Origin of the sequence: Mesorhizobium sp. LHD-90 (assembly GCF_030929505.1) — a bacterium.
Lineage (GTDB): Bacteria > Pseudomonadota > Alphaproteobacteria > Rhizobiales > Rhizobiaceae > Kumtagia.
Map to the genome: position 1 here is coordinate 1 of NZ_JAVFVV010000021.1, position 109,668 is coordinate 109,668.

Annotated in this window: 100 protein-coding genes and 1 pseudogene; 26 read left to right on the forward strand and 75 right to left on the reverse strand. The window is 65.0% G+C overall.

The genetic code is table 11. From position 1 onward, the window contains the following. Positions 1-272 (forward strand): integrase core domain-containing protein (locus RB623_RS24660; RefSeq protein ID WP_308059739.1); only part of this gene is annotated, 272 nt, incomplete at its 5' end. 50 nt (positions 273-322) lie between these two features. Here RB623_RS24660 and RB623_RS24665 read toward each other — a convergent pair. Beyond that, positions 323-985, reverse strand: coding sequence for a YggS family pyridoxal phosphate-dependent enzyme (locus tag RB623_RS24665; RefSeq protein ID WP_308059741.1), 663 nt, complete (start codon positions 983-985; stop codon positions 323-325). Positions 986-1,113: 128 nt separating this feature from the next. On the opposite strand from RB623_RS24665, the gene leuS reads away from it, so the two are divergent. Together leuS and lptE are read left to right on the forward strand one after the other, a co-directional pair. Next, positions 1,114-3,762: a leucine--tRNA ligase gene (gene leuS / locus RB623_RS24670; RefSeq protein WP_308059742.1), complete on the forward strand. Its 2,649-nt coding sequence runs from the start codon at positions 1,114-1,116 to the stop codon at positions 3,760-3,762. Next, positions 3,749-4,318 carry an LPS assembly lipoprotein LptE gene (gene lptE / locus RB623_RS24675; protein WP_308059743.1) on the forward strand — a complete coding sequence of 190 codons (570 nt, stop codon included), beginning with the start codon at positions 3,749-3,751 and terminating at the stop codon, positions 4,316-4,318. Before leuS ends, lptE begins: the two co-directional genes overlap by 14 nt. A 501-nt stretch (positions 4,319-4,819) precedes the next feature. Here lptE and lpdA read toward each other — a convergent pair. The 4 genes from lpdA to RB623_RS24695 all read right to left on the reverse strand — a co-directional run bounded on the left by lpdA (position 4,820) and on the right by RB623_RS24695 (position 10,060). Continuing rightward, positions 4,820-6,217 (reverse strand): dihydrolipoyl dehydrogenase, encoded by a 1,398-nt coding sequence (gene lpdA / locus RB623_RS24680; protein ID WP_308059744.1) that lies wholly within the window; start codon positions 6,215-6,217, stop codon positions 4,820-4,822. Positions 6,218-6,433: 216 nt separating this feature from the next. Next, positions 6,434-7,807 (reverse strand): dihydrolipoamide acetyltransferase family protein, encoded by a 1,374-nt coding sequence (locus tag RB623_RS24685; protein WP_308059745.1) that lies wholly within the window; start codon positions 7,805-7,807, stop codon positions 6,434-6,436. Between the two features lie 2 nt (positions 7,808-7,809). Next, positions 7,810-8,823: an alpha-ketoacid dehydrogenase subunit beta gene (locus RB623_RS24690; RefSeq protein ID WP_308059746.1), complete on the reverse strand. Its 1,014-nt coding sequence runs from the start codon at positions 8,821-8,823 to the stop codon at positions 7,810-7,812. 4 nt (positions 8,824-8,827) lie between these two features. Continuing rightward, entirely contained in the window at positions 8,828-10,060 is a 1,233-nt protein-coding gene (locus tag RB623_RS24695) for a 3-methyl-2-oxobutanoate dehydrogenase (2-methylpropanoyl-transferring) subunit alpha (protein WP_308059747.1), read from the reverse strand. Between the two features lie 237 nt (positions 10,061-10,297). On the opposite strand from RB623_RS24695, the gene RB623_RS24700 reads away from it, so the two are divergent. Beyond that, positions 10,298-12,052, forward strand: a complete 1,755-nt coding sequence (locus RB623_RS24700) for an adenylate/guanylate cyclase domain-containing protein (protein WP_308059748.1) — start codon at positions 10,298-10,300, stop codon at positions 12,050-12,052. 78 nt (positions 12,053-12,130) lie between these two features. On the opposite strand, the gene RB623_RS24705 is transcribed toward RB623_RS24700, so the two are convergent. Then, complete coding sequence (locus RB623_RS24705) at positions 12,131-12,337, reverse strand: hypothetical protein (protein WP_308059750.1); 207 nt, start codon at positions 12,335-12,337, stop codon at positions 12,131-12,133. A 31-nt stretch (positions 12,338-12,368) separates the two neighbouring features. On the opposite strand from RB623_RS24705, the gene RB623_RS24710 reads away from it, so the two are divergent. Next, positions 12,369-13,604: an MgtC/SapB family protein gene (locus RB623_RS24710; RefSeq protein WP_308059752.1), complete on the forward strand. Its 1,236-nt coding sequence runs from the start codon at positions 12,369-12,371 to the stop codon at positions 13,602-13,604. Positions 13,605-13,726: 122 nt separating this feature from the next. Here the strand turns inward: RB623_RS24710 and RB623_RS24715 are convergent, their stop codons facing one another. The 6 genes from RB623_RS24715 to RB623_RS24740 form a co-directional block, all read right to left on the reverse strand. Then, the gene (locus tag RB623_RS24715) at positions 13,727-14,134 is read right to left on the reverse strand and encodes a F0F1 ATP synthase subunit epsilon (RefSeq protein WP_308059753.1); all 408 of its coding nucleotides are present in this window, start codon (positions 14,132-14,134) and stop codon (positions 13,727-13,729) included. 100 nt (positions 14,135-14,234) lie between these two features. Then, entirely contained in the window at positions 14,235-15,779 is a 1,545-nt protein-coding gene (gene atpD / locus RB623_RS24720) for a F0F1 ATP synthase subunit beta (protein WP_308059754.1), read from the reverse strand. 57 nt (positions 15,780-15,836) lie between these two features. Next, positions 15,837-16,721, reverse strand: coding sequence for a F0F1 ATP synthase subunit gamma (locus tag RB623_RS24725; protein ID WP_308059756.1), 885 nt, complete (start codon positions 16,719-16,721; stop codon positions 15,837-15,839). Between the two features lie 19 nt (positions 16,722-16,740). Then, positions 16,741-18,270: a F0F1 ATP synthase subunit alpha gene (atpA, locus tag RB623_RS24730; RefSeq protein ID WP_308059757.1), complete on the reverse strand. Its 1,530-nt coding sequence runs from the start codon at positions 18,268-18,270 to the stop codon at positions 16,741-16,743. Next, complete coding sequence (locus tag RB623_RS24735; RefSeq protein ID WP_308059758.1) at positions 18,270-18,830, reverse strand: F0F1 ATP synthase subunit delta; 561 nt, start codon at positions 18,828-18,830, stop codon at positions 18,270-18,272. The genes atpA and RB623_RS24735 overlap by 1 nt, the downstream gene beginning before the upstream one ends. 237 nt (positions 18,831-19,067) lie before the next feature. Continuing rightward, positions 19,068-19,466, reverse strand: coding sequence for a DUF4345 family protein (locus RB623_RS24740; protein WP_308059759.1), 399 nt, complete (start codon positions 19,464-19,466; stop codon positions 19,068-19,070). A 202-nt stretch (positions 19,467-19,668) separates the two neighbouring features. Between RB623_RS24740 and RB623_RS24745 the strand changes: the two genes are divergently transcribed. Continuing rightward, the gene (locus RB623_RS24745; protein ID WP_308059761.1) at positions 19,669-20,331 is read left to right on the forward strand and encodes a leucine-rich repeat domain-containing protein; all 663 of its coding nucleotides are present in this window, start codon (positions 19,669-19,671) and stop codon (positions 20,329-20,331) included. Here RB623_RS24745 and RB623_RS24750 read toward each other — a convergent pair. The 18 genes from RB623_RS24750 to RB623_RS24835 all read right to left on the reverse strand — a co-directional run bounded on the left by RB623_RS24750 (position 20,254) and on the right by RB623_RS24835 (position 42,482). Next, a complete protein-coding gene (locus RB623_RS24750) occupies positions 20,254-20,514 on the reverse strand; it encodes a hypothetical protein (RefSeq protein ID WP_308059763.1) in 261 nt (86 codons plus the stop codon). The two genes, RB623_RS24745 and RB623_RS24750, sit on opposite strands and share 78 nt — an antisense overlap. A 48-nt stretch (positions 20,515-20,562) precedes the next feature. Next, positions 20,563-20,922, reverse strand: a complete 360-nt coding sequence (locus RB623_RS24755) for a type II toxin-antitoxin system RelE/ParE family toxin (RefSeq protein ID WP_308059764.1) — start codon at positions 20,920-20,922, stop codon at positions 20,563-20,565. Next, on the reverse strand, positions 20,919-21,182 hold the full coding sequence (locus RB623_RS24760) for a type II toxin-antitoxin system ParD family antitoxin (protein ID WP_308059766.1): 264 nt from the start codon (positions 21,180-21,182) through the stop codon (positions 20,919-20,921). The genes RB623_RS24755 and RB623_RS24760 overlap by 4 nt, the downstream gene beginning before the upstream one ends. 65 nt (positions 21,183-21,247) lie before the next feature. Beyond that, positions 21,248-23,428: a primosomal protein N' gene (locus RB623_RS24765; RefSeq protein ID WP_308059767.1), complete on the reverse strand. Its 2,181-nt coding sequence runs from the start codon at positions 23,426-23,428 to the stop codon at positions 21,248-21,250. Between the two features lie 50 nt (positions 23,429-23,478). Then, complete coding sequence (locus RB623_RS24770) at positions 23,479-25,254, reverse strand: SLC13 family permease (protein WP_308059858.1); 1,776 nt, start codon at positions 25,252-25,254, stop codon at positions 23,479-23,481. 215 nt (positions 25,255-25,469) lie between these two features. Continuing rightward, positions 25,470-26,411, reverse strand: coding sequence for an NAD(P)-dependent oxidoreductase (locus tag RB623_RS24775; protein ID WP_308059769.1), 942 nt, complete (start codon positions 26,409-26,411; stop codon positions 25,470-25,472). A 135-nt stretch (positions 26,412-26,546) separates the two neighbouring features. After that, a complete protein-coding gene (locus RB623_RS24780; RefSeq protein ID WP_308059771.1) occupies positions 26,547-27,446 on the reverse strand; it encodes an ABC transporter ATP-binding protein in 900 nt (299 codons plus the stop codon). Between the two features lie 80 nt (positions 27,447-27,526). Then, positions 27,527-28,834, reverse strand: coding sequence for an ABC transporter substrate-binding protein (locus RB623_RS24785; protein WP_308059772.1), 1,308 nt, complete (start codon positions 28,832-28,834; stop codon positions 27,527-27,529). A gap of 81 nt (positions 28,835-28,915) precedes the next feature. Then, the gene (locus RB623_RS24790; RefSeq protein ID WP_308059773.1) at positions 28,916-29,992 is read right to left on the reverse strand and encodes a branched-chain amino acid ABC transporter permease; all 1,077 of its coding nucleotides are present in this window, start codon (positions 29,990-29,992) and stop codon (positions 28,916-28,918) included. Between the two features lie 3 nt (positions 29,993-29,995). Beyond that, positions 29,996-30,955, reverse strand: coding sequence for a branched-chain amino acid ABC transporter permease (locus RB623_RS24795; protein WP_308059774.1), 960 nt, complete (start codon positions 30,953-30,955; stop codon positions 29,996-29,998). Positions 30,956-31,196: 241 nt separating this feature from the next. After that, positions 31,197-31,346, reverse strand: a complete 150-nt coding sequence (locus RB623_RS24800; protein ID WP_308059775.1) for a DUF3096 domain-containing protein — start codon at positions 31,344-31,346, stop codon at positions 31,197-31,199. Between the two features lie 14 nt (positions 31,347-31,360). Then, entirely contained in the window at positions 31,361-32,176 is an 816-nt protein-coding gene (locus RB623_RS24805) for an ABC transporter ATP-binding protein (RefSeq protein ID WP_308059777.1), read from the reverse strand. Continuing rightward, positions 32,173-34,167 carry an AMP-binding protein gene (locus RB623_RS24810; RefSeq protein ID WP_308059779.1) on the reverse strand — a complete coding sequence of 665 codons (1,995 nt, stop codon included), beginning with the start codon at positions 34,165-34,167 and terminating at the stop codon, positions 32,173-32,175. The genes RB623_RS24805 and RB623_RS24810 overlap by 4 nt, the downstream gene beginning before the upstream one ends. Before the next feature lie 131 nt (positions 34,168-34,298). Next, the gene (locus tag RB623_RS24815) at positions 34,299-35,072 is read right to left on the reverse strand and encodes a hypothetical protein (RefSeq protein WP_308059780.1); all 774 of its coding nucleotides are present in this window, start codon (positions 35,070-35,072) and stop codon (positions 34,299-34,301) included. Between the two features lie 202 nt (positions 35,073-35,274). Continuing rightward, positions 35,275-37,587, reverse strand: a complete 2,313-nt coding sequence (locus RB623_RS24820) for an EAL domain-containing protein (RefSeq protein ID WP_308059781.1) — start codon at positions 37,585-37,587, stop codon at positions 35,275-35,277. A 151-nt stretch (positions 37,588-37,738) separates the two neighbouring features. Beyond that, the gene (locus RB623_RS24825; protein WP_308059783.1) at positions 37,739-41,212 is read right to left on the reverse strand and encodes an indolepyruvate ferredoxin oxidoreductase family protein; all 3,474 of its coding nucleotides are present in this window, start codon (positions 41,210-41,212) and stop codon (positions 37,739-37,741) included. Between the two features lie 132 nt (positions 41,213-41,344). Then, entirely contained in the window at positions 41,345-41,881 is a 537-nt protein-coding gene (locus tag RB623_RS24830; protein ID WP_308059785.1) for a hypothetical protein, read from the reverse strand. Continuing rightward, positions 41,874-42,482 carry a CGNR zinc finger domain-containing protein gene (locus tag RB623_RS24835; RefSeq protein WP_308059786.1) on the reverse strand — a complete coding sequence of 203 codons (609 nt, stop codon included), beginning with the start codon at positions 42,480-42,482 and terminating at the stop codon, positions 41,874-41,876. Before RB623_RS24835 ends, RB623_RS24830 begins: the two co-directional genes overlap by 8 nt. Positions 42,483-42,573: 91 nt before the next feature. Here RB623_RS24835 and RB623_RS24840 point away from each other — a divergent pair, with 91 nt between their 5' ends. From RB623_RS24840 to RB623_RS24850, 3 genes are all read left to right on the forward strand, one after another. Continuing rightward, positions 42,574-43,488, forward strand: coding sequence for a branched-chain amino acid ABC transporter permease (locus tag RB623_RS24840; RefSeq protein WP_308059787.1), 915 nt, complete (start codon positions 42,574-42,576; stop codon positions 43,486-43,488). A gap of 201 nt (positions 43,489-43,689) precedes the next feature. Continuing rightward, on the forward strand, positions 43,690-44,274 hold the full coding sequence (locus tag RB623_RS24845; RefSeq protein WP_308059789.1) for a TRAP transporter small permease subunit: 585 nt from the start codon (positions 43,690-43,692) through the stop codon (positions 44,272-44,274). Continuing rightward, positions 44,271-46,082, forward strand: a complete 1,812-nt coding sequence (locus RB623_RS24850; protein ID WP_308059791.1) for a TRAP transporter large permease subunit — start codon at positions 44,271-44,273, stop codon at positions 46,080-46,082. The genes RB623_RS24845 and RB623_RS24850 overlap by 4 nt, the downstream gene beginning before the upstream one ends. 11 nt (positions 46,083-46,093) lie before the next feature. On the opposite strand, the gene RB623_RS30380 is transcribed toward RB623_RS24850, so the two are convergent. The 3 genes from RB623_RS30380 to RB623_RS24860 form a co-directional block, all read right to left on the reverse strand. Then, positions 46,094-46,321 carry a type II toxin-antitoxin system RelE/ParE family toxin gene (locus RB623_RS30380; protein ID WP_374121741.1) on the reverse strand — a complete coding sequence of 76 codons (228 nt, stop codon included), beginning with the start codon at positions 46,319-46,321 and terminating at the stop codon, positions 46,094-46,096. A gap of 46 nt (positions 46,322-46,367) precedes the next feature. After that, the gene (locus tag RB623_RS24855; RefSeq protein ID WP_308059792.1) at positions 46,368-46,568 is read right to left on the reverse strand and encodes a hypothetical protein; all 201 of its coding nucleotides are present in this window, start codon (positions 46,566-46,568) and stop codon (positions 46,368-46,370) included. Positions 46,569-46,685: 117 nt separating this feature from the next. Then, the gene (locus tag RB623_RS24860; RefSeq protein ID WP_308059793.1) at positions 46,686-47,792 is read right to left on the reverse strand and encodes a TRAP transporter substrate-binding protein; all 1,107 of its coding nucleotides are present in this window, start codon (positions 47,790-47,792) and stop codon (positions 46,686-46,688) included. 283 nt (positions 47,793-48,075) lie between these two features. Between RB623_RS24860 and RB623_RS24865 the strand changes: the two genes are divergently transcribed. Beyond that, positions 48,076-48,849, forward strand: a complete 774-nt coding sequence (locus RB623_RS24865) for a gamma-glutamyl-gamma-aminobutyrate hydrolase family protein (RefSeq protein ID WP_374121742.1) — start codon at positions 48,076-48,078, stop codon at positions 48,847-48,849. A gap of 61 nt (positions 48,850-48,910) precedes the next feature. Here RB623_RS24865 and RB623_RS24870 read toward each other — a convergent pair whose 3' ends face one another. The 5 genes from RB623_RS24870 to RB623_RS24890 all read right to left on the reverse strand — a co-directional run bounded on the left by RB623_RS24870 (position 48,911) and on the right by RB623_RS24890 (position 53,165). Continuing rightward, the gene (locus tag RB623_RS24870; protein WP_308059795.1) at positions 48,911-49,885 is read right to left on the reverse strand and encodes a 2-hydroxyacid dehydrogenase; all 975 of its coding nucleotides are present in this window, start codon (positions 49,883-49,885) and stop codon (positions 48,911-48,913) included. A 42-nt stretch (positions 49,886-49,927) separates the two neighbouring features. Next, on the reverse strand, positions 49,928-50,947 hold the full coding sequence (locus RB623_RS24875) for a LacI family DNA-binding transcriptional regulator (protein WP_308059859.1): 1,020 nt from the start codon (positions 50,945-50,947) through the stop codon (positions 49,928-49,930). 88 nt (positions 50,948-51,035) lie between these two features. Continuing rightward, positions 51,036-51,977, reverse strand: coding sequence for a DMT family transporter (locus tag RB623_RS24880; RefSeq protein ID WP_374121740.1), 942 nt, complete (start codon positions 51,975-51,977; stop codon positions 51,036-51,038). A 112-nt stretch (positions 51,978-52,089) separates the two neighbouring features. After that, positions 52,090-52,560, reverse strand: coding sequence for a MarR family transcriptional regulator (locus RB623_RS24885; RefSeq protein ID WP_308059796.1), 471 nt, complete (start codon positions 52,558-52,560; stop codon positions 52,090-52,092). A gap of 320 nt (positions 52,561-52,880) precedes the next feature. After that, positions 52,881-53,165 carry a hypothetical protein gene (locus RB623_RS24890; RefSeq protein WP_308059797.1) on the reverse strand — a complete coding sequence of 95 codons (285 nt, stop codon included), beginning with the start codon at positions 53,163-53,165 and terminating at the stop codon, positions 52,881-52,883. Positions 53,166-53,936: 771 nt separating this feature from the next. Here RB623_RS24890 and RB623_RS24895 point away from each other — a divergent pair. After that, entirely contained in the window at positions 53,937-54,998 is a 1,062-nt protein-coding gene (locus tag RB623_RS24895) for a GTP-binding protein (protein WP_308059798.1), read from the forward strand. Positions 54,999-55,248: 250 nt separating this feature from the next. Next, positions 55,249-56,223: a WD40 repeat domain-containing protein gene (locus tag RB623_RS24900; RefSeq protein ID WP_308059799.1), complete on the forward strand. Its 975-nt coding sequence runs from the start codon at positions 55,249-55,251 to the stop codon at positions 56,221-56,223. Positions 56,224-56,226: 3 nt separating this feature from the next. On the opposite strand, the gene RB623_RS24905 is transcribed toward RB623_RS24900, so the two are convergent. After that, the gene (locus tag RB623_RS24905) at positions 56,227-56,679 is read right to left on the reverse strand and encodes a hypothetical protein (RefSeq protein WP_308059801.1); all 453 of its coding nucleotides are present in this window, start codon (positions 56,677-56,679) and stop codon (positions 56,227-56,229) included. 142 nt (positions 56,680-56,821) lie between these two features. Here RB623_RS24905 and RB623_RS24910 point away from each other — a divergent pair, with 142 nt between their 5' ends. Continuing rightward, on the forward strand, positions 56,822-58,198 hold the full coding sequence (locus tag RB623_RS24910; protein WP_308059802.1) for an aspartate aminotransferase family protein: 1,377 nt from the start codon (positions 56,822-56,824) through the stop codon (positions 58,196-58,198). Positions 58,199-58,226: 28 nt separating this feature from the next. Further along, positions 58,227-59,612 (forward strand): glutamine synthetase family protein, encoded by a 1,386-nt coding sequence (locus tag RB623_RS24915; protein WP_308059804.1) that lies wholly within the window; start codon positions 58,227-58,229, stop codon positions 59,610-59,612. Between the two features lie 19 nt (positions 59,613-59,631). On the opposite strand, the gene RB623_RS24920 is transcribed toward RB623_RS24915, so the two are convergent. The 4 genes from RB623_RS24920 to RB623_RS24935 form a co-directional block, all read right to left on the reverse strand. Then, positions 59,632-60,897 carry a glycerate kinase gene (locus RB623_RS24920; protein WP_308059806.1) on the reverse strand — a complete coding sequence of 422 codons (1,266 nt, stop codon included), beginning with the start codon at positions 60,895-60,897 and terminating at the stop codon, positions 59,632-59,634. A 39-nt stretch (positions 60,898-60,936) separates the two neighbouring features. Next, a complete protein-coding gene (locus tag RB623_RS24925) occupies positions 60,937-61,434 on the reverse strand; it encodes a heme-degrading domain-containing protein (protein ID WP_308059808.1) in 498 nt (165 codons plus the stop codon). 153 nt (positions 61,435-61,587) lie between these two features. Continuing rightward, the gene (gene guaD / locus RB623_RS24930) at positions 61,588-62,901 is read right to left on the reverse strand and encodes a guanine deaminase (protein ID WP_308059809.1); all 1,314 of its coding nucleotides are present in this window, start codon (positions 62,899-62,901) and stop codon (positions 61,588-61,590) included. After that, a complete protein-coding gene (locus RB623_RS24935) occupies positions 62,898-64,121 on the reverse strand; it encodes a urate hydroxylase PuuD (RefSeq protein ID WP_308059811.1) in 1,224 nt (407 codons plus the stop codon). Before RB623_RS24935 ends, guaD begins: the two co-directional genes overlap by 4 nt. 144 nt (positions 64,122-64,265) lie before the next feature. On the opposite strand from RB623_RS24935, the gene RB623_RS24940 reads away from it, so the two are divergent. After that, complete coding sequence (locus RB623_RS24940) at positions 64,266-65,186, forward strand: LysR family transcriptional regulator (protein WP_308059812.1); 921 nt, start codon at positions 64,266-64,268, stop codon at positions 65,184-65,186. A gap of 58 nt (positions 65,187-65,244) precedes the next feature. Here RB623_RS24940 and RB623_RS24945 read toward each other — a convergent pair whose 3' ends face one another. After that, on the reverse strand, positions 65,245-65,613 hold the full coding sequence (locus RB623_RS24945) for a hypothetical protein (protein ID WP_308059813.1): 369 nt from the start codon (positions 65,611-65,613) through the stop codon (positions 65,245-65,247). Positions 65,614-65,998: 385 nt separating this feature from the next. Here RB623_RS24945 and dps point away from each other — a divergent pair, with 385 nt between their 5' ends. Then, positions 65,999-66,481: a DNA starvation/stationary phase protection protein Dps gene (gene dps, locus RB623_RS24950; protein ID WP_308059815.1), complete on the forward strand. Its 483-nt coding sequence runs from the start codon at positions 65,999-66,001 to the stop codon at positions 66,479-66,481. Between the two features lie 80 nt (positions 66,482-66,561). Here dps and RB623_RS24955 read toward each other — a convergent pair whose 3' ends face one another. The 3 genes from RB623_RS24955 to RB623_RS24965 form a co-directional block, all read right to left on the reverse strand. Continuing rightward, entirely contained in the window at positions 66,562-67,242 is a 681-nt protein-coding gene (locus tag RB623_RS24955; RefSeq protein WP_308059816.1) for a glutathione S-transferase family protein, read from the reverse strand. Positions 67,243-67,268: 26 nt separating this feature from the next. Next, the gene (locus RB623_RS24960) at positions 67,269-68,015 is read right to left on the reverse strand and encodes a DUF899 domain-containing protein (RefSeq protein ID WP_308059817.1); all 747 of its coding nucleotides are present in this window, start codon (positions 68,013-68,015) and stop codon (positions 67,269-67,271) included. Between the two features lie 98 nt (positions 68,016-68,113). Continuing rightward, positions 68,114-68,587, reverse strand: a complete 474-nt coding sequence (locus tag RB623_RS24965) for an SRPBCC family protein (protein WP_308059818.1) — start codon at positions 68,585-68,587, stop codon at positions 68,114-68,116. A 111-nt stretch (positions 68,588-68,698) separates the two neighbouring features. On the opposite strand from RB623_RS24965, the gene RB623_RS24970 reads away from it, so the two are divergent. Beyond that, on the forward strand, positions 68,699-69,220 hold the full coding sequence (locus RB623_RS24970) for a helix-turn-helix domain-containing protein (RefSeq protein WP_308059821.1): 522 nt from the start codon (positions 68,699-68,701) through the stop codon (positions 69,218-69,220). Between the two features lie 76 nt (positions 69,221-69,296). Here RB623_RS24970 and RB623_RS24975 read toward each other — a convergent pair whose 3' ends face one another. The 4 genes from RB623_RS24975 to puuE form a co-directional block, all read right to left on the reverse strand. Then, entirely contained in the window at positions 69,297-69,890 is a 594-nt protein-coding gene (locus tag RB623_RS24975; protein ID WP_308059822.1) for a nucleoside deaminase, read from the reverse strand. Next, entirely contained in the window at positions 69,887-70,393 is a 507-nt protein-coding gene (locus tag RB623_RS24980; protein WP_308059823.1) for an ureidoglycolate lyase, read from the reverse strand. Before RB623_RS24980 ends, RB623_RS24975 begins: the two co-directional genes overlap by 4 nt. Positions 70,394-70,598: 205 nt before the next feature. After that, a complete protein-coding gene (locus RB623_RS24985) occupies positions 70,599-71,432 on the reverse strand; it encodes a bifunctional allantoicase/(S)-ureidoglycine aminohydrolase (protein WP_308059824.1) in 834 nt (277 codons plus the stop codon). Positions 71,433-71,441: 9 nt separating this feature from the next. Next, entirely contained in the window at positions 71,442-72,884 is a 1,443-nt protein-coding gene (gene puuE / locus RB623_RS24990; protein ID WP_308059825.1) for an allantoinase PuuE, read from the reverse strand. Between the two features lie 174 nt (positions 72,885-73,058). Between puuE and uraH the strand changes: the two genes are divergently transcribed. The 4 genes from uraH (at position 73,059) to xdhC (ending at position 78,453) form a co-directional block, all read left to right on the forward strand. Next, positions 73,059-73,424: a hydroxyisourate hydrolase gene (gene uraH, locus RB623_RS24995; protein WP_308059826.1), complete on the forward strand. Its 366-nt coding sequence runs from the start codon at positions 73,059-73,061 to the stop codon at positions 73,422-73,424. A 2-nt stretch (positions 73,425-73,426) separates the two neighbouring features. Continuing rightward, complete coding sequence (gene xdhA, locus RB623_RS25000) at positions 73,427-74,902, forward strand: xanthine dehydrogenase small subunit (protein ID WP_308059827.1); 1,476 nt, start codon at positions 73,427-73,429, stop codon at positions 74,900-74,902. A gap of 229 nt (positions 74,903-75,131) precedes the next feature. Next, positions 75,132-77,477: a xanthine dehydrogenase molybdopterin binding subunit gene (gene xdhB / locus RB623_RS25005; protein ID WP_308059828.1), complete on the forward strand. Its 2,346-nt coding sequence runs from the start codon at positions 75,132-75,134 to the stop codon at positions 77,475-77,477. Between the two features lie 19 nt (positions 77,478-77,496). Next, positions 77,497-78,453: a xanthine dehydrogenase accessory protein XdhC gene (xdhC, locus tag RB623_RS25010; protein ID WP_308059829.1), complete on the forward strand. Its 957-nt coding sequence runs from the start codon at positions 77,497-77,499 to the stop codon at positions 78,451-78,453. Between the two features lie 40 nt (positions 78,454-78,493). Here the strand turns inward: xdhC and RB623_RS25015 are convergent, their stop codons facing one another. The 16 genes from RB623_RS25015 to RB623_RS25090 all read right to left on the reverse strand — a co-directional run bounded on the left by RB623_RS25015 (position 78,494) and on the right by RB623_RS25090 (position 95,614). Continuing rightward, on the reverse strand, positions 78,494-79,333 hold the full coding sequence (locus RB623_RS25015) for an alkaline phosphatase family protein (protein ID WP_308059830.1): 840 nt from the start codon (positions 79,331-79,333) through the stop codon (positions 78,494-78,496). A gap of 6 nt (positions 79,334-79,339) precedes the next feature. Beyond that, entirely contained in the window at positions 79,340-79,639 is a 300-nt protein-coding gene (locus RB623_RS25020; protein WP_308059831.1) for a type II toxin-antitoxin system RelE/ParE family toxin, read from the reverse strand. A 70-nt stretch (positions 79,640-79,709) separates the two neighbouring features. Continuing rightward, positions 79,710-79,949, reverse strand: coding sequence for a type II toxin-antitoxin system ParD family antitoxin (locus tag RB623_RS25025; RefSeq protein WP_308059832.1), 240 nt, complete (start codon positions 79,947-79,949; stop codon positions 79,710-79,712). A gap of 50 nt (positions 79,950-79,999) precedes the next feature. Beyond that, positions 80,000-81,670, reverse strand: a complete 1,671-nt coding sequence (locus RB623_RS25030) for an ABC transporter ATP-binding protein (RefSeq protein WP_308059833.1) — start codon at positions 81,668-81,670, stop codon at positions 80,000-80,002. Then, positions 81,670-82,494 carry an ABC transporter permease gene (locus RB623_RS25035; RefSeq protein WP_308059834.1) on the reverse strand — a complete coding sequence of 275 codons (825 nt, stop codon included), beginning with the start codon at positions 82,492-82,494 and terminating at the stop codon, positions 81,670-81,672. Before RB623_RS25035 ends, RB623_RS25030 begins: the two co-directional genes overlap by 1 nt. A 9-nt stretch (positions 82,495-82,503) precedes the next feature. Next, a complete protein-coding gene (locus RB623_RS25040; RefSeq protein WP_308059835.1) occupies positions 82,504-83,463 on the reverse strand; it encodes an ABC transporter permease in 960 nt (319 codons plus the stop codon). A 16-nt stretch (positions 83,464-83,479) separates the two neighbouring features. After that, entirely contained in the window at positions 83,480-85,063 is a 1,584-nt protein-coding gene (locus tag RB623_RS25045; protein ID WP_308059836.1) for an ABC transporter substrate-binding protein, read from the reverse strand. Between the two features lie 147 nt (positions 85,064-85,210). Beyond that, a complete protein-coding gene (locus RB623_RS25050; protein WP_308059837.1) occupies positions 85,211-87,214 on the reverse strand; it encodes a CocE/NonD family hydrolase in 2,004 nt (667 codons plus the stop codon). Positions 87,215-87,312: 98 nt separating this feature from the next. Beyond that, the gene (locus tag RB623_RS25055) at positions 87,313-88,254 is read right to left on the reverse strand and encodes an alpha/beta hydrolase (RefSeq protein ID WP_308059838.1); all 942 of its coding nucleotides are present in this window, start codon (positions 88,252-88,254) and stop codon (positions 87,313-87,315) included. Positions 88,255-88,317: 63 nt separating this feature from the next. Next, positions 88,318-88,674 (reverse strand): nuclear transport factor 2 family protein, encoded by a 357-nt coding sequence (locus tag RB623_RS25060; RefSeq protein ID WP_308059839.1) that lies wholly within the window; start codon positions 88,672-88,674, stop codon positions 88,318-88,320. A gap of 27 nt (positions 88,675-88,701) precedes the next feature. Continuing rightward, entirely contained in the window at positions 88,702-89,484 is a 783-nt protein-coding gene (locus RB623_RS25065; protein ID WP_308059840.1) for a carnitinyl-CoA dehydratase, read from the reverse strand. A gap of 88 nt (positions 89,485-89,572) precedes the next feature. Then, entirely contained in the window at positions 89,573-91,804 is a 2,232-nt protein-coding gene (locus RB623_RS25070) for an acetate--CoA ligase family protein (RefSeq protein WP_308059841.1), read from the reverse strand. Next, positions 91,804-92,967: an acyl-CoA dehydrogenase family protein gene (locus tag RB623_RS25075; RefSeq protein WP_308059842.1), complete on the reverse strand. Its 1,164-nt coding sequence runs from the start codon at positions 92,965-92,967 to the stop codon at positions 91,804-91,806. Before RB623_RS25075 ends, RB623_RS25070 begins: the two co-directional genes overlap by 1 nt. A 4-nt stretch (positions 92,968-92,971) precedes the next feature. Beyond that, the gene (locus tag RB623_RS25080; protein ID WP_308059843.1) at positions 92,972-94,054 is read right to left on the reverse strand and encodes a carnitine 3-dehydrogenase; all 1,083 of its coding nucleotides are present in this window, start codon (positions 94,052-94,054) and stop codon (positions 92,972-92,974) included. Next, a complete protein-coding gene (locus RB623_RS25085; RefSeq protein ID WP_308059844.1) occupies positions 94,051-94,674 on the reverse strand; it encodes an HD domain-containing protein in 624 nt (207 codons plus the stop codon). Before RB623_RS25085 ends, RB623_RS25080 begins: the two co-directional genes overlap by 4 nt. A gap of 22 nt (positions 94,675-94,696) precedes the next feature. Next, positions 94,697-95,614, reverse strand: a complete 918-nt coding sequence (locus RB623_RS25090; RefSeq protein ID WP_308059845.1) for a 3-keto-5-aminohexanoate cleavage protein — start codon at positions 95,612-95,614, stop codon at positions 94,697-94,699. Positions 95,615-95,684: 70 nt separating this feature from the next. Between RB623_RS25090 and RB623_RS25095 the strand changes: the two genes are divergently transcribed. Then, positions 95,685-96,662, forward strand: coding sequence for a GlxA family transcriptional regulator (locus RB623_RS25095; protein ID WP_308059846.1), 978 nt, complete (start codon positions 95,685-95,687; stop codon positions 96,660-96,662). Positions 96,663-96,918: 256 nt separating this feature from the next. On the opposite strand, the gene RB623_RS25100 is transcribed toward RB623_RS25095, so the two are convergent. Together RB623_RS25100 and xylA are read right to left on the reverse strand one after the other, a co-directional pair. Further along, a complete protein-coding gene (locus tag RB623_RS25100; RefSeq protein ID WP_308059847.1) occupies positions 96,919-97,164 on the reverse strand; it encodes a hypothetical protein in 246 nt (81 codons plus the stop codon). Between the two features lie 341 nt (positions 97,165-97,505). Next, positions 97,506-98,816: a xylose isomerase gene (xylA, locus tag RB623_RS25105; RefSeq protein WP_308059848.1), complete on the reverse strand. Its 1,311-nt coding sequence runs from the start codon at positions 98,814-98,816 to the stop codon at positions 97,506-97,508. Between the two features lie 138 nt (positions 98,817-98,954). Here xylA and RB623_RS25110 point away from each other — a divergent pair, with 138 nt between their 5' ends. After that, the gene (locus RB623_RS25110) at positions 98,955-99,314 is read left to right on the forward strand and encodes a nuclear transport factor 2 family protein (protein ID WP_308059849.1); all 360 of its coding nucleotides are present in this window, start codon (positions 98,955-98,957) and stop codon (positions 99,312-99,314) included. Positions 99,315-99,463: 149 nt separating this feature from the next. On the opposite strand, the gene xylB is transcribed toward RB623_RS25110, so the two are convergent. The 3 genes from xylB to RB623_RS25125 all read right to left on the reverse strand — a co-directional run bounded on the left by xylB (position 99,464) and on the right by RB623_RS25125 (position 103,112). Then, on the reverse strand, positions 99,464-100,915 hold the full coding sequence (gene xylB, locus RB623_RS25115) for a xylulokinase (protein WP_308059850.1): 1,452 nt from the start codon (positions 100,913-100,915) through the stop codon (positions 99,464-99,466). 245 nt (positions 100,916-101,160) lie between these two features. After that, positions 101,161-102,477, reverse strand: coding sequence for a tetratricopeptide repeat protein (locus tag RB623_RS25120; protein WP_308059851.1), 1,317 nt, complete (start codon positions 102,475-102,477; stop codon positions 101,161-101,163). 11 nt (positions 102,478-102,488) lie between these two features. Then, a complete protein-coding gene (locus RB623_RS25125; RefSeq protein WP_308059852.1) occupies positions 102,489-103,112 on the reverse strand; it encodes a LysE family translocator in 624 nt (207 codons plus the stop codon). Positions 103,113-103,592: 480 nt separating this feature from the next. On the opposite strand from RB623_RS25125, the gene RB623_RS25130 reads away from it, so the two are divergent. After that, positions 103,593-104,405: a L,D-transpeptidase gene (locus tag RB623_RS25130; RefSeq protein ID WP_308059853.1), complete on the forward strand. Its 813-nt coding sequence runs from the start codon at positions 103,593-103,595 to the stop codon at positions 104,403-104,405. A 160-nt stretch (positions 104,406-104,565) separates the two neighbouring features. Here RB623_RS25130 and RB623_RS25135 read toward each other — a convergent pair whose 3' ends face one another. Beyond that, positions 104,566-105,672, reverse strand: a complete 1,107-nt coding sequence (locus tag RB623_RS25135) for a DNA alkylation repair protein (RefSeq protein WP_308059854.1) — start codon at positions 105,670-105,672, stop codon at positions 104,566-104,568. Between the two features lie 105 nt (positions 105,673-105,777). Beyond that, entirely contained in the window at positions 105,778-107,064 is a 1,287-nt protein-coding gene (gene gabT / locus RB623_RS25140; protein WP_308059855.1) for a 4-aminobutyrate--2-oxoglutarate transaminase, read from the reverse strand. Positions 107,065-107,289: 225 nt separating this feature from the next. On the opposite strand from gabT, the gene RB623_RS25145 reads away from it, so the two are divergent. Together RB623_RS25145 and RB623_RS25150 are read left to right on the forward strand one after the other, a co-directional pair. Further along, positions 107,290-108,456, forward strand: coding sequence for a diphosphate--fructose-6-phosphate 1-phosphotransferase (locus tag RB623_RS25145; protein WP_308059856.1), 1,167 nt, complete (start codon positions 107,290-107,292; stop codon positions 108,454-108,456). Between the two features lie 15 nt (positions 108,457-108,471). Next, positions 108,472-109,278 carry a potassium channel family protein gene (locus RB623_RS25150; protein WP_308059857.1) on the forward strand — a complete coding sequence of 269 codons (807 nt, stop codon included), beginning with the start codon at positions 108,472-108,474 and terminating at the stop codon, positions 109,276-109,278. 150 nt (positions 109,279-109,428) lie between these two features. Here RB623_RS25150 and RB623_RS25155 read toward each other — a convergent pair. After that, positions 109,429-109,668, reverse strand: a pseudogene (locus tag RB623_RS25155) (hypothetical protein); the annotation flags it as partial.

Consider the following 109,668-nt stretch of genomic DNA (forward strand, 5'->3'; position numbering starts at 1 on the left):
TCGCGAGGGCCTGCCGCGACCACGACCTCAAACACATCCGCACCAAGCCGTATACGCCAAAGACCAACGGCAAGGCCGAACGCTTCATCCAGACCGCGCTCAGGGAATGGGCCTACGCCTTAGCTTATCCAACCTCGACGCACCGGGCTGCCGAGTTGCCCGTTTGGATGCATCGATACAATTGGCATCGCCCACACGGCAGCCTAAAATCCAAAACACCCATCAGTCGCCTCGGATTGTCCGGGGACAACCTGTTGAGGCTCCACATCTAGGCGTCGGTTCCAGGGAATCCTGGGAACCGCTTCCACTCAAACGATGCGCCTTATCGCGCCCCGAAAATCGCCGAGCCGACGCGAACGCTGGTCGCGCCGAAAGCGACCGCCAGTTCGTAGTCGCCGGACATGCCCATGGAGAGTTTTTCGGCACCGGCCTGCCGCGCCAGCTTGTCCAGCAGCGCGAAATGCGGGCCGGGATTTTCGTCGAAAGGCGGGATGCACATCAGGCCCTCGATGGCGAGGCCATGGACATCGCGGCAGCGTTTGACGAATGCGACCGCCTCGCGCGGCTCGATGCCGGCTTTTTGCGGCTCCGAGCCGGTGTTGACCTGCACGAACAGTCTTGGCGCCTTGCCTTGCCGGGCGATTTCCCTGGCAAGTTCGGCGGCGATCTTCTCGCGGTCGACCGTCTCGATCACGTCGAACAGCGCCACGGCCTCTTTTGCCTTGTTGGATTGCAGCGGGCCGATCAGATGCAGTTCGATATCAGGCCATTCGGCCTTCAGCGCCGGCCATTTGCCTTGCGCTTCCTGCACGCGGTTCTCGCCGAATACGCGCTGCCCGGCTTCGATGATCGGGCGGACATCGGCCGCGTCGAAGGTTTTCGACACGGCGACCAGCGTCACGCTGCCGGCCGCTCGCTTTGCCTCGCGCTCGGCCGCGGCGATTTTTGCCTTCACTTCCGCCAGCCGGGAAACTGCGTCGCTCATGCCTCACCTGCCGGCTGATTGGTGTCACGTTCAACGTGACTTTCACGCTTGAAGTTGACGCCCCCGGCAAACCGTGGTGAAGGTCCGCCGAACCCATTTCGCCCGTCTTATCCAGTGAATTTCCGATAATGGCAACCGAACGATACAATCCGCGCGCATCCGAGCCGAAATGGCAGAAGGCCTGGGACGCGGCAAAACTCTTCGAGACGAAGAACGACGACCCGCGCGAGAAATATTACGTGTTGGAGATGTTCCCCTATCCGTCGGGGCGCATCCACATGGGCCATGTCCGCAACTACACGATGGGCGACGTGGTGGCGCGCTTCCAGCGCGCCCGCGGCAAGAACGTGCTGCACCCGATGGGCTGGGACGCATTCGGCCTGCCGGCGGAGAACGCCGCGCGCGACAACAAGGTGAACCCGCGCGACTGGACCTATGCCAACATCGAGACGATGAAGGGCCAGTTGAAGACGATGGGCCTGTCGCTGGACTGGGCGCGCGAGATCGCGACCTGCGACCCCAGCTACTACAAGCACCAGCAAAAGCTCTTCCTGGACTTCTGGAAGGCCGGCCTGGTCGAGCGGCGGTCGGCCAAGGTCAACTGGGATCCGGTCGACATGACCGTGCTGGCCAACGAGCAGGTGATCGACGGCAAGGGCTGGCGCTCCGGCGCCGCGGTCGAGCAGCGCGACCTGACGCAGTGGTTCTTCAAGATCACGTCCATGTCACAGGATTTGCTGGACAGCCTGGATACGCTGGATCGCTGGCCGGACAAGGTCAAGCTGATGCAGGCGAACTGGATCGGCCGCTCGGAGGGCCTGCTGATCCGCTGGCCGCTGGCCAAGGGCACCGCGCCGGCCGGCGAGAGCGAATTGGAGATCTATACGACCCGCCCGGACACCATCTTCGGCGCTTCGTTCATGGCCATCGCCGCCGACCATCCGCTGGCCAGGAAGGCCGCGCAGAGCAATCCGGAGCTGGCCGCCTTCATGGAGGAAGTGCGGCGCATGGGCACCTCGGTGGCAGCACTCGAGACTGCGGAGAAGCGGGGTTTCGATACCGGCATCCGCGTCATCCATCCGTTCGACGAAAGCTGGACGCTGCCCGTCTATGTGGCGAACTTCGTGCTGATGGACTACGGCACGGGGGCGATCTTCGGCTGCCCGTCCGACGACCAGCGCGACCTCGACTTCGCGAACAAATATGGCCTGCCCGTCGTTCCGGTCGTCATGCCCGAAGGCGCCGACGAAAAGGCGTTCAAGATCACCGACGTGGCCCATGGCGACGACGGCGTGATGATCAATTCGCGCTTCCTTGACGGCATGAAGCCGAAAGCAGCCTTCGAGGAGGTGGCGAACCGCCTGGCCGACGTGTCGATCGGCAACCGGGCCATGGCCGAGCGAAAGGTGCAGTTCCGGCTGCGCGACTGGCTGATCTCGCGCCAGCGCTATTGGGGCTGTCCGATCCCGGTGATCCATTGCGACGATTGCGGTTCGCTGCCCGTGCCTGACAGCGCGCTGCCGATCGTTCTGCCCGACGACGTGACCTTCGACCGGCCAGGCAATCCGCTCGACCACCATGCGACGTGGAAACACGTCACCTGTCCGAACTGCGGCAAGCCGGCGCGGCGCGACACCGACACGATGGACACGTTCGTCGATTCGTCCTGGTATTTCGCCCGTTTCACCGATCCGTGGAACGAGGATGCGCCGACGACCCTGCCAGTGGTCGACGGGAAGAAGGGCTGGCTGCCGGTCAACCAGTATATCGGCGGCATCGAGCACGCGATCCTGCATCTGCTCTACTCGCGCTTCTATGTCCGCGCCATGAAGGCGACGGGCCATGTCACGGATGTCGAGGAGCCGTTCGAGGGCCTGTTCACACAGGGCATGGTCGTGCACGAGACCTACCGCCTGCCGGAAGGCTGGATCACGCCGGCGGAAGTCAAGATCGAGGAAGTCGATGGCGTGCGCCGCGCCGTGCTGATCAAGGACGGCACGCCCGTCGAGATCGGCGCGATCGAGAAGATGTCGAAATCGCGGAAAAACGTGGTCGACCCGGACGACATCATCGCCAGCTACGGCGCTGATACTGCACGCTGGTTCATGCTGTCGGATTCGCCGCCGGAGCGCGACGTGATCTGGACGGAGGCCGGCGTCGAAGGCGCGCACCGCTTCGTGCAGCGTGTCTGGCGGCTGGTCTCGGAAGCCGCTCCGGCTGTTGCCGGAATGGCGCCCGCCGGCACCTCGGAGGGTGAGGCCGGCGCCTTGTCCAAGGTCGCGCACAAGACGCTGAAGGCGGTAGGCGAGGATATCGACCGGCTCGGCTTCAACAAGGCGGTGGCGCGCGTCTACGATCTGACCAACAAGATCAGCGCCTTCCTCGGCTCGACCCAGGATGAGGCGGACGGAACGGCCAAGCTGGCTTCCGCGGACGCCGCTGCGCTGCGCCAGGCGTTGGAATTCCTGCTGTCGATGATCGCGCCGATGATGCCGCACCTGGCGGAGGAGTGCTGGGCCGCGCTCGGTGGTGAGGGCCTGGTCGCCGAGCGGCCGTGGCCGGCCTTCGATCCGGCGCTGACGGTGGACAACGAGATCGTCTATCCCGTGCAGATCAACGGCAAGAAGCGCGGCGACTTGACGATCAGCCGCGACGCAGACCAAGCTGCGGTGGAGAAGGCAGCACTTGCACTCGAGGTCGTGCAGAAGGCGCTCGAGGGCAAAGTGCCGCGCAAGGTGATCGTGGTACCGCAAAGGATCGTCAATGTCGTTGCCTGATCGTCTGCTCGCCGTCGGCCCGTTCCGCAGCGCCGGCATCCTCGCGCTGTGCGCGGCACTGGTGTTGGCGTCGGCCTGCACAGTGCGTCCGCTCTATTCGGATGCCGGCATCCAGACCGGCGCCGTGCCCGGGGCGGCGGAAGGGCTGAAGCAGATATCGATCGACGCCGTCGATACGCGCTATGCGCAGGAACTGCGTAACCAGTTGATTTTCCTGTTCAACGGCGGGGCCGGCCAACCGGCGCAGGCGAAATACAAGATGACGCTCACTGCTGCCGTGCAGGTGGTCGACGAAGCGGTGATCGAGATCGACAACGACAACCGCCCGACGGCGGCGACCCTGCACATGACGGGAAGCTATGTGCTGATCGATCTCGCCACCGGCAATCCGGTCGCCAAGGGAACGCGGACGATCCCCGCCTCCTACGACCAGCCGACGCAGGAATTCGCCAATTTGCGCGCCCGCCGCGACGCCGAAAACCGCGCCGCGCGCGAACTGGCCGAACTGCTCCGGCTGGATGTGGCGCAGAAGCTGGTCAAGCTGCAGGCGGCGTGAGCCCTCCAAAGCCGCTCGCTCCCGACGATCTCGGAGCGCGTGAAGCGTGGAAGATACTGCTCTTTCAACAGCTTGGTTCGAGCGAGGACAGGGAGATCCCGTTTCGCGTTGTACGAGCCCGGCCTCGGGTGGGCAGCACGGCTTCTCGGAACGATGGCGCCGTGTTGTTCAGTCGGATGAGCTTGTCGCGATCCGTAGTATTTTGATCGCCCGGGACGGGTCTGTCTCGATCCAAACCAATCCGGACGACTCACGGTGATCGACCCTTCGCCAGAATGTTCTGAGCAAGAGATGGTTCACGGCGATACGGCCGAGCCGGAACCCGAAGGATTTGGGCCAAATGCACCCGGCCCGAAGGGTTTCCCGCTGGCGGGCGCCCGCTGCGTCGAGCCGCTCGGCCGTGGCGCCACCACGACCTTCGCGCCTCTCCTGGCGGATCGCCTCGCCATCGGAGAAACAGAGCTGACCAGGATTTGCCCGGAAATGCTCTAGTCCCGGCTCTCAAATATGCAGCGCCTGGCCGAGCGCCTTCAATGCCGCCTCCTGGAACGCCTCGCCCTGAGTCGGGTGCGAGTGGATGGTGCCGGCGATGTCCTCCAGCCGGGCGCCCATCTCGATCGCCAGACCGAAGGCGGCGGACAGTTCCGACACGCCCTGGCCGACCGCCTGGATGCCCAGCACCAGGTGATTGTCGGCGCGGGCGACCACCCGAACAAAACCGTCCTCGCCATGCTTGGTCATCGCCCGGCCGTTGGCGGCGAAGGGGAACAGGCCGATCTTGACCTCGCGACCGGCGGCCTTCGCTTCGTCGGGCGTCAGCCCGGCGCTGACGACTTCCGGATCGGTGAAGCAGATGGCGGGGATGCAGCGCTTGTCCCAGCTTCGTTTGTGGCCGGCGACGATCTCTGCCACCATCTCGCCCTGCGCCATGGCGCGGTGCGCCAGCATCGGCTCGCCGGTGACGTCGCCGATGGCGAAGACGCCGCGCATCGAGCTGCGGCACTGGTCGTCGATCCGGATGAACGCGCCGGTCCGGGCAAGGTCGAGTTCCTCCAGGCCCCAGCCTTCGACGGCCGGTGTGCGCCCGACGGCGACGAGGATCCGCTCGGCTATGATCTGCCTTGTCGCGCCGTCGGCGGTTTCGACGATCAGTCGATCGGTCTTCGGCTCCAACCCCTGCGCCTTGGCGCCGAGCAGAACCTCGATGCCGAGCGCAGCAAGGCGTTTTCCCGCCGGCTTTGTCAGTTCGGCATCGTAGAGTGGGAGAATGCGGTCCAGCGCCTCGACCACTGTCACCTTCGAGCCCAGTTTGGCGAAGGCGATGCCGAGCTCCAGCCCGATATAACCGGCGCCGACCACGGCAAGATTTTCGGGCACGGCCTTCAGCGACAGCGCCTCGGTGGAGGAAATTACCGGCCCGCCGAAGGGCAGCGACTGCAGCTCGACCGGCACAGAACCGGTGGCGATGACAATCGTGTCGGCGCGGATCACCTGCGTGCCGGTCTCGGTCTCGACTTCGACTGTCTTGCCGTCGCGGAACTTGGCGAAACCGTGGACGGATTTGACGTTCGCCTTCTTCAGCAGGCCGGCGACGCCGTTGGTCAGTCGACCGACGATGCGGTCTTTCCAGGCGACGGTTTTGGACAGATCTATCGCTGGCGCGCTGAGCGAGATGCCGACGGCGCTCCTGCCCTCGCCGGCCAGCTTTACCGCCTCGAACTCTTCCGCCGCATGGATCAGCGCCTTGGACGGGATGCAGCCGATGGTGAGGCAGGTGCCGCCCGGCTTCTTCGCCTCGACGATGACGGTGTCGATGCCGAGCTGCCCGGCGCGGATGGCGCAGACATAACCGCCAGGGCCGGCGCCGACGACCAGCAGCTTGCAGGAGATTTCTTTCATCGACTGTCTCCCGTAGGGCGCAGCGCCTTACCCTCCCCCTTGTGGGGAGGGTCGGCGAGGGCGATTTGCGAAGCAAAGCGAACGAGCCGGGGTGGGGGTGAACAAAGCGGCAGCATGCCACCGAACGCACCCCCACCCCGCCTCGCAATCCTCGCTTCGCTTGGATTGCTCGTCGACCCTCCCCACAAGGGGGAGGGTAGAGGGGCCGCGTTCACCTCACCCCTCCACGAAGATCATTGCCGGCGTCTCCAGCAGCGCCTTGATGCGCTGGATGAAGACAGCGGCGTCCCAGCCATCGACGACACGATGGTCGAAGGAGGAGGACAGGTTCATCATCTTGCGCGGAATGAACTGCGTGCCGTCCCAGACCGGCCGCACCATGATCTTGTTGACGCCAACGATTGCCACTTCCGGGTGATTGATCACCGGCGTCGTCGCCACGCCGCCCATGGCGCCGAGCGAGGTAATGGTGATGGTCGAGCCGGACAGTTCCTCGCGTGTCGCCGTGCCCGCCTTGGCGGCCTCGGCCAGCCGGTTGATCTCGGCGGCGCAATCGAACAGGTCGCGCGCCTCGGCGTGCCGCACCACCGGCACCATCAGTCCCGCCGGCGTCTGCGCTGCGATGCCGATATGGACGGCGCCGTGGCGGTGGATGACGCCGGCCTCGTCGTCGAACAGGGCGTTGACGCCCGGCTGTTCCTTTATCGCCTTCACCATCGCCCGCATCAGGAAGGGCAGGACGGTCAGCTTCGGCCGTCCCGGCTTCTTCTCGGCGTTGAGTTTTGCCCGCAGTTCCTCCAGCGCGGTGACGTCGATCTCCTCGACATAGGTGATGTGCGGGATGCGCGATTTCGCCAGCCGCATCTTTTCCGCGATTTTCCGTCTCAGCCCGACGATCTTGATCTCTTCGACCGTATCGTCGGGCGTGAGGCCGGCCGGCCGCACTGGCTGCGCGCCGCGCTGCAGGAAGCCGTCAAGGTCTTCGTGAGAGATGCGGCCGGCCGGGCCGGAACCGACGACTTGACGCAGGTCGACGCCGGCTTCCTTTGCGCGCAGGCGCACGGCGGGGGAAGCCAATGGCCTTTCGCCTGCTGGCCGGGGGGCGCCAGAGGGCAAGGGACGGGCAGAAGTGCTTGACGGGGTGCCGCTCCGTGTTTCGGCCTTTGCGGCTGCCGAAGTTTTCGACGATGCCGCCGAAGAAGGCGCCGATGCGGCCGACTTCGATTCAGCCTTGGTTTTCTCGGATGCAGCCGTCAATGCGCTGTCGTTAGCCGGCGTTTTGCCGGCTGCCGAATCGTTCGGCGGTACTGCGGTGGCTGGCCCTTCGCCCGCTTCAGCCTTGCCGCCGCCGGCCATTTTGATCCGCACGATCGGCGACCCCACCGCGATCGTTTCGCCGATCTCGCCGCCCAGCCACACGATCTCGCCCTCGACCGGAGAAGGAATCTCGACGGTCGCCTTGTCGGTCATCACGGCGGCGAGCAGCGAATCCTCGCGCACCAGGTCGCCGACCTTGACATGCCATTCGACCAGCTCGGCCTCGGCGACCCCCTCGCCCACGTCGGGAAGTTTTATCGTGTGCTCGGCCATGATCAGGCCTCCATCGTTTCGACGAAGGCGCGGCCGACGCGCGCCGGACCTGGGAAATAGTCCCACTCCTGCGCGTGCGGATAGGGCGTATCCCAGCCCGTCACCCGCATCACCGGCGCTTCGAGATGGTAGAAGCAGTGGCGCTGCACCAGCGCCGCGAGCTCAGCGCCGAAGCCGGAGGTCAGCGTCGCCTCGTGGACGACTGTGCAGCGGCCGGTCTTCTGCACCGAGGCCACGATAGCGTCGAGGTCTAGCGGCAGAAGCGTGCGCAGGTCGATGATCTCGGCGTCGATGCCGGTTTCCTCCGCCGCCGCCTCGGCGACATAGACCATGGTGCCGTAGGCGAGCACCGTGAGCTGCGATCCCGCCCGCCGGATCGCAGCCTTGCCAAGCGGCTCGGCATAGTGGCCGTCGGCCACCTCGCCGAGCGGATGTTTCGACCACGGCGTCACCGGCCGCTCGTGATGACCGTCGAAGGGGCCGTTGTAGAGCCGTTTCGGCTCGAGGAAGATAACCGGGTCGGGATCCTCGATCGCAGCGATGAGCAGGCCCTTGGCATCGGCCGGATTTGACGGCACGACGACCTTCAGGCCGGATACGTGGGTGAACAGCGCCTCCGGGCTCTGGCTGTGCGTCTGGCCGCCGAAAATGCCGCCGCCGGTCGGCATGCGGATGACGATCGGGCAGGTGAACTCGCCGTTGGAGCGATAGCGCAGCCGCGCCGCCTCCGAGACGATCTGGTCGTAGGCCGGGTAGACGTAGTCGGCGAACTGCACCTCCACGCAGGGGCGCAAGCCGTAGGCGGCCATGCCGATGGCAGCGCCGACGATGCCGAGCTCGTTGATCGGCGCGTCGAAGCAGCGCGACTTGCCGTATTTCTGCTGGAGGCCGGCGGTGCAACGGAAGACGCCGCCGAAATAGCCGACATCCTCGCCGAACACGACGACGGCGTCGTCGCGGCCCATCGACACGTCCATGGCGTCGCGGATCGCCTCGATCATGGTCTTGCGGGGCATTGCGTTACACCCCCGCCTGCTGGCGCTGGCGCCTCAGATGCGGCGGCATCTCGGCATAGACGCCCTCGAACATGTCGCGCACCGAAGGTTTGCCGCCTGCATGCAGCGTGCCGTGGCTTTCGGCTTCCTTCTGAGCGGCGATGACCGTGTCGAGGATCTCGGCTTCGGCCTGCTTGTGGCGCTCCTCCGACCAGGCGCCCTTGACGATCAGATGCGCCTTCAATCTCAGCACCGGATCGCCGAGCGGCCAGGCGGAAGACTCCTCCTTCGGCCGGTAGGCGGAGGGATCGTCGGAGGTCGAATGCGCGCCGACGCGGTAGGTGACGTATTCGACCAGCGTCGGCCCGAGATTTTTTCGCGCCCGATCCGCTGCCCATTTGGCCACGGCGTGGACGGCGAGGTAATCGTTGCCGTCGACGCGCAGAGCCGGGATCCCGAAGCCCAGACCACGCGCGGCAAATGTGCCGGAGCCTCCACGTGCGATACCCTGGAAGGTCGAGATCGCCCACTGGTTGTTGACGATGTTGAGCACCACCGGCGCCCGGTAGGTGGAGGCGAAGACCAGGGCCGCGTGAAAGTCACTCTCGGCGGTCGAGCCGTCGCCGACCCATCCTACCGCGATCTTCGTATCGTTGCGGATGGCCGAAGCCATCGCCCAGCCGACCGCCTGGATGAACTGCGTGGCCAGATTGCCGGAAATAGAGAAGAACCCAAAATCCTTTGCCGAGTACATGATCGGCAGTTGCCGGCCCTTCAGCGGGTCGCGCTCGTTGGAATAGATCTGGTTCATCATCTCGACCATCGGATAGCCGCCGGCGATCAAAAGGCCGGCCTGGCGGTAGGTCGGAAAGTTCATGTCGCCGGGCAGCAGCGCCTTGCGGAAGGCGCAGCTCACCGCCTCCTCGCCCATATGCTGCATGTAGAAGGAGGTCTTGCCCTGCCGCTGCGCCATCTGCATGCGCGCGTCGAAGGTGCGCAGCGTCATCATGTGGCGCAGGCCTTCCAGCAACTCGGCGTCGCTGAGCGTGCCGGCCCATGGGCCGACCGCCTCGCCGTCGCGGTTCAGCACGCGGATGATCGAATAGGCGAGGTCGCGTATATCCTTGGCGTCGACGTCGACCGGTGGACGTGGCACCGAACCGGCCTTCGGAATCGGCACGTTGGAAAAATCGGGCGTGCCGCCGGGCCGGACCTCCGGCTCTGGAACATGCAGGCTGAGCGGCGCGCTTTCCGCCATGACGCCATCCTCCCCGTCGTCCTGAAGACCTGTTACTCTAACCTGTCCGCAGTTCCCGCGAATTGCAACGCGTGGCGTTGAATTCGGATTGCGAACGATGGCCGGACCCCTATTTGACGGTAAGCTAATTGAAACGTGCCGAAAGTTCTTTTCGATGATGATGCCGTGTCGGCAATTTGTGGTCTGCGTGTCCGCGCGGCGGTTTAGCGATATTGCGCGCTGGCCGGAGAGCGCCGCTTGAGCACGGCCGGCACATCTTCCGTACGCCCCGCCGACCGCTCGGCCTCGCAGCGGGGTTTACTGCGCAAGCTCCGGCTGTGGACCGGGCAGGTTCTGTTCCTCTACGCGCTGATGCATTTTTTGAACCACGCCTTCGGCATCCGCTCGGTCGAGGCGATGGAGCAGGCGTCGAAGTTCCTGCTCGATCCCTGGCAGAGCTTTCCGGGGCAGGTGCTGCTCTACGGTTCGCTGCTGATCCATGCCGGCCTAGGCCTGCGCGCCTTCTACCGCCGCCGCCATCTGCGCATTCCCGTCACCGAGGCGGTGCAACTGTCGCTCGGCCTCGCCATCCCGCTGCTGCTGATCGCTCATGGCGCCGGGGTGCGCTACGCGGAGAGCGTGCAGGATCTCGATGTGGACTACGCCCGCGTCATCCATACCTACTGGGTCGCCGACACGGTGTTCGGCTTGCCGCGCCAGTTGCTGCTGCTGATCGTGGTGTGGATCCACGGCTGCATCGGCATCCGCGCCTGGCTGCGGACAAAGCAATGGTACGCGCGCGCCGTGCCGGCGCTGACGGCGGCGGCAACCCTCATTCCGGTGCTGGCGATCCTCGGCTTCATCAATGCCGGGCTGGACATGCGCGAGCTCGCCGCCGCCAATCCGGCGCTGCTGCCGCCAAATGTCATCGACGTGCCAGGCACGGCGCAGGCGCAGAAGGCGGCCGCGGTCGGCCGATTCGTCGATGGGCTGACGCTCGCCTACGCCTTGCTGCTTGCCGGCGTGGTCGGCCTGCGGGCGGCGCGCGACTGGCACGCGACACGCTTCCGGTCGGTGCGCATCACCTATCCGGGCGGGCGTGTGGTCACGGTGCCGGCGGGCTACAGCGTGCTGGAGGCGAGCCGCTGGGGCGGCATCCCGCATGCTTCGGTCTGCGGCGGCAGGGGACGCTGCTCCACCTGCCGCGTCGACGTGATGGCCGGCGGCGAGACCTTGCCCCCTGCTGGGCCGGACGAACAGCGGCTCTTATCGCGCATCGGTGCGCCGCCCTCGGTGCGGCTCGCCTGCCAGATCCGGCCGGAGAACGACCTTGCCGTCGTGCCGCTGGTGCATTCGGCGACTGCCGCCCAGCGGCGCGGAAGCCCGCCCGGCCTGCCCGCCGGCGGCAGACGCGAAGCGGAAGTGGCCGCGCTGTTCGTCGACCTGCGCCAGTCGACGCGGCTCGCCGACGACCGCCTGCCCTACGATACGCTGTTCATCGTCGAGCGCTACATCAAGGCGGTTTCGGCCGCGGTGCGGCTGTGCGGCGGGCACGTCACCAACATCGCCGGCGACGGGGTGATGAGCGTCTTCGGCGTCGAGGGGCCGGCGCGTGACGCGGCCCGCGACGCCTTCCGCGCGGCGCTGGGCATCTGGGACGGCATCGAGGCGCTGAACGGCGAACTGCACAGGGAACTCTCCGAGCCGCTGAAGGTCGGCATCGGCCTGCATGTCGGTGTCGCGGTGGTGGGCGTGCATTGGACCGGCGCGATGGAGGACATGCCCTTCCTCGGCGACACCGGCAACGTCGCGGCACGCCTGGAGGCGCAGACGAAACGCCTCGACGCGACGCTGGTGGCCTCGAAGGAGGCTGTGCTGCTGGTGGCCGACGGGCCCGCCCTGCCCGACTTCTCCGCCGTCATGCTGCCCGGCAAGCAGGAGCCGGTGGAGGCGGCGGCCTTCCGGGAAAGCGATGAGCTGCGCGCGCTGGTGAACGTCGCGACGCCGGCATGAGGCCGACGACAGCCACTGTCGATCAGCGGCGCCGGGCCGGCGATTTCGGCCGCCGCCGGTTCCTGGTCGTCGATCAGCTCAGACGCGTTCCTGGCTACCCGCGCCGGCTGCCTGCGAAATCGCGCGGACTGTTCGCAGACCTTGATCAGGTTCCACAGGTGCCGAGTTGACGAAGCTGGCCTGAGACCTGCTCCAGTTCACGCTGGCGGCGACGAACATGTCCATCCATGCTGGACCCCAATCACGATTGACGGGTTTGAGCGTTCGACCGATATGTTCGGCCATGGAAAGCCTCGAGATCCTTCATAAATTTGGCGTGGCTGTTGCCATCGGCGCAGTCGTCGGCATCGAGCGCCATTGGCGCGAACGCGACGAACCCGATGGACATCGGGCCGCCGGACTTAGGACATTTACCTTGGTGGGCATGCTGGGAGGCACGGCGGGGCTGATCGCGCGAAGCTTGGCGAATGCGGGCTCGGCCTCAGGAATTGTCATCGTCGGATTCTTCGTTGCATTCTCGGCGGTGTTCGCAGTTTTCCAACTCCGCGATGCAATCGCCGACAAGACCTACAGCGCCACGTCGGTAATCGCGGCGATGGTGACCTTCGCGCTCGGCGTTATCGCCGTCAACGGAGATACCAGCCTCGCTTCGGCTGGGGGCGTGGCGCTGGTGGCCATTCTCGCCAGCCGCGAATTCCTGCACGCCTTCATGCGGCGGCTGACCTGGATCGAATTGCGCTCGGCGATCATCCTGCTTGGAATGACATTCCTTGTTCTGCCGCTGGTTCCATCGGAGCCGGTCGGCCCCTTTGGCGGCATATCGCTCTCAGAGACCTGGCTGCTCGCGATCATCCTCGCAGGAATCTCGTTCTGCGGCTACATCGCCGTAAGGCTGCTGGGCAGCCGCCGGGGCGAACTGGTTGCCGGGGCGATCGGCGGGCTTATCTCATCGACGGCGGCCACCGTCACAAATGCGCGCCGATCGACCAGCGGCGAGAATGCGCCAACCCTTGCAGCGGGGGCGCTCGGAGCCTGTGCCGTCTCCTATGCCCGGACGGCGCTGCTTGTGGCGATGCTGGCGCCGCCACTCGTGCGGGATCTTATCCCGCCCCTTTTGGCTGCGGCAGCAGCCATGACCGCGTGCGCGGTAGCTCTCGCGAGGATGGAATCGTCCGACCACCCCGAACAACCAGCCGAGAACCCATTCGATCTCGATACCGTGATAAAGATGGCCCTGATGCTGGTCGTCATCGCCTTCATGGCGCGAGCGGCGGCCTCATGGTTCGGAGACGCAGGTGTTGTGATCGTGGCGGCGCTGTCGGGTCTGGCGGATGTCGACGCCGCCACTGTGACGATAGCCGGAATGGAGGAGACGTTGCCGGCCTCCCTCGCCGCGCTGGCCATCGGCGCCGCGGTCATTTCCAACACTGTCGCGAAAGCCACCTATGCGACCGTCTTCGGGACTCGGGCATTCTACCGGCGGTTCATCCTGGCGTCTCTGGCGGCCCTTGCGGCAGGCTCCACCGTCTACTGGCTGGTTGCCAAGGCCTGACCGCTACTTTCCACCCCGTTCGCCTTGGCCCATGCTGGGCGTCCGATCGCCGCCGCCCGGCACAAACGAAAAAGCCGGGTCGAACGCCCGGCTTTGTCTTTTTTGGGTCGAGTCGCAGGCAATCAGGCCGGTAGGATTGCTCCCTCCAGCGTGGTGAGCTGGTTCAAGAATTCCTCCGCCTTGGTGCGGGAGGCGTGGTCCTTGGCGTCGGCGAGGTCCTCGCGCGCCTCCTGGATGCGACGGGCGATTTCGGCCTTGTCGAGGTCCTTCACGGAAACCGCCGATTCGGCGAGCAGCGTGCAGCCGGTAGGCAAAATGTCGGCGAAGCCGCCGAACACGACGTAGCGTTCCTTCTCACCCGACACCGGATTGACCGTCACCACGCCCGGCTTGATGGTCGACATCACCGGCGCATGGTTGGCCATCACCGTCATCTCGCCTTCCGTTCCCGGAATAACGACGGATTCGACCTTTTCCGAAACCAGAAGGCGTTCGGGGGAGACGAGTTCGAACTGGAAAGGTTCAGCCATTCAAATTTAGCGAATAGCGAATAGCGAATAGCGAATAGAATTCGCCGTCAGCATTCGCAAAAATCCCTATTCGCTACTCCCTATTCGCTATTCGCTTCTATCAAGCCGCTTCCGCTGCCAGCTTCTGCGCCTTCTCGACCGCCTCCTCGATGGAGCCGACCATGTAGAAGGCGGCTTCCGGCAGGTGGTCGTATTCGCCGTTCACCAGGCCCTTGAAGCCCTTGATGGTGTCGGCGAGGTCGACCAGCTTGCCCGGCGCGCCGGTGAACACTTCCGCCACGAAGAAGGGCTGCGACAGGAAGCGCTCGATCTTGCGGGCGCGGGCCACCGTCAGCTTGTCCTCTTCCGACAGCTCGTCCATGCCCAGGATGGCGATGATGTCCTGCAGCGACTTGTAGCGCTGCAAGGTCTGCTGCACCTGGCGGGCCACCTGGTAGTGCTCCTCGCCGACGACCATCGGGTCGAGCATGCGCGAGGTCGAATCGAGCGGGTCGACCGCCGGGTAGATGCCCTTCTCGGCGATGGCGCGGTTGAGCACGGTCGTCGCGTCGAGGTGGGCGAACGAGGTCGCCGGCGCCGGGTCGGTCAGGTCGTCGGCGGGCACGTAGATGGCCTGCACCGAGGTGATCGAGCCGGTGGTGGTGGTGGTGATGCGCTCCTGCAGGGCGCCCATGTCGGTGGCGAGCGTCGGCTGATAGCCCACCGCCGAGGGGATGCGGCCGAGCAGCGCCGACACTTCCGAACCCGCCTGGGTGAAGCGGAAGATGTTGTCGACGAAGAACAGCACGTCCTGGCCCTGGTCGCGGAAGTATTCGGCAACCGTCAGTCCGGTCAGGCCGACGCGGGCGCGGGCGCCCGGCGGCTCGTTCATCTGGCCGTAGACGAGTGCTGCCTTCGAGCCCTCGCCGCCACCCTTCTTGTTGACGCCGGATTCGATGAACTCGTGATAGAGGTCGTTGCCCTCGCGGGTGCGCTCGCCGACGCCGGCGAACACCGAGAAGCCGCCGTGAGCTTTCGCGACGTTGTTGATCAGTTCCTGGATCAGCACGGTCTTGCCGACGCCGGCGCCGCCAAACAGGCCGATCTTGCCGCCCTTGGCGTAGGGTGCCAGCAGGTCGAGAACCTTGATGCCCGTCACCAGGATCTGGGCTTCCGTCGACTGGTCGACATAGGCCGGAGCGGGCTGGTGGATGGCGCGAAGCTCGGTCGCCTTGACCGGGCCGGCCTCGTCCACGGGCTCGCCGATGACGTTGATGATGCGGCCGAGCATTTCGGGGCCGACCGGCACCGAGATCGGGCCGCCGGTGTCGCCGACCGGCTGGCCGCGCACCAGGCCTTCGGTGGAGTCCATGGCAATGCAGCGCACGGTGTTCTCGCCAAGATGCTGGGCGACTTCGAGCACAAGCCGGTTGCCGACGTTTTCGGTCTCCAGCGCGTTCAGGATTGCCGGCAGGTGATCCTCGAACTGCACGTCGACGACGGCGCCGATGACCTGGCGCACCTTGCCCTTCGGCCCGGTCTCGCGCATGGCCGGCCTGTTGGCGGTGGTCTCCACCACCTTGGCCGCCTTGGCGGGTGCCGCTGCTTTCTTGGCCGGAGCCTTAGCGGCCGCGGCCGGTGCCTTGGGGGTCGCTGCTTTCGCCATCTTTGTTACCCTTTTCGTTCGAATGGTTTCGCCTCATCCGCCAGCCGGCGGCGCGGGCTAGAGCGCCTCGGCGCCCGAAATAATCTCGATGAGTTCCTTGGTGATCTGCGCCTGGCGCTGGCGGTTGTAGGTGATCGACAGCTTGTTGATCATGTCGCCGGCGTTGCGCGTCGCGTTGTCCATGGCGCTCATCTTGGCGCCCATCTCGCCGGCTGCGTTCTCGAGCAGCGCGCGAAAAATCTGCACCGCGATGTTGCGCGGGATCAGGTCGGAGAGGATTTCGCCCGGCTCCGGCTCGTATTCGTAGACGGCATTGCCGATCTCGCCACCGTTGCCGCCATTCTCCGGCGCTGCGGCGGGGATGAGCTGCTGCGCGGTCGGGATCTGCGAAATCACCGATTTGAACTGCGAATAGAACAGCGTGGCGACGCCGAACTGGCCGTCCTCGAAGAGGTGGATCACCTTCCTGGCGATGGCGTCTGCGTTGACGAAGCCGAGCGTCTTCACCTCGCGCAGGTCAACGCGCTCGATGATCAGGTTGCCGTAGTCGCGGCGAAGGATATCAAAACCCTTCTTGCCGACGCAGATGATCTTCACCTGCTTGCCGGCGGCGATGAGCTTGCGGATGTGCTCGCGCGCGAAACGTGCGATCTGGCTGTTGAAGCCACCGCACAGGCCGCGCTCGGCCGTGCAGACGACGAGCAGATGCACGTCGTCCTTACCGGTGCCAGTCATCAGCGCCGGGGCGTCGCCGCCACCGCCGACCGCCTGGGTGATGTTGGCGAGCACGGAGGCCATGCGCTGCGAATAGGGGCGCGCGGCCTCGGCCGCCTCCTGGGCGCGGCGCAGCTTCGCCGCGGCGACCATCTGCATCGCCTTGGTGATCTTCTGCGTCGCCTTGACCGAGGCGATACGGTTTCGGAGGTCCTTTAGCGAAGGCATTCAGCCAGTCCCGTCGGTCTCAGGCGAAGGTCTTGGCGAACTTGTCGATCTCGCCCTTGAGTTTTGCGCGCAGATCGTCCGACAGCGCCTTCTCGTTGCGGATCGCCTCCAGCACGGCCTTGCCGTCGGAGCGCATATGCGCCAGCAGGCCGTCCTCGAACGTGCGCACCTGGTTGACGGCGAGCTTGTCGAGATAGCCGTTGACGCCGGCGAAGATCACCGCGACCTGCTCTTCCGTCTTCAACGGCGAGAACTGCGGCTGCTTCAGAAGCTCGGTCAGGCGGGCGCCGCGGTTCAGCAGGCGCTGCGTGGCGGCGTCGAGGTCCGAGCCGAACTGCGCGAAGGCGGCCATCTCGCGGTACTGCGCGAGCTCGCCCTTGATCGAGCCGGCGACCTGCTTCATCGCCTTGACCTGGGCGGCCGAGCCGACGCGCGACACCGACAGGCCGACGTTCACCGCCGGGCGGATGCCCTGGAAGAACAGGTTGGTCTCGAGGAAGATCTGGCCGTCGGTGATCGAGATCACGTTGGTCGGGATGTAGGCCGACACGTCGTTGGCCTGCGTCTCGATGACCGGAAGCGCGGTCAGCGAGCCGTTGCCTTCCTCGTCGTTGAGCTTCGCGGCGCGCTCGAGCAGGCGCGAGTGCAGGTAGAAAACGTCGCCGGGATAGGCTTCGCGGCCCGGCGGGCGGCGCAGCAGGAGCGACATCTGCCGGTAGGCGACGGCCTGCTTGGAGAGGTCGTCATAGCCGATCAGCGCGTGCTGGCCGTTGTCGCGGAAATATTCGCCCATGGTGCACGCCGTAAACGGCGCCAGGAACTGCATCGGCGCCGGGTCCGACGCGGTGGCGGCGACGATGATCGAATATTCAAGGGCACCGCGCTCTTCCAGCACCTTCACGAACTGCGCGACGGTCGAGCGCTTCTGGCCGATGGCGACGTAGACGCAGTAGAGCTTCTCGCTCTCGGGGCCGCTCTGGTGGACCGCCTTCTGGTTCAGGATGGTGTCGAGGATGATGGCGGTCTTGCCGGTCTGGCGGTCGCCGATGACCAGTTCGCGCTGGCCGCGACCGACCGGGATCAGCGCGTCGATGGCCTTGAGGCCGGTCGACATCGGCTCATGCACCGACTTGCGCGGAATGATGCCGGGCGCCTTGACGTCGACGCGCTTGCGCTCGGTGTACTTGATCGGACCCTTGCCGTCGATCGGGTTGCCAAGCGCGTCGACGACGCGGCCGAGCAGGCCGGGGCCGACAGGCGCGTCGACGATGGCGCCGGTGCGCTTGACGGTGTCGCCTTCCTTGATGTCGCGGTCGGCGCCGAAGATGACGACGCCGACATTGTCGGCTTCGAGGTTGAGCGCCATGCCGCGGATGCCGCCGGGGAACTCCACCATCTCGCCGGCCTGGACATTGTCGAGGCCGTAGACGCGGGCGATGCCGTCGCCGACCGACAGAACCTGACCGACCTCCGAAACTTCGGCTTCCTGGCCGAAATTCTTGATCTGGTCCTTAAGGATTGCGGAGATTTCCGCGGCGCGGATGTCCATCAGCCGACCTCTTTCAGTGCAAGCTTGAGCGAATTGAGTTTTGTTCTGAGCGACGTGTCGATCTGGCGCGAGCCAAGCTTGACGACGAGGCCGCCGAGCAGCGAGGGATCGACGGTAACCGCGATCGAGACGTCCTTGCCGGCGACGCTTTTCAGCGCGGCCTTGAGTTCGGTCTCCTGCGCGGTCGTCAGCGCGTGCGCCGAGGTGACCTCGGCGGCGACTTCGCCGCGCGCCTCGGCGGCAATGCGGCGGAACGCCTTGATCATCGCCGGCACGGCGAAAAGGCGGCGGTTCTTGGCGACGACCTTCAGGAAATTACCGACCAGACCGGTGATGCCGGCCTTGTCGACGATCGCCGAGATCGCCTTGAATTGTTCGTCGGCCGAGAAGACCGGGCTTTTGATCATGCGGGTCAGATCTTCGCTGCTTGACAGCAGGTTTTCGAAGCGGCCGAGATCGGCCTCGACCTGCGGCACGACCCTGGCCTCGGCGGCGAGGTCATGCAGGGAAGCTGCGTATCGTTCGGCGACCCCGGAGACTGGCGAGCTGGACTTTGCCACGGATAGTCTTTTCTCTTGGTCTGAAAGGCCGCGAGATTATCGGCGCGAGTGCGTGACTCTGGCTAAATCTTTGGCCTTGCTGCATTTTTGCCACCGGCAGACCACGCGCTTGGCGCTCCCCCGTCCGATAGCCGCCCGCCGTCTAGCATACGCATACGAACACCGCAACACGTTGCCGGACAAGCTTTTGAACAGATTGTCGCAGCCGGGCGGGGGCGGCCCCACGCCGCGCGGGATTCAAGGAATGAGGCCGAAGGCGAAGGCGAGCGGAAGGGCGGCGAGCACCACTTCGACGGCGAGCGAAATCCAGTTGTAGAAGGTGTTGCCGTTGTCCGACAGCATGGAGACGAGGCGGCCGAAGGCGGTGAGCAGCCAGGAGACGCCGAGCGCCATGTACAGGAACGGCTGGGCGCCGAGGAGCAGGCAGCACAGCCCGACGCCGAGATAGAAGCCGGCCATGGTGGCGCGCGCCTCCGACACCGCTTCCGGGTGCGCTTCCGTGGTTTGCAGGCGCAGGATGCGCAGCGAGATGCGCGGGGCGAAGAACAGCAGCAAGCCGAACAGCACGGTGACGGCCGCGCTCGACCAGGCCAGCCACTCGCCGTTGCTCATCGGCCACGGAAATGCCAGTTCCATATCGCCCTCTCCGCTTCGCGTTTGCGCATTGAAGGTTGCACGCGGCGGAAGTCAAGCGCGCGAGCGAACAGCGAGACCGGTTGAAGCGATCTGATGTCTGAGGCCGTCGTCCGTGTAGCGATCGCGGTGGACGTAGCGGGATCGAACAGGCAAGTTGCGATGTTCGCGAGTGACCGGCGTTTGCAGGTCAAGGTCGGGGGCGATGTTGGCAAAAGCAAGGTTGTCTGCGAGATCGGCTGCCAGATTCCGTTCGACGACCGATCTTTGGATCGATCACGCCGAGATCGTTGCAGACGATCTCGATTGGCTCCGGCCAATTGAAAAACTGACGCTGTGGAACGTCATCGTTCCGCAGGACGTGTTGAGGCAAATGCCGGCGCTTTGGTCATTGGACTGGCGCGGGGGAACCAAGGAATCGGTCGACGAAATTCGGGAATGCCGAAACCTTCGGTATCTGTCACTGAATCAGATTAACAACCTCCACGACATTGGAGCTGTGGTTGGGTTGGAGGCCTTGGAGTATCTCAGCCTGTACGGTCTGCGAAACATCTTGGCTCTTCCATCATTTGCGGGTTTGAAGGCTCTCGTTCGGCTTGAATTGGGACAGTTGAAAGGTATCCAGACCATCGCGCCGGCATTGGATGCGCTCCGGATCGAGGAGTTGCTTCTAAGTAAAATGGTGACGGTGACGCCTGATGACGTCGCCAGTATCAACAGACATCCTCATCTGAAAACGTTCAGTTGGTTCCTCGAAGACGTGCCCGTTCGGGTCTTCGAGCCCGTGTTGTCACAAATCAGCTTGCCAGCGGCAAGAACGATGCACGCCCATGAATGGTTTGCGGAACGAGAGGCCGGACGCCGTTAAGATAGCGCGAAATCCACGGCCGCGCGTCGTGTCGAAGACCGGCATGTGGAAATCGGCTTGGCCGATCAGCATGATGATCTCGGTGCAGCCCATGATCACGCCGTCGATGCCGTCGACCTGCCGCATCCGTTCGATCTCGGCCAGATAGGCGGCTTTGCACGGCGTTGGATTGTCGACGGTCATCCTGAGCACGAACCCTATTTGTCGCCCTCGCGAGCCAGAACAGCCCGATTATTGCCCCGCTGCGGTTTTCAACGCAGTCCTGACACGCCTGGCAGGATCCATTCTATCCGCCAGGACGCGCAGGACGATCAGTTCGTCCTGCCCCGTCGATGATACGCGGTAGTAGATGACGTGACTGGCTCCACCCTGACGCTGGACCGCGAACTGGAGATGAAAAGACCGAACGCCCTGTCCGAGTTCATCGCGCGCCTTCGATGCCGGGCGGTGCGGCTCTTCGGCGATCGACTGAACACCAGCCCGGATGACCGCGAGATACCGCTCGGACTGCTTCGGCCCGAAAAGCCGGATCGAGTTCGACAATGCCTGCAAAATGTCCTTGTCCGCCGGCTTGGTGTAGCGAACCCTCACAGACCGTTCTCGCGCAACGCCGCCTGAAAGATGTCATCCAATGTCCGCTCGGAAAACTCGCCGCGCTCGGCGGCGTCCAGACCTATCCGCACTTCCTCGCGCAGGAGGCGCAGCTCCTCGGCCTCCATTTCCCGCTCGTGCTTCAGCAGACGCAGGGCATCCCGCACGACTTCGCTGGCCGAAACATAGTCTCCCCCCGTCACTTCGGACTCGACGAATTTCGTCATTTCCTCGGTAAGGCTGACATTCATGGTCGGCATCGAAGAACTCCTCGGGAAGAGCTGGAAATTTATGGCCGAACGGCTCAATTGTCAAAATTTGCCAATCACAAAAAACTCTGCGGATCGATGTCCACCTGCACCCTGACCGAGCCGCGCGGCTTCGGCCCGGCCGCCAGCAGCGCGCGCAAAAAAGCCTGCATGTCGGACTTTCGCTCGCCGTGGGCCAGCAGGCGAAAACGGTGGCGGCCGGCAATCAGCGCCAGCGGCGCCTCGGCGGGGCCAAGCAGGCTGATGTCTTTTGCCGGCGGCGCGGCGCGGCGCAACTGCCGCGCATGGGACTCGGCTTCGGCCTTGGTTTCGGCGCTGACGACGATGCCCGCCAGCCGGCCGAAGGGCGGCAGGGCGGAACGCTCGCGCTCGGCGATCTCGCGCTCGTAGAAGGCTTCGGCGTCGCCCGACACCAGCGCCCGCATCACCGGATGGTCGGGCTGGAACGTCTGCAGCAGGCCGGCGCTTTTCTTGCCGGTGCGCCCCGCGCGGCCGGTCACCTGGCTGAGAAGCTGAAACGTGCGCTCGGCGGCGCGCGGATCGCCGTTCGCCAGGCCGAGATCGGCGTCGACCACGCCGACCAGCGTCATGTTGGGGAAATTGTGGCCCTTGGCGACGAGCTGGGTGCCGACGACGATGTCGGCCTCGCCCTTGGCGATGGCGTCGAGCTCCAGCCGGAGCCGCTTCACCCCGCCAAGAATGTCGGAAGACAGCACGATGGTGCGCGCATCGGGAAAATGTCCGACCACTTCCTCGGCGATGCGCTCGACGCCGGGGCCGCAGGCGGCGAGATGGTCGAAGGTGCCGCATTCCGGGCAGGCTTCGGGGCGGTGCTCGTGATGGCCGCAATGGTGGCAGACAAGCTGGCCGCGGAACCGGTGCTCGACCAGCCAAGCCGAGCAGGACGGGCACTGGAAGCGGTGGCCGCAGACGCGGCAGAGCGTCAGCGGCGCATAGCCGCGGCGGTTGAGAAACAGCAGCGCCTGTTCGCCACGCCCGATTGTGGCGCGCACCTGGTCGACCAGCACCGGAGACAGAAACCCGCCACGTGGCGGCGGCGCGCGGCGCAGGTCGACGGCGCGGATGTCGGGCAGCGCCGCGTCGGCGAAACGCGACGACAGCGCGATGCGGTGATAGCGGCCCTGCTCGGCATTGACCCGGCTTTCGACCGAGGGCGTGGCGGAAGCCAGCACCGTCGGAAATCCGCCGATATGGGCGCGCACGACGGCCATGTCGCGGGCGCTGTAATAAACGCGGTCCTCCTGCTTGTAGGCGGGGTCGTGTTCCTCGTCGACGACGATCAGGCCGAGATTCGGAAAGGGCAGGTAAAGGGCGGAGCGCGCGCCGGCGACGACGCGCACCTGGCCCTCCGCCACCTGCCGCCACACTTTTTCGCGCATCCTTGGCGGCACGTCGGAGTGCCATTCCGCCGGTTTGGCGCCGAACCGGTCCTGGAAGCGTTCGAGGAAAGCCTGGGTCAGCGCGATCTCGGGCAGCAGGATCAGCACCTGCTTTCCGCGCTCGACCGCCGCGGCCACCGCCTCGAAATAGACTTCCGTCTTGCCGGAGCCGGTAACGCCGTCGATCAGCGTCACGCCGAATTTTCCCGCCTCCACCGCGCGGCGCAATTCCACCGCCGCGTCCTGTTGCTCCGCGCTCAACTCGTTCGAGCCGTAGGAGGGGTCGGGCGCGGCCACCACCGGGCGCGGCGGGATCATCTCGGTTGCCAGCACGCCCTGCGCCTTCAGCCCGTCGACCACTCCCGACGATACGCCCGCGGCATGCGCCAGGCCGGAGCGCGTCCAGGCGAGCCCGTCATCGGCGAGCGCCAGCACTCGGGCGCGCGCCTCGGTCATCCGGTCCGGCTCGCTCCCGGTCTTGCGCAGACCCTCGATCCAGGGTTCGGGGTCAAAAGCTTCCGGCGCGCGAAGAATCATGCGGGCGACCATGCCAGGCGCGGCCAGCGTGTAGCTCGACACCCAGTCGACGAAGCGCCGCATGCCCTCCGGTACGGGCGGGCAGTCGAAGACATGGTCGATCGGCCGAAGTTTCTTGGCGTCGACCGCGCCGCCCTCGCCGTCCCAGACGATGCCGGCGACGTGGCGCGGCCCGAGCGGCACGCGCACGATCGAGCCGGGTTCGACCGTCATGCCTTCCGGGACAGCGTAGGTATAAGGCGCTTCCGCCGGCATCGGCACCAGGACCGGCACCGCCGCGCGCCGCGAATCTTGTCTCATGATCGCCGACCTTGCCCCAGGACGGGCCCCGAGGGGAAGTATGTGCTGGGCTATCGCACGGGCCAGAACACCAGCAGCAGCGGCACGGCGGCAAGAATGACGATCAGCGACAGCGGCAGGCCGAGACGCGGATAGTCGGCGAATTTGTAGCCGCCCGGTCCCATCACCAGCGTATTGCACTGGTGGCCGATCGGGGTGAGGAAATCGCAGCCCGCGCCGATCGCCACCGCCATCAAGAAGGCCTCCGGTCGGTAGCCCAGCCCCGAGGCGAAGCCGGCGGCGATCGGCGCCATCACCAGCACGGTGGCTGCATTGTTGAGGAACGGCGTCACCGCCATGGCGGTGACCAGGATCAGCGCCAGCGCGCCGTAGGCCGGCAGGCCGGCGGCAATGTCGGCCAGCACCGCCGCCAGCACGTCGGTCGCGCCGGTGGCGCGCAGGGAATCGCTGACAGGAATCAGGGTGGCCAACATCACCAGGATCGGCCCATCGACAGCCGAATAGACCTCGCGCAGCGGGATCACCCTGAACAGTATCATCGCCACCGCCGCGGCGAAGAACGCGACCTGCACCGGCACGAAGCCTAACGCGGTGGTGCCCATGGCCGCGGCGAGGATCGCCACCGGCACGATGCCCCGCCGCACGCTACCGATCAGCAGCGAGCGCTCGGCCAGCGGCAGCAGATGGAATTCTCGCAAAAATTCCGGCATCGACGCGTGGTCACCCTGCAGCAGGACGACGTCGCCGAGCCGGAACACGATGGTGCCGGGATCGCGGTCCAGCCGCGCGCCCTTGCGGCTGACGGCCAGCAGGTTGACGTTGAACCGGTGGTAGAGCAGCAGCCCCTGCGCCGACCAGCCGATCAGGCTGGAGTTTTCGCCGATCACCGCCTCGATCGCCATGATCTCCGAGGAACTGCCCTCGGGCGTCAGCTTGCGATCGCCGGTGATGCTGAGTCTGGCCTGCGCCACCAGCCGGTCGAGATCCTGCGGGTCGCCCTCGATGATCAACCGATCGCCGTCGCGAAGTGCCGCATCGGGAAAGGGCGTTATCCGCACCGCACCATCGCGGATGATCGAGGTGATCACCGCTTCGCCCGCCGCCATCTTCAACAGATCCGCCACGGTCTTTCCGGCAACGGCGGACTCGGCCGTCACCTTTGCCTCGGCGACATAGTTCCTGATGTCCAGCGCATGGTGTACCGACACGTCCTGGCGGGTGCGTACCGGCACGATCCAGTAGAACAGAACCAGGAAGACGATGCCGACCGCCGTCAGCGACAGGCCGACGGGCGTGAAGTCGAACATGGTGAAGCTGGTGCCGGTGATTTCCTCGCGCAGCCGCGACACCACGATGTTGGGCGAGGTGCCGATCTGGGTCATCAGTCCGCCGAGCAGCGCGGCGAAGGCCATCGGCATCAGGAACACCGAAGGCGATGTGTTGGAGCGCCGCGCGAATTGGAAGGCGATCGGGATCATGATCGCTAGCGCGCCGATGTTTTTCACGAAGGCCGACAGCAGGGCGACGACGATCACCAGCAAGGCCAGTTGCGCGCGAACCGAGGAGAGGTTCGGTGCATAGCGCTGCACGGCGAGTTCCATGATGCCGCTGCGCGCCACACCGGCGCTGACCAGCAGCGCGCTGCCGACGATGATGACGATATCGTCGCTGAAGCCGCTGAACGCCTTTTCCAGCGGCACGACGCCGACGGCGAGCGCCAGCAGCAGCGACAACGCCGCCACGAGATCGTAGCGGAAACGGCCCCAGACGAAGACCGCCATCATCGCGACGATGACGGCGACCGACAGAAATTGCGGCCAGGTCAGCATCGGTTCCCCTCATGCACGCGCTTCACAACGTCGGCACGGTGCTTTCGGTTGCTGCCGGTGCGGCTGGCTGTGTCGCGTCTTCCGACGCTTGCCCGCCAAGTCACAGCTAAATCTTGCGCTCTGACGAGCGGCCCCAACGGCGTGGAAAATCGGGCGAACAGCTCAATGATGAGTTCCGAAGGAGGCACCCATGGTGAACTTATCCAGCCTGATCAAACCTTGGTAAGGTCCACTCCGTTCTGCCCGGCCACGAAATCCGACAGGGTAGGCACGAAGTCGCCGCCGTGTCCGGTTGCGACGGCCGCGGCGAAGCTGTTGCGGACGGCAGCGCCGACGGGATTGGCGACAGTCGCCGACTGCGCGAAGGAGGCGAGATAGGTCATATCCTTCAAGGCGTTCGAGATGGCGAAGCGGTGGGCATTCGGGTTGCGGTTCACCACATAGTCGAAAAAGGTCTGATAGAAGCCGCAATCCATGCGGCCGCCTCGGATGACGCTGTCGAACGTCGTCGGCGTCAGGCCCGCCCTGGCGCCGAGCATCAGCGCTTCCGCATAGATCGCCGCATAACCCATCGACAGAAAATTGTTGAGCAGCTTCATCGTGTGGCCGGTGCCGACGGGACCGGTTGGGATGACGCGGCCGGCAAATGCCTCCAGCACCGGCCGGGCGCGGGCAAGCTCCTCCTCGGAGCCGCCGACCATGACGTCGAGCGTGCCTTCGGCAGCCTCCTTCGGCGTGCGCCCCAGCGGCGCGTCGATGAGGGTGATGCCACGCTGCTTCAGCTCCGCAGCGAGCCGTACCGTGGAAGCCGGATCGGAGGTGGAGCAATCGACGATCATCAGCGGCTTGCCGGCGGACGCCAAGCCGTCGGGACCGTTGACCGCTTGATCGACCTGCGGCGAGCCGGTGACGCAGAGCACGACGATGTCGCTGTTTTCAGCAAGTTCCCGCGCGGTTCTGGCCTCCTTGGCGCCTGCGGCTACCAGCCTGTCGACCGCCTCGCGGCTGCGATGCGCCAGCACCGTCAGCGGCCAGCCCTTCTTCAATATGTTGGCGGCCATGCCGGCACCCATATTGCCGAGACCGATGAACCCGATGCGTTCCTTCATGGCGTCCTCCTCCCTTTCCGGATGCGAGACACCTAACCGTTTCACGCGAACATGCAAACTGCTCTATTTGCCGGCCGCTGCCCCGCGAGCATCAAGCCGCGCCGCAAGCTGGCAAAAGGGGTCTGTTGCGGCGCGGATCGGCAAAGGTCAGCCTGGCGCCACCGCTCGAATGAGGACCGCCTACGACAGCCAGCGCTTGCGGCGCTTGTAGTGCTTCACGTCGCGGAACGATTTTCGTCCCTCGCCGCCGACGCCGAGGTAGAATTCCTTCACGTCCTCGTTGCGGCGCAGCGCCTCCGCCGCCCCGTCGAGCACGATGCGGCCGGATTCGAGGATGTAGCCGTACTTGGCGTATCGTAGCGCGATGTTGGTGTTCTGCTCGGCGAGCAGGAAGGACACGCCCTGCTCCTCGTTGAGCTTTCGGACGATCTCGAAAATCTCCTCGACCAGTTGCGGCGCCAGCCCCATCGACGGCTCGTCGAGCAGGATCATCTTCGGCCGGCTCATCAGTGCCCGGCCGATCGCCGTCATCTGCTGCTCGCCACCCGAGGTGTAGCCGGCCTGGCTGGTGCGCCGCACCTTCAGCCGCGGAAAATACTCGTAGACGAGGTCGAGGTCGGCGCGGATCGCGGCGTTGCCGTCGCGCCGCGTGAACGCGCCGGTGAGCAGATTGTCCTCGACCGACAGATGGCCGAAGCAATGCCGCCCCTCCATCACCTGGATGCAGCCGCGCCGCACCAGTTCGTTCGGCGAGCGCGCCTGCACCTGTTCGCCGGCAAAGACGATCGTGCCCTTGGTCACCTCGCCGCGCTCGCCGTGCAGCAGGTTCGAGATCGCCTTCAGCGTCGTCGTCTTGCCCGCGCCGTTGGCGCCCAGCAGCGCCGTGATGCCACCCTGTGGCACCGTCAGCGACACGCCCTTCAGCACCAGGATGACGTGGTCGTAGATCACCTCGATGTTGTTCACCGAGAGGATGGGGGGCGCTGCGTTACCCTCCCCCTTGAGGGGAGGGTGGCCGCGAAGCGGCCGGGTGGGGTCGTCCCGGCCGGTCTCAACCTCATTTCTACCCTGCTTCTGCATATCCAAGTCCCGCGCTGCCTGAACCGACCCCACCCGGCCCTTCGGGCCACCCTCCCCTCAAGGGGGAGGGAGACGCCGCGTCACTTGCACTCCTCGTTCACCGGCCAGGGTGCGTTGGACTCGGCGTATTTCTTCGCCCCTTCAAGCACCAGCGGTTCGATCATGCCTTGGTCGGCCTCCAGCCGCTCCGACACCTTCACGAATTTTGCGCCGTCCCATTGCAGCATCCACGCACCCGAATGGCCGGAATGGTTGCCGCAGGAGGTCGAGAACGGCGGCACCATGCCCTCCATGCCGATCTCCTTGAGACGCTTCTCGTCGAGCTTCAGGTTCTCGAGTCCCCAGCGCAGTTGTTCCGCGTTCACCGCCTTGGTCTTGAAATGCGCCTGCGCCTCCTTGATGCCCTCGACCACGAACATCGAGATCACCACGCCGCGCTGATAGAAGACGTAGTCGAACTCCTCGCGCGGCAGCATCGAATGGCCGGCCTCGACCACGAGTTGCTTGATGTCCTTCATCACCTTGGAGTCGGAGACCGGAAAGCTCCACGAGATCGAACGGTATCCCTTGCCAGCCTCGCCGATGGTCTTGAGGTCGGCATCGCTGCCCGACCACCAGATGCCGACGAACTTGTCCATCGGGAATTTCGTCTTGGCCGCCTCGGCAAGCGCGCCGGCGTTCATGGCGCCCCAGCCCCACATCAGCACGAAGTCAGGCCGCTCGCGCCGGATCTGCAGCCACTGCGCCGACTGGTTCTGCATCTCCTTCAGGCCGACCGGGATCGGCAGCAGGGTAAAACCGTATTTCTCGGCATAGGCGTTGAGCAGCGGGATCGGCTCCTTGCCATAGGGCGCGTCGAGGTGCAGCAGCACGATCTTCTTGCCCTTGAGGTTTTCCAGATTCCCCTCGGAGATGTTCTTCAAAATCATCGAGGCGCCGTCCCAGTAACTGGCCGGCGGATTGAACGCCCACTGGAACACTTTTCCGTCGGCCATCGGCGAAAAACCGTAGCCGGGCGCCAGGATCGGCACCTTGTCGACATTGGTCTTCGGCAGCACCTGCAGCGTGATGCCGGTCGACCAGGGCTGGGTGACGATCGAGGTCGTCTTGGTCTTCTCGTAGCACTCGGCACCCTTCTCGGTATTGTAGCCGGTCTCGCACTCGTCATAGACGAGCTTGGCGCCGCCAACGCCGCCGTCGCGCTCGTTGAGCATGGTGATGTAGTCGCGCTGCCCGTTCATCAGCGGTGTTCCGGTCGCCGCGAACGGCCCGGTCCTGTAGGACAGGTTGGTGACGTTGATGGCGTCCTCGGCGAGGGCTTGCCCGGCCAGCGTCAGGCCACCAAACAGGCTGCCCGCAAGGAGCATTCTTGAAATCAGACGTGTCATGCGTTCCTCCAGTTTCGTTTCTCGTTCCCGCTGGCAGGCTGACCTGCCACCCAAGCGACCGCGGCCGCTATTCCCTGCATGTTAGTGCGGAAAAGGCCACATGATGAGCTTTTCCCGGATGATTGCCCAGAAGCGCGCCAGCCCGTGCGGCTCGACGATCAGGAACAGGATGATAAGCGCGCCGATGATCATGGTGTTCAGGTGCTCGACCATGGCCGAACTTAGCGGCAGCCCGACCGAGGCCGGCAGCGTGCTGATGATAACCGGCAGTGCGACGATCAGGATCGCGCCGAGATAGTTGCCCAGCACCGAGCCCAGCCCGCCGATGATGGCGATGAACAGCACGCGGAAGGACAGCGGTATGTCGAAGGCGACAGGCTCGGCCGCGCCGCGCCACAGGAAGACGAACAGCGCGCCCGCCACGCCGACGATGTAGGACGAAACAGCGAAGGCCGACAGTTTCGCCTTCATCAGATTGATGCCGACCAGTTCGGCGGCGATGTCCATGTCGCGTACCGCCTTCCACATGCGCCCGATGCGGCCGCGCGTGATATTGATCGCCAGCCAGGTGATAACAGCCACGATCACCAGCACCACGTAATACTGGACAATGGCCGTCGCATTCGGCCCGGCCACCGGATGGCCGAAGACGGAGATCGTCGGCACCTGGATCGAGCCCGACGAATTGTAGTTGTAGAGCCAGGCCCATTTCTCGAACAGCCACACCAGGAAGAACTGCGCGGCCAGCGTCGCGATGGCGAGATAAAACCCCTTGATGCGAAGCGACGGCAGGCCGAAAGCGACGCCGATCGCCGCCGAGAAGAATCCGGACAGCATGATCGCCACGATCAGGTTGAGGTCCGGGAAAATGGTCACCAGCTTGTAGCAGGCATAGGCGCCGACGCCCATGAAGGCCCCGGTGCCCAGCGACAGTTGCCCGGCATAGCCGGTGAGGATATTCAGCCCGAGCGCTGCCAGCGCATAGATTAGCACCGGCGTCAGCAGTGCCCGGAAGACGAATTCGTTGGCGGTCATCGGGAAGACGACGAAGGCGAGCAGCAGGATGAAGGCCAGCAGCCACGCATCCTGCCGCACCGGAAACAGCGCATGGTCGGCGCGGTAGGATGTCTTGAACTGCCCGGCGGTGCGATAGAGCATCGATCACACCCGCTCGATGATGCGTTCGCCGAACAGGCCCTGCGGCCGGAACAAAAGCACGATGAGCGCCAGCACGAAGGCGAACCATGTCTCGGTGTTGCCGCCGAGCAGTGGCTGGCCCCAGTAGATCTCGAACAGTTTTTCCAGCACGCCGATGGCGATGCCGCCGATGATGGCGCCCGACACCGACTCCAGCCCGCCCAGCATCAGCACCGGCAGCGCCTTGTAGGCGATGACCTCCAGCGCGAAGGAGACGCCCGCCCGCGCGCCCCAGACGATGCCGGTGGCGAGCGCGATCACGCCGGCGATGAACCAGACCAGCACCCAGATGGTCGACAGCGAGATGCCGACCGACAGCGCCGCCTGATGATCGTCCCCCAGCGCGCGGATGGCCCGGCCCATCTTGGAGCGGTTGAGGAAGACCAGCAGCACGACGACCAGCACCACCGCGCCAACCACTGCGGTCAGGTCCTTCTGTTCGATCGACACGAAACCGCCGAACGGCTCGAAGGTGTAGCTGCCGGTGGGGATAAGCAGCTCCTCGGTGATCATTACCTTGTTCTCGCCGCCGAAAATGATCTCGCCGAAGCCGATCAGGAACAGCGTGATGCCGATTGTAGCCATGAACAGGATAATGTCGGGCTGGTTGACCAGCGGCCGCAGCACTACCCGCTCGATGGCGACGGCGAGGATGAACATGACGGCGAGCGTCAGCGGCACGGCCAGAAGCGCCGGCACGCCGTGTTCGTGAAAACCGATCAGCGTCAGCGCGGCGAACACCACCATGATGCCCTGCGCGAAGTTGAAGATGCGCGAGGATTTGTAGATGAGCACGAAACCCAACGCGATCAGCGCATAAAGCACGCCGGCGACCAGTCCCTCCCAAAGCACCTGGAGCAAAAAATCCGGCGCGGCGACCATGTCCGCGAACGGTTTTACGAAGATGGCGTTCAGGAGGTCCATGAGGCCTCCATCCGCAGAAGGCATCCGGATCCACCTCGTCGATGTTGGCGCTCCTTCGCACCCCCCTCTGTCCTGCCGGACATCTCCCCCGCAAGGGGGGAGATTGGCCGGCCGCTTTGGTTTCGCAAATCGCCAACGTTGGAAGAGAAGCGAGGCAAGCGAAACTGCCAATCTCCCCCCTTGCGGGGGAGATGTCCGGCAGGACAGAGGGGGGTGCGAAGAAGCGCCAACATTGTCCGCCTCACCCCGCCAGTTGAGGAAAAAGGCCGAGCAGGCCGATGATGATGAGGTAGATCGCCACGATGTAGTTGAGCAGCCGCGGCATGATCAGGATCAGCACGCCAGCGATCAGCGAAACCAGCGGGGTGATGGCGATGTTGGTGATGTCCATGGGGCAAAATCCTTTCAGTGCGCGACGCCGAGATAGGCGTCGATCACGGCCTGGTTTGACTTCACGGCGTCGGGAACGCCGTCGGCGATCTTCTTGCCGTAGTCGAGAACGACGACCCGGTCGGAAAGGTCCATGACCACGCCCATGTCGTGCTCGATCAGCGCGATGGTCGTACCGCGCTGGCGGTTGACGTCGATGATGTAGCGGCTCATGTCCTCCTTCTCCTCGAGGTTCATGCCCGCCATCGGCTCGTCGAGCAAAAGCAGCGACGGCTCCATCGCCAGCGCCCGCCCGAGTTCCACCCGCTTCTGCAGCCCGTAGGGCAGTTTTCCGACCGGCGTGCGGCGGATGTGCTGGATTTCGAGGAAATCGATGATCTCCTCCACCTTCTCGCGGTGCTCGATTTCTTCCGCGAGCGCCGGCCCGTGCCAGACCATCTGCCAGAACAGGTTGCGCTTCATCAGGACCGAGCGGCCCGCCATGATGTTGTCCAGCGTCGACATGCCTTTGAACAGCGCGACGTTCTGGAAGGTACGGGCTATGCCCTGGCGCACCGCATGATGCGGCTTCATCGCCCGCCGGGTGTTTCCGCGAAAAACGATCTCGCCCTTCTGTGGCGTATAAAAACCGTTGATGACGTTGAGCATCGACGTCTTGCCGGCACCGTTCGGCCCGATGATCGCCCTGATCTCGCCCTTGCGGATGTCAAAGGAAATGTCGGTGATCGCCTTCACCCCGCCGAAGGAGAGCGAGACGTTGCGCACCTCCATCAGCATCTCGCCGGCACCCTGCTCGGCGACCGCGATCGGTTCGGCCAAGCGCGAGCTCATGCCGCAAGGCCCTGTTGGCCGCCGGAGGCCGGCTCGTAGGTCCTTGCCTCCGCGATCTTCACCGTGGCGCTGATGCGGCCCTTGCGGCCATCCTCGTAGGTCACCTCCGTGTCGACGAATTTCTCTGCCGAGCCGTCGTAGAGCGCCTCGACCAGCGGGCGATAACGCTCGGCGACGAAGGTGCGGCGCACCTTCTGCGTACGCGTCAGTTCGCTGTCGTCGGCGTCGAGTTCCTTGTGCAGGATGAGGAAGCGGCGGATCTGCGCGCCCGCCATCACCGGCTCGCGCGACAGCCGCCGGTTGGTCTCGTCCACATGGCCGGCGATGATCTCGTAGACTTGCCGGTGCCCGGCGAGTTCCTGATAGGAGGCATAGGCGATGTTGTTGCGTTCGGCCCAGTTGCCGACCGCCTGCAGGTCGATGTTGAGGAACACGCCGACGAAGTCGTGCCCGTCGCCATAGGCCACCGCTTCCTTGATGTTGGGGAAGAATTTCAGCGTGTTCTCGATGTATTTGGGCGCAAACAGCGCACCCGACTTGAGCTTGCCGACGTCCTTGGCCCGGTCGATGATTTTCAGTTGCCCCGAAGCATCGAAGAAGCCGGCGTCGCCGGTCTTCACAAAACCGTCCTCGGTGACCGTCTCGGCGGTGGTCTCGTCCTGCTTGAAGTAGCCGGAGAACTGGCCGGGCGAGCGGAACTGCACCTCGCCCGCATCGGTGATGCGGATGTCGACGTTGGGCGCGGCCGGCCCGACGGTATCGGCGCGTACCGCGCTGTCGTTCTGGCAGGTCACGTAGAGAAAGGCCTCGGTCTGCCCGTAGAGCTGCTTCAGATTGATGCCGAGCGAGCGGAAAAAGGAAAACAGATCCTGGCCGATCGCCTCGCCAGCCGTATAGGCGACGCGGATGTTGGAAAGGCCGAGCACGTCGCGCAGCGGCTGGTAGATCAGGAATTTCCCGAGCGCGTAATCCAGCCGCGCCAGCAAGGGCACCGGCCGGCCTTCCAGGATTGCCTCGCCATGCCTGCCGGCGACGCCGATCCAGCGCTTGTAAATCCAGCGTTTCAGCCGGCCGGCGTCCTCCATGCGGATGGTGACGCTGGTCAGCAGGGATTCGAACACCCGCGGCGGCGCGAAATAGAAGGTCGGCGCAATCTCGCGCAGATCCTGCGCTACCGTCTCGCTGCTTTCCGGACAGTTCATGCAGAAGCCCGAGACATAACCCTGCGCGTAGTTGAGATAATGGTCGCCGACCCAGGCCAACGGTAGGTAGGCGAGCACGCTGTCGGCTTCCGTGAGTCTGTCGAAGGTGGCGGTATCACGTGCCGCATTCACCGCCCCCCGTGCGGAAATCATCACGCCCTTCGACCGGCCGGTCGTGCCGGAGGTGTAGAGCATCACCGACGTGTCGTCACCGGAAGCCTCGCGGATGCCGTCCTCCCAGGCCTTGCCGCTTCCGCTATCGGCGGCGAGCTGCGCCTCACCCCTCGCCTGCACGCTTTCGAAGGAATGCAGCAACTCGTGCCGATAGTTCGTCAGGCCACGCGGCTCGTCATAGATGATGGCGCCGAGCGACGGGATGCGCGCCATCGTGCCCAGAATCTTGTCGACCTGCTCCTGGTCCTGCACCACGGCGAAACGCACGGCGGCATGGTCGAGCACATAGGCCATCTCGTCGGCAACCGCGTCGCCATAGACCGGCACCGGCACGGCGCCGAGCGATTGCGCGGCGGTAAAGGTCCAGTAGAGGCGCGGCCGGTTGGCGCCGATGATGGCGATGTTGTCGCCGGACTTCAGCCCAAGCGCTTTCAGCCCCAGCGCGAACTTGCGGATTTCATCGAGCTGCTGAGCCCAGGTCCAACTCTGCCAGATGCCGAAATCCTTGTGGCGCATGGCGGGCTTGTCGCCGAAACGCGCGGCGTTCAGCAGCAGATATTTGGGAAACGTGTCGAGGTCTGAGCCGGCGGCCCTCGCCGTCGATGTCGTGACCATGCTCCTCCCGAACCGCTTTGCGCGTTGTCGGGACATAGTGCCGATCGTCGCGGCCAATGCAACACGACATTAGCCTAATATCGGGAAGGCATTCGGAATTTCGTTCGGCCGTCACGCCGGCGAACGGTGTCTCAGGCGGCGTCCCTGAAATATTTCGCCGTCGGCAGGATGGTCAAAGGCACCAGTTCCCCGCGACCCGGCCGGGCAAACATCATCCGCTGTTCCATTGGCGTCGATTTGAAGAATGGATAGCGGGTGAACGACCTTTCGCGGATCGCCGCGACCGTTGCCCGATAGAGAAGACCGTAGGAATGCAAACCCGGATAGTGACGCTTTTCCCCGATCTGCTCGGAGCGGAACACCCTTTTGTAAAAGCCCGCATGTTCGTCCTTGATGGTCGAGATGCAGAACGGCGCCTCAAAATGGAAGCAGGCAACTCCCGCCAGCCGGAGCGTAAGATAAGGTATCTGAGGATAGATGCGCGACCATTCCGGGTCTGCGGCAAGACGGCTGGGGTCGATGAAACTATCACCGGACGCCAGATAAGGTTCAAGGATGTCGCTGTAGAGCATCATTGAGGGCGAGAACGGATGCTCGCTGGTGACATGATGGATTCGAAGCGTGCTGATCAGCGCGCCGTCTATGTAGATGCCAAACTTGTAGCAGTTGGCCGTCTCATCAAGCGGATCATGGATCATCTGGTCCGACTTCTCGGGCACCATGTCGGACAGCCGGTAGGATTTGTACCGAAGCCGGTAGATGTCCTCGAGATCCTCGCCCTTGTCGCAGCGCCTGTATTCGGTGCGCTCCAGCAGTTCCGAGACTTTTCTCGAGAACTCCGAGATTTCCGGCACACCCGCCGGTACGGCGCTGGCCGCATCCAGCGCGGATCGCACTTCACTCATGTCCAGGCCCCCAGTCCCGCCATTCAAGGGTGAACCGCGGCCATCCGCGTGTAAAGGCGAAAACTCGATGCAACTTGTTTACCGGACGTTAACCTTAAGGAATGGTTAACGCAGCCCTTTACCAGATACGGGACGAGGACCTTCGTGACAAGGACGGAGATGGCGGCGACGGCGCTGCGCCGCCGTGTCGGCCGCCTTCCGGCTAACGCCGCGACTTGCGCTTGGTGACGGGCTGGTCCGGCGCGAACGGCCAGATCGTGCTCGACATGGTCTCGATGCCGGTCGCGGACAGCGCCGAGCCGAACAGGAATCCTTGCAGCAGGTCCGGCTTGACGTCGTTCGCCAGGACCTTCAACTGCTCGAACGTCTCGACGCCCTCGATCGTCACGGTAAGGCCGAGCGGCCGCGACAGGTTGACGATGCCCCTGAGCAGTTCCAGCGAGCGCGGGTTGCCGGTCACGTCGAGCAGGAAGCTGCGGTCGATCTTGATCTTGTCGAGCGGCAGCGTGTGCAGATAGCTCAGGCTGGAATAGCCCGTGCCGAAGTCGTCCAGCGCGATGCGCACGCCGATCTGGCGCATCTCCTCGATGAATTTGCGCGTCAGCGCCTTGTCGTCGAGAAGCGCGGTCTCGGTGACCTCGATCTCCAGCCGGCTCGGCGACAATTTCGCCGCGGCAAGCGCCCCGCGCACCTTTTCCACGATGTCGCGGTTGCGGAAGTCGCGGGCTGACAGGTTGACTGAGACGCCGATCGGCTCGGGCCATTTCGCGCATTCGCGGCAGGCCGCATCCAGCATGAAGGCGCTGATCTCGGAGATGATGCCCATTTCCTCCGCGAGCGGGATGAAGATGCCCGGCGAGATCGGGCCGAGGTCCGGATGGTCCCAGCGGCAAAGCGCCTCGCAACTGGCGATCTGCATTGTTTTCATGGCTATGATGGGCTGGTAGACGACGCGCAGCGACCGCGTCTCGATGGCGGTCCTGAGATCGGCCTTCATGAGCTGCCGGTTGCGGAAGGCGGCGTCCATGGCGGCTTCGAACAGGCGCCAGTCGTTCTTGCCGAGTTCCTTGGCCTTGTAGAGCGCAAGGTCGGCCTTCACGATCATGGCGTCGACATCGGTGTCCTTGACCCGCGACAGCACCGCGCCGCCGCTGACCTGGACGCGCAATGCGTGGCCCGCCACGTCCACCTCGCCCTGCAGCCCGGCGAAGATGCGGTCGAGCATGGACGCCAGATGGCTCTCGTCCTCGACCTGGTCGAAGAACACCATGAACTCGTCGCCGCCGAACCGGCTCACCTTGACCGTTTCGCCGGCGAAGGCCGCCAGCTTCTCCGCCACCGCATAGATCAGGCCGTCGCCGATCGGATGTCCAAGCGTGTCGTTGACGCTCTTGAAGTCGTCGAGATCGAGCACGGCGATGGCGCAGAGCCGGTTGCGGTCGCCGCCGGCAAGCGCCTCGGCGGCGATCTCGTGAAAATAGGCGCGGTTCGGCAGACCGGTCAGGCTGTCGTAGCGCGCCATCGAGCGGATCTTCTCCTCCGCCTCGACGCGCGCCGTCACGTCCTCGAAGGTGATCACGCCGAGTTCCTGGCTGCCTTCGCGGGCCGAGAATTCGTAGTGCTGGCCGTTGGTGAACGATACCAGCACCTTGCGGTTTCGTCCCTCGCTCAGCGCGCGCGTCAATTGCGCCTCGACGAAGCGGCAATCCTTGGCGTCGAGCAGTCCGCCGGCCACGCCGCGCATCAGCAGCGAGTGGATGGAACGGCCGAGCAGCGCCTCGGTGGACTTCAGCGACATCAGATGCGCCGCCTCGGCGTTGGCGACCACGACCTTGCCGTCGGGCCCCAGCATCACCAGGCCGTGCGACATGGTGTTCAGCGCCCGGTTGAAGCGCTGGGCGAGGTTGTTGGCTTTCTTCTCCTCCGACAGCGCGGTGAAGAGGACGTCGCGGACCAGATCGGCAAAACGTTTGATGGCGAAGAAGAACGGTGCCGAAAGCGCGCCCAGGATGACGTGGTACACGTCACCGCGCAGGATGAATGCGAGCGAGATCGGCCAGGTCGTCGTCACGATGAAGATCATGACCATGCGCGGCGAACCGTAATTGCGGCCCGCGATCGACGTGATCGAGGCGAGCGTCACGCAGACCGCGGCGATTTCGGCGAAGCTGTCATTGGTCAGATAGATGGCGACGAAGCAGAACAGCCCCAGCATGGAGCCATGCAGCGAGCCGTAGAGGATGTAGTCGTTTTCGCGCCGATGCGCCTCCTCCCAGTCGGTGGGCTTCGGCGCGTTGCGGTATTTGCTCATATTGCCGAGGCGCAGCACCGCGACGACCATCAGTCCGGCCGCGACGTAGAGGTAAACCGGATTGTCGGTTTTCCAGTAGCAGAGGAAGACCAGCAAGGTCTGGGCCGCGAAGCCAATGGTCAGCGTCAGCCCGTCGCGGAAAAGCGTTTCCACGAACGGGATGTAGATATCGACCGGATAGTCGCTCTTTCGCCTGCCTGCCACGCCGTGTTTCCGGCTTCTGATGCAGCCCCCTGAGTGCCACAATCCGCTTAAGAAAGGCTTAGGCGGGCGCAGGCCGGCGACGAAGAAACATGGAAATATAAAGCCTGGCCCGGCTGCTTCGGCAAAGGTCCGTGAAAATAACAGGAACGCCCTACTCGGCCGCACGCACCAGCGATTCGGTCTCCGGGTGGTCGAGCCGCGCGAGCAGCCGGTCGCGTTCGGCGTCTGCCTTGGCGACGCTTGCCTGCTTGACATGGCCGTAGCCGCGGATGAGTCGCGGCAGCGAGGCCAGGGCCGCGGCGGCCTCCATTCGGCGCGGTTCGAGCACGGCGAGGATGCGATCGAGATCCTGCTCATAGCGAGCAAGCAGTGTGCGTTCCATGCGCCGCTCGGCATTGTAGGAGAACGGATCGACCATCGTGCCGCGCACACCGCGCAGCGCTGCAAGCACCCGGAAACCCTCCGTCATCCAGCCGGAGAATTTCGACTTGCGCGGTTTGCCGTCAGCGTCGCGGCGGCCGAGGATCGGCGGCGCCAGATGGAACTCCAGCCGGTCGTAACCCTGGAATTCGCGCGCGAGCTGGCGCTTGAACGATCCATCCGTATAAAGGCGCGCTACCTCGTATTCGTCCTTCACGGCCATCAGCTTGAACAGGCTCCGGGCCACCGCCTCCGTCAGTTCCCTTGAGCCGGGCGCCGCTTGCTCCTCGGCGGCGCGCACCAAGGCGATACGGTCGAGATAGCGCTTGGCATAGGCAGCGTTCTGATAGTCGGTCAGGAAGGCGGCGCGGCGCGAAATCACCTCGTCCAGCGTCTCGGCAAGCGTTTCCGCAGGCGCGGCGCCGTTGGCGGCAACCAGCTTGCGCACAAATTCCGGATCATGCGCGGCGCGGCGGCCCCAGCGGAACGCCGCGACATTCATCGCCACCGCCTCGCCGTTCAGCCCGATGGCCCGCTCCACGGCCTCCGCCGACAGCGGCAATGCGCCCGTCTGATGGCTGTAGCCGAGCATGAACATGTTGGCGCCGATCGAATTGCCGAACAGCACGCTGGCCGCCCGTGTCGCGTCGAAGAAATGCGTCCGCTCTTCACCGGCGGCCTTGCGGATCGCCCGCTTCAGCCGCTCGGTCGGCAGCGAGAAGTCGGCGACGCGGGTGAAATCCCCCGGCATCACCTCCGCCGTGTTGGCGACGAAAATCGTGTGCCCCTCGCGCACCGCCGCCAGCACCTTTCGCGAGCCGGACACGACGAGATCGCAGCCGAGGACCAGGTCGGCCTTGCCCGCGGAAACCCGGATTGCGTGGATTTCCTCCGGCGACCTTGCGATGCGGACATGCGTGAACACCGCGCCGCCCTTCTGCGCCAGGCCGGCCATGTCGATCATGCCGCAGCCCCTGCCCTCCAGATGCGCCGCCATGCCGAGGATCGCGCCGATGGTGACGACGCCGGTTCCGCCGACTCCGTCGATGATCGCCGACCAGCCGTCGCCGCCGAGCGTGAACGGGCGCGGCTCCGGCACGCCGTCAAGCGGGTCCGCCGATCCCGCCAAGCCTCCGGCCTTCCTCATCTTGGCGCCATGCACCGTCACGAAGGACGGGCAGAAGCCGTTGACGCAGGAGAAATCCTTGTTGCAGCTCGACTGGTCGATGCGGCGCTTGCGGCCGAACTCCGTCTCCACCGGCTGCACCGACACGCAGTTCGACTTCACTCCGCAGTCGCCGCAGCCCTCGCAGACCAGCTCGTTGATGATTACCCGCTTGTCGGGGTCGGGAAAGGTGCCGCGCTTGCGCCGCCGGCGCTTTTCCGCCGCGCAGGTCTGGTCGTAGATCAGCACCGAGACGCCCCTGACCTCGCGCAGTTCTCGCTGCACCCGGTCCATGTCGTCGCGGTGGCTGACCGTCGTGCCCGCCGGAAAATTGGCGGGCCCGTATTTGCCGGGCTCGTCGCTGACCACGGCGATGCGCTCGATGCCCTCGGCGCGCACCTGCTCGGCGATGGCGAACACCGTCAGCCCACCCTCGTGCGGCTGGCCGCCGGTCATCGCCACGGCGTCGTTGTAGAGTATTTTATACGTGATGTTGGCGCCCGACGCCTTGGCGAAGCGCAGCGCCAGGCTGCCGGAATGGTTGTAGGTGCCGTCGCCGAGATTCTGGAAAATGTGCTGGCGCGTCGTGAATGGCGCCTGCCCGACCCACTGCGCGCCCTCCCCGCCCATCGCGGTGAAGCCCGAGGTCGAGCGGTCCATCCACAGTGCCATGAAATGACAACCGATGCCGGCGGCCGCCACCGAGCCTTCCGGCACCTTGGTCGAGCTGTTGTGCGGGCAGCCTGAGCAGAAATAGGGCGTGCGCTGGCTGATGTCTTTTGTGTCGGCCAGCATGGCCTGGAATTGCCTGAGCCGCGCCGCGCGCGCCGCGATTTCTTCCGAATGGCCGATGGTACGCAGGATGCGATCGGCCAGCGCAATCGCGATCTCGTTCGGGTCGAGCGCGCCCTTGGCCGGGAACAGCCATTGCCCGCGTTCGTCGGTCTTGCCCACCACCAGCGGCCGGTGGCTGGTGTTGTAGAGCGCTTCCTTGACCTGCACCTCGATCAGCGAGCGTTTTTCCTCGACGACGACGACCGTCTCCAGCCCGTCGACGAATTCGGCGATGTGTTCGAGATCGAGCGGCCAGGGCGCGCCGACCTTGAACAGGCGGATGCCGAGCCGGTTGGCCTCGGCCTCGCCGATGCCGAGGTCGTCCAGTGCCTGGCGCACGTCCAGATAACTCTTGCCGACGGTGACGATGCCGAGTTTTGCTCCGCGCCCGCCGGAATAGACGATGCGGTTGATGCCGTTGACGCGGATGAAGGCGGAAACCGCGGCACGCTTGTATTCATGCAGCCGCGCCTCCTGCCCGAGCTGGTCGAGCTCGTTGCGGATGCTGATCCCGCCGGGCGGCATGTCGAGCTCCGGCAGTACGATCTTCACGCGGTCCAGCGAGGCGTCGACCGAAGCCGTCGATTCGATGTTGTCCTTCACGCATTTGATCGCGGCCCAGGTGCTTGAGAACCGCGACAGCGCGTAACCGTAGAGCCCGTAGTCGATGAGTTCCTGCACGCCAGCCGGATTGAGGATCGGCATCATCGTGTCGACGAACAGGAATTCCGTCGCATGGGCATTCGTCGACGACTCTGCCATGTGGTCGTCGCCCATCAGCGCCAGCACGCCGCCGTGTTTCGATGTTCCCGCGAGATTGGCGTGACGAAAAACGTCGCCGGAGCGGTCGACGCCCGGCCCCTTGCCGTACCACAGGCCGAACACGCCGTCGTGGCGGCCCTCGCCGGCAAGCTCCGCCTGTTGCGTGCCCCAGCAGGCGGTCGCCGCCAGCTCCTCGTTGAGACCCGGCTGGAACACGACGCCGGCCTCACCGAGCTGCTTGCGCGCCTTCCAAAGCTGCATGTCGAGGCCGCCCAGCGGCGATCCGCGATAGCCCGAGACGAAACCCGCCGTGTTCAGCCCGGCCAGCCGGTCGCGCTTGCGCTGCATAAGCAGCATGCGCACGATCGCCTGGGCGCCGGAGAGGAAGACGCGCTCCTTCGACAAGTCGAACTTGTCGTCGAGCGCGACGTCGTGAAGGGTCATGCGTTTATGCCTGTTCGGGAGCCGGCCCGAGTCGGACCGCTCTCGTGGGTTCGGTGCGGTGGACTCTTTCGATCCTTCGCCCCCGCGTCAAACAAATTTGCATGACCGCCCGGTAATATGAGGTCAGCGGACCTAGCCTTGCGCCCTCGGCGGGCAAGGCGCTTCGTCGGCGCCGGGCAACTGACCGTCGGGATGGCCGGCCAGTTCGGGGTTCGGCTGATAGAGCGGGCCGACGACCAGCGGCCGGTCCGGCAAAATATCCTGATCCTCGCTGGAGGTCATGGTCGTCTCGATGGTCTGCTTCACCGCTCCGGTCGCGTCCTCGATGCGGATCGTAACCGCATAGGGGCGGCCCTTGGCGACGCAGCGCAGCGGCGGGCTCTGGATCGTCGTCCTGACGAGTCTCGGCCAGATCTTTTCGCGCACCACGATCGGCGCGCCGCCGGCAGGATCCTCGAAACGAGCCACAGCCACCTCGCCGTCCGCCGGCGGCTTTACCGGCGCGATGTTGACCAGATAGGTCGCCGTCGCGACGCGGTAGTTGAACACGAACAGCTTTCCGTCGAGCCGGTAGTATTCGCCCTCGCCCCCCGTATCGCGGCACGACGCGATCAGGACAGCCACGCCGAGCACGGCAGCGAACCGGCGAAGATCGCACAGGCTACGCATCGGAATACTCCTCCAGGCCCTTCCGCCGCCGATAATGCCGCTGCGCCTTCCGTCGGTTGCCGCACACCGTCATGTCGCACCAGATGCGGCTGCGGTTGCGGCTCTCGTCGAGGAACAGCCAGCGGCAGTTGGCGCAGATGCGGATGCGTTCCGACCGCGCCGGTGGCAGCAGCGACAGCGCCGAAACCGCCACCGCCGCCTCGAAAGCAATCGGCAATGACGGGTCGCCGAATGGCCGCGCCTTGCCACCAACCCGCTCGCCGTGCCCGGCCAGCCCGTCAGCGCAGGCAGACAGGAACGGCGCGAGATCGGCCGTGTCGACGTCACCGTCGAGCGCCGCGCGGCGAAACAGCCGGTCGGTGGTTTCCCTGAGCACGATCACCTTGCCGGCGACCTTGCCCGGATCGGCGACGCCGAGCGCCCGCGCGCCAAGCTCGTGCAAACGGAAGACGGTCGCCGCCTCGGCAAAGCGGGCAATCTCGATGGGATCGGAAAAACGATCGAACGATCGTTCAGGGTCGCCGCGCAGGACCACGGTATTGGTCACGTCGAGCGCCAAGACGCCACCGGAGAAGCGATGCGGGGTCCAGGAAACGGCCATGGCTCAAATCTAACTGGTATACTACATTTGACAAGTTAGATTCCGTGGCGCAGGCTTGGGCGACATTGCCGCTCGCGCCGCCGGACCCGCGATGCTCTACTTCCTGCAACAACTCCTCAACGGCCTGCATATCGGCGCTGTCTATGCGCTGCTCGCCTTTGGCTACGCGCTTATCAACGGCGTGCTCCACCGCACCAACCTCGCGCATGGCGCGATCTTCGGTTTCGCCGGCCAGGTCATGATCCTTGCTGCCGTGTTCGGCTGGCAGATTCTATGGCTCACCCTGCCCGCAACGCTGGCGTTCGGCATATTCATGGCGCTGCTTTATGGCGCGCTGGTTTCCGCCGTGCTGGCGCGCAGCGTCTTCCAGCCGCTGGCCAACCGCTCGCCCAACACCATCGTGGCCGCCACCCTCGGCGTCTCGTTGGTGCTGATGGAAATGAGCCGGATCGCCGCCGACACGCGCGATTTCTGGCTGCCGCCGCTGCTGTCGCAGCCCGTCGTCTTCGCCGCGGAAAACGGTTTCCGGCTGACGCTGACGGTGTTGCAACTCATCAACTGCGCCGTGGCCGCGCTGCTGATGGCCGCCGCGTCACGAGCGATGGCGACAAGTCGCTTCGGCCGCGAGTGGCGGGCGATCAGCGACGACCCGCTCGCCGCCGCCTTCTGCGGCATCGACACGAAAAAAGTGTTCCGGCAGGCAGTGGTCTACGGCGGTCTCGCCGCCAGCGTCGCCGGCATCCTCGCCGCGCTCTATTACGGCAACATCAGCTTCGGCAGCGGGCTGGTGTTCGGCCTGAAGATCCTGTTCGTCACCGCCGTCGGCGGTTATCTTTCGCCCGCCCGCGCGGCGGCCGGCGGGCTAGCCTTCGGCATCGCCGAATCGCTTTGGTCCGGCTATTTCCCGATCGAATGGCGCGACGGCTGGATGCTCGCCTTCCTGGTGGCGCTTCTGGTGCTGCGGCCGGAGCGCTCGCAGCCCGACCGGGTCGGCGCGCCAGGATAGGTCCGCCGATCTTAGACATTCGTCGTACCCCGCGCCACGCAACGCCACTTCCGCAGCGGCAGGTGGCACAATCGCTTCCCCTATCTGCGCCATAACATGTTGACGCCGCCCCGACTGCCGTCATACCGATGGCGGCGACCGGCCGCCTGAAAAGATCTTGGCGGGACACGGACGGCCGGGTGACGGATCGGGAGGAACTGAATGGCAGCGTTGCTCGCTCTCGCGCGGGGTATCGACCGGCTGAACGAATTCATCGGCAGGTGGGTGTCGTGGCTGATCCTGATCGCCATCCTCGTCAGCGCCGGCAATGCCGTGATCCGCAAGGTCTTCAACACGTCGTCGAACGCCTGGCTGGAACTGCAATGGTATCTGTTCGGCGGCGCCTTCCTGCTGGCTGCCGCCTATACGCTGAAGCAGAACGAGCACATCCGCATCGACGTCGTCTACGGCATGTTCTCGCGGCGAAAGCAGCACTGGATCGACCTGTTCGGGCATCTGTTTTTCCTGATGCCCTTCGTCCTGCTGATGATCTACTATTTTGTGCCCTACGTATCGCTCTCCTTCCGCAGCGGCGAGGTCTCGACCAATGCTGGCGGCCTCATCATCTGGCCCGCCAAGGCGCTGCTGCTGATCGGCTTCTTCCTTCTCGGCCTCCAGGGGATATCGGAAATCATCAAGAAGATCGCGGTGATGCGCGGAGATATGGAGGATCCCAACCCCTTCGTCTCGGCGCATGAACAGGCCGAACTTGAAGGCAAGGCGCTGGCCGAGGAGGTTCGCTCGTGATCGAGTTCATCGCCGTGAACATGGCTCCGATCATGTTCTTTTCGCTGGTCATCTTCCTGCTGCTCGGTTATCCCGTCGCCTTCTCGCTTGCCGCCAACGGTCTGCTGTTCTTTGTCATCGGTGTCGAACTGGCGCCGCTCTCCAACGGCACCATCAACCTGTCCTGGCCATTGCTCTATGCGCTGCCCGAACGCTTCTACGGCGGCGTCATGGCCAACGAGACGCTGCTCGCCATCCCGTTCTTCACCTTCATGGGCATAGTGCTTGAGCGGTCGGGTATGGCGGAGGATCTGCTCGACACGATCGGTCAGCTCTTCGGTCCGATCCGTGGCGGCCTTGCCTACGCGGTCATCTTCGTCGGCGCCCTGCTGGCGGCGACCACCGGCGTGGTTGCGGCCTCTGTCATCGCCATGGGCCTGATCTCGCTGCCGATCATGCTGCGCTACGGCTACGACCGTCGGGTTGCATCGGGCGTCATCGCGGCATCAGGCACGCTGGCGCAGATCATCCCGCCCTCGCTCGTCCTTATCGTGTTGGCCGACCAGCTCGGCCGCTCCGTCGGCGACATGTACAAGGGCGCGCTGATCCCCGGCCTCGTGCTGACCGGGCTCTACATGGGCTATGTCCTGCTGATGTCGTTCCTGCGTCGCGACTCCATGCCGGCGCTGCCGCCGGAAGCGCGCACGCTGGGCCATGGAGTGCTCTCGCTGATCGTGGCGCTGCTGCTCTGCGCGGTGATCGCCTATGGCGCCCATGTCTATTTGTCGCCGACCCACGGCGCCAATGCCGACATCCTCGGCGCCACCGTCGGCGTCATCGTCATCTACATCGCCGCGCTCGCCGACCGCGCCCTCAACATCAACCTCATGTCGAAACTGGCGCAGCAGGTCATCATCGTGCTGATCCCGCCATTAGCGCTGATCTTCCTCGTTCTCGGCACCATCTTCCTCGGCATCGCCACCCCGACCGAAGGCGGCGCCATGGGCGCTGTCGGCGCGCTGATCATGGCGGCCGTGAAGGGGCGGCTTTCGCTCGACGTGGTGAAGCAGGCCCTGACTTCGACGACGCGGCTGTCGTCCTTCGTGCTGTTCATCCTGATCGGCGCCCGCGTCTTCTCGCTGACCTTCTACGGCGTCAACGGCCATCTCTGGGTCGAGCACCTGCTGGTATCGCTGCCCGGCGGCGAACTCGGCTTCCTGATCGCCGTCAACATCCTCGTCTTCCTACTCGCCTTCTTCCTGGATTTCTTCGAGCTGGCCTTCATCATCGTGCCGTTGCTCGTGCCGGCCGCCAATGCGCTCGGCATCGACCTGATCTGGTTCGGCGTGCTGCTCGGCGTCAACATGCAGACCAGCTTCATGCACCCGCCCTTCGGCTTCGCGCTGTTCTATCTGCGCTCGGTCGCCGCGCGCGTTCCCTATCTCGACCGCATCACCGGAAAGCAGATCGCCCCTGTGACGACCGGCCAGATCTATTGGGGTGCGGTGCCTTTCGTCGGCATCCAGATCGTCATGGTCGGCCTGGTCATCGCCTTCCCGCAGATGGTCATGCACTACAAGGGCACGGTGGTCGATCCGGGAACCATCGAGTTCACCGTGCCGGAAAGCCCGGGCCTCGGCGTGCCGTCCCTAGGCACACCTTCCCTTGACACACCGCCTCCGGCCGACGGTTCGGCTCCGACGCAACCCACCGCCCCGGCGACCGGCCCCGCCGCCCCGGACCTGTCGGCGCCGCCGAGCTTTGGCGATGCGCCCGCCCAGCCGGCCCCGCCCGCGACCGACCTGTCGAAGCCGCCCAGCTTCGACTGATCCGCGGGGCGTCAGTCGTTCGAATGCGATTGTGCCCCGTGGAAGACGCGGCCGACGGTAATGCCGTCCCGCGTCCTCCGATAGAGGATTATGTGGCTTCCGTGGACGAACTGGCGCGTTTCGCCGTGATATTGGCGCCCCATATTTGGAAACTGCGCAATAAGCTGAAAGACGGCATCGAGTTCAAATAGATACTTCTCAGCCTGTTGGCGCCGAACATCAGGGTCGTGTAACGAGATATGTCCTTTATGTCATGTTCGGCGCGCTGCGTGAGCCTATGACGCATCACAGTCGCTCAGTCCGAACCTCACGAAATAGATCCTCAACACTCTTTTCGGAAATCGGGCTCTGAAAGCCCTCCTCGATCGCAGCTAGGATCGCCTTGCGTTTTTCGTCGACGGGCAACGCATCGAACCATGCCCGCTGCTCTGCGGTAGGCACCGCCCAAGGATAGACGTCGATGCTGATCGTTTCGAACATGTTCACGACAGCACCATAAACCCAGAGACGGGCGATTGCCAACGACGGCTGACAATCTCGATCATGGCAAAAAGGCCCGGAGCGTCGCCGCCCCGGGCCTTTCAGTGGAGCCTATCTAGGGCGTTAGAGCTTGCCGCCGCGCTGCTGGATCATCATGAACGTGTCATAGTTGTATTCGGCGATCTGCATGTTGAGGTAATAGTCCTTGCGGAAGGCCTTGATCGAGTCCCAGATCGTCTTGAAGGTCGGGTTCGCCGCTTCCATCTCGGCATAGACCTCGTTCGCCTTTTCGTAGCAGGCGGACAGGATTTCCGGGCTGAACGGCTTGAGCTTGGCGCCGTTGGCGACCAGCGACCGTACCGCCTTGGGGTTCAGATAGTCGTATTTCTGCAGCATGTTGGCGTCGGTCGCCTGTGCCGCGGTGCGGATCAGCGACTTGTAGGCGGCGGGAAGCTCGTCATACTTCCCCTTGTTGAACATCAGATGGACGGTCGGACCGCCCTCCCACCACCCCGGATAGTAGTAGAACGGCGCCACCTTCTGGAAGCCGAGCTTCTCGTCGTCGTAGGGGCCGACCCATTCGGCCGCGTCGATCGTGCCTTTTTCCAGCGCCGGATAGATGTCGCCTCCGGCAATCTGCTGCGGCACCACGCCGAGCCGCTCGACGATCTTGCCGGCGAAGCCGCCGATACGCATCTTGAGGCCGGAGAGGTCGGCGACCGTGTTGATTTCCTTGCGGAACCAGCCGCCCATCTGCACGCCGGTATTGCCCCCGGGCAGGCCGAACAGGCCCTGCTTGGCAAGGAATTCGTTGAACAGGTCGATGCCGCCGCCATGGTAGTGCCAGGCGTTCATGCCGCGGGCGTTGAGCGCGAACGGAACCGCGGAGCCGAGCGCCCAGCTGGGGTCTTTGCCCCAGTAATAATATGCCACCGTGTGGCAAGCCTCGACCGTGCCCGCGGTTGTCGCGTCGGCCGCCTGCAGGCCGGGCACGATCTCGCCGGCGGCGAAGACCTGTATCTGGAAGTTGCCGTCGGTCGCCTCGGACAGCATTTTCGAGAAGACCTCTGCGCCGCCATAGATGGTGTCGAGCGACTTCGGGAACGACGACGCCAGTCGCCACGTGATTTTCGGGTTGGACTGGGCGATTGCGGGTGCGGCGAGCGCGGTCGCGGCGGCCGCGCCGACGCCGGCAACGCCGGCTTTCTTGAAGAACGAACGACGATCCATAGTTCCTCCGATCCGGATCAGGGTGGCTTACCTTAAGGAAACTGTTGATTTTCCTTGGGCGAAGGGTTCGCACATTACACGCGGTCGATGCCGAGTCCAGCGCGCCGGACGGGTGAATCCGGCTCTGCCGCGACAAATTCCGGATCGGCCGAACCCGCCTGCGACTTTAGTTGCAGGCGGCTCGCCGCCAAATTTGCGGCGGCTCCCGGCACCCTTGGCAAGCCGCCATGCGATCGCCTATTTTAGAGGCAATCTCACGATGGACACCCACGAAAGTTCTTCGATCATGCAGCCGCTCGTCGCCGTCTCGACCGATGTCCGCCAGTTCGACAACTACACCTGGCACGCGGCGCCCCGCCAATATCTGGAAGCGGCTATCGCAGGCGCCGGCGTTTTCCCCGTCCTGGTGCCGTCCTTCGGCGACCGGCTCGACCTCGACAGCCTGCTCGATTCCGTCGACGGCGTGATGATCACCGGCTCGAAGTCGAACGTGCATCCCTCGCTTTATGGCGGCGACGCCAGCGAGGCCAACGGCCCCTACGATCCGGATCGCGACGCCACCACCCTGCCGCTGATCCGCCGGGCGATCGAGCGCGGCGTGCCGCTGCTCGCCATCTGCCGCGGCATCCAGGAGATGAACGTGGCGCTCGGCGGCACGCTCGCCACCGAATTGCAGGAGCGGCCCGGCTCGCTCGACCACCGCGCGCCCGTCAGCGACAACCAGGACGAACGCTTCGCCATCCGCCAGGCCGTGTCGATCAAGCCCGGCACCTGCCTTGCCGGCGTGTTCGGCGCCGGCGAGATTCTGGTCAACTCCGTGCACCGCCAGGGCGTCGGCCAGCTCGGCCCGCTGCTCGATATCGAGGCGGTCGCCGAGGACGGCACGGTCGAGGCCGTCTCGGTCAGGGATTCCCGCGCCTTCGCCGTCGGCGTGCAGTGGCACCCCGAATACTGGGTGCACAGCGATTCCGTCTCCGCGAAGGTCTTTCAGGCGTTCGGCGATGCCGTGCGTGGCCACGCGGCGGCGCGGCTCGGCATCCGCACCGCGGCGGAATAGGCCCCGCCTATCAAGCTCCTACCCTCCGATCGCAGTCGGACGGGCAAGTGGCTTGGCGCCGTCAGCCCGCCGTCACATGCGCCGTTTCCGGCACCGGCGTGATCGCGACGCGCTTCGAAAACCACGAGACCAGATTGTCGACGGCAAGGTCGGCCATGGCGTTGCGGGTATGCACCGAGGCCGAGCCGACATGCGGCAGCAGCGTCGCGTTCGGCAGGTCGAGCAGCGCCTGCGGCACATGCGGCTCGCGGGCAAACACGTCGAGGCCGGCCGCTAGAATCGTGCCGTCCGCAAGTGCGGCCGCCAGCGCCTCCTCGTCCACCGTGCTGCCGCGCCCGATATTGACGAACACGCCCTCCGGCCCCAGTGCCGACAGCACAGCCGCACCGACCATTTTTTCGGTCGCAGCACCCCCAGGCGCCACCGAGATCAGCGTATCGACCGCGTGCGCCAGCCCCCCCAGCGTGTCGAAATAGGGATAGGAGACGTCCTGCGCCGGCCGCCGGTTGTGATAGGCGATCGGCAAGCCGAACCCCTCCAGCCGCCGGGCGATCGCCTTGCCGATACGGCCCATGCCGACGATGCCGATCTTGCGGCCGCGCAGCGTGGCGCGCGTCAGCGGATACGGCCCCTCCTTCACCCACCGCCCGTCGCGCAGCCAGTTTTCGGCGCGCGAGAACTCGCGCAGCGTGTTGAGCAGCAGCCCGATCGCCGTGTCTGCGACCTCCTCGGTCAGCACGTCCGGCGTATTGGTCACCATGATGTTCTTGCCGCCGGCGTGGCGGGCATCGACGCCGTCGTAGCCGACGCCGAAATTGGCGACGATCTCCAGCTTCGGCAGCCCGTCGATGAAACTCGCGGTGATGCCCGAGACGGCCGAGACGCCGCGCACCGAGTTGCGCACCGCGTCGTCGACCAGCGATAGGTCGGCCCGCTCGATCCGCACCAGCCTGAATTCCTTGGCCAGCCGCGCCAGCACGCGCTCGTGGATGGCGCCGGTGACAAGAATGGTCACGTCGGAAAGCTGTTCTGGCATCGTCTGGTCCCGGATGTCTTCTTGAAACGAGGTGGGGATGGATCAGCGCTCGCGCGGCCGCCCGGTCGACTGGCGCACATGCAGTTCCGGCTTGATCAGCTCCTGCGAGGGGCGCACCAGCGTCCCGCTCAGCTTGTCGAGCAGGGCGCGCGCCGCGCGCCGGCCGACCTCGCGCTGGCCGTTCCACACGGTGGTCAGCGCCGGGGTGGCGATCGCCGCCTCCTCCAGATCGTCGTAACCCGTCACCGAAATGTCAGTGCCAGGCACCAGACCGGCGCGCGCGATGCCGTTCATTAACCCGATGGCGACGAGGTCGTTCCAGCAGCAGGCGGCGGTCGGATGGTCCTTCAGCGCCAGGAACTGGCCGGCCGCCTCGAAACCCGCCTGCTTGGTGCGCGGCCCGGGAATGCGCCAGTGCGGACGCACGTCCAGCCCGGCCTTCTGCATGGCGTTGACGTACCCCTGAAAACGGTCGCGTCCGGTCGAGGTCTGGTCGGTGCCGCCGATCATGGCGATGCGGCTGTGGCCGAGCGAGATCAGGTGGTTGGTGGCGAGCCCTGTGCCGTAGGCGTCGTCGCCGCGGAACACGGGCACGTTGGCGCCTTCCACCGTGCGCGCGATCAGCACCGCAGGCAACCCGTTCTCCTCGGCCATGAAGATGTCCTCCGGCGGCGTGCCGATCGCCGGCGACATGATCACCCCGTCGGCGCCGAGCTGCAGCAGCGTGTCGATGAAGGTGCGCTGCTTTTCCAACTGGTCGTAGTGGTTGGACAGGATGAAGGTCTGGCGGCTGCGGTCGAGCTCGCTTTCGATCGAGCGCAGGATCTCGGCGAAGAACGGGTTCATGATGTCATGCACCACCACCCCGACGATGCCCGAGCGCGAGGTGCGCAGGCTGGCGGCGCGACGATTGTAGATGTAGCCGACGGCGCGTGCATGCTCCTTGATGCGGTCGCGGGTCGCGTCGGCGACCAGCGGGCTGTCGCGCAGCGCAAGCGACACGGTTGCCGTCGACACCCCGAGGGCGTCGGCGATCGTCGAAAGCCTGATCTTCTGGGCCAGCGCGGCCTCCCCAAGTGCCGGAAACAACCGATTTAAACTGTTTAAACGGCGCTTATGCCACCGTTTTGGCCGACCGCAAAGCGATTATTCACAGTCTGTCGGCGAGGTCCGCCGCCTCCTCGTTGGGAAGCGCCCGGTTCTTCAGCCTGAGGCGGTGTTCACGGTGCACGACATAAAGGCCGCTGACGACGATGATGGCGGTTCCGGACAGCGTCCACCGGTCTGGCAGTTGCGCGAACACCAGGTAGCCGGAGCCGATCATCCAGACCATCTGCAGATAGGGATAGGGCGCCAGCGCCGTGGTGGTGGCGAGCCGATAGGCCTTGATCAGGAACCAGTGCCCCAGCCCGCCGAACAGGCCGAGCAGCAGAAGCAGGATGAGATGCAGCGCGCTCGGCGGCGGCGAGGCGGTGAACGGCACGACCGGCGCCATCAGCACCGCCGGCGCCAGCGCCGAGTAGAAGATCAGGCTGGCCGGCGATTCGGTGGCCGACATCCGGCGCGTCAGGATGACGTAGAAACAGTTCGACAGCATCGCGCCCAGCGCGAGGACGTGGCCGATGCCAAAGCTGCCATAGCCGGGCCGGGTGATGACCAGCACGCCGGCGAAGCCGGCGAGAACCGCCAGCCAGCGCCGCCATCCGGCCCATTCGCCGAGCAACGGGCCGGCGAGTGCGATGGTCACCATCGGCGCGGCGAAATAGATCGCTGAGGTTTCGGCCAGTTGCAGCGTGCGCAGCGCGGCAAAATTGCAGATGGTCGAGGCGAACAGGCAGAGGCCGCGAACCACCTGCATCGGCAGGTTCTTCACGCGGAACATGTCGAGACCGGCCCAGCCGCGCAGCAGCAGGATCGCCAGCACCGCATGTCCCGTGAAACGGACCCAGGCGACGAAGGGCGCCGACATGCCCGACACCACCAGATATTTCGCGCTGGTATCGAGGCCGGTGAACAGAACACCCGCCAGCAAGACGAACAGGATCGCCGCGGCGGGCGTCGCGGCCTCATGCTTGGCGGAGGGCAGTTTCAACAGTCAGGCCGTTCGCGAACTTGGGAGGTCCGTTCCTGCTTGTGAGCCAAGCCTGCCGGTTGCGCAAGCCGCAAACCTGACGCGACATGAAATTGCCGGATGTGGGCCGGTCTCAAACGTCGCTGTCGTCCTCGTCGTCGCCCACTGGCAGCGACACGTCGGAGAGGTTGGATTCGATGCGCGCCAGCAGCTTGACCAGCGACTTCTGGTCCTTTTTGTCGAGGCCCTTGAAGGCCTGTTTCTCGGTTTTGCGCACCGATTTTTCGATATCGCGGATCGCCTCGCGGCCGGTGTCGGTCAGGAAGATATGGGCCTGCCGGGCGTCCGTCTCGGATGCCTTCTTCTCGAGAAACCCTTGGGTCTGCAGCCGGTTGATCGTCTTGGTGATGGTCGGCGGGCGCACGCCGATGCGCATGGCGAGTTGCCCGGGCGTCTGCCCGTCCTCGCGGTCGAGCGCCAGCATGATCTGGTCCTGCCCCGCATAGAACCCGTGGGCGAGCAACCGCGCCGCCAGCGCCGTCCGCGCCAGCCGCGCGGTCGAGTGCAGCCGCCCCATCGTCGCACTTCTGTTCGTCCTGGCCATCTTCCGCTCCCTCAGCGTTAAAGCCGCCCCCAGCATCGTTTCGATAAACTTTGCCGGCAACCGAATTCGACAGAACGGCTAATGACAGACGTTGTTTACAATTGCATGACAGTTGCGAGGGCTGATAATCGAAAGTACCGGTTGCCAACCTGGACAGTTGGACGGACTTCGCCGGCGGATGGCCCGGTCCGTGCAATTCGATGGCATCCGACGGGCCGGACGCGAATGTCCCCGTGTTGGTCTCGACCGTCGGCGCTGCCCTCACTGTCCTGCCGGTGTCCAGCGGATGGATGGGTAACAGATTGAACCGGATACATGGGTTACAGTTCTCCCCGTTGCTGGTCCGCAAAAGCGCCGGCTGGTCGGGGTTGCAAGGCGGCTTTGCGGACCAGCCTGCCGCGCTTGTCGTCGATGAAGCCGAGGCGATGGGCGTAGAAGCGCATCGCCCATTCGCCGGTCTTGGTCTCCTCGATGGCGACCGGCTCGCCGGCCAGCGTGGCCGCGACATAGACCTCCGCGCCGCGCCATTTGACGGCGCCGTTGTGGCGCACCCTGCGCACCGCCGCCTCGGCCGGATAGTCGGGCTCGGGCGGGCTTGCCGGCATTCTGCGCGCCGACGGCGGTAGTGCCCGGCAGGGAGATGAGGGGCGGCGCCAGTGGTCAAGGCCGAGCAAAACCGCTCGAAAAAAGGGGGATGGCAAATAGGCCATGGCAAGAAATTTTTCTGCCGAAGCTGTCCTGCCCTTCGCCAACCCATTGAAATCGCGCGCAGGCACGTTTTCGACGCAAGCGCCTTCGACAAAAAATCGCGCCGGCCGTCCCCCTCCCCAAAACCACGCGCATACTTGCTGCCAGTTTCTCCTTCGGGAACGCCGATCATGACGGTGTGAAGGCGGGGAGGAACCGGCGCCTCCGGTGCGGGAAGACGTAACCCGCGCCCGGGGAGGCTTTGTCCGAAGGTCCTCCCTCCGCAACTACGTGCGGTGTGCGCTGGACGACGCGCTTAAGCACGGCCAGCCGAGGCGAAAGCCGGAGCCGGAGCTGTCGCGAAGCAGGACGGGACAGAGCCCAAAGTCGCCGGACGGGCGGCCGCAAGGTCGCAGATTACTTACTAGATGAGCGAGCTTGTGGTCGCCCGTCTTCCCGACTTCTCCCTCCGTGGCAGGGGGCATTCTCCTAACAATGGCCAGACGCGAAGGCGGGCGTGGCGGCGATCCGGGCTGTCTGCAAGGACCGCTGCTAAATCTGGTGGCGGAGCCGGCCAAAAACCTGCCTGGCGTCCGGCTCGCTGGCCCGATCGTGGACACCCGATTGAGGCGTGCAATCCGCCCCGCCCCGTCCTATATGCAGCACACCAAAATCCTTCGGGGCCTATCATGAGCGAAGCTTTGACCCAGATTCCCGTGACCGTGCTGACCGGTTACCTCGGCGCCGGCAAGACGACGCTGCTCAACCGCATCCTCTCGGAAAACCACGGCAAACGCTATGCCGTCATCGTCAACGAATTCGGCGAGATCGGCATCGACAACGACCTGATCGTGGAATCCGACGAGGAGATCTACGAGATGAACAATGGTTGCGTCTGCTGCACGGTGCGCGGCGATCTGGTGCGCGTGGTCGAGGGCCTGATGCGCCGCCCCGGCCGCTTCGACGCCATCGTGGTCGAGACCACCGGCCTCGCCGACCCCGTGCCGGTCGCCCAGACCTTCTTCATGGACGAAGACGTGCGCAAGAAGACAAAACTCGACGCCGTCGTCGCCCTGGTCGACGCAAAACACCTGCCGCTCAGGCTGAAGGATTCGCGCGAGGCCGAGGACCAGATCGCCTTCGCCGACGTGGTGGTGCTCAACAAGACCGACCTTGTCACGCCCGACGAGCTGCGCGATGTCGAGGCGGCGATCCGCGCCATCAATCCGGCGGCGAAGATCCACCGCGCCACACGCGCCGGCGTCGACCTCGGCGAGGTGCTGGACCGTGGCGCCTTCGACCTGAAGCGCGTGCTGGACAACGACCCGCATTTCCTCGACGCGGATGACCACGACCATGTCTGCGGTCCGGACTGCGACCATGATCATGACCATCACGACCACCATCATCACGATCATCACGGCCATGGCCCGGTGTCGCCGATTCACGACGTGACCGTGCAGTCGGTTTCGCTGCGCGGCCGCGAGATGGACTCCAAGAAATTCTTCCCGTGGATCGAGAAGGTGACGCAGCTCGAGGGCCCGAACATCCTGCGCCTGAAGGGCATCATCGCATTCAAGGACGATCCGGACCGCTATGTCATCCAGGGTGTCCACATGATCATGGAAGGCGACCACCAACGCGCCTGGAAGGACGGCGAGAAGCATGAGAGCCGCCTCGTCTTCATTGGCCGCGACTTGGACGAGGAGCGGCTGCGGAAAAGTTTTGAGGCGTGTCAGGTGGCGGCGTAGAGACAAGTATTCGATGATGGTCCTCTACGTTGCCCCCCTCTGTCCTGCCGGACATCTCCCCCACAAGGGGGGAGATTGGACCGGCCGCTTAGTTTTCGCCAATCACAGGCGGCGCAAAAGGAGCGGCAGGCGCGAAGCTGCCAATCTCCCCCCTTGTGGGGGAGATGTCCGGCAGGACAGAGGGGGGCAACGTAGAACGCCAACCTCCGCATCCGCCTTCTGCCTCACATTCCCGGCCTTTGCTTGATCCATGCCCACAGTCGCCCCCCTCGACCTCGACGGCCATTGCGTCGCAGCCGTCTTCCTCGCCGATATCCCGCATTTTGCGCTGGCCGACGGCTCGATCCACCGGCTCGACCATGGCCACAAGACCGTGCAGGCCAATGACGGCCTGCTCTGCGCCACGCTCGATCTGACCGGAACCAAGCTGATCACCGGCGGCGAGGACGGAAAGGTCTTTTCCACCGGGCCGGACGACGCGGCGGACATCGTGGCGGAGGCCGGCCGCAAATGGATCACCAGCGTGGCCGCCGGGCCGCAAGGCGCGCTCGCCTATGGCGCGGGCCGAAACGCCTGGGTGAAACTGCCGGACGGCAAGCTGAAGGAATTTTCGCATCCGCGCTCGGTCGAGGGCCTTGCCTTCGCGCCCAAGGGCTTGCGGATCGGCGTCGCCCGCTACAACGGCGCGACGCTGCATTTCCCGGCGACCGACGGCAAACCGACGGAACTCGAATGGGCCGGCGCCCACACCGGCATCACCTTCTCGCCCGACGGCAATTTTTTGGTCACCACCATGCAGGAAAACGCTCTGCATGGCTGGAAACTCGCCGACGGCAAGCACATGCGCATGTCCGGTTATCCCGCCAAGGTAAAATCCCTGTCCTGGAGCGCCAAGGGCAAGTGGCTGGCAAGCTCCGGCGCGCCGGCGGCGATCGTCTGGCCGTTCCAGGCCAAGGACGGGCCGATGGGCAAGGCGCCGCTGGAACTCGGCACACGCGGCAACACCATGGTGACCTGCGTGGCCTGCCACCCGAGCGAGGACATCGCCGCGATCGGCTACGACGACGGCATGGTGCTGGCGGTGCGCTTCGCCGACGCCAAGGAGGTGCTGCTACGCCGCCCCGGCAAAGGCGCCATCACCGCGCTGATGTGGGATAAGGCCGAGCGGCGCATCGTCTTCGGCAGCGCCTCCGGCGACTGCGGGGTGATCGACATTTCGGCGTGAAGCCTATTCGACAAAACAGCCGATCTTTCCATCGAGCCTGACCGTCTTGCCCTCCGGATCGTCGCCCGTGCCGTCGAAAACGGTCAGTTCGTAGGTGCCGGCATAGCCCCCCTCCTCGCCATCCGCCTTGGTCACCACCGTGATCTCGACATAGCCATGCGGCTTGTCGCCTTGGCGCTCGCGGTAGAGCACGAGGCGCAAATCCTCGCCGTCGAGCCAGTATTGCGCCAGATGCTCGCCAGTGAATTCCGTCGTGCGCAAATCCTCGGCGACGGAGGTGTCCAATATCACCGCCGAGCCGCGGAAATTGAACACCGGGCTGCCCATGCCGCGCGTCACGCCGCTCTCGACCGTAATCTTGGCCGAGCCGCCTTCCGCTTCGCAGGAAAGCCCGCCCGAGGCAAAGGCTGGAACAGCGCCCGCCATCAGCAAGCCGGCACATAGAATGAAACGCATTCAAACCCTCCCCCGAAGTTCGAGCCATTGAGGCGTTCTCCGGCCGCAGCCGTCAAGCCCGCTGGCCCGATATGTCGCGAGCGCGCGGCGATTGCCGCCGGCTTTGCCGATTGGCTAGACTGCGTCGGCACGAGGGGAAATCATGGCAGGCACTGACAACCGCAATTCCGGAGGCATCGAGCCAGAGCGCATCGCCCGTCTCCACGAGCGCGAGGCGGCAACATTTCGCGCGGCGCGGCCGAAATCGGCGCGCGCCTATGGCGACGGCCTGCCCGGCTTTCTCGGCGGCGTGCCGATGCACTGGATGAACGACTGGCCGACACCCTTTCCGATCATGGTGGAGAAGGCGCGTGGTGCCACGATCATCGACATGGACGGCAACATTCTCGCCGACTTCTGCCTCGGCGACACTGGTTCGATGTTCGGCCACTCGCCGCCGCCGGTCGCCCGCGCCATCCGCCGCCAGGCGTCGCGCGGCCTGACCTACATGCTGCCGTCCGAGGACGCGGCTGCCGTCGGAAAACTGCTTGCTGAAAAATTCGGGCTGCCGCGCTGGCAAATCGCCACCACCGCCAGCGACGCCAACCGTTTTGCGCTGCGCGCCGCCCGCGCCGTGACCGGCCGGCGCAAAATCCTAGTCTTCAACGGCTGCTACCACGGCGCCGTCGACGAGACTTTTGTCCGCCTCGACAATGGCCGCCCCGCCAACAAGCGTGGGCTCGCCGGCGAATTCCGTGACCTGACGGAAGATACAAAAATCGTCGAGTTCAACGATCTTGCGGCACTCGAAGCGGCCCTTGCCACCCGCGACGTCGCCTGCGTCATCACCGAGCCGGTGCTGACCAATTGCTGCATGGTACCCCCGCAAGCCGGCTTCCAAGAAAACCTTCGCCGGCTGACGCGCGAGACCGGAACGCTGCTGTTGATCGACGAGACCCACACCATCTCGACGGCGCCCGGCGGCTACACGAGACGGCATGGACTGGAGCCCGACATCTTCGTGCTCGGCAAACCCATCGCCGGCGGCGTTCCCGCCAGCGTCTGGGGACTTTCAGCCGAGATCGCGCAACGCTACGACGACTATCTCGCCACCAAGGAGGCCGGCTATTCCGGCATCGGCACGACGCTGTCGGCCAACCCACTGCAGTTCGCCGCCATGCGGGCGACGCTGGAACAGGTGATGACCGACGAGAACTACGCGCATATGGAAACGCTGGCCGCCCGCCTGCAGGACGGGCTTCAGGCAAGCATCGATAAACACGCCCTGCCTTGGCACGTCACCCGCGTCGGTGCGCGCGTGGAATTCATCTGCGCGCCTGGCCCGCTCCGGAACGGCGGCGAGGCGGAGGCCGCCCACGAGCCGGCACTGGAGGCGGCGATCCATGTTGCGCTGGTCAATCGTGGCGTGCTGATCGCGCCGTTCCACAACATGATGCTGATCTCGCCCGTCACGACGCGTCGGCAGGTCGACCGGCTGGCCGCCGCCTTCGCCGATATTGCCCAAGTCCTTGCCGCGTGACAAAGGAAGCGGCAGACAGAGAGCAATCATGACATCACCTTCCGGATCGTCGTCCGACGAAGCGCAAAAGTTCCTCGATGCCCATCCCGAGATCGAGGCGATCGACATCGTGCTGTCGGACGTCAACGGCATCGGCCGAGGGAAAATCATCCGCCGCCACGAGCTGATGAGCATCTACGAGGGCGGCCGGCACATGCCGATCTCCATCCTCGGGCTCGACATCACCGGCGAGGATGTGCACGAGACCGGGCTGATCTGGGATTCCGGCGACGGCGACCTGCGCGCATGGCCGATCCCCGGTACGCTGGTGCCGCTGCACGGCACCAGCCCTGCACGCGCGCAGGTGCTGATGGCGATGTACCATCTCGACGGAACCCCGATGAGTTCCGACCCCCGCCACGCGCTTGCCCGGCAGGTCGAGGCTTTCGCCAAGAAGGGCCTGCATCCGGCCGGCGCCTTCGAGCTGGAGTTCTTCCTCCTGAAGAACGAGCGCGACGCCGAGGGCCGCGTCCAGCCCGCCGACGCGGTGCTGGACGGGCGGCGCAGCGGCAAGACCGAGGTCTATTCGGTCGACCACCTGCACGGCATGGAGCCGCTGTTTTCCGACATCTATGCCGGCGCAAGGGCCCAGAACATCCCGATCGAGACACTGATCTCGGAATATGCGCCGGGCCAGTACGAACTGACGCTGAACTACCGCAAGGACGTCATGCAGGCGGCCGACGACCTCGTGCAATTGAAGCGCCTGGTGCGCATGCAGGCGCGCCGCCACGGCGTCACCGCCTGTTTCATGGCCAAGCCGATCCAGAAATATGCCGGCTCCGGCATGCACTTCCACGTGTCGATCCAGGACGGCGCGGGCCGCAACGTGCTTGCGGAGGAGAAGGAAGGCGAGTGGAGCCCAAATATGCTCAATGCGCTGGGCGGGCTGGCGGCGACCATGCCGGAATCGATGCTGGTCTTCGCCCCGCACGCCAATTCCTGGCGCCGCTTCGTCGCCCAGTCCTACGCGCCGCTCGCCGCCACCTGGGGCGTCAACAACCGCTCCGTGGCGCTGCGCATCCCGGCCGGCGACGTGAAGAACCGCCGCATCGAGCACCGCCCGGCCGGGGTCGACACCAATCCCTATCTGGTCGCCGCGACGGTGCTGGCCGGCATCGCAAAAGGTCTCGAGGAAAAGCTGGACCCCGGTCCGGAAACCACCGGCAACGGCTACGAGAACGCGCCGAAACTTTCCGACGCCCCCGCCGACTGGCGTTCGGCGATCGAGGCGGCGACGGCGTCGGAGTTCCTGAAGAAGGCGCTGGGCGAGGATCTGCACCGCACCTTCACGGAAATCAAACGCGCCGAATATCTGCGCGTCGCCCGCACGGTGAGCGAACTAGACTACCACCTCTATCTGCACGAGGTCTGACGGCGGCGGCTCGAAAAGCTTATTTCACCAATATCGCCCTGAGATCGTTGACGTTCGTCCCCGTCGGCCCAGGCACGAACAGATCGCCGGCGGCGTTGAAGGCCGTCCAGGCGTTGTTGCCGGCAAGCATGGCCTTGGCATCCGCGCCGGCGGCACGCATGCGCGCGATGCTCGACCCGTCAGCGAAGGCGCCGGCATTATCCTCCGAGCCGTCGATGCCGTCGGTGTCGGCGGCGAGCGCGTGGATGCCGTCGAACCCGTCGACACCAATTGCGAAGGACAGCAGGAACTCGCTGTTGCGGCCGCCCTTGCCACCCTTGGACCGAAGCGTGACGGTGGTTTCGCCGCCCGACAGCATCAGGATCGGCCGCGCGAACGGCCGGCCGCGCAGCGCCACCTCGCGGGCTATCGCCGCATGCATGGAGCCGACGTCACGCGCCTCGCCTTCGATGGAATCGGACAGGATGACGGCCTCCATGCCCAGCCGCCGCGCTTCCTCGGCGGCGGCGTCCAGCGAGACGGCGGCCGAGGCGATGACATGCACTTCGCTGGCCTTGAAACGCGGATCGTCCGGGCGCGGCGCGTCAGCCGCGTCCGACGCCAGATGCGCCATCACCGCTTCCGGCAACTTCATGCGAAAAGTCTCGACGATACGCAAAGCGTCGGCGCGCGTCGCGGCTTCCGGCACGGTCGGGCCCGAAGCCACCAACGCGGGGGCGTCGCCCGGAATGTCGGAGACCACCAGCGACACCACCCGCGCCGGCCAGGCGGCGGCCGCAAGCCGCCCGCCCTTGATCGTCGACACATGCTTGCGCACCGTGTTCATCGCCGAGATCGGCGCACCCGACGCCAGCAGCGCCTCGTTGACGGCGATCTCGTCGGCGAGCGACAGCCCGGCCGGCGGCGACGGCAGCAGCGCCGAGCCCCCGCCCGACACCAGCGCCACCACAAGATCGTCCTCCGTCAGGCCAGAGACCGCCGAAAGCAGCCGCTGCGACGCCGCCAGACCGGCCTCGTCCGGCACCGGATGCGCGGCCTCCAGAATTTCGATGCGTTTGCATTTCGTCGCGTAGCCGTAGCGGGTGACGACAACGCCGGTGAGCGGCCCGTCCCAGGCGCGTTCGAAGGCGGCCGCCATCTGCGCCGAGCCCTTGCCGGCGCCGACCACGACGACGCGCCCCTTCGGCCGCTTCGGCAGATGCTTGCGGATCGTCAGTTCCGGATCGGCGGCGGCCACGGCAGCCTTGAAGATCGAGGTGAGGAAATCGCGCGGCTCGAATGTCATTCGAAGAATGCCCCCGATGAAAAAAGCTGGCCGCAAATATCAGGCGGCGGGCAGGGCAAGAGCGGCATGGTCGAACCCGAGGTGATCGCAGAGCGTGGCAACGATCACCGCATGGTCCTGGCGCTCCGGCAGGCCGGACACGGCGATAACGCCGATGACGCCAATACCCTTGACGGTGATCGGAAACCCGCCGCCGGCCAGCACGTGATCAACGGGATCGAGCCCGTCCGCCGGCGGAAAGGTGCGGTCTGGCCGCGCCTTCTCATGCACCAGCCGATAGGTGCTCTTGTGGTAGATTCGGACCACGTTGCGTTTGCGCCGCGCCCAGTTGGTGTTGCTGGCGGTCGAGCCGGGCAGTGCCGCATAAAAGAGCGGCCGGTCCCAGAGTTGGATATCGATCACGATCGGCAGCTTTTCGGCCAGCGCCTTTTCGCGCAGCGCCGAGCCGATGGCGAAGGCGGTGGCTTCGTCGAAGACGGGAAAGACGAGGGCTGCTTCCTGTTCGGCGATCTTGGCGATGTCGTCGGCAGTGGCCATCGATTTTCTTCCCGTCATCGAGTTGCTTGAGCGCGGCATGGAAGGGTGAGCCGCAGGGAACGGTCTGTTTGTTTCGGCATGATGCCGCGGCGACGCGGTATCTCGCGCGGGCCGAAAAAAGTAAACCGTCCCCCAGCAATCGATTCCGGGCGGTCAAACGCCGATGGCGCTCTTCGACGGCTCGCCCGCCACATAGACTTCGGCCACCGACCGGTCGTCGCCCAGCGTCTGCAGCAGGAAAAGTTCTTCGGCCAGCGTGCCGACCGTCTCCATCCTGAGCCGCATGCCGGGCGTGGCGCTGGAAGCGAGCACGGTGATGTCAGCGTCGGTGCCGGGCTCCAGCGTGCCAATGCGGTCGGACAGCGACAGCGCCTCGGCGTTGCCCAACGTGATCTGCCAGAACGAGGCGAGCGGATTGAGCTTTTCGCCGTTCAGCGCGATCACCTTGTAACCCTCGTCCATGGTGCGCAGCATCGAGTAACTGGTGCCGCCGCCGACGTCCGTCGCCGCCGCGATACGCAGCGCCTGGTCGCGCTGGCGAAACCGCTGGTAGTCGAACAGGCCGGACCCGAGGAACAGGTTCGAGGTCGGGCAGAACACCGCCACCGAACCGCTGGCCGACAGCGCGTCGGCCTCGCGTTCCGAAAGATGGATGCAGTGGCCGAACAGGCTTTTTGGTCCGAGCAGCCCGTAACGTTCGTAGACGTCCGTATAGTCCTTCGACCACGGATAGAGTTGCTGGGTGAAGGCGATCTCGGCGTGGTTTTCCGAAAGATGCGTCTGCATGTGCAGGTCGGGATGCTCCCGCATCAGCGCCTGCGCCATCTCCATCTGCTCCGGCGAAGAGGTGATAGCGAAGCGCGGCGTCACCGCATAATGCTGCCGGCCTTTCCCATGCCATTCGGCGATCAGCGCCTTTGTGTCGTCGTAGCCCGATTGCGGCGTGTCGAGCACGCCATCGGGCGCGTTGCGGTCCATCATCACCTTGCCGGCGACGTTCAGCATGTTGCGTGCGTGCGATTCGGCGAAGAACGCTTCCGCCGAAGCCTTGTGCACCGAGCAGTAGGCGGCGACAGTGGTCGTGCCCTGCCGCACCATCTCGTCGAGGAACAGCCGAGCGATCCGCCGCCCGTGCTGGGCGTCGCGGAATTTTGTCTCCTCCGGAAACGTGTAGGTGTTCAGCCAGTCGAGTAGTTCCGCGCCATAGGAGGCGATGACCTGCATCTGGGGCATGTGGACATGGCAGTCGATGAAACCCGGCAGGATGAGATTGGGGCGGTGATCGACCACCTTCACTCCCTCGCCTGCCTTCGCCTTTACCTCGGCGAACGAACCCGACGCGACGATCCTGCCGTCCTCGATCAGCAGTCCGCCATCCTCTTCATAACGGCAGGCGGCAAGATCGTCGATGGTTTCGGGAAAGCGCAGGAAGGAGAGCGTGCGCCCACGCAGCAGTCTTCTGGTCAATTGCGCGCCTCCTCGTACCAGGTCACCAAAAGCGCCCGCTCCTGCGGGGTGATCTGCGTGACGTTGCCGGGCGGCATGGCGTGGCTGCGGCCGGCCTGCAGGTAGATTTCCCTGGCGTGCCTGGCGATAGCGTCGTCGGACTCGAGCACCACATCCTTCGGCGCATGATAGATACCCTCGTACGAAGGTTCGGCGGCGTGGCACATGGCGCAGCGGCCCATCACCGTGTCACGAACCGCCGGAAAATGCGTCGAGGCGACGAGCGGCTGGTCGGCGGCCGGGTCGGCCGCCTGCTCCTCGCCGGTCAAAACCTTCGGCACGGTCGACAGCCAGATGATGATGACGAACAGGATCGTTGCGGCCAGCCAGGTCCAGTGCGGATTGCCTTTCCGCGCATGCTGGGTGTTGAAGAAATGGCGGATCAGCACGCCGATGATGAACACCAGCGAGGCGATGACCCAGTTGAACTGGGTGCCGAACGCCAGCGGATAGTGGTTCGACAGCATCAGGAACAGCACCGGCAGCGTCAGGTAGTTGTTGTGCAGCGAGCGCGTCTTGGCGATCTTGCCGTATTTGGCGTCCGGCTTGCGGCCGGCAATCAGGTCGGCCACGACGATCTTCTGGTTGGGAATGATAACCATGAAGACGTTGCACGACATGATCGTCGCGGTGATCGCGCCGAGATGCAGGAAGGCGGCGCGGCCGGTGAAGAGATGCGTCAGACCCCAGGCCATGAACACCACGATGCAATAGAGCAAGAGCATCAGGACGGTATCGCTCTTACCGTAGAACAGCCGGCAGAGCAGGTCGTAGACGATCCAGCCAACGGCGATCGAGGCCAGCGAGATCAGGATCGCCACCGGCGCCGAGATGTCGAGCACGTTGCGGTCGATCAGGAAGAGATCGGCGCCCGCGTAATAGACGATGGCAAGCATGGCGAAACCCGACATCCAGGTCGCGTAGGATTCCCATTTGAACCAGGTCAGGTGCTCCGGCATCTCGGCCGGCGCCACCAGGTATTTCTGGATGTGGTAGAAGCCGCCGCCATGAACCTGCCACTCCTCGCCATGCGCGCCTGCCGGCAGGCCGGGCCGCTGGCGCAGGCCGAGGTCCAGCGCCACGAAATAGAAGGACGAGCCGATCCAGGCGATGCCGGTGATGACGTGCAGCCATCGCGCGGCAAAGCTCAACCACTCCCAGAAGATCGCGAAATCCAACATCCCAGAACCTCAATCGCCCATCCGATTGTCGCGGCATCGAGCCTATCGCGAAAGACTTGAGATGCACGATGACTTTCAAAAAATTCTGGAAAATAATGATCCCGGGACTGGGCCGCACCGTCCGGCACCAGGGTGGGAGTCGGCATGGCCTATCTGGACAATCTCACGGTCTTCGTCCGCGTCGTCGAGCTCGGCAATCTGTCGGCCGCCGGGCGCGATTTGCGCGTCTCTCCGGCGGTCGCCTCCAACCGCATCAAGGAGTTGGAAAAGCACCTCGGCGTGCGCCTGTTCAACCGCACCACGCGGCAATTGATGCCGACCGAGCAGGGTACGGTCTTCTACGACGGCGCCAAGCGCGTGCTCGACGCCATCGCCGAGGCTGAGGCCGCCGTCAGCGCGCTGTCGGGCCAGCCGCGCGGCACCATCCGGGTCACCGCGCCGCTCGGCTTCGGCCGCCGCTTCATCGCGTCCGGCATTCCGGAGTTCCGCGACCGTTACCCGCAGATCGAGGTGCGGCTCAGGCTCTCGGACCACAATGTCGACATCATGAAGGAGGGCATCGACGTCGCCTTCCGCCTCGGCCTGCTGGAGGATTCCAGCCTGCGCATGCGCGGCATCATGGAATGCGAGCGGGTGCTGGTCGCCTCGCCGAAATATCTGGAGGCGCGCGGCGAGCCGACGGAGCCGCAGCAGTTAATCGACGACGGCCACGACTGCCTGATGCTACGCTTTCCCGGCATGCGCGAGCATTTCTGGACGCTGGCGACGCCGTCCGGTCCTCACAAATACGAAGTCCACGGTCCCTTCGATTCCGACGACGGCGACGTCCTGACCGGCTGGGCGCTGTCCGACCGCGGCATCATCAACAAGCCGCGTTTCGAGATCGAGCCGTTCATCCGCGACCGGCGGCTGAAGGTCATTCTGCCGGAATCACCGCCGACGCCGGTTCAACTTGCCGCCGTCTACCCGCACAAGAAGCTTCAGGACCCGAAAGTGCGCCTGCTGCTCGACTTCATGGCCGAGCGCTGCCAGCGGCTGATCCGGGACATTTTGGCCGGAAAATAACCCGTACCCCGCGGCCGGGCGGGATGCGGGCAAGGACTGCGCTGCCTGACGACTGGCCTCACCAGGGCCGGCTCCAGTCGGCGAAGGTGAGGCCGTGCGCGCCGTCGCGCAGGTCCGATTCCTGCTCGGTCGCATCGCCGAAACGCCGACGCAGCCGGCCGGTGAGATACCCACCGGCGAAGAAGCTGGATATCTGAACCCAGAGCAGCCACAGGGCCGCAGCGATTGCATAGCCCATGACGGACAGTCCCTCGCCTTCATAGGCGGAGGTGAGCGACAGGCCGAGCGCCGAGCCGAAGGTCAGCAGCACGAAGGATACGGCCGTTGCCAGCAGCGTTCCGGCAAGGATTGCCGGCCAATCGACATAGCTGCGATCGTCGGCGACGATGCCGGTGGTCGCGGTTGCGGGATTTTCGGCGATAGCCATGGTCGTTCCTCCGACAGATTGCGTTGTTCCGGCGCGAGAAAAGTTCAACGGAGCCCGAACAGCGACAGAACCGCGAGAACGACGACGACAAGGCCAACCAGATAGATGATGCCGTGCATGGTAACCTCCTGTCTGCATTTGGCAGTGGAAACCAAACAGGCGGAGAGGAACAAAGTTCCGCCACAATGCAGTTTTGCCGGCGGACCCGGGGGTCAGGGGTGCCTCCGGCCACGTCCCGAGAACAATGTCCGTCGCGTGGTCCGCGACATTTTCGCCCGCCGTGAACTTCCGTCATGCGGTTGCGTTATGGACGCGGCGCCATGACCGGTTGAATATTCGGACGGCCAGGCCGACTATGTCCGCATCACTGCTTGAGGGCTCCCAAATGATATCGACCCGCAATGATCTGAAATCCAACGTCAGGAAGACTTCGATCGAGATCCTGAATGCCCGGCTCGCCGAGGCCATCGACCTGGCGCTAATCACCAAGCAGGCCCACTGGAACGTAAAGGGTCCACAGTTCATCGCCATCCACGAGATGCTGGACGGTTTCCGCACCGAACTGGACACCCATGTCGACACCATCGCCGAGCGGGCCGTGCAGCTCGGCGGCACGGCGCTCGGCACCAGCCAGGTCGTCGCCCAGGAGACGCCGCTGGCGGCCTATCCGACCGACATCCACAAGATCAAGGATCACCTCGCCGCGCTGATCGACCGCTATGCCGCGACGGCTAAACACGTTCGCGCCGCCATCGACGAGGCGGACGAGGCCGGCGATGCCGACACCGCCGACATCTTCACCGCCTATTCGCGCGCGCTCGACAAGTCGCTGTGGTTCCTGGAGGCGCACACGCAGGAAAGCGCCTGAGCTACGAGATGGGCGCCCGTGCCGCAGCGCCCATCGCGCACTCAATCGTCGATCGCCTGGTCATCATCTCCTCCAGAGGTTCAGACGCTGGGCGGGGTGAGCACCGGCTTGTCCGGCAGCGGGTACATGTGGAAATACGGCTGCGCCTCACCGAACACGCGGGCAATGGACGGCCGCATAAGCAGGCGGCCGTAGTAGGCCCTGAGCCGTTTCTGATCCTGGCCGATCGGCACCAGCGTATGCCCATACATCAGCGCCGGCGCCGCCGCGCAATCGCCGAGCGAAAAATCCTCGCCGGCGATCCAGGTCCTATCGCCGAGGTCGCTTTCGAGGACGGCATAGGCTTTGGCAAGCTGTGCCCGCGCCTGCTCGACGCCGAACGGGTCGCGCTTGCCTTGCGGCCGCAATTCGTCGGCCACGATCCCTTGCATCGGCTCATGCACATAAAAATCGAAGAACCGGTCCCAGAAGCGCACCCGCCACGCGGCGTCGGCATCGGCTGGCACGAACCGCACCGGGCCGGGATGGAACGTGTCGAGATACTCGATGACGATCGTCGACTCGGCCACCGTGGCGCCGCGTTCCTCATCCACCAGCACCGGCATCTTGGCCATCGGCCAGATCGCCTTGAAGGCGGCCGCCGAGTCCGGATTGCCGAAGTCGACGACCACCGGCTCGAAGCTGGTCCCGTTCTCGTAGAGCGGAATCAGCACCTTGTGGCAGAACGACGCCAGCGGGTGGAAATAGAGTTTTAGAGCCATCGGCAGCCTCCCGGTCTTGCGCTTTGTCAGTTCTCGAAGAATGGTTGCGAAGGGTTGGCGAAGGCAACGCGGCCCTGCGGCTCCTCCCATTCCTCCTGCCGCCCGAGCGGCGTGAGGTCGAGCCAGTAATAGGACCCGCCGACCATCTCGGCCCCGCGCCCGTAATTGGAATAGGTGTGGTAGATCGTGTTGCCGTCGCGGAGGAAGACGCTGCGGCCAGGCTGCTCGGTGGATTTGTCGCCTTCGAAATAATAGCCGGTGCCGGCTTTCTCGTGCTCGGCGATGGTCTTGTAGTTATAGGTGTCCGCGCCGCGCTTCGGGTCGATGGTGGCCTGGAAATCGTAGTTGAAGTCGGAGCCGAAGGACGAATACCAGGGAAACGTCCAGCCGCGCTCCTCCCTGTAGCGCTCCAGTTTTGCGAGCGGCGCGCGCGATACATGCGCCAGCGAGGTTGCGCGAGCGTTGAGGTGCCGGATGAGGCCCTCGGAAATCTCGTCGGCCGAGCCGGTGCAACCCTGGCACCCCTTCTCCCAATCCGGGTCGAACATGAAATGGACGACGATCAACTGCCGCCTGCCCTCGAACAGGTCGAGCAGCGTGGCTTTGCCCTCCGGCCCGTCGAACACATAATCCTTCTCGACCTTGACCATCGGCAACTCGCGGCGCGTGATGCTCAGCCGATCCCTGGCGCGCGTCATCTCCTTTTCCTGATCCAGCAGCGCCTTGCGCGCCGCCAGCCATTCCTCTTTCGAAACGATCTCGGGAAGTGCCATGGCTTTCTCCTTCCAACCCGTCGTCCGCCATCGAGTGCGGACGCTGTATCAAGGACGGCCGGGCCGGGGCGGCGCCGACATCCGGCGGCGCGAAAACTTCACGCCTGTTTCGCCGCGCTGTCCAGATAGGTGGCGAGCATCTCGAACAGCCCGCGGCAACCCTCTTCGCGGTCCTTCACCTGGTCCTTGCCGTCGAGAAAGGCCGCCTGCTCGGTGTAGGTGAGTTTTGTGCCGTTGCCGTCGGGTAAAAATTCGATGGTGGCGAGCGAAGCCGAAAATGGCGTGTCGCCCATCAGCATCGAATAGGCGAAGACGATGCGCCGGTCGGGCACGATGTCGAGATAAACGGTATCGTTGCCCATGGGCGGCCCGTCGCCGAAGCGGAAGCGGCTGCGTTCGAAGCCGCCGACACGGAAATCGCTTTCATAGCTGTCGGTCGTCCAGCCTTCACCGTCGACAAACCATTTGCGCTTGTGCGCCGGATCCGAAAACGCCTTGAAGACGACGGTCGGCGAAAAATCGTAGTGGCGCTCTATGATGAACGACGCATGCTCGACGGAATGTTTCGACATGATCTTCTCCCTTCGCCGCCTGTCGGCGGGCCTAACCAGTTGCAATTTGCAAGCAGTTGAAACTTAGCTAGACTGATGGCATATTGCAACTGGTTTTTTCCGGAGACATGAATGGATGCGGTTTCGGACCACCGCTCGGGGTGCCCCATCAACCTGACGGTCGAGATCCTGGGCGACAAATGGAGCCTGCTGATCCTGCGCGACATGATGTTCGGCAACCGCCGACATTTTCGCGATCTGCTGACGCATTCGCAGGAGGGCATCGCCTCCAACATCCTTGCCGACCGGCTGAAGCGGCTGGTCGAGCAGGGGATGCTGACCAAGGCCGACGACCCCACGCACAAGCAGAAGGCGATCTACAGCCTGACCGAACGCTCGATCGAGCTGGTGCCGGTCTTTGCGCAGATCGGCGCCTGGGGCTCGAAATGGCTGCCGGTCAGCGAGGAACTGTCGATCCGCGCCATCCTGCTGGAGCAGGGCGGGCCAAAGATGTGGGAGCAGTTCATGCGCGAGTTGCGCCGCTCGCATCTCGGCGAACACGTTTATGCCGATCCGGGCGAGGTGCCGGTCTGGATGCAGTTGAAGGCTGCCTACGAGGAGGTTGTGGCGCGCCGAGGACGCAGCGGCGCCTGACGCTCGCGATGGCGTTAGCGCCGTTCACCGCCCATTCTTGTTCTGCCTCGATGGGCGCGCCAGTCGGTTCGCCCTGTCAGTTCAGCGGGATGTCGTTGTCGGCCTTGCCGTCCTGGTACTCGGCCGACAGCCCGTCATAGATCTTCGAGATACCGGCGATGCGCGCTTCCAACCTGGCACGTTCGGCCTCCGGCAGGTCGCGCACCAGCTTGCGGATGGAAAAGCTCTTCCAGTAGGCGTTTTCCGCCCGGTAGCCGCCAGGTTCGAGCGTGAAAACCTCCTTGAGGATCTTCAGGTCGTGCGGGATGGCAAAGCTGTCGCGCGAATCCTCGTGGCTGAACAGGTAGAAAAAATTGTCGAAGCCTGTCCAGGTGATAGCCGAGAGGCAGAGCGAGCAGGGCTCGTGGGTGGCGAGAAACAGGCAGTCCTTCGTGTCTGGCTGATCGGCTTTCGGCAGCTCGTAGAAGCGTTTCAGGCAGTGCACCTCGCCGTGCCAGAGCGGGTTTTCCGTCTCGTTGTTGGTCTCGGCAATCACGACGGAGCGGTCTTCCTTGCGCAGGATCGCGGCGCCGAACAGCTTGTTGCCGTGCGCCACGCCTTCCTCGGTCTTCGGCACGATGTCGTGCTCGATCACGTCGAGCAGCCGGTCGATCAGGGAAACCTCGCTCATCGGGCGGCCTCCGGTAGGCGGATTTCGTAAGGCTCCTCGAAGAAGAATTCCTCGAGGTTGTTGTCGTCGCCGCCGCGGTCGACGATGACGAAATCCTGCGCCTCGCCGATCGGCGTCAGCACGCCGTGCCAGCTATTGCGCGGGTAGTTGATGCCCTGGCCCGGCCCCGCCAGGAAGGCGTGCGGGATGCCCGGCCGACCGTCCTCGTCATGGCAGACGACCACCAGGAACGGCCTGGGTTGCAGGGGGATGAAGGCCTGGCTGCCGAGCGGATGGCGCTCGACCATGGCGAGCTTCAGCGGGAAGTCGTAGGGCGTGCCGCGCACGGTCGAGATCAGCACGCGGGCGTTAGGACCTTGCGCGTCCGCCGCCGCCAGTGCGTGAAAGCGTTCCGCCTTGCCGCCGTTGATGGGGAAATGATGGTCGCCGCCGATCTCGATGACCTGGCCGAACTCGGCGAAGTTTTCGCGGGTAAGCGGTTGGGCGGTGATGATCCGGGTCATTGGCGCTGCCTTTCACCCTCCCCCTTGTGGGGAGGGTCGGCGAGCGGTCGAAGCGAAGCGAAGAACGCGAGCCGGGGTGGGGGTGAGGCATTTCCTGCGAGCGGAGCGGTGGCAGCGGTGCTACCCCCACCCCGCCTTACGCATGTCGCTTCGCTCCATGCGTTCGTCGACCCTCCCCACAAGGGGGAGGATAAAAGCAGCGCCGTCATCGCCCAAATCCCCCCAGCTTGGCGTGCCGGTTGACATCCTTGTAGAGCAGGTAACGGAACTTTCCGGGACCGCCGGCATAGCAGGCCTGCGGGCAGAAGGCGCGCAGCCACATGAAGTCGCCGGCCTCCACCTCCACCCAGTCCTGGTTGAGCCGGTAGACCGCCTTGCCCTCCAGCACATAGAGCCCGTGCTCCATCACATGCGTCTCCGGGAACGGGATGACGCCGCCCGGCTCGAAGGTCACGACGGTGACGTGCATGTCGTGGCGGACGTCAGTGGGGTCGACGAAGCGGGTGGTGGCCCAGCGCCCCCCGGTGTCCGGCATGGCGGCCGGCTCGATCTCCTGCTCGTTGGCAAAGATGGCCTGCGGCGGTTCGATGCCGTCGACGAATTCGTAGGCTTTTCGGATCCAGTGGAAGCGCGCCGGCGTGCCGCCGTTGTTGCGCAGGTTCCAGTTGCTGCCGGGCGGGATGAAGGCATAGCCGCCCGGCGTCATCCGGTGCGTCTTGCCAGCAAGCGTCACCGTGATCTCGCCTTCGACCACAAAGATCACGCCCTCGGCGCCTGCATCCGGCTCCGGCTTGTCACTGCCGCCGCCGGGCAGCACCTCCATCACATACTGCGAAAAAGTCTCGGCGAAGCCGGACAACGGCCGGGCGATCACCCAGGCGCGCGTCTTCTCCCAGAACGGCAGGTAGCTGGCGACGATATCGCTGAACTCGCGGCGCGGGATGACGACATAGGCTTCGGTGAACACGGCCCGGTCGGTGATCAGGTCGGTCTGCGGCGGCAGGCCGCCTTTGGGCGCGTAGTAGCTGCGGGCGGTCATGGTCGTTCCTCAGGCGGGCAGGATATCCTTCAGCCTCAGGAGCGCGATGCGCTCCACCTGGCCGCAGGCTGTTGCGAATTCCGTGGCGCGGTCGTTGCCGATGCGGGTTTCGAAGGCAGACAAGATCTCCGCCTTCGTTCGCCCCTTGACCGCGATGATGAAGGGAAAGCCGAATTTCTCGACATAGGCGCCGTTGAGCTCGGTGAAGCGGGCGCGCTCGGCGTCGGTCAGCGCGTCAAGCCCGGCCGAGGCCTGCTCCCTGGTCGATTCCACTGTCAGCCGCTTCGCCTGCGCCAATTTTCCGGCGAGATCGGGATGCGCCTTGAGCACGCCGAGCCGCTCGTCTTCGGAAGCCGAGCGGAAGGCGCGGCAAAGCGCGTTGACGAGGCCGCCGGCGCTGTCATGCGCCGGGCCGAGCTCGAGCTCGAAGGCGCGCTCGGCGATCCACGGCGAATGCTCGAAGATGCCGCCAAACTTTTCCACGAACTCCTCGCGGCCCAGGCGCGAGGGGCGCAACGCCGGGGCTTGGTATGGATGGGTCTCGCGCCAGTGGCGAGCGATGTCGATGCGGCGCGGCAGCCACACGCGCTCGTGGCTCTTCACATAGTCGATGAAGCGCTTCAGCCCGAGCACGCGGCCCGGCCGGCCGACGAGCCGGCAGTGCAGGCCGATCGACATCATTTTCGGCCGTCCCGCCTGGCCCTCGGCATAGAGCGCGTCGAAGGCGTCCTTCAGATAGGCGAAGAACTGATCGCCATTGGTGAAGCCGGCCGAGATGGCGAAACGCATGTCGTTGGCGTCGAGCGTGTAGGGGATGATGAGCTGCGGTGGGATCGCGGCGCCGTGGCCGTCGTGGTCGAGCCAGTAGGGTAGGTCGTCGTCATAGGTGTCGGAGACATAGTCGAATCCGCCCTCTTCCGCTGCGAGCCGCACCGTGTTGGTTGATGTCCGGCCCGTATACCAGCCGGTCGGCCGCTTGCCGGTGACTTCCGTATGCAGGCGGATCGCCTCGGCCATGTGGGCGCGCTCTTCCTCCGCCGAGGTGTCGCGGTAGTCGACCCATTTCAGCCCGTGCGAGGCGATTTCCCAGCCGGCCTCCTGCATGGCAGCGACCTGGTCGGGCGAGCGGGCGAGCGCCGAGGCGACGCCGTAGCAGGTGGCCGGAACCCCGGCCTCGGTGAACAGCCGGTGCAGCCGCCAGAAGCCGGCGCGCGCGCCATATTCATAGATCGATTCCATGTTCCAGTGGCGCAGGCCGGGCCACGGCTGCGCGCCGGTGATCTCGGACAGGAACGCTTCTGAGGCGGCGTCACCGTGCAGCAGGCAGTTCTCGCCGCCCTCCTCGTAGTTGACGACGAACTGCACCGCCACGAGGGCGCCGTTCGGCCAGCGCGGATCGGGTGGATTGGCGCCGTAGCCGCGCATGTCCCGGACATAACGTTTGGGGGTCATGGAGTGGCCGTTTCCTCTTTGTTGTCTGGACGATAGCGGATGGAGCGGCAAGCCGATCCCCACGAAAAATTTGAAAGTCTTTTTGTGGCGCTCCGCTTCCCTGCGACTGCAGCATGGCCTTTAATCCATGCACGATCCAGGATCGCGTTCGAACGTACCACGGAGGGAGGCCGAATGGCGAAGGCAGAAGGCGGGCGGCTGACCACCCATGTGCTCGACACCGCGTCCGGAAAGCCGGCGGCCGGGCTAAAGATCGCGCTCTATCGTGTCAGCGGGAATTCGCACACGAAGCTCAAGACGGTCGAAACCAACGCCGACGGCCGGTGCGATGCGCCACTGCTGGAGGGGGCGGATTTCAAGGTCGGGCAGTACGAGCTGATTTTCTTCGCTGGCGACTATCTGCGCTCCATCGGCGCGGCGCTGCCGGAGCCGGCCTTTCTGGATCAGGTACCGATCCGTTTCGGCATGGCCGAGCAGGCGCACTACCACGTGCCGCTGCTGATCTCGCCCTACGGCTATTCCACCTACAGGGGGAGCTGACCGTGGCCAAGGCGAAACCCAGGTCGGAAATCCGCTTCATCCTCAACGGCGAGGACGTGGCGCTCTCCGACGTCGCGCCGGACGAGACATTGCTCGACTGGCTGCGGCTGGAGCAGCGGCTGCGCGGCAGCAAGGAGGGCTGCGCCGAGGGTGATTGCGGCGCCTGCACCGTGCTGGTCGGCCGGCTTTCCGGCGGAAAACTGGTCTATGAAAGCGTCAATGCCTGCATCCGCTTCGTCGGCTCGCTCGACGCCACCCATATCGTCACCGTCGAGCATCTGAAGGGCAGGGACGGAGAACTGCATCCCGTGCAGCAGGCGATGGTGGATTTCCACGGCTCGCAATGCGGCTTCTGCACGCCCGGCTTCGTCATGTCGCTCTACGGCCTGTGGATGCGCTCGCCACAGCCGTCGGACGCCGAGATCGAGAAGGCGCTGCAGGGCAATCTCTGCCGCTGCACCGGCTATGAGGCGATCATGCGCGCCGCCCGCGCCATCTCCGGCTACGGCAAAGCGGCGAAAGACCCGCTGCTCGCCGAGCGCAAGGCGATCGCGGCAAGGCTGGCGGCGCTCCGGGACGGCCGCCGCGTCGAGATCGGCGAAGGCAAGGCGCGTCTCGTGGTGCCGGCGTCGCTCGACGATTTCGCCGCGGTCTATGAGGCCGAGCCGAAGGCTACCGTGGTAGCCGGTTCCACCGACGTCGGCCTGTGGGTGACCAAGCATATGCGCGAGATTTCGCCGGTCGTCTTCATCGGCGGCATCGACGAGCTGAAGGGCATTTCGGAGACCGGCGGCGCCATCGCGATCGGCGCCGGCGTCACCTACACCGAGGCGTTCTCGCGGCTCGCCGACCGCATCCCGACCATGGGCACGCTGCTGAACCGCCTGGGCGGCGAGCAGGTGCGCAATATGGGCACGATCGGAGGCAACATCGCCAACGGCTCGCCGATCGGCGACACGCCCCCACCGCTGATCGCCCTGGGCAGCCGGCTCACGCTGCGCAAGGGAGCGGAGCGCCGGACCATCCTGCTCGAGGATTTCTACATCGCCTACGGCAGGCAGGACCGCCGGCCCGGCGAGTTCGTCGAGAGCGTCATCGTTCCGCTGCCGGCAAAGGACGAGAAATTCGCCGTCTACAAAATATCGAAGCGTCGGGACGAGGACATCACCTCGACGCTAGGCGCCTTCCGGCTGGCGCTTGCCGAGGATGGCACGGTGGCGTCGATCCGCATCGCCTTCGGCGGCATGGCGGCGACGCCGAAGCGCGCCTCGGCGGTCGAAGCCGCGCTGGTGGGTAAGCCTTGGACAGAAGCGACGGTCGAGACCGCGCTCATCTCCTTCGAGACCGACTTCACGCCTTTGACGGACATGCGCGCCAGCGCCGAATACCGTATGCTGGCGGCGAAAAATCTGCTCCGGCGCTTCTTCGTCGAGACGACGGGCACGAAGGCGCCGGTTCAGGTCGGGCGCGCGGCTTGATGGGACCTATGTCGGACATGTGGACGTTCGCGCTCCTTCGCACCCCCCTCTGTCCTACCGGACATCTCCCCCTCAAGGGGGGAGATTGGTTGGCCGCTTTGATTTCGCCAATCGCCAACGGTCCCGGACCAGCGGCAAGGTCAACGCTGCCAATCTCCCCCCTTGAGGGGGAGATGTCCGGTAGGACAGAGGGGGGTGCGAAGGAGCGCGAAGCTCGGGGGATGTGTCGATGAACAAACATACGTCACCCAACCTCAAGGCCGCGAGAATCGCCGGCGCCGTCCACACCGACCAGCGCCACGATTCCGCGCACAAGCACGTCACTGGCGAGGCGGTCTACATCGACGACATGCCAGAGCCGGAGGGCACGCTGCACGGCGCGCTCGGGCTGTCGACGGTTGCACATGCAACGATCCGCGGCATCGACCTCTCCGCCGTCAAGACCGCGCCCGGCGTAATCGACGTGCTGACAGCCGCCGACGTGCCCGGCGAGAACGACATCTCGCCCACCGGTCGCCACGACGAGCCGATCCTGGCCGAAGGCAAGGTGCAGTTCTTCGGCCAGCCCATCTTCTGCGTGATCGCCGCAACCCGCGAGGCGGCGCGCCGCGCCTGCCGGCTGGCCAAGATCGAGTACGACGAACTGCCCGCCGTCATCGACGTCTGGGACCTCGATCCGACCGAGGACAAGCTCGTCACCCCGCCGCTTACGCTGAAGCGCGGCGACGCAGCCGGCACCATCGCCGTCGCGCCGCGTCGCTTGAAGGGACGCATGCGCGTCGGCGGCCAGGACCATTTTTATCTCGAAGGCCACATCTCGCTCGCCGTGCCCGGCGAGGACGGGGACGTCACCGTCCACTGCTCGACCCAGCATCCGAGCGAGGTGCAGCACATGGTGGCACATGCGCTCGGCGTGCCGAGTCATGCGGTCACCGTCGAGATCCGGCGCATGGGTGGCGGTTTTGGTGGCAAGGAGACGCAGGGCAACCAGTTCGCCGCGCTTGCCGCCATTTCAGCCAAGCGGCTCGGCCGGGCCGTGAAAATCCGGCTCGACCGCGACGACGACATGCTTGCTACCGGCAAGCGCCACGACTTCGTCATCGACTACGAGGTCGGCTTCGACGATGATGGACGCATCCTCGGCGTCGACTACGTCTATGCGGCGCGCTGCGGCTTTTCCTCCGATCTGTCAGGACCCGTGACCGACCGCGCGCTGTTCCACTGCGACAACGCCTATTTCTGGCCCGCCATCCGGGCGAAGTCGGCGCCGCTCTACACCAACACCGTCTCCAACACAGCCTTCCGTGGCTTCGGCGGGCCGCAGGGCATGATCGGCGCGGAGCGTGTCATCGACGAGGTCGCCTTCGCCACCGGCAAGGACCCGCTGGAGATCAGGAAGCTCAACTTCTACGGCACGCGTGAGCGCAACGTGACGCCCTACCACCAGACGGTGGAGGACAACATCATCCACCGCATCGTCGCGGAACTGGAGGAGAGCTCAAACTACACACGGCGGCGGCGCGAGATTGCCGCCTTCAACGCCAACAGCCGCATCGTCAAGCGCGGCCTGGCGCTGACGCCGGTGAAGTTCGGCATCTCCTTCACGGCGACCCACTACAACCAGGCGGGCGCGCTGGTGCATGTCTACACAGACGGCTCCGTCCATCTGAACCACGGCGGCACTGAGATGGGCCAGGGCCTCTACGTCAAGGTCGCGCAGGTGGTCGCGGAAGAATTCCAGATCGACATCGACCGGGTGAAGATCACCGCCACCACGACCGCCAAGGTGCCCAACACCTCAGCGACCGCAGCCTCCTCCGGCTCGGACCTCAACGGTATGGCGGCGCAGAACGCGGCTCGCCAGATCAGGAGGCGGCTCACTGACTTCGCCGCGGACAAATATTCCGTGCCGGTCGACCAGATCGAGTTCCTGCCCAATCGGGTGCGTGTCGGCAACCAGGAGATTCCTTTCCCCGACCTGGTCAAGCAGGCCTATATGGCGCGTATCCAGCTCTCGGCGGCCGGCTTTTACAAGACGCCGAAGATCCACTGGAACCGCGACAAGGGCGAGGGCCATCCCTTCTACTACTTCGCCTACGGCGCGTCCTGCTCGGAAGTGTCGGTCGACACGCTGACCGGCGAATATGTGGTGGAGCGCACCGACATCCTGCACGAGACCGGCCGCTCGCTGAACCGGGCGATCGACCTCGGCCAGGTCGAGGGCGGTTTCATCCAGGGGATCGGATGGCTGACGACGGAAGAGCTTTGGTGGGACGGCAAGGGGCGGCTGCGCACCCACGCGCCGTCGACCTACAAGATCCCGCTCGCCTCGGACCGCCCGAAAATCTTCAACGTGACGCTTGCCGACTGGCCGGAGGCGCACGAGCCGACCATCCACCGCTCCAAGGCGGTGGGCGAGCCGCCCTTCATGCTGGCCATGTCGGTGCTGCACGCGCTGTCGGACGCGGTGGCGAGCGTCGCCGACCATCGCGTCTGCCCGCGGCTTGACGCGCCCGCCACGCCTGAGCGCGTGCTGATGGCGATCGAGCGGCTGCGGGCCGAGGCGAAGGCCTAGCAAAATGCTATAGTCCGGCATGGCATCGATCGTGAAGGAACTCTGCGCTTTCCTGGACGGGCCCCCCACCGCCCTCGTCGAGGTCGTCTCCGCAAAGGGCTCCACCCCGCGCGAAAAGGGCGCCTGGATGCTGGTGTCGCCGCTCCGGATTTTCGGCACGATCGGCGGCGGACAGCTCGAATTCATGGCGATCGACAAGGCGCGCGAGATGCTGCGATCACCCTCCCTCTTGTGGGGAAGGTCGGCGAGCGGATTGAGCGCAGCGAAATTCGAGAGCCGGGGCGGGGGTCCCCCGGAGAAAGCTACCCCCACCCCGGACCTTCGGTCCGACCCTCCCCACAAAGGGGAGGGTGAAAGGCTCTCCATTCCCCTCGGCCCGGAGATCGGCCAGTGCTGTGGCGGGCGGGTCGAGCTGTCGATCCGCCTGGTCGACGCGGCGCTGGAGGCCCGCCTGCTCAAAGCCGCGGCCGCCGAAGAGGCGCGGTTGCCGCATGTCTATGTCTTCGGCGGCGGCCATGTCGGCCATGCGCTGGCCTCGGCCTTTTCGCTGCTGCCGCTGAAGACCATCGTCGTCGAGACACGCGCCGACGCGCTGGAAGGCATGCCGGCGTCGGTAGAGACCAGGCTGACGCCGGTACCTGAAGAGATGGTTCGCGACGCGCCGGCCGGCTCCGCCTTCGTCGTGCTCACCCACGACCACGCGCTGGATTTTCTGATCGTCGCCGAGTCGCTCAGGCGCGACGACGCGGCCTATGTTGGCATGATCGGCTCGAAGACCAAGAAGGCCACCTTCCGCAATTGGTATCTGAAGACCGCCGGCGGCAGCGAACGGTCATTTTCGCGCCTAGTCTCGCCGATCGGCGGCGACGCGGTGAAGGACAAACGTCCGGCGGTGATCGCCGCGCTCGCCGCTGCCGAGATCATGACGGCGCTGGCGACCGCAACCGCGCGCGGCCACGTCATGCAACAGGCGTAACACCGGCCGCACGACCACGTCGCCGGCCCGTCCGCAAAGGTCAACGCAGGAACGGCTTTGCCCGCATCGTCTCCGGCACCGATACGCCGAGCCGTGTCAGCACGGTCGGCGCCAGTTGCAACTGGTCGAGCAAAACGTCCGACGCCGGCCCCTCGCCCGTGCCGAAATAATAGAGCGCCACGTCCTGCATCTCTTCATCATGGCCGCCGTGATGGCCACGATGCGTCTGGCCGTGGTCGGCCGTCACGATCACCTCGCACCCAGCGCTCAGCCATCGCGGCAGGAAACCCGCGAGCGAGGCGTCCAGCGCGTAGAGCGCGTTGTCCATCTCCACGCAGTCCTGGCCGTAGCGGTGGCCCATGGAATCGACGGTGCAGGTGTGCAGGATGCCGTAGTCGATGCCCTTGACCTCGACCAGCCGCGTCAGCGTGGCGAACAGGTCGACGTCGCTCGGCGTCATCTGGTTGGTATGGTTGTAGCCGGCCATGGTGTGGAACCGGGCGTGCGTGATCGGCCCGTCCGGCTCGTCATACTCGATATCTCGCACCGGATCGAAGGGATAGCGGTTGAAGAACTCCGACCAGTAGGAATGGGTCACCGCGCCCGTCCTGCCGCCGGCCCTGGTCACCTCCGAAAAAATGTCCGGCTGTTCGACACGCTTGCGAAATTCGTTCGATCCTATGCCGTGGACCTGCGGCGCCACGCCCGTATGGATCGAGGCATAGCAGCAAGCCGATGTCGACGGCAGCACCGAGCGCATCCGCCATTTGCGCGCCTCGCCCGACTGCACCCAGCCTTCAAGGTTGCCCATGAACGGCTTCCAGCTCCGCCACGGCAGGCCGTCGAGGACGATCAGCAGGAGTTTTGTGCGAAGGGGCATGTCAAACTACTCTTCGAGGCGCGACTTCAGGTCCATGCGCCGGTGGAGTATGCGCATGACTTGCACATCTCCGCCATCAGACAGGGTGTAGAAGATGAAATGCGAACCGATGGCGTGCCTGAAATATCCCGCGCGAAACTGCTCTGCGTTCCGTCCAAATTTGCGGCGCGATGCGAGCGCTTCGCACGCATCCTTGATCGAGTTGATGTAGCGTTCAGCCTGATCTTGGTTCCAAGTCTTTTCGGTATAGTCCCATATTCCGTCGAGGTCAGCCTGCGCTGCTCGACTAAGGACGTATCCGCTCATAGCGCGTTGTCCGCTTTCGTCCTGGAATTAGCAATCGAGCTGCGACAACTGCTCCCAACAGGAGCGAACATTACTGTCGTGCCTTCTTTCGAGCTATGAATTCGTCAAAATCGAACGGCTCCGGCGGACCGCTGTTCTCCCCTTCGATCAAGGCCGCGCGGACGGCCTCGATGTAAGATTCCTGCTCCTCCAGAAGCCTCAGGCCAGCTTGGACCACCTCGTCGGGAGAAGCATAGTGCCCGTCCTCGACCTGCTGCTCGACGAATTCGCTGAAGGGCGTATCGAGCGATATGGTGGTGCGCTTGTTCATTGCCGCAGAATAGCAGAGTCCTTTCGGTCGGCAAACAACGCCGTCCCCTCTCAGTTCCCCGCGCTCTCCATGCGCCGTCCCGTGATCGCCTTTTCCAGCCAGCCGATCTCCATCTCCGGCACGGAGGACAGAAGCAGGTCGGTATAAGCGTCGAAGGGCGGCGCCAGGACCTGGCTCTTAGGGCCGTAGCGAACCACCTCGCCGCGATACATCACCGCGATCGAGTCGGCGATCGACTTCACCGTCGCCAGATCGTGGGTGATGAACAGATAGGCGACTTCCTCTTCCTTCTGGAGTTCCAGCAGCAGTTTGAGGATGCCGTTCGCCACCAGTGGGTCGAGCGCCGAGGTCACCTCGTCGCAGATGATCAGTTTCGGCTTGGCCGCTAGCGAACGGGCGATGCAGACGCGCTGCTTCTGGCCGCCGGAAAGTTCCGCCGGATAGCGGTCGACAAAACCCTTGCCCATCTCGATCTTGTCGAGCAGTTCGGCGACACGCTGGTCGCGCTCGCGCCCGCGCATGCCGAAATAGAACTCCAGCGGACGTCCGATGATGGTGCCGACCGTCTGGCGCGGGTTCATCGCCACATCTGCCATCTGGTAGATCATCTGCAACTGGCGAAGATCTTCCTTCGGCCGGTCGGCCAGCCGGTTTGCAAGCGTCCTTCCTGCGAAGGTGACCGACCCCTGCTCGGGCGGCAGCAGCCCGGTTATGGCGCGCGCCAGCGTCGATTTCCCCGAGCCGGATTCGCCGACGACGGCCAAGGTCTGCCCCGGAAAGATGTCGACCGAGACGTTTTTCAGCACCTTCACCTTGCCGCCGCCATAGGAGGCGGTGACGTTCTTGACCGACAGGAACGGCGTGGCGCCGGGTTTCTGCTCGTCATGTGCGATCTCGTGCACGGAAACCAGCGCGTTGGTGTATTCCTGCCGGGGCTCCTTGATGATCTGCCGCGTGCCGCCCCATTCGACCAGCCGGCCGTGGCGCAGCACCATGATCTCGTCCGACACCTGCGCCACCACCGCGAGGTCGTGGGTGATGTAGAGTGCCGCCACGCCGGTGTCGCGGATGGCGTCCTTGATCGCCGCCAGCACGTCGATCTGCGTGGTCACGTCGAGCGCGGTCGTCGGCTCGTCGAAGACGATCAGGTCAGGCTCGGAGCACAGCGCCATCGCCGTCATCACACGCTGCAACTGCCCGCCCGACACCTGGTGCGGATAGCGCTCGCCGATGGTCTCGGGGTTCGGCAGGCTGAGTTTCCTGAACAGCGCCACCGCCCGCTTTTCGGCCTCCGCCCGGGTTGCGACGCCATGCAGAAGCGAAGCTTCCACCACCTGGTCCATCAGCCGGTGCGCCGGGTTGAAGGAGGCGGCAGCCGATTGCGCGACATAACACACCTCTCGACCGCGCAGTCTGCGCAAGCCGCCAACGCCGCCTTTCAATATGTCACGGCCGTTGAGCACCACCTCGCCGCCGGTGATGCGCACCCCGCCGCGCCCGAACCCCATCGAGGCGAGCCCGATGGTCGACTTGCCCGCGCCGGATTCGCCGATCAGCCCCAGCACCTTGCCACGCTGCAGCGTCAGCGACACGTCGTGCACCAGCGTGATCGTCCTGGGCGGTTCGCCCGGCGGAAACACTTTGGCTTCGATCCGCAGGTTGCGGATGTCGAGCAGCGGGTCGGTCTTGCCTGCCCGCGATGCGGTAGCCGCAGCAGCCATCAGCCGCGCCCTCCCTTCAGGCTGGTCGTGCGGTTCAGCACCCAGTCCGCGACCAGATTGACCGAGATGGCCAGCGCCGCGATTGCCGCCGCCGGGATCAGGGCCGCCGGTATGCCGAAGACGATGCCGTCCTTGTTCTCCTTCACCATCCCGCCCCAGTCCGCCTGCGGCGGCTGCACGCCGAGCCCGAGGAACGACAGCGCCGACAGGAACAGCACGGCATAAATGAAGCGTAGGCCGAGTTCCGAAACCAGCGGCGACAGCGCGTTGGGCAGGATCTCGCGAAAGATGATCCAGGCCTTGCCCTCGCCGCGCAGTTTGGCCGCCTCGACGAAGTCCATGACGTTGATGTCGACCGCCACCGCGCGGCTGAGGCGGTAGACGCGGGTGGAGTCGAGGATACCCATCACCAGGATCAGCGTGAGGATCGTCGAGGGCAGCACCGAAAGCACCACCAGCGCGAAGATCAGCGTCGGGATGGCCATCAGCAGGTCGACGAAGCGCGACATCAGCGTGTCGAACCAGCCGCCGATCACCGCTGCGGCGAAGCCGAGGATCGAGCCGAGGGTGAAGGAGAGCGCAGTGGCCAGCACGGCGATGAGGATCGTCGTCTGCGCGCCGTAGATCATGCGCGACAGCAGGTCGCGGCCGAGATTGTCGGTGCCGAGGACGAACTTGTCCGAGGATGGCTCCCATACCTGCCCGACGATCTCGCCGAGCCCGTAGGGCGCGATCCACTGCGCGAAGATGGCGCAGATCAGGAACAGCGTCGTCAGGATCAGGCCGATCCACGCGCCGATCGGGATTTTCCGAAGCTCAAGCATGGCCGCGCCTCACTTCGGATGCCGGAGCCGCGGATTGGCGACGATCGCCGCAATATCCGCGATGATGTTGAGGGTAACGTAGACGGCGGCAAAGATCAGGCCCACCGCCTGAACCACCGGCACGTCGCGCTTGGTGACGTGGTCGACGAGATACTGGCCCATGCCCGGATAGACGAAGATCACCTCGATGACGACGACGCCGACCACGAGATAGGCGAGGTTCAGCATCACCACGTTGACGATCGGCGCAATGGCGTTCGGGAAGGCGTGCTTGCGGATGATGTCGAAAGCTCTGAGGCCCTTGAGTTCCGCCGTCTCGATATAGGCCGATTGCATGACGTTGAGGATCGCCGCCCGCGTCATGCGCATCATGTGCGCGAGCACCACCAGCGTCAGCGCGGTCGCTGGCAGGACGATGGCGTGGATGCGGTCGAGGAACGGCATGCCGTCGAACACCGTCGAGATGCCGGGGAACCATTGCAGCTTCACGGCGAAGAAGAACACCAGCAGGTAGCCGATGAAGAACTCCGGCAGCGAGGTCGATGCCAGCGCCAGGCCGGAGATGAGCTTGTCGACGAAACCGTTGCGGTAGCGCACCGCCAGCAAGCCCAAAATGATCGCCAGCGGCACCGACACCACGGCCGCCCAGAAGGCGAGGAACAGCGTGTTCTTCAGCCGCGGCCAGATCGAGCTGGCGATGTCCTGTCCGCTCGACAGCGCCGTCCCCAGGTCGCCGGTCAGCACGCCGCCCAACCAGCGGAAGTAGCGCACATAGGCCGGTTCGTTGAGCCCGAGCGACTCGCGAAGGTTGGCGAGCGCCTCGGGCGTCGCCGACTGGCCGAGGATGGACTGCGCGACGTCGCCGGGCAGGATCTGCGTGCCGGCGAAGATCAGGACCGAAACGGCCAAAAGCAGCAGGATGCCCAGCGCGATGCGCTGGGCAATAAGCTTCACGATGGGTGAGGACATCTCCGCAAGGCCGGGCTCACGCGTTGAGCCAGCACTTGGACAGCGCGTAGCCGCCCATCATCTCCTGGTTGCCGTCCGGAACCCAGCCGCCGACATTCGGCCCGGTCGCGTCGATGAAGTCGTTGAACATCGGGGTGATCACGCCGCCCTCGTCGCGCACCAATTGGCCCATGTCGGCATAGATCTTCTTGCGCTTCTCGGTGTCCAGTTCGGCGCGTGCCGCAAACAGCATCTTGTCGAAGTCCTCGCGCTGGAAACGCGTGTCGTTCCAGTCCGCCTTCGAGTAATAGGCGGTGGAGTACATCTGGTCCTGCGTCGGCCGCCCGCCCCAGTAGGAGGCCGAGAATGGCTGCTTGTTCCACACTTCCGACCAATAGCCGTCGCCAGGCTCGCGCTTGATCTCCAGCGTGATACCGCATTTGGCGGCGCTCTGCTGGTAGAGCTGCGCGGCGTCCACAGCGCCCGGAAAGGCCACGTCCGAGGTGCGCAGCAGCACCGGGCCGCTATGGCCGGACTTCTTGAAGTGCTCCGCCGCCTTTTCGGGGTCGAATTTGCGCTGCTCCATCTCGGTGAACAGCGGATAGGCCTTGTTGATCGGCGTGTCGTTGCCGACCGAGCCGTAGCCGAACAGGATTTTCTGGACGAGCTCTTCGCGGTCGAGGGCGTATTTCAGCGCCAGGCGCAGATCGTTGTTGTCGAAAGGCGCGGTGTTGCAGTGGGCGATGAACACGTAATGGCCCTTGCCGGCGACGTTCTGGATGGTGACGCCCGGCACCCGCTTGATCAGCTCGACGATCTTCGGCTCGACGCGGTTGATCATGTTGACCTGGCCGCCCTGAAGTGCGGCCGTGCGCGCCGTCGGGTCGTTGATGACGATGATCTCGATCTGATCTGCGAAGCCGCGGTCGTCGCGCCAGTAGTTCGCGAACTTCTCGCCGCCGAGCCGTACGCCCTGCTCGGTGACGGTGACCTTGTAGGGCCCGGTGCCGATGCCCTCGGTCGGGTTGTCCTTGCCGCCGTTCGGCTGGATCATCAGGTGGTAGTCGTCGAGCAGGAAGGGCAGGTCGGCATTTGCTTCCTTGAGCGAGAACACGACCGTGTCGCCGTCCGCCTTCACGTTGTCGATACCGCCCATGATGCCTAGCGCGCCGGATTTCGAATTGGCGTCGGAGTGGCGCTCCATGGTGGCGACCACGTCGGCCGGCGTCATCTCCTTGCCGTTGTGGAACTGCACGCCTTTGCGGATCTTGAAGGTCCATACCTTGGCGTCGTCGGACGCGCCCCATTCCTCGGCCAGAGCGGGCTTCAGCGTGCCGTCCGCGGAAATCTGGACGAGTTGCTCGCCCCATTGGCGGCCGAAGAAATACGGCACCTGGCTCGACCAGGTCGCGGGGTCGAGGCTGTCGGTGGCTGCGCCTCCCTGCATGCCGGCCTTCAGCACGCCGCCCTTGACCGGCGACTGCGCCTTGGCGGCGGAGGAAAGCAGCGAGTTGGCGAAGGTGGCAGTGACGCCGAGCGCCGCGGCGCGCCCCAGGAAATCGCGTCGGCTAAGCTTGCCGGCAACGACGCGACCGCTCAGGAAATCCAGTTCGTTCGACATTTTTCAGGTTCCTCACTCGTTGGTTTGACCTTGGGTCATTATGGTTGTTTGTCAGGATATGACCGTATCGCCGGAAGGCGCGTTACGCCGTTTGCGACATGACGTGGCGTAAATGGCCCCGATCCGTGGACCAATGCACGAATCGGTTTAAATGTGATCGCGCGGCACCTCCTCCCGGAAATCCTTCTCATACACAAGCACCTCGTCCTCATACGCTTCGATGCGTCCGGTGAGGTGGAAAGTGGTGGTGTCCGAGCGCATGGCGGAAAAGGTCTCGGTGCGCAGCGACCAGCCGTCGCGTTTGTGGATCGCCGTCCAGTGCGTCACCCCGCGCGCCGACAGGGGATCGTCCGGATGGATCGTCCAGCGCTCGCGGGCGACACCGCCATTGATCAGCCCGTGGTCGGCGTCGCGAGTCTCGCCGAAATCGTCGACAATGGCCAGCGTCACCGCGCCAGTCCTGTCGTCGCGCTCGACCTTGCGGCTGTTGCTCGACGGCCGGATCGTCTGCGTGTTCCACGGCCGCGCCGCTTCGGGTTCCTCGAAGCGCACCTCGTCGCCGCTGCCCGCCGGCCGTTCCGGTATGTCTATGCCACCCGTCAGGATGGTCAGCGTGACCGGCTGCGGCGACGGCCAGACCAGTGGCCAATAGCTGGAGGAGACGGCGACGCGCAGCGTGTGCCCGGCCGGAATCCTGTAGGCGATGTCATCGAGCCTGAAGGAAACTGTCACCGGTAGCGTCGGATTGACCGGCTTCGGCGTCTCATGCCCGTCGCGATGGCAGAGGTTGAAGACGCCGTAGGTGATGCGCGTCGACGATCCGTCCGGATGGACGTCGCAGAGCCGCACCGCCACCATGGCCGCTGGCTTATCGGCGAACAGCGTCAGCCTGACCACGGGCGCGCCGACGATATCGATGGAAGCGTCGAGCGTCAGGTCGAAGCAGGCGGATTTCGCGTCGTCGTCGCGCTGATCGCCCGGCATCTCCGGGCCAAGCCAGATCGCGCAATATTCGCCGCCATCCATGCCGCAATCCTGCGGCGACGAGATTTTCCGGCTGATGGCTTTTGGCGGCGACTGGCTAAGCCTGCCGCCATCGGCAAGGCTGAAACTCCGCATGGCGATGCCGGGCGACGGCCACTGATGTTCGGCGATCCAGCGGCCCGGACGTTCCTCGTACCAGTCGCGCGGCGGCACGGAGTCCATCACATAGAGCCGCATGGCCGGGTCATTCTCGACCCCGGTTTCTTTCCCCTTCAGCCAATGATCCCACCAGCGCAGCGCCTCCTGCAGGAAGCCTACGGCCGGCTTCGGCACCGCGAAATGCGGATATTTGTGAATCCATGGGCCGACGATGCCTTTTGTCGGCCCGCCAATGCCCTCGACGAGGCGCGCCACCGCGTTCTTGTAGCCGTCGCCCCAGCCGCCGATGGCCAGCGTCGCAGCCTTGATCTTCGAAAAATCCTCACAGACCGAGCCGCGCTTCCAGTAGGCGTCGCGCCGCTGATGGCGCAACCATACGGCGGGAAGGAACGGCTCGTTCTCCAGCCGCTCCAGCCACATCTCCTTCCAGCTATCGCCGACAATCGCCGGGTCGGGCGAGCGCGACGAGTAGGAGAGCATGGTGGAGCCCCAGCCGAGATTCTCGTTGAGCAGCAGCCCGCCCTTGTAGTGGATGTCGTCGGCATAGCGGTCGTCGGTCGAACATAGCGTGATGATCGCCTTCAGCGCCTCCGGCTGTTTGGCCGCCACCTGCAGCGAGTTGAACCCGCCCCAGGAGATGCCCATCATGCCGACATTGCCGTTGCACCAGGGCTGAGCTGCCGCCCAAGCGATCACCGCGCAGGCATCCTCAAGCTCCTGCTCGGTATATTCGTCCTCCATCAGCCCTTCGGAATCGCCGTTGCCGCGCATGTCGACACGGATCGAGGCGTAGCCGTGCCCGGCGAAATACGGATGGGTGAGCGAATCGCGTGCCGTGGTGCCGTCGCGCTTGCGGTAGGGGAGGTGCTCGAGGATAGCGGGAACCGGATCGTTTTCCGCGTCCGCCGGCAGCCAGATGCGCGCCGACAGCACGCAGCCGTCCGGCATCTCGATGCCGACATCCGGGTTCTCGACGATCTTTCGCGGAAACTGGGTGACGGTCTTCATGGTTTTGGCTCCGGCATGCGTTGTATTCGCAGACTAGCCATTATGGCCGGTCGCGAAAGGTCTGCGTGCACGACGCGAGCAAATGGAAAGCGACACGCTCAATACGGCCACTCCCGCCGCCCCAGCGCCGATACCGCCTCGACGATACCGGAAAAGCTGTCACGGGCGCGTGCGATCATGTGCCGCCCGCGCACAAAACTGTGGACGAGGCCCGGTTCCTCGCGCCACCAGACCTTGCCACCGGCGGCGAGGATGCGGTCGCGATAGATCTCTCCGTCCGACGACAGCGGGTCGCATTGCGCGGTGACGATCGCGGTCGGCGGCAGGCCGGAAAAATCCGTGTCGGCAAGAGGATAGAGGGTGACGATATCGGCCGGCGGCGTGCCGCCCGTGCGGATATCGCGGTAGAATTCGAGGTCGCGCGCCGTCAGCATCGGCGCCTCGGCATGCTCGACATAAGAACGCCCGCTGCCACTACCGCCGAGGGTCGGGTAGATCAGCACCTGCCCGATCGGCATGCGGCTGTGCCCGCGCGTGGCGTGGCTCACCGCAGCGGCAAGATTGCCGCCCGCCGAGTCGCCGGCAAGCACGATCGGGCGCTTGCAGATGGCCGCGGCCCACTCGAACGCCGCCAACGCATCCTCAAAGGCGGCCGGGTGCGGATGCTCTGGCGCCAGCCGATAGTCGACGGAGACCAGTTCGTAGCCGGTGCGGGCGCAAAGCTCGGCGCAAGCATCGTCATGGCTGTCCAGTCCGCCGAGAATATAGCCGCCGCCATGCAGATAGAGCACCATCGCGGCGGCCTCCGGCGCGGCGGTGCGGTAGATACGAATGGGGATGGCGCGGTCGGGCAGGTCGATGCTGCCGGTCTCTGCGGTCACGCCATCCGGATAGCCGGCGTGGAATTCCCGACACATTAGGTCGTAGATCGCCCGCTGCCGCTCGATGCCAAAATCGATCGTCTCAGGCGGATAGAAGGAATTTGTGCGCTCGATGAACGCCCAGGTCTCGGCGTCGATGAGTTTTGAATAGTCGGTCATGCGATCATTGGACCCAATTGTCACGCCCCTTGCCTCGCCCGCCGCATGCCGCCTCCCGCCGCACTACTCGACCGAATACCGGTCGATGACCCAAAGCCACGTTCCGTCGTTTTGCCGGCGGGCGACCTCGGAAGTCACGCTGCCGTCGGGCAGGCGCGTCGAGGTGAGCGCCAGGTCGCCGCAGACCAGCGCCGGACGCTGCTCGCCGACCTGGAATTTTCGCCCCGAGGCGATCGCCTCGGCGAACAGGGCGCGGATGGCGTCGGTGCCGCGCACCAATTCGTTGCCGGTGTCGATAACGGCGTCGGGTTCGTAGAGCGCCATCATTCCATCAAGATCGCCGGCGTGCTGGCGCATAACCAGCAGGCGTTCCAAATCCTGCGGATCGGTGGCAGGCTTTTGGCTCGGCTGGTCGGTCATCGCCTCTTCCCGTCCGCTCCTCGCGACCTATCGCCCCTTCCACACCGGATCGCGCTTTTCGGCGAAGGCGCGAAAACCTTCCTGGCTGTCCTCGGAAGCATAAAGCTCGTCAACCGTCCGGAATTTGCGTTTGGTGATCCAGTTCATCGCCTCCTGGAACGTCATCGCCTCGGCCTCGCGCGCCACCTCCTTGATCGAGGCGAACACCAGCGGCGGGCCTGAGGCCAGCAGCCGCGCGATCTCCCATACGCGATCTTCAAGCTTGTCCTTGGGCAGCACCTCGTTGACCAGACCCCAGCGATGCGCTTCCTGCACATCCATCCAGCGCCCGGTGAGCAGCAGGTCCATGGCGACATGGTAGGGAATGCGCTTCGGCAGCTTTACCGTCGCTGCGTCGGCCAGCGTTCCGGCCCGTATCTCCGGCAGCGCGAAGGAAGCATGATCAGCGGCGTAGATCAGGTCGCAGGACAGCGCCAGTTCGAAGCCGCCGCCCACCGCCATGCCGTTGACGCAGGCGATCACCGGCTTGTTCATGTCGCGCAGTTCCTGCAGCCCGCCGAAACCGCCGACACCGTAGTCGCCGTCGACCGCATCGCCCGCTGCCGCCGCCTTCAGGTCCCATCCCGCCGAGAAGAATTTGTCGCCGGCCGTCTTGACGATCGCGACGCGCAGTTCCGGATCGTCACGGAAAGCGCGAAAAGTCTCGCCCAGCAGCCGCGAGGTTTTCAGGTCGATGGCATTGGCCTTCGGCCGGTCCAGCGTGACTTCGAGGATCGCGCCCTCGCGGCGGGTGGTGACGACATCGGTCATGAAGAGGCTCCTGCGTCTCCCTCCCCCTTGAGGGGAGGGTGGCCGGGCAACGCCCGGCCGGGTGGGGTCATCGCGGCAGCGCGCGACGTCATCTTGCGACGGCGCGCGACAGGGAGGTGCCTTCTGCGGCGACCCCCTCCGGCCGCTTCGCGGCCACCTCCCCCTCAAGGGGGGAGGAAACAACCATCAACGCATCCGCGACCCAGGCGCCCTTGCCCTCGGCGCAGACGATCAGCGGGTTGACGTCGAGCTCGTCGATCTCGCCGGCATGGGCAAGCACGAAACCGGCTAGCGCCTCTATCGCGTTGATCGCCGCGTCGAGATCGGCCTTCGGACGCCCGCGAAACCCGTCCAGCAGCGGAAACAGTTTCAGCCCGCGCAGCGCCGCCTCGATCTCGCCCCGCGACGCCGGCAGCAGCAAGGTGACCGAATCCTTCAGCAACTCTACCAGCACGCCGCCGGAGCCCAGCGTCATCACCGGCCCGAACAACGGGTCGCGGGTAAAGCCGACGATCAGCTCGGCCACGCCGCCCTGCACCATGCGCTCGACATAGAGCCCGCTGCCCAGCGGCAGCAGCGCGCCGGCCGCCTCCCGGACTAAGGCCGCATCGCGCAAGTTGAGTTTCACCGCGCCGGCTTCCGACTTGTGCGCCACGCCGAGCGCCTTCAGCGCGACGGGAAAACCCAGCGCCTCGGCGGCGGCGACAGCCTCATCTACGCTGGCCGCACGCCGGCCGGCGGGCACGGAGACGCCAGCGTGCGCCAGCAAGGATTTTGCTGAGGCTTCGTCTAGTGCCGCATTTCCCTCCCCCTTGAGGGGGGCCGAAGGGCCGGGTGGGGTCGCTGCGGCAGTGCTCGACGTTCTGGCGGTGCCTTCTGAGAGTACCCCCTCCGCCCGCTTCGCGGGCACCTCCCCCTCAAGGGGGGAGGATTTGCGCCACGCCTCGCCGATCGCCGCCGCCGCTTCCGCTGCGTCGAGCGCTTCGGCGATGCCGTAGAGCGGCACCATGCCGCGCGCCATCAGTTTCGGCGCATAGTCCTCCGGCAGGTTTTCCGGCAGCGAGGCCAGCACCGCACCCTTGGCGCCATGCGTCTTCAGCCCGCTCTCGAAAGCCTCCACCGTCGTCCACCAGTCGACGTCCGAGCAGCGGTCGCGGCGCGGAAAATCCAGCACCAAGACGTTGAGGTCGAAACCGCCCGAAACCATGGCGCCGAAGGTCGCGGTCATGGCGGGTTCGTTGTTCCAGATGAAGGTGTGGTAGTCGAGCGGATTGGCCACTGCCACCAGCGGCCCCAGCGTCGCCTTCACGCGCGCCCGGTGCTCCTCGCTCAGCGGCGGGAAAAACACCTTTCTTCCCTCGGCGCTGTCGGCCATCACCGACGCCTCGCCGCCGGAACAGCTCATCGAAGAGAGCCGGTAGCCGGTCAGCGGCCCGTGTGCGTGCAACAGCTTCAGCGCCTCCAGGAAGGAGGGGATGGAATTCATCCGCGCGATGCCCAGCCGCTTGAGAAATGCGTCGGAAGCCGCATCCGAGCCGGCCAGCGAAGCGGTGTGCGACACCGTGCCGGCCCGTGCCTGTTCGGACCGGCCTACCTTCATGGCGACGATGGGCTTCTTGAGTTCGCGCGCGCGCGCCGCCAGGCGCTCGAAACCGTCGACCTTGTCGAACGCCTCGATATGCAGGCCGAGCACTGAAACGCGGGAATCCTCGATCAGCCCTAGCGCCATTTCGGACAGCCCGGTCTGCGCCTGGTTGCCGGCGGTCATGATGTAGGAAACCGGCAGGCCGCGCGCCTGCATGGTCATGTTGATGGCGATATTGGACGACTGGGTGATGATGGCGACGCCCGTCGCGCCCTCTTCCAGCCGCACGCCGCCATGCTGGTCGGGCCACAGCAGCGCACCGTCGGCATAGTTGATCAGCCCGTAGCAATTCGGCCCGATGACCGGCAAGTTGCCGGCCGCCTCCAGCAGCGCGTCCTGCAGCCCGTCGCCCTCTGGATCGTAATGGCCGGTCTCGCGAAAGCCCGAGGCGAAACACACCGCGCCACCCGCACCCTTGTCGCGCAGCGCCTTCACCATCTCGATGGTGAGATGGCGGTTGACGCCGATGAAAGCCGCGTCCGGCGCGCCGGGCAATTCAGCGACGGTCTTGTAGGCTTTCACCCCCTCGACCTCGGTTTTGGTCGGATGCACCGGCCAGATGTCGCCGGCAAAACCCATTTTCAGGCACTGCTTCACCACATTCGTGCCAAACGCCCCGCCGCCGATGATGGCGACGGATTTCGGCCGCAGCATGCGTTCAAGGCGGTTGACCATCAGCCACCCACCGCCCGCAGCAGCGCACGCGAAATAATGTGCCGCTGAATCTCGCTCGTGCCTTCCCAGATCCGCTCCACCCGCGCGTCGCGCCAGATGCGCTCCAGCGGCAGGTCGTCCATCAGCCCCATGCCTCCATGGATCTGGATCGCCTCGTCGGCGACGTAGGCCAATACCTCGGTCGCCTTCAGCTTGGCCATCGCCATATCCTGGTCGGTGACCGTGCCAGAATCGTATTTCCAGCCAGCCTCGAACACCATCAGGTCGGCGGCCTTCAGCTCGGTGGCCATGTCGGCCAGCTTGAACGACACGCCCTGGAATTTGCCTATCTGCTGGCCGAACTGCTCACGCTGCGCGGCATACTCGATCGCGTGCTGCAAGGCCCGCTCGGCGCGGCCGAGGCAGGTGGCGCCGACCTGCAGGCGCGTCGCGCCCAGCCAGCTATTCGCCACCTCGAACCCCTTATGCACCTCGCCGAGCACCTGCTCCTTCGGCAGCCGGCAGTCGTCGAACTCCAGCACCGAATTGCTGTAGCCGCGATGCGAGACGTTGCGATAACCCTCGCGAACGGTGAAACCTTTCGTTCCCTTGTCGACGAAGAACGCCGTGATCTTTTTCCGCTTGCCACGCGGAGATTCCTCCTCGCCGGAAGCCATGAAGACGATGGCGAAATCCGCCAGGTCAGCGTGGGAAATGAAATGTTTTGTGCCGTTGAGGACAAAATCGTCGCCGTCCTGCACGGCTGAAGCCTTCATGCCGCGCAGGTCGGAGCCCGCTCCCGGCTCGGTCATGGCGAGGCAGTCCCACTTCTCGCCGCGGATGCAGGGGAACAGGTATTTTTCACGCTGCTCGGGCGTGCCGGCCAGAAGAATGTTGGAGGGCCGCGCAACGCAGGTCCAGTGCAGCGCATAGTTGGCGCGGCCCAACTCCTTCTCGTAGAGCAGCCAGGTCACCGTATCGAGCCCCGCACCGCCGACCTCGGCCGGCATGTTGGCAGCATAGAGCCCGGCCTCGATCGCCTTTTTCTGCAGTTCCTTGATCAGTTCCATGCGCAGATGGCCGGTCCGCTCGACCTCACGCTCGTGCGGATAGAGCTCGTTCTCGACGAAGGCCCGCGTCGTCTCGACGATAAGCTTCTGTTCCTCGGAAAGACCGAAATCCATCGCCTCAGCCCTTCTTTTTCGCCTTTACCGGCGTGGCCTTCTTCGGCTTTTCAGCCTTCGCCTTGGCGGCGGCCTGCGAGACCTTCGCCTGCGCCGCCTTGCCGAGCTGTTTTACGTAGCTGTTGTGCAACTCGCCCGCGCCCCAGCCCTTGCCCTTCTCGGCCTTGGCGAGCGCTTCCATGATGCCGACCAGGTTCTCGTCGCGGATGCGTTCCAGCTCGCGGATCGACCACTGGCCGGACTGGTCGTCGGACTGCGCGGCAATCAGGTCGACCAGTTCCTCGTTGAACTCCGGCACGTCCATCAGTTTTGTCCACGGCCAGGCGAGCGCCGGGCCGAACTGGGCCATGAAATGGCGCATGCCCGCCTCGCCGCCGGCGATCCGATAGGTCTGGAACATGCCCATCTGCGCCCAGCGCAGGCCAAAACCATAACGCATGATGTCGTCGAGTTCCTCGACCGTGCAGATGCCGTCCTTGACCAGCCACAGCGCCTCGCGCCAGGCGGCCTCCAGCAGCCGGTTGCCGACGAAGGCGTCGATCTCCTTGTTGATGACGACGCACTTCATGCCGATGGCGGAATAGACCTCCTTAGCGCGCTCGACGAAGGCCTTGCTGGTCTTCTCGCCGGGGACGATCTCGTTGATCGGCAGAAGGTAGACCGGGTTGAACGGGTGGGCGACCAGGAAGCGCTCGGGATGCTTCATGTCCTTCGCCATGTCCGTCGCCTTGAAGCCGGACGTCGAGGAACCGATCAGCGCGTCCGCTGGCGCCGCCGCCTCGATCTCGGCCAGCGTCTTCAGCTTCAGCTCCAGCCGTTCCGGCACGCTCTCCTGAATGAAGTCGGCATCCTTCACCGCCTCGGCGATCGACGGAGCGAAGGTCACCTTGCCTTCCCTGGGCAAGCCCTTCGTCGCCATGCGCTTATAGGCGCGCCGCGCATTCGCCATCACCTCGTCGACCTTGCGCTTGGCCTCGGGGTGAGGATCGAACACCGTGACGTCGATGCCGTTCAGCGCCAGTCGCGCGATCCACCCGCCGCCGATGACGCCGCCACCGATGGCTGCCGCCCTCTTGATCATGCTCATGCGTTTGCTCTTCGTCTTGCCGTTTCGGGATCGGTCAGCACCACGCGCGCACCTGCGCGGATGACCGAGGGATCGTAGGCTTTTCGCCCGAAAACCTCCGCCACGATGGGTCGGAAGAAGTCGATATCGTACGTTTCGTAATCCGGGTCGAAGCTCGACTGGTCCCAGCGTTCGCAGAACTGGTCGCAATCGTCGAAATATGCGTGACCGGCAAATTTTTCGCGCGCGTTTCGGTTGCCGCCGAGATGGTGCGCATAATAGAGCCGCTGGAAGTCGCCATGCTTCTCGACCACCCAGGTGCACTGCTCGCGCACGAACGGCTTCAATATCGTCGCGGCATATTCGTCGTGATTGTACGGCGCATAGATATCGCCGATATCATGCAGCAGCGCACAGGCGATCCAGTCGACGTCAGCACCGTCGCGCCAAGCTCGCGTCGCCGCTTGCAACGAATGGCCAAGTCGCGTGACCTTGTAGCCCGACAAGCCTTCGTCGAGCTTCACCAAGGCATCGAGCAAGCGCTCGCCGGTCCTTGCGGCATAGTCGGTCTCGTGCGCTGTGAGGAATTCGTACTCCTCCCGCGTCCCGTCCTTCATCGCTGTGAATTCGACCGTCTTCACCGCAGGCTCCCGATCGCTGCCGCTATGCCTGAAGCGGCGCGCGCTTCGTCAGATTGAGCTTCTTGCGCACCTCGTCCGGCCCGATCACCCGCGCGCCCATGCTCTCGACGATGGTGACTGCCCGCTCGACCAGTTGCGCGTTGGTCGCCAGCACGCCCTTGTCGAGCCAAAGATTGTCCTCGAGCCCGACGCGCACATTGCCGCCGGCCAGCACCGCGGCCGCCGCATAGGCCATCTGGTTGCGGCCGATGGAGAAGGCCGACCACGTCCAGTCCGACGGCACGTTGTTGACCATCGCCATGAAAGTGTTGAGGTCGTCCGGCGCACCCCACGGCACGCCCATGCAAAGTTGCACCAGCGCGTCGGGTTTCAGGACGCCCTCGGAGACGAGCTGTTTCGCGAACCACAGGTGCCCGGTGTCAAAAGCCTCGATCTCGGGCTTGACGCCCATTTCGGTCATCATGCCGCCCATGGCGCGCAGCATGCCCGGCGTGTTGGTCATCACATAGTCGGCCTCGTTGAAATTCATGGTGCCGCAGTCGAGCGTGCAGATCTCTGGCAGGCACTGGCGCACATGCTCGACGCGGTTCGACGCGCCGCCCATGTCGGTGCCCTGTTCCTTCAGCGGCAGCGGGTTTTCGACCGGCCCGAACACCATGTCGCCGCCCATGCCGGCGGTCAGGTTCAGCACCACGTCGACTTCTGCCTCACGGATGCGCTCGGTCACCTCGCGGTAGAGCGAGACGTCGCGGCGCGGCTTTCCCGTCTCGGGGTCGCGCACATGGCAATGCACGATCGCCGCCCCAGCTTTCGCCGCCTCGATCGCCGAGTCGGCGATCTGCTTTGGCGAGCGCGGCACATGCGGGCTGCGGTCCTGCGTGCCGCCGGAGCCGGTGACGGCACAGGTGATGAAAACCTCGCGGTTCATTTCGAGCGGCATGAATTTTCCTCCGGTTGTCGCGACCATGCCCCACTTGCCTTTTTGGGCCTTTGCATTTTACGAACTACAAATGGCAGAAAGCGAAAAACAGTCGATCTTCCGGCCGGAGCGGGCGCCGCTTGGCGTGACATTCCTCGTGCTCTCCGGCTCCTCTATCATGTGCGTGGCATCCGCGGTCGATCCGCTGCGCGCCGCCAACCGCGTTAGCGGCGAGACGGTGTTCGACTGGAAGATCGTCTCCGCGGACGGCGCAATGCCGACAACGACCTCCGGCCTGCCCGTCGCGGTATCGGGCCGCTTCGATCCTTCCGAACGGACCGGCATGCTGGCCATTGTCGGCGGCTTCGGCACGCGCGACCACGGCACGCCGGCGCTGCTTTCCGGCATCCGTCGCGCCGCCCGTTCCGCGCGCGCCTATGGCGGCATCGAGGCCGGCTCCTGGCTGGTCGCCCGCGCCGGCCTGCTGGAAGGCCGCGCCGCCACCACCCACTGGGAGGACATGGAGGATTTCACCGCCGCCTTCCCCGGCACCGACGTTCGCCCCGACCGCTACGTCATCGACGGACCGGCCTTCACTGCCGGCGGCGCCTCTCCCACCTTCGACCTCATGCTCCACCTCATCCGCTCGCGGCTCGGCATGGCGGTGGCGCTCGATGTGGCCTCCGTCTTCATCTACGACCAAGCGCGCGCCGCCACCGACGCCCAGCCGCTGGTCTCGCTCGGCCGGCTCGACGGTTACGATCCGCGGCTGGCCCAGGCGATCCGGTTGATGGAAACTCACATCGACCAGCCGCTCACCACGGCCGCTATCGCTCGGCGCGCCGGGGTGACCGCCCGCACGCTGGAAGGCATTTTTACCCGCTCGATCGGCGAGACGCCCGGTGCCTACTACCTGCGCCTCCGCCTCCACGCCGCCCGGAGGCTGGTGCTCGACACCCGCATCGCCATGGCCGACATCGCCGCCCGCTGCGGCTTTTCCAGCTCCGCCGCTTTTTCCCGCGCCTTCTCGCGGGCGTTCGGCAATCCACCAACCGCCATGCGCCGCTGATCGCTTGAACAAATGGGCCTTGAGCCCGCTCCTACGTCTCCTGCTCGCGCGACGCATCGTTCGTCTTTTGTTCCGATCTGTCAAGATCTAATGTTGCCGTGGCACAACGCAACCGAAAACCACCCAGGCGTTGCGAAGGAACGGTCGGGGCCGTTGTCGATTGCCCATGCACACGCTGGAAGCGGGCGTCACCGGTGCCTGTCGCTCAATTCTGACATCCGGGAATGAATGGCTGGACTGCCGCAGCGGGCACGCCTCACGCCGCCTTGTCGGACGGACGGTCGAAACCACCCTCGATCCTTTCCCGCATGCGGTCGGCCAGAACCTTTTCCAGCCGCTTCGCCACGCCGGCCTCCCAGGCGTTGGTCCTGCCGTCTTCGGCTCGCACCGCCACCGGCAGCGCCAGCAAGCGGTCGACGATCGAATCCTCCTCGCCGAAACCCTCGAAAATCTCGGCGACGAGGCGGCCCGGCAGCGCGTGATCCGTACGATTCGTTTCCATGCCGGCAAGCATAGAGCCCGTTCATGACGGCGCGAAGGCAAGCCCGTGCCGGAAATGTGGTCCGCCTCGCCCGGGCGTTCCAAACCCATGCGATTGCTGGCAAAATGCGTTCCGGAACTTGTTGCGAAGGCTGATCGTCGTCCCAACTCTGCCGCGGCGCGGTAGGCTCTGCCCGCGCTCGCGAGAACAGTTCGACCGGCGCGGTGCAGCTTGCGCAGCGCGCCGACGAAGTCAAGGCCGGCTGAGAACTGGCTGCCTCCCGTCGGCGGCACGACGCAACCAAAAGTCGTCAAAAGTCCAGGCAGCGAGGAACTTCGCTCCCCTGGACGAGTCGTGTCGGGTCACACGTAACGGTTGACGATGTTCTCCAAAAGCTCCTGGCGGCCGGAGCGCGGCTGGGGCTCGATGCCGCGGCTGGTGACGTAGTGCTCGATTTCGTCCAGCGTGTAGCCGCCGGCCAAAACCTTCTTGGCCTCGGCGCCGTCCCAGCCGACGTAGCGGTCGGCCAGCGGGCCGGAGAGCGCCTTGTCCTCGATCATTTTCGCCGCCGCCTTGAGGCCGCGGGCGCAGCAGTCCATGGCGCCGATATGGCCGATCAGCAGATCCTGCGGGTCGAGCGACTGGCGGCGCAGCTTTGCGTCGAAATTGGTGCCGCCGGTGGTGAAGCCGCCGGCCTGCAGCACGTAGTAATAGGCCAGCGCCATTTCCGGGACGTTGTTGGGGAACTGGTCGGTGTCCCAGCCCGACTGGTAGTCGTTGCGGTTCATGTCGATCGAACCGAAGACACCGAGGCTGCCTGCCAGCGCCAGCTCGTGCTCGAAGGAGTGGCCGGCGAGGATGGCGTGGCCCTGCTCGATGTTGAGCTTGACCTCGTTCTCCAGCCCGAAGTCTTTCAGGAAGCCGTAGACGGTGGCGACGTCGTAATCGTACTGGTGTTTTGTCGGTTCCTGTGGCTTCGGCTCGATCAGGATCGTGCCCTGGAAACCGATCTTGTGCTTGTAGTCGACCACCATCTGCAGGAAACGCCCGGCCTGCTGGCGCTCGCGCTTCAGGTCGGTGTTGAGCAGGGTCTCGTAGCCTTCGCGGCCGCCCCACAGGACATAGTTCTCGCCGCCGAGCTTCTTGGTGGCGTCGATGCAGCGTTTCACCGTCGCCGCCGAGTAGAGGAAAACGTCCGGATCGGGATTGGTGGCCGCACCCGCCATGAAACGGCGGTTGGAGAACAGGTTCGCCGTTCCCCACAGTAGTTTTACGCCGGTCTCGGCCTGCTTTTGGGCGAAGATGTCGACGATCTCGTCGAGGCGCGCCGCGCTTTCGGCAAAGTTCTTGCCCTCGGGGCGCACGTCGGCGTCATGGAAGCAGTAGTAGGGCGCACCAAGCAGCGAAAACATCTCGAAGGCGACGTCGGCCTTCAGCTTCGCCTTGTCCATGCTCTCGCCGAACCAGGGGCGCTCGAAAGTCTGGCCGCCGAACGGGTCGCCGCCCGGCCAGGCAAAGGAGTGCCAGTAGGCGACGGCAAAACGCAGGTGGTCCTCCATGCGCTTGCCGGCGACGATCTCGTCCTTGTTGTAGAAGCGATAAGCCAGCGGGTTGGTCGAATCCGGGCCTTCATACTTGGCCGGCTTGATGTCGCCGAAAAATCCTGTGCTCATGATCTTGTCTCCTCTCGAATTTCAGCCGGCTGTCCCGGCCGCGATGGAACGGGCGCGCGGCCGATTACCTGGCGCGTAATTGGTTTCATGCCGGCGGCGGTGGAAAACGCTCCCGTCGAAACCACAGGAGACAAAACCATGACCGAGTTGAACCGAATCGCCGAACGCTACATCGCCGCCTGGAACGAGACCGACGCGGCCAAGCGCAAGGCGCTGCTCGACGCGACCTTCACCGGCGACATCAGCTATGCCGACCCGGTCATGCAGGGCGATGGCCATGACGGTCTCGGTGCGCTGATAGAGGGCGCGCAGCAAAAATTTGCCGGCTTCCGGTTTTCGCTGAAGGGAACGCCGGACGGCTTTGCCGACTACATCCGCTTTTCCTGGGCTCTCGGGCCGGCGGGGGCGGAAAGCGTCGTCGAGGGTACGGATGTCGGCGTTGTCAAGGACGGCCGGCTTAAAATGGTGCGGGGGTTTCTGGACAAGGTGCCGGGGTGAATTCTCTTCTCCCTCACGGGGAGAAGATGCCGGCAGGCAGGTCCGAAGGACGGGCGGCACAAACGGCGACGGTCGGCGCCGTCCCTCATCCGGCCCTTCGGGCCACCTTCTCCCCCTGAACGGGGAGAAGGGAAGAGCTGCCGCTCGTTTCACATCGTGCCCCTGATCGCCGGGTAAAGCGCGCGGTAGCGGGCGTAGGCGTCGTCATAGGCGGTGGCAAGTTTTTCGACCGGCTCGATCGTCTCGGCGGTGGCGGGCGCGGTGAGCACATGGTGCGGATCGGCGTTTTCGGCGGCGATCAGGCCGAGGCGGGCGGCGCCGAAGGCCGCGCCGAAATCGCCGTCGGCGGGAATGTCGACCGGAATGCGCAACGCCGTGGCAATCGCTTTCAGCCAATAATGCGAGCGCGAACCGCCGCCCACGGCGGTAACGCGCGACAGCTTCGTGCCGGCGGCTTCCAGCGCGTGAAGACAGTCGCGGAAGGCGAAGGCCACGCCCTCCAGCACCGCCTGGGCAAGCACCGAAACGTTGGATTCATGCGCCAGCCCGGTGAAGGAGCCGCGAATGATGGCGTCGTTATACGGGGTGCGCTCGCCGGAGAGATAGGGCAGGAAGGTCACGCCGGTCGGCTTGCGAAGTCCCTCGCCGAGATCGGCTGTGAGGTCGGCGGCATTGCGGCCGCTTATGCCAGCCAGCCAGTTCAGCGAATCCGTGGCCGACAGGATGACGCCCATCTGGTGCCAGGCGTTGGGCAGCGCATGGCAGAAGGCATGCACGGCGCTTTCCGGATTGGGCAGGTAGGAATCGTTGGCGGCGAAGAGCACGCCCGACGTGCCGAGCGACACGAAGGCCTGGCCGGCCTTGACCGTGCCCATGCCGCAGGCGGAAGCCGCATTATCGCCGGCGCCGCCGGCTATCACGACGTTTTGCGGCAGGCCCCAGCGCCCGGCGAGTTCGGCACGCAGCGTACCGGCCGGCTGCGTGCCCTCGACCAGCGACGGCATGTGTTCTTCGCCGAGGTGCGTGGCTTCGAGCAGCGGCACCGACCATTTGCGTGCGCCGGTGTCCAGCCACGAGGTGCCGGCCGAATCCGACATCTCGGAAATATGCTCGCCGGTCAGCCACAGGCGCAGATAGTCCTTCGGCAACAGCACTTTTCGGACTTTTGCAAAGATATCCGGCTCGTTGTTTCTCACCCAAGCCAGCTTCGGTGCGGTGAAGCCGGGAAAGACGATGTTGCCGGTGATCTTGCGGAAACGCGGGTCGGCGTCGAGCTCAGCCGCCTCGCGAAAGCTGCGGGTGTCGTTCCACAGGATGCAGGGACGCAGCACATGATCGCCGTCGCCGAGGATCGTGGCGCCATGCATGTGGCCGGAAAGCCCGATCCCCTTGACCGCAGCCGTCTCCTTCGGGTGTTTCGTTTTCAGAGCGGCAAACGCATCCTCGGTCGCCGCGATCCACCCGGCGGGATCCTGCTCCGACCAGCCGGGATTGGGCCGCGATACGTCGATGGGCGCGCTGGCCGAGCCGGCGATCTCCTGCTCGCCGTCGATCAACAGCAATTTCACGCCGGACGTGCCGAGGTCTATGCCGAGATACATCACAATCCTCCCGATCGCCGCCCGGCTCCCGTCCGCGCGGTCGTCTTGCAGCCCGGCAAGCGGCCTCAAGCCGCCATTTGCCGGAGAAGGGCTTTTTCATAACAAAAAATCCGCGCCTGCGAATGGGCAAAAACCGCTTCGGCGAAGATTTTTTTCGAGCTTCGGAAAAATGATGGAAATTGAGGGGCCGCGGCTCGTGCCGAGTATCCAATAACTGCGTCGTCGCCGACCACGCGGCGGTGGTATCAGCCAGCGGGCGGGAGCGCTCCCGCCCGCTTCGCCAGCAGCGCCGACAACGGGCTGGCGGGGCGGGCGGCCAGCCGTTTCGCGGTCAGGTCGCGGGCGAGAAAGCCGTCGTCGGCACGCAGGGCCGCCTCGATCAGCGTCAAGGCGATGACGTCGCGTTGTGCATGGCTGCCGCCGAACAGGTGGGCGATCGCCGGCAGCGGGCGGAGTGCTTCGACCGCGTCTGCGTAGCGGCGCTCGCCGAACGCCTTCATGCCGAGCGTCACCGGCCGGCCGACCTTTTTTGTGAACGCGGCGTTGTCTCCGCCGCCGGTCATGGCTTCGTCCTGTGCGGCGAGCAGGTCGCGGGCGGCGTCGTCGAAACCGGCGCCGACAAAAGCCATCATGGCGTGCATGTCGTTGAAGGCATAGGCGCCGTCGCGCGCCTTGGGCAGCCAGCTTTCAGCCAGCGGCGTCCAGCGGTCGCCGACATCGACGCGGCCGAGTGAAAGCCGCCAAAGAATTGCCGAGGCGTCGAGCAGGTTCAGCGCCAGCGCCGGGCGGCCGCCATAGATCGGGCCGTCGAACAGGGCGAGCACCTGGTCGATCTCGCCGAGTTCGTAGTGAAACAGCGACAGGTGCCACCAATTGTGGATCTGCAGAAAGCTGCGGTCGGTCCAGCCGGCCTCGTTGCCGCGCATCCACAAAATGCCGTCGCGCTGGCGGCACTGCATCTCCATGACATGCGCGACGGCGTGCTGCGCCCAGCCGTCATGCGGCTCGAGGTCTATGGCGCGGCGGCCGAGCCTTTCGGCGGCGGCGTAGTCGGCGTTCTCCTCGAGGCCGAAGGCCTGCATGCCGAGGATGGCGTGATAACCCGGCATTTCCTCCGACCAGGCGGGCATGGCGGCGGCGATGCGGTCGCGCAGCATTTTTGCATTGCCGGTGAAAAAATCGATCTGGTGGCCGGCCTGCAGCGCCAGCGCGTCGAGCGGCTGTCCGGCCGTGTGGGCGGCGAGCCGCCTGCCCGCCGCGTGCCAGCCGCCGGCGGCCAGAAGGCCGAGCGCCTCGGCATGCGCCCGCTCGCGCTCCGTGCCGGCGAGACGCGCGGAGGCCCCGGCGCAGGTCTTGGCCACTGGTATGGCGGCTTTTTCGGTGGACAGCCCGTAGAGCCAGCCCTTGAAGGCATGTGCCATGGCGAAATCGGGGCTGTCGGCAAGTGCTGCCTCGATCGAGCCGGCCGGATCGCCGGCAAAGCAGCGCAACTCGTGCTGGGCCTGCTCGAACAGCGCGGCAGCGGCGGCGGAGGCGCCGGTGAGGGTTTCGCCGCTCGCCATGGCCGTGCCCTTCAGCTCGCAGGGCGCAACGCCACGGTGGCGACGCCGGCGCCGACCAGCAGCGAGCCCCCGGCGCGGTTGAAGATGCGCACGGCGCGCGGGTTCTTCACCAGGTTGCGGGCGCGCGACGCCACCAGCGCATAACCGAAGACATTGGCGAAGGCGAGCGCCAGGAAGGTCGCCTCGAAGACCATCATCTGGGTGAGGAAGTCGGCCTCGTGGCTCAAAAACTGCGGCAGGAAGGCGACGAAGAAGGTGATGCTCTTGGGATTGAGCGCGGTGACCAGCCAGGCATGCGCCATCATCCTTGCGGCCGAGGCGGCGTCGGTGCGCGGCTCGGCCTTGAGCGCGCCGCCGGCACGGAACAGTTTTATGCCGAGATAGATCAGATAGGCGGCGCCGATCCACTTGAGGATGGTGAAGACGGTGGCGGAAGCCGCGAGCAGCGCGCCGATGCCCAGCATCGAGAGCGTCATGGCGGTGAAGTCGCCGAGCGCGACGCCGACCGCCATGGGAAGAGCCGTGCGCCAGCCCTGGCCGAGGGCGTAGGACACGACGAGCAGGATCGTCGGCCCCGGAATGATCAGAAGGATAGCGGACGCCGCGGCGAAGGCCGCCCAGGCTTCAAACGACATGGATGTCTCCTCTCTTCAAAGGAGAGGATAAATCCCTGCCAGCGCGGCGATGTAAAGGGGCCTTGCGTGCGCGAGGCGGCGGGCAGGGAAGGGCGTTCGCGGGCGTCCATCAGAACACCCCGGCCGTCAGAAGCGCGATCAGGCCGGCGCTGGCCGCAAGCAGCGGACCGACGGCAAGCGCCCCGGCCAAAAGCAGTGCGAACTGGTTCTTCAGCGACTCGGTCACGACGTCCCTCCTGGGTGCTTCCGGTGGACAGGTAGGAACCGCTGCCGTCGAGATTGTGACGCAAAGGAGGAGTTCTGGTGTCGGTCTGTGCGGAACTATGCAAAAGTCGACGCGGCACGGTCCTACAGTGGAAAAACAGTTGTACGATCAATGCGTTAATACGTTCACTATTCATCAACCACGTTTCGTGAAGATTCGACAGAGAGGGTGAACGGACACAGTACGTTCGGGCTTTCCGGTGTAGCCTCGCGGGCATGACGACGCTTGCCATTTCTCCGCCGGCCGACCCCGCCGAACCGTCTCCCACCACGCCTCTCAGCCGGCGCGCGGCGCTTGCCGGATTTGGGCTCCTGATGCTCGGCGGCTGCAGCCGCAGCATCGATATCGGCCTGCCCGGCGGCCAGCCGAAAGCGGCGGCGATGACGCCGCCCGTGCCGTCCAAGCCGGCGGCGCCACCGGTCAACGAGGATCTCAAGACAGCCTCGGTCGGTCCCAATCCGGGCGGCTACGGCAATCTCGGCAAGCCGGACCTGATGTATGGCGCGATGAGCGACAACGGTTTTCGGCTGCCGGCGATTCCGGCATTCGAATTGAAGGTGAAACATCTGCGGCGGCTGGTGGTCGATCCGACGGGCGAGGCGCCCGGCACGATCGTCGTGCACTTGCGGGAGCGGCACCTCTATCTCGTGCAGGAGAATGGCGACGCCATCCGCTACGGCGTGTCGATCGGCAAGGAAGGGTTCGTCTGGTCGGGCCGCGCGGTGGTCGACCACACACGCAAATGGCCGACCTGGACGCCGCCGGCCGAAATGGTCAAGCGCAAGCCGGCGCTTCAGAAATTCGCCGGCGGTCAGCCGGGCGGGCTGGACAATCCGCTCGGCGCGCGCGCGCTCTATGTTTACAAGGACGGCGTCGACACGCTTTACCGCATCCATGGCACGCCGGAATGGCGCTCGATCGGCAAGGCCGCCTCGTCGGGCTGCGTGCGCATGATCAACCAGGACGTCATCGACCTCTACGACCGGGTGAAAGGCAAGGGCAAGACGCCGATCGTGGTGGTGGCGTAAGGCAATTCGGCGGCGATACAGCACTTGTCATCGTGACGGTGATCGGCGTCGACAGCGACGTGCTCGAGCGCGACGCTGGGCAACAATCCGCGCGAGCTTCGCCACGATACTGAACGACGCCGGCATTCCCAACTCCGCGAGCAAGCCCGTCAAAAGACGATCATATCAGCAGGTTGAAGCCACTTTCCGCGACGGTCTCGCCATTCGCCAGCAGTTCGACGCGATGGTGACCGGCAAAATGCTTGCGCGTGGTAAAATCCTTCACTGTCTGGCTGATCGACAGGTCGCAGGTGGCGCCTGGAGCGAGGTCAAAAACCTTCAGCTTGAACACCTTGCAGCTCGGCGTACCGTTTTTCTTGACGTAGTGGATGGCGTAGTCGACGACCAGCCGCTGGCTTGCGTCCGACGTCGAAACCACCTTCGCCGCAAGGAAAAGGCGCTCGCCAAGCCTGATTTCCGAAGGCGTCGCGGTCATCGTTTCGACCTTCAGCACCGGCTTGCCGCCCGCGCCGATCATTCCGAGCGCCCGTAAATCTCCCTTTTTAATCAATGACCTGAGCGCATGCTTGGCGATCCACGCGGTGCGCGGATCGGCAAGCGGCCAACCCTCTAGCCGTTCCAGCATCCACTCCGGATGATCCTTGCCGATGTCGTTCAGATGGTTGGCGACCGACTTGCGCACATAGAGGCTGGGGTCGCTCTTCAATGTCTCCAGGATCGCCCCCACCGGCGACGGATCCTCGATCAGAGCGGAAATCCGCGCCGCCCAGGGCAGCCTTGGCCGGCAGCCCTCGCTGGCAAGCCGGCGCACATGCTCGTTCTCATCCTCCGCCCAGCCTTCCATGACCGCCAAGGTTCGGTTCAGGTCGCGCGAAAGGAACGGCCGGACGGCAAACTCCGCCGACCCGAAGCGCGTGAAAAAGTGTAATGCTTTCATGGAGATATCGAAACGGTCGAGGCCGTACAGCGCCACATATTCGGCGAGCGAAATGGCCGCGAAATTGTGCCCGATACGCGGCGCTAGCGCCGAAAGCGTCTCAATGTTTCGCTCATAGCCACCCGGTAGCGCGGCATGAAAGCTGACCGCCACCTGCCGCATCCGCTGCATGATGCCCAGGGCGTCGAGATTTTCGGTCGCCCGCGCCATGAAGGTGCCGGCATCGAAGCCGGCGCACACCGCCGCCGTCTCCCGCGCGATATGCGCCAGCCGCGCCCGGTCAAAAATTTCCTTCAGCGCCGGCGCGCCCGCATCATTTTGTTCCTGCATGGTTTTCCATGTCGCTCGGGATGACCGTTCCGGTCATCCCATAACACGACATGCCGCCAGCGATCCGTCAGGAGGATCGTCGGTCGAACCAGATTCTGAACGGCGCTATTGGTTTGCCGCCACCAGCGCCCTCTCCAGCTTGCCCATGCCTTCCGCCAAAATCTCGTCGGAAATCGTCAGCGGCATCAAGATGCGGATGGTGTTGGCATGCACCCCGCAGGAGAGCAGCACCAGCCCTTCGGCGAGGGCCGCCTGCGTCACCCGCTTGGTGGCATCGGCATCCGGTTCCGAGCCGCCGCGTCCCTTCAGCACGTCGAACGCCACCATCGCGCCCGGACCGCGGACAAAACCCATCGGCACGGTGTCGTTGCGTTTCGAGATCCGCTCCAGTTCGCCCTTGATCCGCTCGCCGAGCGCGTTCGAGCGTGCCAAAAGATCTTCTTCTTCAATGACATCCAACACCGCGAGCGCCGCGGCGCAGGCGATCGGGCTGCCGGCATAAGTGCCGCCCAGACCGCCCGGGTCCGGCGCGTCCATGATCGCCGCCTTGCCGACGACGCCCGACAGCGGGAAACCGCCGGCCAGCGATTTGGCAATCGTGATCAGGTCGGGCTCGACGCCAGAATTCTCGATGCCGAACAGTTTTCCGGTGCGCGCGAAGCCGGTCTGCACCTCGTCGGCGACCAGCACGATGCCGTGGTCGTCGCAGAGTTTCCGCAGCGCCTGCAGAAGCTCGACCGGTGCCGGATGAAAGCCGCCCTCGCCCTGCACCGGCTCGATAATGATCGCCGCGACATTGGCTGGGTCGACGTCGGCCCGGAACAGGTACTCAATCGCCCGCAGCGAATCCGCCACCGTCACATTGTCCTGCGGAACCGGGAACGGCACGTGCCAGACGCCGGCCGGCATAGGTCCGAATTTTTTCTTGTAGGGCGCCACCTTGCCGGTCAGCGCGCTGGTGAACAGCGTGCGGCCGTGGAAGGCGCCGGAGAAGGCGATGACATTGGTGCGTCCTGTATGAGCGCGGGCGATTTTCATCGCGTTTTCAACCGCCTCCGCGCCGGTCGAGAACAGAATCGACTTCGCCTCGCCCTTGAATGGCGCCAGCTTGTTCAGCCGTTCGCACAGCGCGATGTAGGGCTCGTATGGCACGATCTGGAACGCCGTATGGGTGAAGGCGTCGAGCTGGGCCTTCACGGCGGCAATCACCTTCGGGTGGCGATGGCCGGTGTTGAGCACCGCGATGCCGCCGGCGAAGTCGATGAAACGGCGGCCGTCCCTGTCCCACAACTCGGAATTCTCCGCGCGCTCGGCGAACACCGGATAGGCGGTTGCCACCCCGCGTGGGATCGCAGCGACGCGGCGGGACTGGAGCGATGCGTTTTCGGACATGGTCTTCCTCAAGATTCGTAAACAGCGATCGGCGCGGATGTTTTGCGCGCCTTGTCGGCCTCACTATAGCGTGGACCCGCGGCTTTGTATGGCGCAGCCACAAAAATCCGCTGCGGCCCGCAATGAAAGTCTTTCTTCTCCCGCTTGCGAGGAGAAGGGCGGGAAGCCGGTTGCACCGTCAAGAAACTAGGCTAAACCTGCGGGCAGGACCGATCGGAGGAATTTATGGCCGGGACATTCGTGATTGCGCAGGGCGGCGGCCCGACTGCGGTGATCAACCAGACCATGGTGGGCGCGGCACTCGAAGTGCGCAAGCGGCATCCGGGTGCAAAAGTGCTCGGTGCGCTGCATGGCGTGCGCGGCATCCGCGACGGCAACTATGTCGACCTGACGGAAATCCCAGAGGCCGAGTTGCGCCGCATCGCCGGCACGCCCAGCGCCGCCCTCGGCTCCACCCGCGACAAACCCGACGCCGCCTATTGCGAGGTGGTGCTGAAGGGCCTGCAGAAGATCGACACGCAGGCCTTCATCTATATCGGCGGCAACGACACGTCGGGCACCCAGCAGATCCTGACCGACGCTTCCGGCGGAAAAATCGCCTTCGTGCATGCACCAAAAACCATCGACAACGACCTTGAAGAGAACGACCACACGCCGGGCTTCATCTCGGCTGCCGAATATGTCGCCGGCGCTTTCCTCACCGCCGATCTCGATTTCCGGGCTCTGCCCGGCATCTATGTGGCGATCGTCATGGGCCGCCATGCCGGCTTCCTCACCGCCGCCTCCGCCGCCTGGCGGATCGACGGGGAGTCCGGCCCGCACCTGATCTACGTGCCCGAGCGCGCCTTCTCGCCAAAGCAATTCATCGACGACGTCAAGCGCACGCTGGCGAAACACAAGCGCTGCATCGTCGCCGTGTCGGAAGGCGTCACCGCCGAAGACGGCCGCGCGCTGGTCGAGACCCTGGTGCCGCCGGAAAGACTGGAGCGCGACGCGCATGGCAACCTGAAACTGTCAGGCGGCGATCTCGGCATGGCCTTCGAGCACGCGCTGAAGGAAGGGCTTCCGGGGGCGCGTGCCCGCGTCGACGCGCTGGGTTACATGCCGCGCGGTTTCGTCGGCGCGATCTCCAAGGTCGACCAGCAGGAGGCCTTCGACGCCGGCGCCTTCGCCGTGCGGGTGGCGGGCGAAGGCGGCGGCTCGGTGGCGTTGCAGGTCGAGAACGGCAAGACGGTGCTGAAAAAAGTGCCGCTGATCGACGTCGCCGGCAAGACGCGCCACATGCCGGAAGATTTCTTGGACTCCGCCGGCACCGATCTGGCGCCGGCCGGAAAGGCCTATTTCGAACGCCTGGTGCCGAAAAAATACGACGTCGGAAAACCGTTCGTCTGAGACGGCGAGGCCTCGATGCCCCGTCACACGCGGCTGCGGCGCTGGCTCTATGTCCGCCTCGAGCCGACGGCGTGGCACAGGAAAGGACTGTCCCGGCTCAACAAATTCATCGTGCTGGTGATTGCCGCCGCCGTGCTGGTGGCGATCCTCGAAAGCGAGCCTACGATCTATATCGGCCGGGAGAACCTGTTCCTGGGCCTCGAACTCGTCTTCGGCTCGATCTTCCTGGTCGAATACCTGGCGCGGCTATGGACCTCGGCGGAGGACCCGAAATACGGCCCGGGTTTCCTCGGCCACGTCCGCTATGCGCTGTCGCTGCCGGCGATCATCGACCTGCTCGCCATGTCGACGCTGTTCCTCACCTTCTACGGTAACGAGACTTCGATCCTGAGGCTGTTCCGGCTGCTGCGCATCCTGTCGCTGGCAAAGCTCGGGCGTTATTCGCGCGCCTTCAACGCCATCGGTCACGCCGTCCATTCACGCCGCTACGAGCTGCTGATGAGCCTGATGTTCGCCGCCGTGCTGCTGCTGGTCTCCTCGACGCTGCTTTACATCATCGAGGGGGAGGGCCAACCTGCCGCCTTCGGCTCGATCCCGCGCGCCATGTGGTGGTCGATCGCCACGCTGACCACTGTAGGTTACGGCGACGTCATCCCGCAAACGCCGATCGGCAAGATGCTGGCCGGTCTGACGGCGATCACCGGCATCGGCCTGATCGCCATGCCGACCGGCATATTGGCCGCCGCCTTCAGCGACGCCATCCAGCAGCACCGGCTGGAAAGGGAGAGGGAAAGGGAGGAGCGGGACAAGGAAGCACCATGATCTGCCGGCGTCCCATACGATCCCGGACGGCAAGGGCTGCTCGCTGGCCAGCCCGTCGAGAACGCGCAGGCAGCACAGATCGCCGCCACGCGGCGGAACAATTCCGCGCCGGCCATCCATTCTTCTTTTGCGTGTCCGACTGAGGAGCGGTCAGGACGTGTCGGGGGTTTCCAACGCGTAGACGGCCAGCGCGTGTGCGTGCGCCAAAATTTCGTCTATCTCACGGATATTGCGTGGATGGATGGCGGTCGGGTCGTAGCGCGACAGCCGGCCGCCGGGTGGACGCCCGCGCCGCAGCGGCGAGACGCGGCGCGGCCGCCACACCTGAGGGGGGCGGTGCTGGTCTTGCGCGGCCGCTGCGCGGGCTTGCCTGTCCCGCGCACACGCCGC

Coding starts and splice junctions, on each gene's coding strand:
- RB623_RS25050 (WP_308059837.1), bottom strand. CDS start 87,214: ATGAAGACCGTCACCCAGTTTCCGCGAAAGATCGTCGAGAACCCGGAT.
- uraH (WP_308059826.1), top strand. CDS start 73,059: ATGGCGAAGGCAGAAGGCGGGCGGCTGACCACCCATGTGCTCGACACC.
- RB623_RS24765 (WP_308059767.1), bottom strand. CDS start 23,428: ATGAGACAAGATTCGCGGCGCGCGGCGGTGCCGGTCCTGGTGCCGATG.
- RB623_RS24905 (WP_308059801.1), bottom strand. CDS start 56,679: ATGCGTTTCATTCTATGTGCCGGCTTGCTGATGGCGGGCGCTGTTCCA.
- RB623_RS24715 (WP_308059753.1), bottom strand. CDS start 14,134: ATGGCTGAACCTTTCCAGTTCGAACTCGTCTCCCCCGAACGCCTTCTG.
- xylA (WP_308059848.1), bottom strand. CDS start 98,816: ATGAGCACAGGATTTTTCGGCGACATCAAGCCGGCCAAGTATGAAGGC.
- RB623_RS24915 (WP_308059804.1), top strand. CDS start 58,227: ATGACATCACCTTCCGGATCGTCGTCCGACGAAGCGCAAAAGTTCCTC.
- RB623_RS25075 (WP_308059842.1), bottom strand. CDS start 92,967: ATGGATTTCGGTCTTTCCGAGGAACAGAAGCTTATCGTCGAGACGACG.
- RB623_RS24725 (WP_308059756.1), bottom strand. CDS start 16,721: ATGCCTTCGCTAAAGGACCTCCGAAACCGTATCGCCTCGGTCAAGGCG.
- RB623_RS25120 (WP_308059851.1), bottom strand. CDS start 102,477: ATGGCGAGCGGCGAAACCCTCACCGGCGCCTCCGCCGCCGCTGCCGCG.
- RB623_RS24760 (WP_308059766.1), bottom strand. CDS start 21,182: ATGCCGACCATGAATGTCAGCCTTACCGAGGAAATGACGAAATTCGTC.
- RB623_RS25135 (WP_308059854.1), bottom strand. CDS start 105,672: ATGCAGGAACAAAATGATGCGGGCGCGCCGGCGCTGAAGGAAATTTTT.
- RB623_RS24815 (WP_308059780.1), bottom strand. CDS start 35,072: ATGAGTGAAGTGCGATCCGCGCTGGATGCGGCCAGCGCCGTACCGGCG.
- RB623_RS25025 (WP_308059832.1), bottom strand. CDS start 79,949: ATGAACAAGCGCACCACCATATCGCTCGATACGCCCTTCAGCGAATTC.
- RB623_RS24925 (WP_308059808.1), bottom strand. CDS start 61,434: ATGGCCACTGCCGACGACATCGCCAAGATCGCCGAACAGGAAGCAGCC.
- RB623_RS24910 (WP_308059802.1), top strand. CDS start 56,822: ATGGCAGGCACTGACAACCGCAATTCCGGAGGCATCGAGCCAGAGCGC.
- RB623_RS25145 (WP_308059856.1), top strand. CDS start 107,290: ATGGCCGGGACATTCGTGATTGCGCAGGGCGGCGGCCCGACTGCGGTG.
- RB623_RS24830 (WP_308059785.1), bottom strand. CDS start 41,881: ATGCGTAGCCTGTGCGATCTTCGCCGGTTCGCTGCCGTGCTCGGCGTG.
- RB623_RS24800 (WP_308059775.1), bottom strand. CDS start 31,346: ATGGACATCACCAACATCGCCATCACCCCGCTGGTTTCGCTGATCGCT.
- RB623_RS24685 (WP_308059745.1), bottom strand. CDS start 7,807: ATGGCCGAGCACACGATAAAACTTCCCGACGTGGGCGAGGGGGTCGCC.
- RB623_RS24975 (WP_308059822.1), bottom strand. CDS start 69,890: ATGAGCGAGGTTTCCCTGATCGACCGGCTGCTCGACGTGATCGAGCAC.
- RB623_RS24860 (WP_308059793.1), bottom strand. CDS start 47,792: ATGGATCGTCGTTCGTTCTTCAAGAAAGCCGGCGTTGCCGGCGTCGGC.
- RB623_RS24935 (WP_308059811.1), bottom strand. CDS start 64,121: ATGTTGGATTTCGCGATCTTCTGGGAGTGGTTGAGCTTTGCCGCGCGA.
- RB623_RS25110 (WP_308059849.1), top strand. CDS start 98,955: ATGACCGAGTTGAACCGAATCGCCGAACGCTACATCGCCGCCTGGAAC.
- lpdA (WP_308059744.1), bottom strand. CDS start 6,217: ATGAAAGAAATCTCCTGCAAGCTGCTGGTCGTCGGCGCCGGCCCTGGC.
- RB623_RS24665 (WP_308059741.1), bottom strand. CDS start 985: ATGAGCGACGCAGTTTCCCGGCTGGCGGAAGTGAAGGCAAAAATCGCC.
- RB623_RS24955 (WP_308059816.1), bottom strand. CDS start 67,242: ATGGCTCTAAAACTCTATTTCCACCCGCTGGCGTCGTTCTGCCACAAG.
- RB623_RS24895 (WP_308059798.1), top strand. CDS start 53,937: ATGAGCGAAGCTTTGACCCAGATTCCCGTGACCGTGCTGACCGGTTAC.
- RB623_RS25090 (WP_308059845.1), bottom strand. CDS start 95,614: ATGCCGCTCGAAATGAACCGCGAGGTTTTCATCACCTGTGCCGTCACC.
- RB623_RS24825 (WP_308059783.1), bottom strand. CDS start 41,212: ATGACCCTTCACGACGTCGCGCTCGACGACAAGTTCGACTTGTCGAAG.
- RB623_RS25040 (WP_308059835.1), bottom strand. CDS start 83,463: ATGTCCTCACCCATCGTGAAGCTTATTGCCCAGCGCATCGCGCTGGGC.
- RB623_RS24965 (WP_308059818.1), bottom strand. CDS start 68,587: ATGTCGAAACATTCCGTCGAGCATGCGTCGTTCATCATAGAGCGCCAC.
- RB623_RS24690 (WP_308059746.1), bottom strand. CDS start 8,823: ATGCCCCGCAAGACCATGATCGAGGCGATCCGCGACGCCATGGACGTG.
- RB623_RS24835 (WP_308059786.1), bottom strand. CDS start 42,482: ATGGCCGTTTCCTGGACCCCGCATCGCTTCTCCGGTGGCGTCTTGGCG.
- dps (WP_308059815.1), top strand. CDS start 65,999: ATGATATCGACCCGCAATGATCTGAAATCCAACGTCAGGAAGACTTCG.
- RB623_RS25015 (WP_308059830.1), bottom strand. CDS start 79,333: ATGCCCCTTCGCACAAAACTCCTGCTGATCGTCCTCGACGGCCTGCCG.
- puuE (WP_308059825.1), bottom strand. CDS start 72,884: ATGACCCCCAAACGTTATGTCCGGGACATGCGCGGCTACGGCGCCAAT.
- RB623_RS24845 (WP_308059789.1), top strand. CDS start 43,690: ATGGCAGCGTTGCTCGCTCTCGCGCGGGGTATCGACCGGCTGAACGAA.
- lptE (WP_308059743.1), top strand. CDS start 3,749: ATGTCGTTGCCTGATCGTCTGCTCGCCGTCGGCCCGTTCCGCAGCGCC.
- RB623_RS24795 (WP_308059774.1), bottom strand. CDS start 30,955: ATGGACCTCCTGAACGCCATCTTCGTAAAACCGTTCGCGGACATGGTC.
- xdhB (WP_308059828.1), top strand. CDS start 75,132: ATGAACAAACATACGTCACCCAACCTCAAGGCCGCGAGAATCGCCGGC.
- RB623_RS24920 (WP_308059806.1), bottom strand. CDS start 60,897: ATGACATTCGAGCCGCGCGATTTCCTCACCTCGATCTTCAAGGCTGCC.
- RB623_RS24985 (WP_308059824.1), bottom strand. CDS start 71,432: ATGACCGCCCGCAGCTACTACGCGCCCAAAGGCGGCCTGCCGCCGCAG.
- RB623_RS25035 (WP_308059834.1), bottom strand. CDS start 82,494: ATGCTTGAGCTTCGGAAAATCCCGATCGGCGCGTGGATCGGCCTGATC.
- RB623_RS25020 (WP_308059831.1), bottom strand. CDS start 79,639: ATGAGCGGATACGTCCTTAGTCGAGCAGCGCAGGCTGACCTCGACGGA.
- RB623_RS25125 (WP_308059852.1), bottom strand. CDS start 103,112: ATGTCGTTTGAAGCCTGGGCGGCCTTCGCCGCGGCGTCCGCTATCCTT.
- RB623_RS24980 (WP_308059823.1), bottom strand. CDS start 70,393: ATGACCCGGATCATCACCGCCCAACCGCTTACCCGCGAAAACTTCGCC.
- RB623_RS24900 (WP_308059799.1), top strand. CDS start 55,249: ATGCCCACAGTCGCCCCCCTCGACCTCGACGGCCATTGCGTCGCAGCC.
- RB623_RS24750 (WP_308059763.1), bottom strand. CDS start 20,514: ATGACCGTCGACAATCCAACGCCGTGCAAAGCCGCCTATCTGGCCGAG.
- RB623_RS25070 (WP_308059841.1), bottom strand. CDS start 91,804: ATGGTCAACCGCCTTGAACGCATGCTGCGGCCGAAATCCGTCGCCATC.
- RB623_RS25065 (WP_308059840.1), bottom strand. CDS start 89,484: ATGACCGATGTCGTCACCACCCGCCGCGAGGGCGCGATCCTCGAAGTC.
- gabT (WP_308059855.1), bottom strand. CDS start 107,064: ATGTCCGAAAACGCATCGCTCCAGTCCCGCCGCGTCGCTGCGATCCCA.
- atpD (WP_308059754.1), bottom strand. CDS start 15,779: ATGGCGAAAGCAGCGACCCCCAAGGCACCGGCCGCGGCCGCTAAGGCT.
- leuS (WP_308059742.1), top strand. CDS start 1,114: ATGGCAACCGAACGATACAATCCGCGCGCATCCGAGCCGAAATGGCAG.
- RB623_RS24945 (WP_308059813.1), bottom strand. CDS start 65,613: ATGGCTATCGCCGAAAATCCCGCAACCGCGACCACCGGCATCGTCGCC.
- RB623_RS25150 (WP_308059857.1), top strand. CDS start 108,472: ATGCCCCGTCACACGCGGCTGCGGCGCTGGCTCTATGTCCGCCTCGAG.
- RB623_RS25130 (WP_308059853.1), top strand. CDS start 103,593: ATGACGACGCTTGCCATTTCTCCGCCGGCCGACCCCGCCGAACCGTCT.
- xdhC (WP_308059829.1), top strand. CDS start 77,497: ATGGCATCGATCGTGAAGGAACTCTGCGCTTTCCTGGACGGGCCCCCC.
- RB623_RS24740 (WP_308059759.1), bottom strand. CDS start 19,466: ATGGAACTGGCATTTCCGTGGCCGATGAGCAACGGCGAGTGGCTGGCC.
- atpA (WP_308059757.1), bottom strand. CDS start 18,270: ATGGACATCCGCGCCGCGGAAATCTCCGCAATCCTTAAGGACCAGATC.
- RB623_RS24705 (WP_308059750.1), bottom strand. CDS start 12,337: ATGGCCGAACATATCGGTCGAACGCTCAAACCCGTCAATCGTGATTGG.
- RB623_RS24885 (WP_308059796.1), bottom strand. CDS start 52,560: ATGGCCAGGACGAACAGAAGTGCGACGATGGGGCGGCTGCACTCGACC.
- RB623_RS24805 (WP_308059777.1), bottom strand. CDS start 32,176: ATGAGCTCGCGCTTGGCCGAACCGATCGCGGTCGCCGAGCAGGGTGCC.
- RB623_RS25045 (WP_308059836.1), bottom strand. CDS start 85,063: ATGTCGAACGAACTGGATTTCCTGAGCGGTCGCGTCGTTGCCGGCAAG.
- RB623_RS24970 (WP_308059821.1), top strand. CDS start 68,699: ATGGATGCGGTTTCGGACCACCGCTCGGGGTGCCCCATCAACCTGACG.
- RB623_RS24745 (WP_308059761.1), top strand. CDS start 19,669: ATGTTGGCAAAAGCAAGGTTGTCTGCGAGATCGGCTGCCAGATTCCGT.
- RB623_RS25060 (WP_308059839.1), bottom strand. CDS start 88,674: ATGACCGACCAGCCGAGCCAAAAGCCTGCCACCGATCCGCAGGATTTG.
- RB623_RS24780 (WP_308059771.1), bottom strand. CDS start 27,446: ATGCAGAAGCAGGGTAGAAATGAGGTTGAGACCGGCCGGGACGACCCC.
- RB623_RS25100 (WP_308059847.1), bottom strand. CDS start 97,164: ATGGAAACGAATCGTACGGATCACGCGCTGCCGGGCCGCCTCGTCGCC.
- RB623_RS25030 (WP_308059833.1), bottom strand. CDS start 81,670: ATGGCTGCTGCGGCTACCGCATCGCGGGCAGGCAAGACCGACCCGCTG.
- RB623_RS24840 (WP_308059787.1), top strand. CDS start 42,574: ATGCTCTACTTCCTGCAACAACTCCTCAACGGCCTGCATATCGGCGCT.
- RB623_RS24810 (WP_308059779.1), bottom strand. CDS start 34,167: ATGGTCACGACATCGACGGCGAGGGCCGCCGGCTCAGACCTCGACACG.
- RB623_RS24890 (WP_308059797.1), bottom strand. CDS start 53,165: ATGCCGGCAAGCCCGCCCGAGCCCGACTATCCGGCCGAGGCGGCGGTG.
- RB623_RS24870 (WP_308059795.1), bottom strand. CDS start 49,885: ATGCCAGAACAGCTTTCCGACGTGACCATTCTTGTCACCGGCGCCATC.
- xylB (WP_308059850.1), bottom strand. CDS start 100,915: ATGTATCTCGGCATAGACCTCGGCACGTCCGGCGTGAAATTGCTGTTG.
- RB623_RS24960 (WP_308059817.1), bottom strand. CDS start 68,015: ATGGCACTTCCCGAGATCGTTTCGAAAGAGGAATGGCTGGCGGCGCGC.
- RB623_RS24695 (WP_308059747.1), bottom strand. CDS start 10,060: ATGGCGGAAAGCGCGCCGCTCAGCCTGCATGTTCCAGAGCCGGAGGTC.
- RB623_RS24785 (WP_308059772.1), bottom strand. CDS start 28,834: ATGACACGTCTGATTTCAAGAATGCTCCTTGCGGGCAGCCTGTTTGGT.
- RB623_RS24790 (WP_308059773.1), bottom strand. CDS start 29,992: ATGCTCTATCGCACCGCCGGGCAGTTCAAGACATCCTACCGCGCCGAC.
- RB623_RS25055 (WP_308059838.1), bottom strand. CDS start 88,254: ATGACCGACTATTCAAAACTCATCGACGCCGAGACCTGGGCGTTCATC.
- RB623_RS24940 (WP_308059812.1), top strand. CDS start 64,266: ATGGCCTATCTGGACAATCTCACGGTCTTCGTCCGCGTCGTCGAGCTC.
- RB623_RS25080 (WP_308059843.1), bottom strand. CDS start 94,054: ATGAGCATGATCAAGAGGGCGGCAGCCATCGGTGGCGGCGTCATCGGC.
- RB623_RS25095 (WP_308059846.1), top strand. CDS start 95,685: ATGGCAGAAAGCGAAAAACAGTCGATCTTCCGGCCGGAGCGGGCGCCG.